The following is a 115343-nucleotide window of genomic DNA, read 5'->3' as shown; positions in this document are numbered from 1 at the left end:
TTCTCCATCTTGAAGATTAAGACAGTTCAGCGCCTTTGCCATTATCTTTGCCATAGTGGTTTTTCCTGTTCCTCTGGTACCACAGAAAAGATATGCATGGGCAGTTTTATTATTTTTTATTTGGTTTTTTAAAGTTGTTTTAATATGTTCTTGTCCAACTACATCTTCGAAGGTTTGAGGTCTCCACTCTCTATATAAAGCCGTATACGACAAGGCATCTCACCTCTTTATCTTAATATTTGTTCATTATCATTATAACCTAATTGAGCGAACATATAAACACTATATAATTTCCTTTGCCGCTTCATATCCCTCTTTAAAGAGTTTATTTAGAAACTTACTGTCGCAATTCAAGGTATCATTAGACTTATATTGTTCTTTTCTCTTTATAATGATAAGTTTATCTTCAGAATACTTATCTAATATGTACTGTGGAATTTTAAAATTATTTTGAAGCACTAAAAGATATAGCTTATCTACAGTCTCCTTCAAAAACGGCTCCATAAAATTATTATTCATCATTCCTCCATCTAGATTAAACTTATCATAGTATCCATTTTGAAGTTTTTGCCCAAACTGTGCTGCTAAAACTGGAGGATCATATAACTCTAGTGCTCTTTCAAAATCCACACTGTCCTCTCCCTCTGGACATGAAAAAGGAAGCTGAGAACTATACTTTATATACTTTAAACTTTCCTCTTTGTCTAGACCCACTAAGTTCTTATGTACATGATTTAAGGTTGATTCATTTACGCTTACATAATTAACATAGAAAGCCTTAACTTTAGGATTAATACCTCGAAGTTTCCTAAGCTCATCTATTATATAATCATTTGGTATTGTATCACTGATTCTATAACGTTTCATGGCCCCAGCCATATCAAATTCAGTGTAATATTTTTTTAATTCCTCTAAATTTCCTGTATAAACATAATATCCATTAATGGAACCTATAGAGGTTCCTGATATAATATCAAAATCCATTCCTTTTTCATGCATAGCATAAAGTGCTCCTGCCTGAAAAGCTCCTTTAGCTCCTCCTCCTTGAAGAAATAATCCATTCATAAACATACCCCTTTCATTGCCATTATTTCACTCAAATACTCTATCTTAAGATTATCATATTTTAGTCTTATTATTTTTAATTCATGAATCACAAAAGTTAACCATTTCTTAGTTATGCAAAAAAGAGATACCTCTCAGTATCTCCTAAATTTTTAAATTAGAAACCGTGCACCTCAAATCGACTTTAATTCATAAGCGTTACCCGTACAGTTAACTCAAGTCAGGTGATCTCACGTCACATGCAAGTGACCACTTATCGCTGCTTCCTTCCGGACCTGACGAATTTCATGGGCTTACATTGCGTGAGGCCCAACTCTCAACGCCACTTATACGGGCCAGACCTTACGTTTTAAAGCCTCATATGAGGCATTCGATCCTGCTATAGCGGATTGCAGGTACAGGGCACCGCTAACTCCCCATCTAGCACGGCAAAAATAAACTGGCGGAGAGAAGGGGATTTGAACCCCTGATAGAGTTGCCCCTATACACGCTTTCCAGGCGTGCTCCTTCGACCACTCGGACATCTCTCCATGTTCGTTTATACAAATAATATTTATTTTGTTACAAAGGTTATTATAATATATCTATGTTTTTAATGCAAGGTCTTTTTCCTGGTAAAAGTATGACATCTTGCAACATCCAAAGTCACAAGATGCCAAGCTTTTTACTCTATTAATATTATCTATTCTCTCTACTCTTTCACCCAATAAGAGCTGCAGTCATTTGGTCTATCTAAGAATCCGTACTCTACTAGCGCTCTTCTTAAAGTGATATAATCCTCTTCATATATTCTTTTTAATATCATATTAACCTGTTTCTCAGAATATTTCTCATTACGTTTGAAATTTTTAGCTATAGCTTCTAATATTATTATCTTCTTTTTTTCCTTTGATGGATAAGTTTTTAGTCCGCCATTCTCGTCCATATAGGTCGCTATAGTTTTTTCTTTTTCTTTATCCGTTATATTGAACCTATCGTCTAGTGTGGTTGCGCTCTTATGAGCATCACATATAATTGAATCATCCATCATATTGATATTCTTTTTTGTGCTGTTCGAAAGCAATTCCATAACCGCCAAAAATAATTTCGCCTGTTTTTCTCTCTCTCTAAGTTTGTATCTATGATTTCTTATTGTTGATTGAGCGAGTCCAAGCTTTGTTGCTATCTCCTTATCAGAAAACCCCTCTGCAAATAATAATATCATATTACTTTGAGCTTCAGATATTCCAGTAAAAGTAGAGTTCATATTCACTATATAATTTAGCATAGATCCATGATCTTTTTTTATATGAATCTGTACCGCCTTCGACGCATCATAGAATTTAGAGTCTATTTGATAAATCTGTCCTTGTTCAAACCTTTCTCCACAAACAAGACATCTAATTTCTCCATCACTGCATACATAGCCGTTTTTGATCTCATCTATAGATGCATTCCAAAATATTTCACAGTTCTTATTTTCCATCCATATCACCACCATATATAATCTATATTCTACATCATACTTTAAATAAATGTTTTTGTCTACTATTATGCAAACTTTTTTATATTTTGTTTATTATATTAGTGTTTAATTTCTTTTTTGTTTGCTAAAACCAAGCATTTTCACTTTAATATCTGTAGTTATATATGGTTTTTACAGTTTAATAAGCTTCCCTTTTATATTTCAGTTCTACATCTATTCCATTCTCTCTCAAATCCATAACTATGTAAGAATACCACCTTTCTTTTCTCCTTCTGCTAGGAGAACCTGGATTTAATATTAATGTATTTCCCTTGGTATCTACATAGGATTTATGACTATGTCCAAAAATCAAAACGTCTATGTCTTCACCTTCAAACTTTTGAATAGCATTATCTAAGGTTGACTTGCTCGTACCATGTCCATGAGTTATTCCTATTTTATATCCTTCTAGATCCAAAATCTCTCTATCATTAAGCTTTGCGAGCTCCCCCTCATTGTCATTATTGCCTCTAACTATAACTATATTTTTGAAGCTCCTTAGAATCTCTAATGCTTCTTCTGATTTTATATCTCCAGCATGGATTATAAAATCTACGTCATTCATAAGATTTTCTAAAAATAATCTTAATTTCTCTACATTTTTTAAATTTGTATGTGTATCAGCTATTACTCCAACTTTCATTTGTCTTCCTCCAAAGTTTAATCCTAATATATATGTTATGCCATAAATTAATTATAGCCCCCAACATTACAAAATTATGTATGCTGAAGGCTATAATTAAGATTTCTTTTTTATATTTAGAATAATACTGATTTTTTTCCCATTTCATAGGCCTGCTTAAGAACCTCTTTGTTATCACACGCAGGAATCTCTCCACTACATACTCCTAAAACACCTTTAAGCTCTATTCCTACATATTCGAAAATATCCTCAAAAGTTTTCTGTACAAGTTCTGGTCCTGAGTTTGGAAGTTCTCCACCATAAGTCATAAGAAGATATGCTTTCTTCCCCTTCATCTTTGCACTTCCTACGGCATATAGCCTGTCTATAAAAGACTTCATCTGACCACTCATGCTCCACCAATATATTGGAGTAGCAAAAATTACTACATCTGCTTCTTCAAAAATAGGATAAATATCCTGCATATCATCATTTACAACACACTTATGAGTATTCATGCAGCTATCGCATGCTAAGCAATTCGATATTTTGTACTTTTGAAGAAACACATTATTTATTTCATCATTAGAATTTTCTTTAATACCCATTAAAAATGCATCTAGAATAACATCTGTATTCTTATGTTTTCTAGGGCTTCCCATAAAAGCAGCTATTTTCATATAAAAATCCCCCTCAAATTAAAAATCACTTATATATTCAATTCTACTATAAATAATATTTGTTTAGTATTATAATTTTATATAACCTTATAGATTGAAAGGAGGATTATTGATGTTTAAAAAAATTGTTGCTATAGATAATGTAGGATTAAACAAATGGGGAGAAAATGAACTTCAAAATTATTCTAAAGAAGTAAAGTTATATTACGATACTCCTCAAGATAATTCAGAAATAATAAAACGTATAGAAGATGCAGACTGTGTCCTGGTATCTTATACTACAAATATAGATAAGGAAATTATAGAAAATTGTCCAAGTATTAAATATATAGGTATGTGCTGCAGTCTTTATGATGAGAAAAGCGCCAACGTCGATATATCTTGCGCTAAGGAAAAGGGAATAACTGTTCTTGGCATTAAGGATTATGGTGACGAAGGTGTAGTTGCATATACTGTCAGTGAACTTTTAAGACTTATGCACGGTTTTGGCCAATCTCAGTGGAAAGCAAGACCTAGTGAACTCACAAATGAAAAAGTAGGAATAATTGGTCTTGGAACTACAGGTTATATGGTTGCGAAAGCCCTTCAGGCCTTTGGTGCAGATATATATTACTACAGTAGAACTAGAAAACCTAATGCAGAGGCAGAAGATATGAAATACCTCCCTCTTCACGACCTTTTAAAAACGGTAAGTATACTATCTACAAATTTAAATAAAAATACCGTTCTTCTTTATGAAGATGAGTTTAAAGCTTTTGGACACGGAAAAATTTTAATAAATACAACTCTTGGTCCTACTTTCTCAGTAGGAGCTCTAAAAAATTGGTTAAATAATGGGGACAATTATTATTTATCCGATGGTGCTGGTATTATGAACTGCGGAGAATTAAGGAACTTAAGAATGTAATCGTCGTAGATAAAGTATCCGGTTCCTCTTATCAATGTACAGAAAGATTATCAAAAAAAGTTTTAGATAATATAAAGAATTATCTTAACAACTCTCTATAAATAATGAAATATTTAAACGCTATTAGATAACTTTAAATGAGTTTTAAGGGAAATATGCGAATGTACATTTGTATATTTTCCTCTATACTGTTAATAATCCTAATAGGTATCCTTTAGGATTTCTTCAATTTAAACATATAAAAGAGGTAAATCATTAATGGAAAAAGCACTTCAATATTTAAAAGAATACTTTGGCTATACCAGCTTTAGACGTGGTCAGGCTGAAGCTATAAATGATATATTAAATGGTCATGACACCTTTGTTTTGATGCCTACAGGCGGCGGTAAATCCATCATATATCAAATACCAGCCCTTATTTTTGATGGACTTACTATAGTCATCTCTCCACTTATCTCCCTTATGAAAGATCAAGTGGACACATTAAATTCTATGGGAATAAACTCAACATATATAAACAGTACTTTGAGCTCTTCAGAGATTGAGCAGCGTGAAATGGATATAAAAAATAATAAGTATAAACTTCTTTATATCGCTCCCGAAAGGCTTGAAGCCTTAAAATTTTTTCTAGGTACAAACGATATAGATGTTTCCTTAATAGCTATTGATGAGGCTCACTGTGTTTCTCAATGGGGCCATGATTTTAGGCCCAGCTATAGAAATATCTCTTCATTTATTTCTCTTTTACCTAGCAATCCAATAGTATTAGCTTGCACAGCTACTGCTACTGAGATAGTAAAAAATGATATAGTTACTCTCTTAGGCCTTAGAAACGCAAACTTATACTGTACAGGTTTTAATAGGGAAAATCTTAACTTCAAGGTATTTAGAGGTGAAAATAAGGAAAGCTTTATACTCGATTACGTGAATGCTCACACGGAAGAAACAGGAATAATATATACTGCTACAAGAAAAAGTACAGAACATCTTTACTCTGTTCTCATGAAAAAAGGCTTTAAAGCTGGATTATATCATGGTGGACTTTCTGAGGAAAAGCGTAAAGAAATGCAGGATGCTTTTATGTTTGATGATATAAATATTATGGTTGCAACTAATGCATTTGGTATGGGAATAGATAAGTCAAATGTTCGATACGTAATCCACAACAATATGACTAAAAATCTAGAGGCTTATTATCAGGAAGCAGGACGTGCTGGTAGAGATGGTGAAAACAGCGAGTGCATTCTTCTGTTTTCTTCAGGAGACATTCAAACTCAAAAGTTTTTCATAGACAATTCACCCCTTCCCCCTAATATAAAGATGCAGGAATATAATAATCTACGTGCTATGGTTGATTACTGTTATACATCAAAGTGCTTAAGATCTTACATACTAAATTATTTTGGCGAAGAATCTGAATCAAACTGTAACAACTGTAGTAATTGCAATGAAGATAACGAACTTAAAGATGTCACAAATGAAGCAATGATGATATTCTCAACTATATATCGAATAAAAGAGAGATTTGGGATAACGGTTGTTATAGATGTACTTAAAGGCTCTCAAAATCAACGTATGATTTCACTTGGATTTGACAAACTTTCTACTCATGGACTTATGAGCAAATATGATAGAAAATTTATAGAGGAAGTCATAAATAAGCTAATAGCTGAAAACTTCCTAGCTTCTACCGATGAAGAGTTTCCTCGGGTGGTTTTAACCCCTAAAGCTATAGCTGCTATAAAAAACAAGGAGAATGTATTCTTATCATTCAGAAAACAGCTTAAAAAGGCTAAAAATGATTCAAAGGGATTGCATAAAGATCTGTTAATTAAGCTTAAAGAGCTTCGTAGAGCTTTATCTGAGGAACTTCAAGTTCCTCCATATATAATCTTTCACGATACTACATTGAAAGAAATGAGCGATAAACTTCCTAGAACAAAGGAGGATTTCTTAGAAATAAAAGGTGTAGGTCTTGGGAAATTTGAAAAATACGGAGAAAAATTTCTAGATGCCATAAGGGAATATATAGCATATGCTAATATCTCTGAGGTAGCTTTAAGCGAATCAGCTTCAATCAATAAAAATATACCTGATCCTTCTAAGGACTCTTCTGAGCCTGTAAAGGAAAAAAGTCACATAATAACTTTAAATTTATATAATCAAGGTCAATCATTAGATGAAATTAGTGAAAATAGAAATCTCTCTATAACCACAGTTCAAGAGCACATAATTCATTGTGCATTAGAGGGAGAAAAAGTTAATCTAGATGACTTTATACCAGATGGCACCGAAGATATCATATTATCAGCCATAGAGGAACTAGGTGCTTCAAAATTAAAACCATTAAAAGATGTCCTTCCTAAAAATATAGGATACATGACAATAAAAGCTGTAATCTGTAAGCATCAGCTTTAAATAATTTTAGTATATTATTTTCTTTTATAAAAAAAGTGTCCACAGTGTGTATGAAAAATCATTCACACTGTGGACTATATTATTTGAAAAAGACTTGGCCATTTTCCATTCTATCAAGGATTGCTAAAGATTCTACCCTCACGCCTTCCTTCTCAAGAACACTTCTTCCATCTTGGAATCCTTTTTCTATTACGATTCCAACTCCTACAGCTTCAGCTCCTGCTTGATGTATCAAATCCAAAAGTCCTTTAGCTGCACAACCGTTAGCTAAAAAATCATCTATTACTAAAATCTTTTCACCTGAATTTAAAAAATCTTTACCCACTTTTACATTAAAAATCTTATTTTTAGTATATGATTGAACTTTAGTTTCATAAACTTCTTTATCTAAATTCAAACTAGCTGCTTTCTTCGCAAAAACAACTGGAATATAATCGAAGTATTGAGATACTATAGCCGCAACACCTATACCCGATGCCTCTATTGTAAGGATTTTGTCTACTCTCTCTCCTTCAAATCTTTTTCTAAACTCTTTCCCAATTTCATTTAAAAGCTTTATATCCATTTGATGATTTAAAAAATTATCAACTTTTAATATATTGCCTTCCCTAATTTTTCCTTCTGTTCTTATCTTCTCTTTAAGTAATTCCATTGCGCTATCTCCCTATAATTAAGTATAAAAAAATTCCTAAACCTTCAAGGCCTAGGAATATGAATATAGTCATATTTGTATATTACTAATCACATATTCGTAGCAAGGAAGTTTTCGGCTCCTAGTAGAAACGCTTAACCCATATCATTAAGCATATACGAATTTATTTTATTTAATATTATTCTATATTAAGTAAAGTGTCAACAACAATTTATCTAAATATTATAAAAACAGAGCTACATATTTATATATGCAGCCCTGATCCTAAAAATATTACTCACCTACACCACTATTCTCGAAACTCTCAACAAAGCCTTTAGATATCTTGTTTATAGGTTTCTTTAAAATTAATGCAATCACAAGCGATATTGCGATGTAAATTAAAAATGCAAATACATCTTTATTTAATATTCTAGGAACCACTCCTCCTATAGCTTCTCTAGCAAAAGATATACAATAAGTGAATGGCAAGTATGGATTTATTATTTGAAAAAATCTTGGTGTAAGCTGAATTGGGAAGGTTCCCCCAGATCCTGCTACTTGAAGTACCAATAAAATTATGGCTATTACTTTTCCCACATTTCCAAACACAGAAACTAGCGAATAAACTATAAATGTGAATACCACACTAGTCAATACACTTCCTAAAACAAATAATCCTGGATTCATGCAAGATACATTTAGGATATATAAATCCCCCAAAGATACTATCAATGCCTGAATTATTGTTATAGTCATAAATAGTAAAAGCTTCCCAAAGTAAATTTCTATGCTAGTGTAATTTCCATAAGCTTTCACTGTAAAAATTGATGATAGAAGAAGAATTCCAACCCATAAAGATAATACTGTATAGAAAGGAGTCATTCCTGTACCATAATTAGCTATAGGAAATAATTTGTTTTCTACTGTTTTCACTGGATTTGCAAGAAAATTACTTCTCTTTTCTACATCACTCTTCAATAAATTTATTATATCAGTAAGTCCTTTTCCATTTTCCACTTTATTCATCTTATCTACTACATCATTTATAGTATTTTCAGCCTCTGGAAGTTTTCCTTTAACGAATTTTATCCCTTCTTCTCCCTTATCAATACCTTCATATACTGTTGTCAAAATTCCTTTTACATCTGGAATTTTAGCTTCTACTTGCTGTAATATCTTTAAAGAATCATCTGCAACAGTATAAGCTTTATCAAGAACGCTATTTATAGATGGCATTATTTGACCATCAAATCTGCTATATAAATCTTCAGCTACAGTGGCAATTTGATTTGATATATCTGTAATTTGATTTAACTTTGTAGTATCAACTTTTCCTCCATTGTTCTTGGTTTCATTTAATACTGCTATTAAAGATTCTATTTTTCCATCTACTCTTTTTAGATTACCTATGGTTTCAGCTAAATTATTGGATGGACTTATTTTATTTATAGCTTCTAATGCTCTAATGAGCGATTTATTCATATCACTTAAACTATTTGCTTTAACTAATAAATTATCTATTATTTCTGGAATCTTTTCAGAATTTGCATTGATAGCATTAATAAGACCCTTACTTGTCTTTTCAATATCTCTTGAAATTTCTCCTACAAATTTTATATCTTGTTTTAAACTTGGAGCAAATTTATTTAATGAGTTCTTTGATGTTTTTAAAAAATTTTCAAGCTCTGAAGTCAAGTCTTCAGCATTCTTTATAGTCTCTTCTAGAAGCGGTATATCGCCTTGAACTTTTGAGACTAAATCCTTAGTTTTTGTAGCTCCTTCATCAGCCATATCTACAACATTATTTATATCTGAAAAATGACTTTGTACCTGAAGCAACGCATTATAAATATTGCTTATTCTAGGTAGCTGATTCTCTAATGTTATTCCAGCTTCATTCGCTACACTAAATATAGCCTTACCTACAGTTTCAACTAGTGCTTTGCTCACATTTTCTTGTACTCCTGTAGCTCCCTTATCCGTGAGTTTTGGTGCAATAGCATTTATTTTTTCATTTACTGTATATTCAATTTCACCTTTCTTAATGTCTACTCCTAAAATTGAAGTTAGATTTTCAGAAAAATTGTCTGGTATAGTGAGCTTAGCATAATAATCGCCTTCCTCAACATTTTTATAGGCTTCTTCCTCACTTACAAATTGCCAGCCCATCTGCTTATTGTCTTTTAATTCTTCAATGACCTTATCTCCGATATTTATATATTTTCCATTAAGATCAGTTCCCTTGTCTTTGTTTACTACACCTATTTTTATCTGGCTAGTTGCATTCTGAGAATATGGATCCCAAGAAGCTTTTATATTAAACCATGCATATAGTGATGGAAGTATACAAAGAGCAATGAATACTATAAGTGCTGCATAATTTGAAAATATATTTCTAATGTCTCTCAAGTATAGTTTAAATATATTTCTCATAATAGCTCTCCTTCTTTTAATCAGAAATGCAAATATTAAGTTCATATTTAGATTATCCTAAAAACAAATCTTTATTATACGTTTCTTTTACCTCTTTATATAGTTTTTTATACTGACTAGTCAATTCTATAATAAAATAAGCCTAAATTCAATGTAATATTTTTATTTATTTTGTTAAAATTTTTTTACAACAAAAAATAGAAGGCTTACCTTCATGAGGTAAACCTCCTATATTCTATGATGAGCAATAAAATTGTTGATTGTATTTTTTAAAATCCTAGCGGAATTCCCAAAGTAAAGAATCCAATAAGTAAAATTGTCCAAACTATTAGGAATGCTACTGAATATGGGAACATTAGCTTTATCATATCACCTAAAGTATATTCTGGCTTGTATTTCTTCATGAATACTAATATGATACCAGCATAAGACATAAGTGGAGATATTACATTAGTTGATGAATCCGCAACTCTATAAGCAGCTGAAACTATATCCGGTGTCAAGCTTGAATTTACTTGATATAACATCGGTATAAATATCGGACCTAAAAGCATCCATTTAGAAGTCAAACCTCCAACAAACATGTTGATTACAGCAGTTACTAATATAAATCCTATCATTAGAAGTATTGGATATTCTGCAAGTCCTAATGATTGAAGCAATGTAGCTCCTAAGTATGTTATATAAGTTCCTAAGTTTGAATAGCTTAAAAGTGCTAAAAAGTTATAAGAGAAGAATGTTAAAACTAATATATATCCCATTCCACTCATTTGTTTTGCCATAGCTTGTACAACATCTATAGCCTTTGTGAATTTATTCATCTTCATACCAAAGAATAATCCTGGCATAAAGAATAAGAATGTTATTATAAGTATTACGTTAGAGATTATAGGTTTAATAGTTTCTCCTTTGTCATTTACATATGGAGCTAAAGGTCCAAATGCTAATATTACTACAAAAGCTAAACCTAAAAGCAATCCTAGTCCAGCCCATTTTAATGCTTTGTTTTCGTCTTCAGTTATTTCAAAATCTCCTAAGTGCATTTCCTCTGGGACTACATAGCTCTCTTTTTCTAACTTAGGTTTTATGAATTTAACTGTTATAAAATATCCAACTAAAGTTAATAAAACCGTTGAAACTGCTATAAATATATAGTGCATCATTGGTGCATTTAGTGGCACTCCACTTTGAGATACAAAAGGTATTCCTTGTCCCTCTGCAAATATCTTTGCATTATTTCCAACAATTACATCCGTTGGAGTTGCTGGTATTAAGTTGGCACTAAACCCAGCCGAAACCCCTGCAAAAGCTGCTGCCATACCTATTAACGGATTCTTCTTTAATCCTAAGTATAATAAACCTGCAAGTGGTATTAATACTACGTATCCTGCATCACTCGCTATACTACTCATTATTCCCAAAAATACTAATACTAATGGTAAAAATTTATCTGATACCTTTAATCCAACCTTCTTTATAAGAGTTGATAAAAGTCCTGATTCCTCGGCTAGTCCAACTCCTAACATTACAACTAATATTGTTCCAAGAACGCCTCCGCCGTATGACAACCAGTTCTTTAAAAGAGCATTGTCAAATATCCATCTTACATTTTCAGTTTGGAACATGTTTTTTATTTCATAAACTATACTGCCTCCATCTGCTCCTACTGTTGAGAAAGTCTTTCCACCCATAAATAATGTTGTAATCATTACTATTGCATACAATGCCATAAATATTATTACTGGATCTGGTATTTTCTTTCCAACTCTTTCTATGAATGAAGGCTTTTTAACGCTTCCGCTTTCTTTTTTCATGTTTTTTCCTCATCTTTCGTGTAATTTTGCAATTCTCGTTATTGGCATTATACATTATTTTTTAAATTCTTTAAATACAATTCATCGTATTTTTTGTATTTTTTAAATTAATCATAAAATTTTATCGTATTTTTTGTACTTTTATCAAATTGAAAATATTTAGAATACATGTTTTAACAATATTTTCTTATTCGAAATTTTGAGGTTATGAATTTTACAAATACAAATCTTTCATTTTGTGTTTGTATCAGACATCCATTTATACATCATTTAGTTTAAAGAAAAAAAGATTTTTGCTTAAGTATTTAGATATACTTAAACAAAAATCTTCAATTCAGCTCTTATCTATTCACTATTTACTATTTCTTAAATTCTTCTCTAGGAAAAGCCATATATAAAAGAGCATTCACTATGGCTGCTGCTACGTTACTGCCACCTTTTCTTCCTCTAGCTACTATATATGGAACTCCTGATTGCATTATTATCTCTTTAGACTCAACTACATTTACAAAACCAACTGGAACTCCTATAACTAAAGCTGGTTTTATCTTTCCTTCCTTTATTAGCTCATCTAATTTTATAAGTGCAGTAGGTGCATTACCTATAGCCATTATAAGAGGCTTTTCTAAAGTGCAGGCCTTTTCCATTGATACAACTGCTCTTGTTGTTCCATTTTCCTTTGCTTTCACTGCTACATCTTCATCAGACATAAAGCAGTGTACTTGTGAACCACTTTTCTTAAGTGTTGCTTTATTGATTCCAGCCTTAGCCATTTGAGTATCAGTAACTATGTCTGCACCATTTTTTATAGCTTCAAGGGCTATTTTTACTGCATCTTCAGAAAAACAAAGTGTATTTACATAATCAAAATCTGCACTTGTATGTATTACTCTTTTTATTATTGGCTCTTGCAGCTCATCAAGTTTTACATCTCCTAATTCTTCTGTTATTATCTCAAAACTTCTCTTTTCTATATCTGATGGTTTTATCTTTTCCATTTGAATCTCCCCTTCTATTTATAATATATTTTTTTATTTAATTCCTTGCAAGAATAGTTATAGCTTCTTTGCCATCAATTTTTCCTAGAAAACGCTCATTGTTTTCTTTAAAATTATACAAAAAGAATGGCTGATACCCTCCTCTATGGCTTCCCTTATCTGATAAGCTACTGTGATCGCAGCAAACTAAAATATTATCAAAAAGTTTACTTTCGATAAGGCCTCCTACTATTATTTCGTCTACATCTTTAAGGAAACTTGCCTTTTCAAATGGTCTCTTTCTATGAGATGCTTCATCTGTGCCATTTATATGAACTATAACAATCTCATATTCCTTTGCTAGCGACAATGCCGAATTAAGCTTACTGTTTAAATCTGTATCTACATCTGCTGTAGCTCCCTTGACTCTTGGTACTTTCATACCCATTGCTAATGCTATTCCTTGAACTATTTCCGTAGCACATACACATGCACACTTTTTATTGTGCAGTTGATAAAATTTAGGGATTTGTTGAACATAAGATTCTCCCCAAGGCATAAGCATATATTCTTTAAAGCCTTCATCAGGCCTCTTTATATTATGTCTGCTTTCATTTATCATTTTTTCTATCATTCTGCTCACCTTTGAACCCCTTGGCATGATATCTTCTATTAATTCTCCAAGATTTTCATGTGGTGCATATGTTATAGTGCGTTCAACTTCGTCTTTTGCACCTTTTATGACTAATATATTCTTATATCCACCTATATTGTAAAACTTAACTTTTTCATTTTCTTTAAAGTTTTCTGCATTATCATTAATTATATTTTTAAATTCCTCTCTAGATATTCCTTCACCACAGCTTGATCTCAGTCTTCCATAGTCATCTATGGTTACAATATTGCATCTCATAACTAAGTCGTCATTATCTACTGGTATTTCATGAGCTAGAGCCTCCAAATAAGCTCTCCCTCTTGGAATATTATGATGGTCTATTCCGAGAAGAGTCATTATACAATTCATACTATCCACTTTAAATCCATCAGGACACGTTTTAAACTCTCCATAACTTCCATTATTTCTTATGAAATTTATATTTTTGCACTGAGCATACTGAAATGGAGTTTTTCCTTCCATTTCATCTATTGGATTATCGGTCATTCCATCTATTATAACCATTACACTTGACATTGTATTATTTCCTCTAGTTCTCTTATAAAAACAAAGCTTTCTTCATGTGTTTTTACAGCAATTCTATAATAATCTCCTGTAAGTTGGTGATAGTTGCTGCAGCTTCTTATTAATATCCCTCGCTTCTGCAAATCATCTTTTAGATTTTTCATGCCATCTGATTTAAAAAATATATAATTTGCTTTAGATCCTATGACTTCCATATGAAGTCTCTCTAATTCCTTAATCAAATACTCTTTCTCTTTTCTGATAAAGGCTCTTGTTTTTTCGGGATAGTCACTTTCTTTTAAAGCCTGCATCCCTGCTGCCTGTGCTGGAATTGATACACTCCAAGGCTGTCCACATCGAAATATACCTTCTCTTATTTTTGTATTAGAGCTCATTCCGTAGCCTAACCTAAGTCCTGCCATTGCATACATTTTTGTAAAAGCTCTAAGTATAAAAAGATTCTCATAAGATTTAAGATAATCTCTCATAGTATTTTCTTGCGATTCTTCTAAAAAGTCATTAAAACATTCATCTACAATTAGAAGAACTCCTTTTTCTCTGCATTTGTTTAGGATTTTAATCATTAAATCTTTTGGGACAATCTGACCTGTTGGATTGTTTGGATTACATATAAAAAGCATATCTATATTTTCATTTATGTCTTCTAACAAGTTTTCTGTAACCATAAATTTATCTTCATATTTCAATTTATGGTATAAAAGCGAGCATCCTTCAGCTATAAGCGCTTGTTCATATTCTGCAAAGGTAGGGGCTAGTATCAGTGCCTTTGTAGGTTTTACTGCATATACTAATCTAAAGATTATATCAGCAGCTCCATTACCACATATGATCCAATCTTTGTTTATTCCTTCACTTTTACTCAATTCAAGTGTAAGATCTCTACATAAGGGATCTGGATAGTTATGACACTGATTTAAGCTCATTTTTACTGCATCTATTACTGATTGTGGCATTCCAAGTGGATTTATATTTGCAGATAAATCTATTTTGGGTTTAGTTGAATATATATCTCCACCATGCACTAGATTTAACATTACACCGTACCTTCTTTCTATGTGTGTTATAAAGTTTTTAGTTTATATCGCTTTTCCTATTATCACTGTAACAATAAGAGTTATAATTACAGTTCCATACATTAACTTATTTGCTCTTATTATATCTTCTGGTTCTATTTCTCGATTTTTATCTCCTATAGTTGGCTTCTTTGTAAGCTTTCCAAAATAATATGCATCTCCAGCAAGTTGAACATTTAAAGCTCCTGCACATACCGATTCAGTCTGTGCACTGTTTGGACTTTTATGATTTCTGTGATCTCTTATATAGATTTTAAAGGCATTCTTAAAGTCTAATCCTACAAACCCTGATGCTATTATCATAAATATAGCTGTAATCCTAGCTGGTATGAAATTTGCCACATCATCTAAACGAGCAGCAAATCTTCCAAAATACATATACTTATCATTCTTGTAACCTATCATAGAATCAAGTGTATTTATAGCTTTATACATAAAGCCTAGAGGCGCACCCCCTAAAGCTATAAAAATCATTGGTGCCACAACTCCATCAGTGGTATTCTCTGCTACAGTTTCCACTGTTGCTTTCGTCACACCTATTTCATCTAAATCTCCAGTGTCACGTCCAACAATCCAAGAAAGAAATTTTCTAGCTTCAGGTAAATTTCCAGACTTTAATGGATAATATACCTTCATACTTTCTTTCTTAAGTGATTTTGCTGCTAATATCTGATAAGAAAATACTATATTTATTGCAAAAGCTAAATATCCATTTATTTTTCCTGCTAAGAATATTATGAAGAATGGCACTAAAAAGCTTAGCATAACTACAGTTATAGTAAGCATCATACCTCCTATAAATTCATTTTTCACATGCTTTCTATAGAAAGTTTCTCCCTTCTTTATGAGATTTCCAATAAGGCAAATAGGATGAGGCAGACTTTGTGGATCTCCAAATATGCAATCCAATATAAACGCTATTACTAATATAAAAATAGTATCCATTTTACCTCTCCTCTGAATTATATAATGATTAATTTGTTAAATTTATTTTTTTAGCTCATACTCTCTACACTTCTCTATATATCTCTTTGCAAAATCTATATTTGCCCAAAGGTGAAGATGGGGATATCCAGCAAATAAAGTTTCGCTTCCATGGATGCAGTTTCTTTCTACCCCCGTAGAAGGCTTAACTGCTTTGAAATCATCTCCATCATCATTACTCTTTGAATAATGGAATTCATGAGCATTTATACCCCATCCCTCTTTAGCTAAAAGATTATCTCCTTTAGCTTTAAGTGTTGTATATCCAAAATTTTGGAGCCTTTTAGTAAGCTCAGATTTCATATCTATAGCGCCTACCATTTCATATTCTAATTCACTTTCATCTTTTATTGTATTTCCTAAATACATGAATCCTCCACATTCTGCATAAACGGGCATTCCTTCTGTAATGGCAGTTTTTATACTGTTCAGCATAGATTTATTTTTGCTTAACTTCTCTGCAAATACTTCTGGATACCCTCCCCCTAGGATTATTCCATTTATTCCTTCAGGAATTTTTTCATCATTTAAAGGTGAAAATGTTACTATTTTAGCTCCCATCTTTTTTAATAGCTGAAGGCTGTCCTCATAGTAAAAGCAAAAAGCTTTATCTTTTGCAACACCTATAGTTACAGGCTCTCCCTTTTCTATTTCTATATTGTCACACTCCATAGCTGGAGCTTCTTTTGCTATTTCAAGAAGACCATCTATATCTATATACTTTTCTCCATTTTCACCAAGAAGATCTATTTTATGATTTAGTGAGTCAATTTCAGAGGCTGTTACAAGTCCAAGATGTCTGCTTTCTATTGATGCTTCCTTTATTTTAGGAAGAAATCCTAAAGTTTTAACCCCTGTATTTGATTCAATTATTTCTTTGTATATAGGGTACATCTTTTCTGATGCACCATTTATTATAACACCCTTTATATTGTTTTTATAGAAATCTGTGTAGCCCTTTACCATAGCAGCTATAGATAAAGCCATCCCTGCACATCCTACTACTAAAACCACGGGAGTGTCAGTTTCATTTGAAATATAATTTGAGGAATATTTACTATTTCGTATTCCAAGGCCATCATAAAATCCCATAACTCCTTCTATAATGGAGATATCGCTTTCCCTTGAATTTTCAGCAAATAAGTATTTTGTTATTTCTTCCCCACATAGAAACATGTCAAGATTTCTTGATTTTGTTCCTATTATTTCTGAGTGGAACATGGGGTCTATGTAATCAGGCCCACATTTGAATGATGTTACATTAAGCCCTCTATTTTTCAAAGCTTTGAGTATAGCACAAGTAACAGTAGTTTTACCGCAGCCGCTTCCTGTACCAGCGATCATAACTCTATTAAAATTAGTCTTCATAATTTTTCTCCCCGCTTATGATATATATTGGGTTATTAGCTTTCATAAGATTATATCCACCAACACTATGAGCTCTTGAAACATTCATATTTACAATTTCCATATCAAATTTTAGCTCTTTTAAGGTAGATATGCTTTCACTTAATGACTCTAAAGTTATAGTATTTATCATAACTTTGACTTTAGGATTTTTTTTCAATACAGTTTCAATAATCTCTCTCATATTACCACAGCTTCCGCCAATAAATACCTTATCAGGCTTTGGAAGGTCTGAAATACATCCTGGAGCCAATCCCTCTATCACCTTAACATTGAAAGCTCCTAGTTTAGCTTTATTTTCCTTTATTAAACTTACAGCTTCAGAGTTTCTTTCCACTGCATATACTAAGCCCTCATTAGCTTTTCTAGCCATTTCTATAGTTACTGAGCCAGTACCTGCACCTATATCATATATAATGTCTTGTGGTTTTATATTCATCTTAGAAACAGTAATCCATCTGATTTCCTCTTTTGTCATAGGAACCTTACTTCTTACAAAATCATTATCAAAAAGAGGTATGTATGAATTTACATAAGTTTCATTTTCTATTACAAGAGATGTTAAATCTTTAAATTCGCAGCAAACTAATTCCTCTGCTTTACCTTTTAATATTCTCTCATCTTCATGTGACATATTTTCACCAGCACATATTTTTACATGTCCAAGTCCTCCGTCACAAAGTTCTTTTATAACATCATGAGCTTTAACCTCACCGCCTGTTATCGCAAACAACGTTCTATTATAAGCTGCATATGGAAGTATAGACCCCTTTTTCCCATGAAAGCTTACTATTTTTATGTTTTCGTACCCTATTCCAGCTTTTCCACATAAATATTGAAGCGAACCTATTCCTGGTATTATCTCACATGGAATATCTTTAGGTATTCTCTTTTTTACAGATTGGGCCAAAGAATATAGTCCCGCATCTCCAGTTACTAAAACAGCTATGGACTTCTTTTCATAGTTTTCCTTTATAAAATTACTTATGTAATCTAGATTCCCTTTTAACACTATAGTTTCTTTTCTGTTTCCAAACTCTTTTAATAGCTTTTCTGCTCCTATTATAACCTGACTATTCTCTATAGCTTTTTTGCCTTCAGTAGTTAAAAGATCTTTATTTCCTAATCCTGTAGAAACAATACTTACTTTACTCATTAATCCTCCTTAATTCTTCAGCACCTTCTGACTTCCCTAAAAACTCATTACCATCAGAATAAAGAATTATCTCAATATGAATTTCATTTTTTACGTATCTCTTGACCCTATACATAATCCTCTCAACTATAAGGTCATAAACTCGTTGAAGTCCCTTGTCGTTTATGATTTCTATCGCTTCCTCTGTAGTCAGACAATTATAAATAGAATTCAGTGTGTCTATATCTCCTCCACATAGAGCCGTAAGCGCTGTAAGAGTTTCCATTCTTCCATCTGCAACTCTTGAATGAGTATTAAATATACCAGCGGCTACCTTGCACATCTTTCCAAGTTGACCAACTAAAAGTATGCTTTTTATTTTTTTATAATTAGCATAATCAAGCATATATCCTAAAAAATTGGATGTCATTATACATCTTTTTTCATTTATTCCAAGCTTTATGGCCAACGCTTTCCCAGATTCTCCAAAAACAAAAGTACAGTCTTCCATACCTTCTTCTTTAAGCATATCAATATCTATAGCTAAACTTTCCTTGTAGGCATCTTCACTCATAGGTTTCACTACACCTGTAGTTCCTAATACCGAAATCCCTCCAACTATTCCTATATGGAGATTGAAAGTTTTTGAAGCAACTTCTTCTCCTTTAGGAATTGATATTACTATATCAACTCCTTGTCCATCCTTTAAGACTTTAGCTGCTTCTTCTTTTATCATCTTCATAGGTCCAGGATTTATAGCTTTCTTTCCAACCTCTACCTTAAGACCTCTTCTTGTAACTGTTCCAACTCCCTCACCACCATCTACAATGATAGTTCCAGTATCATTTAATGTTACCTTCGCACATATTTCTAATCCGTCTGTAGCATCAGGGTCATCTCCAGCATTTTTTATCACACTACAAATTGAGTAGTCACCATATCTAACAATCTTTTCTATAGGTATATTTAATGTTCCAAGTGAAGTATCTATATCCACAAAATCAGCTTTATGACCATTAAAGTCTAATATAGCAGCTTTAGCAGCTGCTGCCGCACAAGAACCTGTAGTATATCCTTCCTTTAGAATTTTTCCATTTACGAACAAAAAATCACCTCCTGTTATATTGGCTTATAATCCATTTTCTTATTTCATCAACAGATGTTACGCATATCTTATCTTTATTATTATCGTGAGGCCTTGCTACCAATATAGCTGGTATGCCAAGTTCTTCAGCGGCCTTAATTTTCTTGTCAACTCCACCTGTTAACCCACTATCTTTACTTACAATAACTGCCGCATTATATCTTGAGAAAGCTTCTAAATTCTCTTCATAAGAAAAAGGTCCTTTTTCTGCAATTATATTTTCTCTAGGCACTCCATTTTCCAAGCATGCATTTATTGAGCTATCCACCTCTAAAACTCTTGCAACAATTCTATTAGGATCTATAACCTTTGTAAATATAGCTATATTGTTTGCACCTATAGTTAAAAATATGTTGCCATCATAATTACTGGCTCTATTTGCTGCTTCCTCGAAGTCGTTGCAATAAAATATGTTTTCATATTCATAACTTATATTATTTCTTGAGTAGTCCATAAGTATAGTGTCAGTTTCTATGCAGGCTTTTTTAACTTCCTCTGAAACTCTCACTGCAAAAGGATGAGACATATCTACAACCAAGTCTATATTTTTAGATTTTATAAAATCTGAAAATCCTTTAGAATCCATCCTTCCACATATTATATTAACTTTGTCATTATCTACGATATCTGCTCCATATTGAGTAGCAACCGATAGATAAATATTAGCTAAACTACTAAGCTCATCTAGTGCTTTTCTAGCCTCTGTAGTTCCCCCTATTATAAGGATATTATTAATAGACCTGCCCTCTTCCATTTCATAAATAGAAAGAGTAGCTTTATCCATTAATGTCTTGTTCAATATGCATTTACCTTTTCCGCTTGCTAAATATGCTGCACTTTCACATACATTTCCTATACCAGTAACTCCTTTAACAAAATTGCTTTGACAAAACTTTTTTGAAACTATAGAAAGTTCTTCTGAACTAAAAGTTTTAAATTCAATATTATGTTTTTTCGCAAATTCTATAATTCCTCTTTCATCCTTTTTTATATCAATACTTGCAACTATTTTTACATCATTTATTGATAAGGAATTTTTATCGAATACTGATATAATCTCACTTTCTAATTTGTCACACGATAATCCTTTTCTACAACCTACACCGATAACTAACTTCTTCATGTATACTTCTCACCTCTTTTTACATACCATCTATAAATTCTTCTATATTTATATCGCTTATATTAAACACTTTATTCCCATTAAGCCTTAATCGTTTAATTAATTCCATATTTTTTTCATTAATATCACAGATTCTAAAGTTGCTTGTAAGTATATATTTGTAATTTTTAGCAGATTCATATGCCTCTTCTATTTGTTTATCACTTACTGCCTCATAAGCTTTAGCTGAAAACACTTCTGCATTCATGGCCTTAGCTATATGAAAACTCACATCATTCTCATGAAGAACTCCTACTCCAAACCCCTTCATTCTTCCAGCAATCTTTCTAAATATGTCTGTTGTGATTTCATCACTTCCAACTATAAAAAAATCTCTTCCAGATTTATTTACGAATTCCACGGTTCCTATTTGGGCATCAAATTGATGTTTATCTAGTCCATAAAGTTCATTAAGCTTACCACTTTTCACAATATTATCTGTTTTTCCACTAGCTATAACCTTATTACCTTTTACAAGCACCAAGTAATCACAGCACTTTATAGCCAAATCAGGTTCATGAAGGGTACATATTACGGTTTTTCCTTCTTCTATGCTTAGCTTCTTCAATGTAGAAAGAACATCTAGTTTATACTTAATATCAAGATGGCTTGTAGGTTCATCTAAGATAATAACCTTAGGATCTTGTGCAAGTCCTCTTGCTATCAAGATTTTCTGCTTTTCTCCATCACTTAACTGATTAAAAGTTTTGTCTTTTAAATAATAAGCTGAACATTTTTTAAGAGATTCATCTACTATATTTACATCTTTTTCTGATAAATTTCCGAAGAATCCAGTGTGAGGATATCTTCCCATAGAAGCCACATCAAATCCTGTTATATTTTCTAGTTCTGCTCTATGAGTTAAAACTACAGACATTTCTTTTGCAAGTTCATTTTGTTTATAGTTCCAGAGACTTTTAGATGATATTTCAATATCTCCATCTACCTTCTCTATAATCTTTGCTATAGTTTTTAGCATAGTAGTTTTTCCCGATCCATTAGCTCCAAGTATACACGTCATCTTACCTCTAATGAATTCCAAATTTATACCACTTACTATTACTTTGCCTTCATATCCCACAGATAAATCTTTTAACTTTATATGTTCCATCATATTCTCACCTTATTTCTCTTCATGAGTAAATACAATACTATCGGCACCCCAACTACAGATGTTATAGTTCCAACTGCAATTTCACTTGGAGCAACTATGGTTCTCGCTATTAAATCACAGGCTACTCCAAATAAAGCGCCTATAACCAAAGTTGTAGGAATCAAAGTTCTTGCATCTTCTGATTTTAGAAGCAATCTACATATATGAGGTACGCTCATTCCAACAAAAGCTATAAGACCTGCAAAAGCCGTAACAACAGCAGTTAAAACACTTGAAAATACTATTATAAGAACTCTGAGAGCCTTAGTATTCACTCCCATTGTCTTAGCATATGCTTCACCTAGTAAAAATGAATTTAGACTTTTAGATAGCATAAAAGACAGTATGAATAACGTAATACATACTGCTACCAATACATATATCTGACTCCAAGTCATAAGTCCAAAAGACCCCATACCCCATTTTGTAAAATCAGCTATGCTGTTATCGTCAGAAAAAGCCACCAAAAATCCTATTAATGAAGAACATAGGTATCCTAACATAGTTCCTACTATTAAAAGCGTTGTTATATTTTTAAGTTTTGAGGCAAAAGCAAGTATTAGCATCATTACTACTAAAGAACCAATTAATGCCCCTAAAAATAGAAACCAAGGATTGGTAGTATTAAACCCAAATGTAACTCCTCCAAGAAGTACAAGTCCTACAAATAGTCTAGCTCCTGAAGATATGCCTAAAATGTATGGATCCGCAATGGGATTATTAAATAAAATTTGAAGTAATAGTCCTGATAAAGCTAGAGCTGCTCCTCCAAATATACTTGCTATAACCCTAGTAAGTCTCATATTATATATTATCGTCGCTTCCACAGTTCCAGCATCTCTGCCTTGAATTAGCGTCTCCACTACCTTTGCAGGCTCTATATATACTGAACCTATTCCTATAGCAAAGATGGCTGATACCGCTAAAAGAATTAGCGATATCAGCATTATAAATCTGGCTCTTTTATTAAACATTTTTGTTTTCAAATTAATCCACCTTGAATTTTATTATTTTTCCATCGTTCTTTAAATCCTTAAATTCATCTGGATAAAAAGCTATTGCAGCAGATTTTATTATAGATAGTGCATTTGCAGTATCTTGTGCCCAATCATACCCAACTACATAACAATCATCATTTTTAAATGCCTTTGATTGAGCAAAGTCAATTTGACCTTCTTTATTAAAAAATGTTATATCCTTAGCCTTCTTATAGGAATTAAGTGAAACTCCAAAAATGATTTTATCAGCATCTGTCATATATTTTAAGAAATCCTCATTTGAAAGTGTAACAGAATTTTTTTCACTTTCTGGCGCATATAGCTTTCCTCCAACAGCTGAAACAATTGAGTTTACATAATCTTTCTCTGTTCTAAGATTCCAGTGAGGTGCTTGAGAACTATGAGTAAACCATAAAACATTTGGCTTGTCCTTAATCTTTGCTGTTCTAGCGATAATTTCATTTATTCCCTTTTCATTTTCCTTCATATAGTCTTGAGCATTTTGCTCTTTTCCTATAAACGCTCCTACAAGTTCCATCCATTCAGCTCTTCCCATATAGTTGTCTTCTGCAAAATCTCCAAAGTATAAGCAGAAAATTCCACTTTCTTCAAGCTTCTTAGCTACTTCAACATCACTTTGCATTCCACCAACGAATACAACTTGTGGTTTTAAAGAAGCTACTAATTCCTTGTCTACATTTTTGCTAGAGCCTACATACTTAGTAGCTCCTTTAGCTAATGCATCCTTTAACCCTGATATATAACAAGATTCACTCTTTATAGAAGTTCCTTTAACTACATCTATAGCATCAAGATTTTCGAAATGTCCTGCATGAGCACTTGCAAGTGTTACAACACTGTCCACTTTACCTTTAATAACGTGGTCCCAAGTTGTATCCTTAGGCTCTGTAGCTCCTTCTGGTAATATCAAAACTCTTTGAGAATACTTTCCTGTATTTGCTGTCTCTTTTATATCGGTAGCAATTATCTTTGCTCCGCCATAGTAATATTCTATAGTAAATCCCTTTGCATATTTTGGTACATACTTTGATTGAAGTTTTCCTGCTTCACCCTTTGCATTTTCTTCTGGTATAGCATTCCAATTTCCTTCTGGTAATAGATTTGCACTCTCCGTGCTATTTTCTTTAGCTGTTTCCTTTGATGTTCCACATCCAATGATAGTGAACATAAGCATTAGACATAGAATAATTGAAATTATTGATTTGAGTTTTTTCATTTTGACCTCCGATATTTTAATAATTTTTGAAAAAACCAAACCTCAGGTGTGGTAGATAACTCATTAAAGACATCGAATTATTCTCAAAAAAAATTCCCATATTAATGGGATATTAAGAATAAATCGTGTTTTCCACTTTGTATCCTGTACCCCCTCATCTGACGTAAGGCAGTGTACTGTAAATCTTTTAGTATCCTGACTTAAGCTTCATTGCACAAAACGGCCTTCCCAAAGACTAACCTCCAGTGGCATATTGTTTTGCACTCATCTATCACAGTTGCGCGACAGTGAGGGAATGACACCCTTCTTCCTAAAAACAGATTTACATTAATCAAATTCCTCTTTATTATAAAAGAACCGTAAAGGTTTTACAATTTAAATATTCTTATTTTAGTCTAATTTAAAAATATTATATGTAATTTTCACTATCTAATATCTATATACTCATTTTTTCACGTTTTTATTGAAATTTACCTATTTTAATTCTATCCGATATGAAGATATCTTTTAGCCTGTTATATTTCCTCTAATTACATAATTACTTTTTTACCTCAAAAGAAAAAAGCCTTCAGTCTAAGCTCCTGCAGTGCTTATCCATCCAGCTCATTTCTTTAAACAATTTATTTTCAATTTAAAGTGATTTTTAATATAAAATTTTTACTAAAATTCTTTTAGAAGTTTATACTCACCTTTATTAGATGCGAAAATCTTTTCCATATCATCGCTATGAATTTCTTCTAGCTCCCCATCATAAGTAAAGGATACACCTATTCCACAGTTTGAACTCAACTTTCTAGGTATAGGCATCTTTTCATTTTCTATAAGATTCTTAGTTAAAAACCTGCTAAAGCTTATAGCTCCTGAATGAGTAAAAAATGTCGCTACATATTCCATATAATCAACTCCATATTACTTTGTTGCTGCTAATATAAAATCTTCATCTTCTTCCTTTACAGAAACGCTGTAACCTGCATTTTTCATAAATCTTTCAACATTTCTACAAGCTGTGTTGTTATCGACCAATATCTCTACTCCCTTTGGATTTGCTTCTAAAGCATTTTTAGTCATAAGAACTGGTTGTGGGCATGACATTCCCCTTGCATCTATTCTAACCAACTTTGACCTCTCCCTTCACTTTCATTGATATTTTCTTATCCTTTGAAAAATAAGAAATAGCTAATAATACAACTAAACATATTATAACAGCTACTTGTCCATTTGGAGTTGGTCCTTTTGGACTTGCTGCTAAACTGAAATTATGAGCAAATGCTGCTCCTAAAAGCATTCCTAAAATTGTTATTGAAGAATCTATATTTCCTTCTCCACTCAATATAAGCTGTCTCATTGGGCATCCCCCTAAAAGGATAGATCCCCATCCAACTACTACCATACCAAGAAAATTCCATAATCCATCTGTGTGAGCAACCGGTTGAGCTTCAAATCCTGGGTTAAAAAATCCAAAAGCTAAATTACCTATTAAAGCTGCTGCAATTATTGATATGAATCCCCATATCAAATATGAATCCTTAAATAATATAATGTCTCTTATTCCTCCAGCCATGCAAAGCCTTGTTCTTTGGCATATTATACCAACTATTAACCCAAAACCTAATGCAAACCATATTGGTGCACGCATTGAACCTGGACCCTCTTTTGAAAATAAAAGTAATGCTGATCCGCTGGCAACTAGTCCAACTAAAACTATATTAATTATTGGGAAAACTACTCCCTCATACTTTGTCTGTTTATAATTTCTTTTTAGTGTAAATCCTCTATTTAAGAAGAATATACCTATAACTATTCCAACTGCAAATCCCGCAATTCCAAATAAAGCATTAAAATCTCCACCTGCAAGCCTTAGTACCATTCTTGTTGGACATCCTAAGAACATTAATGCTCCTATCATAATCATAAATCCAAGAACAAATCTCAATAAAGGTGAAGATCCTCCTCTTGAACTAAATTCTTTTTTAGCTATAGCTATTATAAATGCTCCCAATATCATGCCTAAAACTTCAGGTCTTACATATTGGAGAGTTGCTGCTCCATGTAATCCAAATGCTCCAGCTGTGTCCCTGATGAAGCAAGCCACGCATATACCCATATTCTTTGGATTTCCTAAGAATACAGATACTACAGATAATATACCTATAATGGCTCCCCCTAAAATAATACCTCTTTTCTCTTTCATAAAATTACATCTCCCTCTAACTTTATTAAAATTCGAATAATTCCCCACCTAAATATTAGCAAATATTATTCTATAAGTTAAATCGCTATATCTAATAGATAATCCTTTATCTATATGTTAAATCAATACTTGCCTAATGATCTCGTATATCTATTCCACATTTAAATAGATATCTTAAATTCTATAGATTTTATCTATGCGGATTGAATAAAAAAAACTACTACTATATATTTGAACTTAGAGGGGGTATATATATGAAAAATGTTTATTTAGATAACGCAGCTACCAGCTTTCCAAAAGCACCTGGAACTGCTGAAGCTATAACAAATTATATACTAAATATAGGATCCAGCATAAATAGGGGTGCATACTCAAAAGCCTTTGAAGCTGAAAATATTGCTTTTGAAACAAGAGAGCTTCTTTGTGAATTATTTAATTTTTCGAAACCAGAAAATGTAATATTCACCGGAAATATTACTCAAAGTTTAAATATTTTAATCAAGGGTCTACTAAAACCAAATGATCACGTTATAGTATCTTCAATGGAACATAATGCTGTGATGAGACCTTTAAATTCATTAGAAAAAATCGGGATTCAAATTTCTAAATGTCCATGTGATAATTTAGGACAGCTTGATTTATCTGCATTACCTAATCTAATAAAATCAAATACTAAAGCTGTAATAATGACACATGCCTCTAACGTATGTGGTACAATACTTCCATTAAAAGAAGTTGGAGAAATCTGTAGAGAACATAACCTATTCTTTATTATTGATAGTGCTCAGACAGCTGGATTTTTAGATTTAGATTTTCAATCTCTCAATGCCAGTGCAATAGCTTTTACTGGACATAAAGGATTATTAGGCCCTCAAGGTATAGGAGGCTTTCTTATAAATAACGAATTAAACAGTCATATATCACCGCTTATAGAAGGTGGAACAGGCAGTCTTTCTGAACTTGAAACTCAGCCCCTATATATGCCCGACAAATTCGAATCAGGAACGCCTAATATACCTGGTATCTATGGTTTGAATGCTTCTTTAAAATATATTCTAAAAGAAGAAATATCTAATATAAGAGAAAAAGAATTAATGCTTACTGCAGCTTTTCTTGAGGGTATATCTTCTATAAATGGAATAAACATTATAGGACTTAAAGGTATTGAAAATAGAACTCCTACTATATCTCTAGATTTCATAGGTATGGATAATGGCATAATATGTCATGTTTTAAATAAAAACTATGGTATCTCTACAAGGAGCGGACTACATTGTGCTCCATCAGCTCATAAAGCTCTTAACACATTCCCAAAGGGTACTGTGAGATTTAGTTTCTCACATTTCACAACTCTAGAAGATATAAGTTATTCTCTAGGCGCCATAAGTAGCATAATTAAAAATAGCCATAATATAAGATAGTCATCTTATATTATGGCTATTTTTCTTTAAAGACTTTGTATTTTCTACGTTTATCAACTAAATTTAAATTATATTTTTATACATTTTTTACTTCTAAAATCAAGTTATCTATCATATAATGTAATAGACCTAAAAGTAAAGTATAATATTAATCAAAAGGAGGTTTTACATATGAGAGACACTTATTTAAGAGATATACTCTTAGACAACCCAGTTATTGCAGCAGTTAGAAATGATGAAGAACTATCCTGCGCTTTAGAAAGCGATATTGAATTAATATTCGTTTTATATGGGACTTTACTTACAATATCAAAGATATCTGAAAAACTTACAAGGCATCATAAAAAGTTTTTTATTCACTTAGACCTTATAGAAGGACTAAAAGGAGATTCAGAAGGCATTGAGTTCATAAAAAGATCTGCTAATCCTCTAGGCATAATAACAACTAAACCATCTAATATACGATATGCAAATCACTTAGGGCTAATGTCTATACAACGTATTTTTATAATAGATTCATTGTCCTTAAAAACAGGAATCGCAAATATAAATACAGTAAATCCATCAGCTGTAGAGATTATGCCAGGATTGTGTCAAAAGGCAATTTCTATAATCAATAAAGAAACTTCTGCTTCCGTAATAGCCGGCGGACTAATAAATTCTAAAAATGAGGTATTTGAATGTCTATCAGCAGGAGCTCTTGCAGTTTCAACTACTGAGAAAAAGCTTTGGAATGATAACTAAATACGGTTAATGGCATGAGATTTAAGAGAGCCAATAATTATACGAAGATTTTTTAATCTTGGCATAATTATTGGCTTTTTTGATTATATATTTGTATAAGTATTAAGCCATAAAATTTGAAGGGGGAGTTTTTTTATGCCAAAGTATATGATGTCATTAGATCAAGGTACTACTAGTTCTCGCTGCATACTTTTTGATGAAACTGGCTCTATAATTAGTGTTGCTCAGAAGGAGTTTACTCAAATTTACCCACATGCTGGATGGGTTGAGCATGACCCTATGGAAATATGGTCTACCCAACTTAGTGTTGCTACAGAAGCTATGGCTAAAATAGGCGCAACTGCAGATGAAATAGCTGGTATAGGCATAACAAATCAAAGAGAGACAACCGTGGTTTGGAACAAGAATACCGGAGTACCCATATACAATGCTATAGTATGGCAATGCAGAAGAACAGCTAATTTCTGTGACAAACTACGAGAAGAAGGATATGATAAATATCTAAAAGAAAAAACAGGACTTATTCTTGATGCCTATTTCTCAGGAACAAAATTAAACTGGATTCTCAATAATGTAGAAGGTGCAAGAGAAGAAGCTGAAAATGGCAATCTTTTATTTGGTACAATCGATACTTGGCTAATATGGAATTTAACAAAGGGCAAGGTTCATGTAACCGATTACTCAAACGCTTCTAGAACATTGCTTTTCAATATTCATGAATTAAAGTGGGATGAAGATATTCTAGCAAAATTAAATATACCTACATCAGTACTCCCTGAAGTTAAACCTTCAAGCTGCATATATGGATATTCTGATTCTTCCCTATTTGGAAAAGAGATTCCTATAGCTGGTGTAGCTGGTGACCAACAAGCTGCCCTATTCGGACAATGCTGCTATGAACCTGGTACTGCAAAGAATACTTATGGTACAGGATGTTTCATGCTTATGAATACTGGCGAAACTGCTGTTGAATCTAAAAATGGCTTACTAACTACTATAGCATGGGGAATCGATGGTAAGGTTGAATACGCTTTAGAAGGAAGTATATTTGTAGCTGGCGCTGCCATCCAATGGTTAAGAGATGAGCTTAGAATGATAAAGACATCTCCTGAATCCGAGAAATATGCAGAGGCTGTTGAGGATACTAATGGGGTTTACATGGTTCCTGCATTTGTTGGACTCGGTGCTCCTCACTGGGATTCCTATGCAAGAGGAACTATAGTTGGACTTACTAGAGGAACTAAAAAAGAACACTTTATAAGAGCTACTCTTGAATCTCTAGCTTATCAAACTTATGATGTTTTAAAAGCTATGGAAGAAGATTCTTCAATCAAACTACAAGCATTAAAGGTTGATGGAGGAGCTTGTGCTAACAACTTCTTAATGCAATTCCAATCTGACATACTAGGCGTTGAGGTACAAAGACCTGAAGTTATAGAAACAACAGCTCTTGGTGCTGCATATTTAGCTGGTCTAGCAGTAGGGTATTGGAAAGACAAAGATGATGTAAAGAAACACTGGGCTGTATCAAGAAAATTTGATTCAGAAATGAATGATGAAAAATGTGCTGAACTTTTAGAAGGATGGCATGAAGCCGTTAAGAGATCAAAAGGATGGGCTAAGTAATCAAATTTTAAAATAATATAAAAGGAGTGTTCTATATGTCAGCTTATTTAAGTGAATTTCTAGGAACTATGCTGCTAATTCTATTAGGTGATGGCGTATGCTGTGCTGTTTCTCTTAATAAATCTAAAGCTCAAAATTCCGGATGGATAGTTATTGCTTTTGGATGGGCTTTAGCTGTTGCAATTCCAGTTTATATATTCGGGCCAATCGGAGGAGCTCACTTCAATCCTGCAGTTACATTAGGAATGGCAGCTATAGGAAAGATAGCTTGGTCTATGGTACCAGGATATATAGGATGTCAAATGGCAGGCGCTATACTTGGTGCTGTACTTGTTTATCTAATGTACAAGCCTCACTTTGATGTAACAGAAGATAAGGCTACTAAGCTTGGTGTTTTCTGCACAGCTCCTGCTATAAAGGATACACCTTTCAACTTCATATCTGAATTTATAGGAACTTTTGTACTTGTATTTACAATATTAGGTGTTGGTAATACTACTTCTGTTGATGGTTTTGGACCATTCATAGTTGGACTAATAATTTTAGTTATAGGTCTATCTTTAGGTGCAACTACTGGATATGCTATAAATCCAGCTAGAGACCTTGGACCAAGAATAGCTCATGCTATACTTCCTATAAAGGATAAAGGAGATTCTGACTGGGGATACGCTTGGCTTCCTGTAATAGCTCCAATTTGCGGTGGTATTTGTGCTGCTTTAATATTCACTTTACTATTCTAGTAATTTAATTTTCAATATAAGGATATCTAAAAATGATTAATATCATATTTAGATATCCTTTTTATATGCAGAGTTTATTTCATAAAATTATTAAATTTATAATTTTTCAGTATCTGTCACTAATTTTTTACCTAAATATACGGAATTTTCATTATAATATTAATAAGCCTATTAAATTTATAATTAGGAGTGATATTATTTGAAGAGATTATTAAAATCTTTCGCTTTCATATTATTGTTAATTTGTCTTATCTTTATAAATTTATCCTTAAAACAAGATAATTTGTCAACTGTAAAAGAAGAAAATTTCTTTTCTCCAACACTAGATGCAGAAAAGGTTTCAAGACAAAATCTTGTTCTTGAGGAAGCTGAAAACTTAAAAAGAGGTTATTTTGTAGATGAAGCTATCGAAAAACTTCTTTCTAATCCTGATTTAGTAGATGATAAAATTCAGGATAAAGTAGAAGAGTATAAGTCCTATAGAAGCAGCTTTGTAAAATATGAGGGTGCTATTGAACATATTTTTTTTCACAGTTTAATAATATACCCAGAATTAGCCTTTGATAATTATGGTCATGATGCCGAAGGTTATAATATGTGGTTTGCAACAGTAAATGAATTTCAGAAGATCCTTCCCCTACTTCAGGAGAGAGGATTTGTTCTCGTAAAGCTTAATGATGTATACAAAAAAGATTCAGATGGCAAAATGGTGAGAAACGATATCTATCTTCCTAAAGATAAAAAACCTCTTATAATATCTCAAGATGATGTAAACTACTATGACTATATGAGACCTGATGGTTTTGCTGATAAACTAGTCCTAGACAATGAAAATCAAGTATCAACTTTAGTTCGCACACCATACAATGGTACTCAAATAACTAGAGATGGTGATATGGTTCCTATATTAGATGACTACATAAAATCTCATCCAGAGTTTTCTTATAAGGGTGCTAAAGGTGTCTTAGCAGTAACAGGATATGAAGGCGTTCTTGGTTATAGATTAACCACCGATGAAGATAAAGCCGAGGCTAAAAAAGTAGTAACTAGATTAAAAGAAACAGGCTGGCTTTTTGCAAGTCACTCCTACACTCATAACGGAGACGGTTATTTCGGTCAAAATCCTGTTTACAATAAACTGGTATACGATTTTAACAAGTGGCGTGATCAGATATCTCCTATCGTTGGAGAGACTACTCTATTTATAGCACCTTTCGGTACAACATTACAAAATAAAAACCTAGATATTGCTAAGAATCATGGGTTTGAAATCTACTGTAATGTAGCTAGAAGCGTAAAAGATCAAATTCTTAATGATATAGTTATAATGCCTCGCTTTAATATAGATGGTTTTACCTTTTTCAAAGATAAAGAAAATGTAAATAAGCGTTTCTTCGATGTGGACAAGGTTATTGATAGTAATAGACCTATTCTTAAATAGTGAAAAGTTAATAATCTGAGTATGCGCTTACATTACTCGTATTCCTATAAACTCATTTTATATCTAATTAAATTGAGTTTATAGGAAAAGTTGTTGACATTCCAGTGACTGTAAGGTGTTTAATATACATAAAATCAACTACATAGGAGGATATTCAGCATGAAGATAAAAGACGCCGAGCTATTAACTGGTTTACCAGCAAAAACAATTCGATATTATGAAAGCCAGGGACTAATTTCTATAAAGAGAAATTCTAATACTTACAGAGATTATACTGAAAATAATATCACTGAATTACGTAGAATAAAAATTCTTAGAAAGCTAGATGTTCCAATTTCTAAAATAAAAGAGTTTACCCAAGGAGAAATTTCATTACATTATATTTTACAAAATGAGATTAAAAACTTAGATGGAAAAGAAATAAATCTTGTACGTAAAAAAAGTACTATTGAAGTTTTATTAAAAGACCTGAAGAAAAATCCCAATCTAGATTTAGTTCAATACTATGAAGATTTTGAATATATTGAGGGCGAAGAATTTAATGAAATGCTATATGAAATAAAGGAACTTAGTGAATTTTCATTATCTAGTGTACTTTTATATACATTGATTCTCAGTGGTCCATTGTTATGGCTTTTTACCAACATTAGTAGAGAGAACTACGAGTTCATTGGTATAAATAGTTTTGTAGCAATAATATGTACAATATTATTAACATTAACATGGAGTAAGTTTTTAAAACAACCTAATAAAAAATTTAAAGGTACAGTTTCTTTGTTATTAGGTCTTATTACCATCCTAGTTTTATCTATTATTATTTTTATCGGTATTACAAAACTTCAGGAAAATATATTCGTTCCAAACGACTATTTAATGTTTATGTTCAAATCTCCATATAGTTACTTGTTTTTGTTTTTTGAAATAGAACTTATTGTGTTATTTACTGCAGCATTATATAAAAGAGTAAAAAATGTAGAGTGGAAGTGGGCAAATGAGTTATTTAATTTTATAAGAAAGCACATTGTCACAACTGTTATTTTTAATCTATTTTTATTATATGTATGCATTACCAGCATCACTGTGGTAACAAAAAATCAAATTGTCGATTACAGTTTCTACAACCTAAAAGGAACTTCATATTCTTATAATGATATTTCTAAAGTTGAAACTGGATTCCAAGGTAAATTTCTTAAAGTTTTAAGAGGACATGCCGGTGATTTTTATTACATTGTAAATTTTAAGGATGGTAAAAAAATAAACTTTTATCAAGCAAATAGCCCTTTTGAAGATACTTATTTGGAACTTGAAATATTTGACGACTTAATTATGGATACTGGTAAATCTCAAAAGATATCCTCAACAGATAACTGTGAACTTTGCAGTTTAGATCAAAGATATATCGATAGATTTTTAAAAATAATTGAGAATAAATAATCAAATCCTGCTTATTAGAAAAAGGTTTAATTAATATCAGTTTTAAACCCTCAGCAAAACTAATTTGTTGAGGGTTATTTCATATCATCATATTTAATTTTAATTATAATTCATTTATCTCACTGCACTAATATTTGCATAAGAAGTAATAGCTACCTCTTCTGGTAATATAACCTTGAAGTAGTCTCTCACATAACCTTCATAAACTTTTTTACCTATTATTTTGTTTAAAATATCATTTGGTGTAATAAGGTTTATATGTTTACCAAAGTCCATAATACCTGCATTATTCAATATATATGCTATAAACTGTGAGCAAACAAATTTATCCTTAGGCCTAAATGTAATTCTTAATGGTATAAAAAGTATTCCCAAGAAATTATAGCTTGCCTTATATTTACGTTTAAACACTCTTAAAATTTCCTCAGCTTTTTTATATTGTTCATTATTTACATTAACTTCATAGATACAACATACTGCTCTATGAGCCAGTTCTTTGTAGACTCCATCATCTATCTTTTCATGAACAAACCTAGCTTGCAATGGGTGCTCAGATAAACTTTCTCGTCCAAAAGAATATAGTCTTTTAAAATCTTTGTCTAAAGCTATTGATACATGAGTATAAGGTGATTGGGTTGATACCTTTAAAAATCTAGAAAAATTAGTTCCTGTATGACTAAACATTATATAAATTTTTTTCAATATCTGTCCCCCCAACTTTTATACATATTAAACAGCTTGTACATCATCATATCTTTTATTATATCATCTTTTTTCATATCATCACAACCAAGATTTATTGCTAATTAATTACATTTTTAGTATTAGTGTCTTTATTCAACTTGAAAATCCATTTTTGATTTAGCTTCTGTTACCCATTTTTTAAGGTTTCCATTATCAATGTTTTCTTTTATAACTTCATTTTATAATCTCTCTGTCTCTTATTATTCCATGAATATTTATGCACAAATTTATATAAATTCCCCTAAGAAACAAAAAAAGATGTAAATCCCTTAATAGGTTTACATCTTAAAAATTTATCATTATTTTGTTATTGTACTACAACTATATCTTATTTACACTTTAAATAGAATTTTTATTAATTATAGAGGTATAGTCACTTTCGTCTACTTCTTCTCTTATCCAAACATCCTTAAACCTCTTTGCTAAAAGTCCAAGCTCCAACTCTAGGTCTTCCATTTTTCTAATTGTGTCATGAGCATCATCTTCACTATCGTAGATTAATTTATTCTTTAACCTCTCTAATTCTTGAAATTTCTCTAACAATATCTCCTCTATATACATAGCTTCTCCATAAATATTGATTTATATTATTATATGTTCTTTATGAAGATTTGATTTCTATGTTTTTCAATAAAAAATGCACCACCAAAGACTAGATTTACATCTACCATTTGGGGCGCACTTCAGATTCTTATATGTCTTCTTTTATTAGATTTTATTCTACTCCAAACATTTGATATAGAATATGATTTTATTCTTTACCAACTCTCTTTGACAGAGAACAAAAATGATTTATTATGCATTATTTTTCTTTATTCTATTATGAGTTGCATAAAATCCTGCAAGTGATAGTAATCCTAGCATTAACATTAGTTCTACTTCTTGTCCATCTCCTGTTTTTGGAATATTATTTTCTTTCTCATTATCTTTATTAGAAATTTCTTCTTTATTATTTTCTAATTTTTCTACAACCTTATTTTCTTTGGTATTTAGCTGTGCATCTGTCTTTATTGTATCAATTCCTGATTTTGCAGCTTTTAAAAACTCTGCTACCGCTTCTTTATTTTCTGCATTATTTATTGTTTCTTTTGCAGCTGATACTTTTTCTACTAATTCTTTCTGTTGCTCTTCTCTGTAGTCATTAGCATTCTTATAGTTTTCAATTTCTGCAATTGCGTTTGTCTTGGCCTCAGCTAATTCCTTTGCTGCTTTTTCCTTTACTGCTTGCTCTTCTTCCTTTAGCTGTGCATCTGTCTTTATTATATCAATTCCTGATTTTGCAGCTTTTAAAGACTCTGCTACCGCTTCTTTATTTTCTGCATTATTTATTGCTTCTTTTGCAGCTGATACTTTTTCTGCTAATTCTTTCTGTTGCTCTTCTCTGTAGTCATTAGCGTTCTTATAGTTTTCCATTTCTGCAACTGCTTTTTCTTTTGCAACTGCTAATTCCTCAGCTTCAGCTTTTTTCTTTTCTGCTGCTTTAATAGATTCTGAAAGCTGTGAAGTTGAATTATCTAATACATTTTGATCTGCTTTCCAGTTTAAACTATCTGCAAATAATGTGTTATATGCTTCTTTTACTCCATTATCCTTTAAAAGTTCTTCTTTTTCAGGGTTTGAATCAAAATCTGCAATAGCTTTTATTACATTACTCTTATCAATTGCTACTGGTATAATTGGATCTCCCCAACCAGTGTTCCAGCAATCACTCCCTAGTCCAACTACAGTGAATGCCCATCTTACTACCATTCCATCCTTAGGGGTTACACCACTTGCACCTACTGGAGAATGGACATTATCAACAGTAAATACCCATCCAGAAAATTGTGAGTAATCAAATTCTCCTAGAGAACTACTTTCTCTTGGATTTCTAAATTCAATACCATTCTTTTCTGCATATTCCTTTATATATTCAGGGAATTCTGCTTCTAATTTTCCAGAGTCTACTATACTAGCTAGATAAAATTGACCATATTTTTCATAGCCTGTGTTAGCATACATTTTATTTATATTATAATATCTCACTAATGCAGCTCCAAGATTGTCCCCTTTGCAATATGGAACTTTTACAGGTTTAACCAAATAGCCTTGGCCAATTGTTATTTTTTCCATTGATAAATAGAAATATCCAGCTGTATTGTTTTCTAACATTCTCTTTTCTGCATTTATAAGTTTATCATAATTTGCAACTAACTCTTTTTGCTTACGATTAAGACCACTATATGCAGCTCTTACTTCATCAACAGCTGCTTTATCTGGCGCTTCCATAGACTCTAATTTCTTAATTTTTTCTATAACTTCGTTTGCTTTTTTCTGATTGTTTTTCTCAATTTGTTCAAGTGTCTTTTCGTTATCTATTCTTTCTTTTGCAACCTTTAATGCTTTTTCAACTTCTTTTGCATCTTTTGCATTTAGTATTTCTTTCTTACCACTTTTCTTGTAATTGTTAATATATTTCCATTCATTTTTCCCATATAGTTTTTCATCATTTTCCTTATATTGTTCAAGATCCTTTATAGCTTCATCTTTTATTGATTTTAATTCTTCATTTAACTGAGTATCTGTCTTTATTGTATCAATTCCTGATTTTGCAGATTTTAAAGCATCTTCTACCTCTTCTTTATTTTCTGCACTGTTTATTACTTCTTTTGCAGCTGATACTTTTTCTGATAATTCTTTCTGTTGCTCTTCTCTGTAATCATTAGCATCCTTATAGTTTTCAATTTCTGAAATTGCCTTTTCTTTTGCATCTGCTAATTCCTCAGCTTTTGTTTCTTCCTCTGATCTATCATTTAAATCATATAATCCAACTTTGTTGTTAATAAATAGCAGATATGAATTATATGCATTTGTAGCATTTACTGCTGTTTTTACATCATTCTCTTCTTCCGCTTTAAATTTAGCCAATGCAGTAATTAGGTTCTTATTACCCTTTATAAATCCTTCTGCATTTGTTGGGTCAATTCCTAATGAAGTTAATGCGATTATTCCATTTGCACAACTTGTTGCATCTTCATATCCACCTTCTTCATTTAACATTGATTTCATATAAGTCAATGCCTTGTCTACTGCTGTTTTTACATTAGCATCACCTTTTTTATAGTATGGAGCTAGAGCTTGAATTGCAATCGATGTAATATTTACATTTCCGTTCTTATCACTTTGCATATTCTTAAAACTTCCATCTTCCCCCTGATACCTTAAAATTAGTTTAACTAATTCTTCTCTGTCCCATAATACTTCTTCTGGTTGATAATTTCTACAGTCGTATCCTATTAATGTATATGCTGGCATTTCAATGCTACCCTTATTCATTTCTGATGAAAGACCTAATTCAAAATTAACTAAATCATACATCCAAGTTGGATCATCAAAAGTTTTCCCCAATATTCCCAATATCCATAATTCTTGTGGATTACAAATTTCCTCATCATTATACTTATCTTCTGCAGATTTAAGATATGAGTCTATTATATCCTGTTTTACTTTTTCTCCACCTCTTAATATAGAAAACAATACATTTTCATCCCCAAAAGCACTATGTGGCTTTGTTAAGAGATTTTCAATACCATTTGCTAATCCTAATTCTGATATTCTCTTATAGTCCGTTGGATTTACTTCTTCTTTTTCAACTAAAACTACAAATGGCGAAAGCTCACTTATCTTAACGCTTATCTTTCCATCCTTAACATTTTTATCAAAGCTTTCTACTTCTCCAGTTTTCTTCAGGTGTTTTACTATTACATTCTTATCTTCATAAATCTTACCTAAATCAAAGGTTACAATAGCATTTCCCTTTAAGTTTCCTTTTTTTATATGAATATCATAAGCTCTCGCTATTTCTTGATTTTTACCTATAAATCTTTTTATTCCTTCTGGTATATCTTCATTATTAATTTTTGTTGCTTCTATAACTGTATTTGGAAGAATTTCTCCTTCCAGTACAATCTTTCCACTTCCATCTTCTATCTTTCCTGGTACAAAAGTACTTTCTTTTATAAATTGTTCATCTGTCTTTATATTATCTAATGCCTTCTTTATCTTTGATAAAGCTTCTTTAACTGCATCTTTACTATTTGCTTTATCTATTTCTGCCTTTCCCAATTCAATTTTTTCCAAAAGTTCTCTTTGTTGAGCCTCTCTATAATTTTTCTTGTCCTTATAGTTTTCTAACTCTTTATTTGCATTTTCCTTTTCTATTTTAAGTTCTTTTACTTCTTTATCAATCTGCCCGTCAACATCAGTAAAATCATATAATCTTGTTCTTCCTTCTACAAAACGTAAATATGATTCTAATGCATAGGTTACTTGTGTATTTGCAAATGAATTATCACCGTTTCCATTTTCATCTACTGAAAAACCTATATCTTTTTTGAAACTGTGAAGATTTGTTATAAGATTTTTTCTTCCAAGAGTAAAGCCTTCCGCTGTAACAGGATCTATGTTTAAAGATGTTAAGGCCGTAAGTACCTGAGCTGATGAACATGCATTTCCATCATATCCACAACATTCATCTATCCTTGAACGAAGATATTCAAGAGCCTTGTGAACTGGTGCCTGTATGTTTTCATTTCCTTTTATATAATATGGTGCAAGTGACTGTAATGCCATTGCTGTCATATCAACACTACCTGTTTTTTCTCCCCTATAAAGACTAAAACTACCATCAACAGCTTGAAATTTTAATATATGATCAATAAATTTTTCTCTAGTCCATATACTATTTGGGGGAATATTTATATTTTTACTATCTAAAGCTATCAACGCAAATACAGGACAATTTAACGTTTCCTTTTCCATTTTAGTAGACATTATCATTGAATCTACAAGATTCTCTTCCCATGGAGTATTTGCTGGTGTCTTATCCATAGACCCAAATGCTAACATCATTCTTGCATAATCTGTTATTCTAAGTCCTTTATTATTGATATATTCTGATTCAGCAGATTTATCATATGACTTTATATCTTCAAAAGTGATCTTTCCCCCGCTTCTAAGTAAAGCAAAAATATTCCACTCATCCATATATTTGTTGTGTGATTTTGATTCTAGACACTCAACCCCATGAGCAACGTCTTCTTTTGCCATTTCTAAATAATCTATTTTTACTTCATCATTTTCTTTAATAGTAATATCAAAAACTATAGGTTTTGCCCCACCTGTCTCGTCATATGGAACTCCTGTTACCCTAACTTTTCCAGCTGAAAGTGCTGTTAAAAGATGTCTTGTCTCATAATCATTTGCTTGATTTGAATATGGTAAATATATGGAATCCGAAATCTTTACAATTCCCTCTTTACTATAAGACCAATTAAACCTCTGCTCTGTTGCATTACTAGGAACAGCAGCTATTTTAAGTTCTAAATCTTCTCCTTCTTTTACGTTTAAATCTTTATTTTCAATACTAGCAGATTTAAGTGGATTCTTATATCTAAATTCCATCTCTACAATCTGCTTTAACTTAGGATTTTCTTTGCTTGTAACCTCAAAACGCGCAATTCCACTTTTTTTTGGTATTATTCCATTTCCATAGGCAACCATATGAGTTGCTACCTCAGGAGTTAATGCATTCCACTCTAATTCTGTATTACTTGTATTACTTGGATTAAAGTTAATATAATAACTAGTCTCCCTAGAATCATCCTTACAGCTAGGTGTTACACCAACATAGTATCCTCCTAATGCATTCCATCTTTGAATATATGCAATCTTAGGATATTCTATTTGAAAATTTTCCATTTTAATAGCTTTATTAATAGCTTTAAAGTCAATACTTGCAGTGCCATCATTCATAGTTATATTAAATATGCATTCTTCATTTTTATTAGATTCTATCCATATATTTCCAAAAATATCATTGTATCCAAAATTCCCACTTTTTTTATATATGGTAGCAGAAGTTAGTATATCTATATCAATAAATTCTGTACTATCTTTTTTTCTACCCTTTATCTTAACATTCTTTGTTTCTCGTCCATTAAATACTACAGGCTTGTCCATTGACACTTCTTTTCCATCAACATATGCCTTTATTTCTTCTATTTCTGATGATATATTTTTAATATTAAATTTTGTTATTTCTTTTGCTCCCCCAAATAATGGTGATCTATCATATACCTTAGCTTCTACTGTTCTAATATCATATCCATTGAAAGTTCCGTTTGATGTAACCCATATATTATCCCAATTTCTTATTCCCTCTTTCATAGGAACACTGCATTTAAAATACGGTTCTTTATTCTCAAACTTTATTTTCTCTGCATTTCTAAGATGAAACTTACCATGGTCTAATGTATTAAGTGTAAATGTATTAGTTTCATCTGCTTCAAGTATTCTACCATCATCAAACTGAAAATATACACTTGGAGTCTTTGCTAATTCACTATCCGTACTAGCAGCAAACACTAAATTATTTGGAATAAGAATAGATAAGCACATTACTAATATAAGTACTATTCTTTTCCAAGATTTCTTTCTTTCTTTCATTTAAGTTTTCCCCTCTCTTATCATATAGTCCTCAAAATTTTCTCTTATACTGTAAATATAAATAGTGAAAACCTCATTATCTTAACGTTTACTTAAATAGCTTTTCACCTTTGACTTTTTTTATAATGTACACCTTCTTTCATTTTTTATATTAAAAAAGGGAGTACCAATATCTATAATAGATTTGATACACCCGTATTTGTGCATTTCTTAATTTCAGCTTATCTACCTGAAAGTACTCCCTGGATAATGTATGTGTTCTGACTTGCAATATAGAGATTATTAATCTCTTACGTACACATCCTACCTTCCCATGATTAGCTAATCACAGTGGAAGCCTTTCAGCTCACATCTTTTAGATGCTTCGGTGTGTCCTCTCGCACACAGCGCCGGCAACGCGGGGCTTTTCCCCATTCCTTTTACGTTTACATCTGACATAAGTCTTTACAATATAAACGACATACCCAATTTAATTCGCATGTAAATTATATATCAAAATTAATTTTTTTACAATATTTATTATTAAATGTTAAATATTGAAATTAATTAAATATCTTTCATTTCATAATTTTAATTTAATGATATTGTATTTTTGTTATATTAATATGCCAAAAATTAATTACTTCGTTAATTTTTTAACTTTTATTATAAAAATATAAAGAGTATGCTACACCATATGAAAAATATTTTGTAACATACTCTTTATTAAATAAAATTTTTTACACTTAAATTATACAGATCTTACTTTCATCATACTTCCTACAACTCCACCTATTATAGCCGGAAGAATCCAATTAAATCCTATAGAATTAAGTGGTAGATATTTTAGAAATGAAACTATATATCCATTTTGGTTCATAAGATTAAATATACTTATAACTAATGTAGTATATACCGCTCCTGCATAAGTTGATTTTTTCTTTATCTTATTATCAAAAGCATTCATAACTACTAAAACTATACTCATAGGATATATAAGTTCTAATATTGGAGCCGAAAATTTTATTATAGTTGAAACTCCAAAGTTTGATACAAATGCACTGAATGCACAAATAATTACTACAATTCTACTATAGCTAAACTTTCCTTTAAATAATTTCTCATAAAAGTTAGCTGATGCTGATGTAAGACCTATGGAAGTAGTAAGACATGCTAATGCAACTATAAGACCTAGTACTACCTTTCCACCTTCTCCTAAAAGGCTAGCTGTTATGCTTATTATAAGTTGAGTCTGAGGTATATTCGTGTCATATACACTAGCTGAATGTGCACCTATATATGCAAGACCAGCATAAACTAATACAAGTCCTATTGTAGCCACTATGCCACTATAGAATGTCATCTTTATAACTTGTTTTTTATCAGTATACCCCTTCTTGCTTATACTCTCCATTATAATAGCTGCAAACATCAGAGATGCAAGAGCATCCATTGTTTGATATCCTTGAGCTAATCCAGTTGAAAAAACATCTGTTATCCTTGAAGCTGTAAATTCTCCAATAGGACTCATTATTCCTTTTGTAATTAATATAATTAAGCATATAAGAAGAGCAGGTGTCAAAAACTCTCCAACTATATCTATAACCTTCGATGGCTTTATGGTTAACATAAGTGTTATAGCAAAAAATATTATTGAACTTACTATCGGATTTGCATTAGGAAATATACCCTGCACTCCTACTTCAAATGTTGTTGCAGCTGTTCGCGGTATAGCTAAAAGAGGTCCTAAGCATGTTATTATTACTATACCTAATATCACACTAAACTTTTTACCCATTTTCATGGTTACTTCACTTAAGCTTCCATTATGTTTTGCCATTATCACCATAATTAGCAATGCAAGTCCTACATCGCCTATTACAAATCCCGTAAATGAACTTATCCATTCACTTCCACTAGAAATACCTAGATAAGGTGGAAAAATAAGATTACCAGCTCCAAAAAACATAGAAAATAAAGCAAATCCCACAATTAAAATATTAAGCCCCTTTTTCACAAAATTCCTCCTACAAATGTATTATCTTTAATCAAAAATATACTAAAATCTATATAATTACTTTTATTTTGTCGATTTTTTATGATTTTAGACATGAATTACTTTGTTATTTTATCATTATTTATCACTTTTGTTAATACTTTAATATTTTATAATGTATAATTTAATATTTTATTTATATGTTTTTTTAAAAATCTAAAAATTAAGAAAAAATATATAAATATGTTATAATATAAGAAATTATGTTAATAATTTTATAGGAGGTTTTCTATGAACGAATTTATTGAAATTTCACCATATGAAATAGACGATAATGTCTTTAAATGTATAGGAAAAGATTGGATGCTTATAACAGCTGGTGATGAAAATAACTTTAATACTATGACAGCCAGCTGGGGAGGATTAGGTGTTCTGTGGAGAAAAAATGTATCCTTTTCTTTTGTAAGAAAGCATCGTCACACTTATGGATTTGTTGAGAATAGTGGCACTTTCACTCTAAGCTTTTTTGATGAAGAATATAGAGATGCTTTGAATATCTGTGGAACAAAATCAGGTAGAGACTGTGATAAAGTAAAGGAATCTGGTCTTACTCCTGAATTTATAGATGGAACACCAACTTTTAAAGAAGCAAGGCTTGTTCTAGTATGTAAAAAACTCTATATTCATGATATAGACCCTAATAACTTTATAGATATGAATGTAAATGAACTTTATCCAGCAAAAGATTATCATAGAATGTATATTGGAGAAATCTTGAAAGTCTTAAAAAAATAATAAAATAAAGGAGATTAAATAAAAATAACTTTTCATTTAATCTCCTTTAGACACTATATTAAGTCACTGCCTATCACCGTATTTATCTTATTTAACTTTTCCCTAACATCCAGATTTTTTTCAATATTTATTTATGATTTTCTTTATATTCTATTTTCCTGATATAACTACTCCGAAAATTTTTACCCATGGAAGTACCGCATATCCCATATTTATGACTTCTTTTGATATATCTTCTATAGAATTAAATATATCGTATAGGTTTCCGCTTATCATAGTTTCTATAAGAGGAAACTTTATCTCTCCATTTTCCACATAGTAACTATTCTTTGCTACCCCTGAGAAATCTCCATTAGAAGCAGGGTTTCCCCCTGAAAATCTCCCAAGAATTATTCCTCTTTCTGTAGATTTTATTATATCATCAAGAGATTTTTCTCCTGGCTTAACTTTAATAATTTCAGCAGTTGGCCTTAACTCTAAACCCGTTTTCTTTGCACCATATAAAGTAAGAAGATAGCTCTTTAATACTCCATTTTCTATATAGGTTATATTCTCAGTTTTTAGTCCATCTGCAGTGACAAATACCTTGTTGCTTATATCCTCATCAGTTGGGCTACAACTTATAGTTAAGGAATCACTAGCTACCTTTTTGTTAAGCTTATCTTTCAATAGACTTGTCTTAGTAATTAATGATGAATCTGACAGATATATATTGTTATATATAGTTACAAGATCTATTAAACAATCCGGAGTTATTATTACGTTTCCTGTAAACTTTCCATTTATAGATTTACAGTTAAGTTGATCTATGCTTTCTTCAAAACTTCTTCTTATTCCTCCGAATTCAAGCAGATTCTCTGGAAGTTCTGCTACACTCAAGAATATTCCGTTAAAGGAAGATGACTTTTCTTCTTCCTTTGCCGCATAAGTTATGCTTATAGTATACTCGTTGACTTGAGTTCTAAAATCAACTCCGTTAGAGTTCATAAAATGCTCTTGTACTTTGTTGAAACATATAAAACTTTCATTTAGCTTTATAGCCGGATATTTTTCTGCACATTCTTTTAAAAGTTTCTCTATAAGCATGTATATTTTATCTTTATCAGCTTTTTCAGGACCTGATGAGAAGCACTCCGCAGCTTGTAATTCTGATATATCATTATTTACATCTTCTTCTGATGCTTCACACATCTCTATTAATGTGTAAGCGCGCTCTCTCAAAGCTTCTTCATCAGAAAGATTTGTAAGTGATATTTTTGATAATTTATTATCTTTTATAGCCTTAAGAGTAACTTCATTATGATCTGTGGTTCTAAATAATCCTATTGATGTATTATTAAAATTTATCTCTACTTTTTCATGTTTAACTAGATGGTAGAAAGCTTTGTCAGCTCCTGCATCCTTTATATATTGGAGGCTCTTTTCTCCCAATTTCTTATTTATCATAACTATTTACCCCCTATGTTAACCTTACATTTAATAGATGGCCCGCCCATTCCTACTTTTATTGTCTGTTTCTTTCCACACCAGCCGCCTCTGCTCCATTTAAGTTCATCTGAAACAGCAGTTACACTCTTCAATACCTCAAAGGCAACGCCTGAGATAGTGGTGTCTAATATTGCTCTGCCTAACTTCCCATGTTTTATTTCATATCCAAAACTTATTCCAAACATAAACTCACTAGTAGTATCAGCTTGTCCATTAGTTGCACTTACAAGGTAATATCCATCTTCAATCGAAGCTATCATATCTTCAAGTTTTTCATTACCTGGTGCAATACATGTATTTCTCATCCTTATTATAGGCTCATCAAAATAATCTGTAGCCCTAGCATTGCCTGTTGGATTTACTCCAAACATATTTGCAGTTTCTTTATTGTGCATGAAGGCTTTTAGAACCCCATCTTCTATGATAACAACGTCCTCCCCCTTAGTGCCTTCTTCATCTATATAGATAGGCATTGGGCATGTCTCTCCATAAGCTGTGTGAGCAAAATCTATTAAGGTTATAAGTGGTGATGCCACCTGTTTCCCTAAATTATATCCCGCAACAGAGCCTCCTAGCACTAAGTCCGCCTCTGTTGTATGTCCTATGGCTTCATGAGCGAATAATCCAGCTATAGAGGAATCTATTATTACATCCTTAAGTCCTGCCTCAGGATAAATTCCTTCCTTTTTCTCAATAAGCTTCTTATATAACTCATCTATCTCTTTATATAAATCTTCTGGTTTATCAAATTTATCCTCAAATTGTCCAAGTCCTCCAAAGTTTTGAGATAGCTGTATTGGTGCTCCATCCCTATCTACAACTAAGTTCACAAGCACATTACTTCTTGGAGTTAGTGTATAATAGTATGCCTTAGATGAAGTAAGTATTTGCTTTTCTGTATCATCACAAGTTATATTTACACTTATTGATAAAAGTCCACTATAAGTTTCTTTTATATGATTATATACAGTCCTTCCAAAATCAATAAGTTCCTTTTGACTCTTTCTTGATTTTTTAGTTGCAAATGATTTTTCAAATCTATAGTCCGTAACTTTTAATTCTTCGAATTCCTTATTAGGATCTTTGCTCTTCAAAAATTCTGCATTATTCTTTGCTTCCTTAATAACTCTTCTTATACCTTCATCGCTTACTGTAGAACTTGAAGAAAATCCCCAGTGTCCTTCCATATATACTCTTGCATTAACTCCTCCACAAGTAGTCTTTGAATTTGTCATTACTATACCATCCACTATTGATATCCTAGTAGATGAATTTTCATGAACTCTAAGTTCAGTATATTCCGAAAATTCATCATAGAAATTATTTAAATCTTTTAAGTCCATAATAAAAGCCCCCTTCTCATAAACTCTGATACTACTATTATAATCTAGTAACATCTATTCATGGAAGGAGGCTTTTTTAAAAACTGTTCTGTTTATTAAATTCTGTAACTATGCTTTCTTTGCCATATTCTTTGCTCCATTATAAGTTGCAAAGAAATATATTCCGTATACTAAAAGAACTAGCGCTGTAACTATTATAGATTGCCTTACTATATCTGAGCTTCCAAATATCTTTACAACACTGTTTGATACATAAATCCCAACTACACTGTGAACTAATGCTAACGTAAGCGGCATGAGGAAATATATAAGCGTTTGTGTAAATATAGATTTATTTATCATCTTTTCATCTACACCTATATTCTTAAGAATTTTATATCTCTTCATATTATCCGCCGCTTCTGAAAGCTGCTGTAATGCTAAAACTGCCACACAAGTTATTATAAATACTATCCCAACATAAAGTCCTACATAAATTACTAACGTACTTAATCCCATATATGCATACTTTACTAATTGTTTTGTGGCTACATAAATCTTAATAATATTTTTATCTTGTAGCTGTTCCTTATCATATTCTTTAACAATGTTATTTATGCTATCTACAAATTCACTTTCATTATCTTTGTACTCATCTCTTAAACTAAAGGTCATGTTAGAAACTATTGGATGCAAGCCTTTAATTAGATTATCATTTACTACCAAAGTACATATCTCCGCTCCATTAGGTGAAGTTGTAAGAGATTTGTCTATAGATTCATTTCTAACTGATTTTAGAGTGTTGTTACCTATAGTTATTGTTGCTCCATTCTTTATAGATGTATCTACATACTTTTTAGCTATAGAATCTCCTGCCAATGCTAAGTATTGATCTTCTCCTAACTCATAAGGTTCTTCTCCTATCATTTTCATTAATTTGTTAAAATCCGATTCCTTAACAACATTTATATGTCTATCCCTTATAACCTCTACTAGGTCATCCTTAAGTTCTACATCCTTTAAGAAGTCCTTTAACTTAGTATCAGCTGCATAAACTTTAAAATCAATATATTCATTTAAATATTTATTAAAATCAAACTTCAAATCATCTTTTAAATAAGTACTTATGTCTCCATCATAACCTTCAACATAAAAGCTTCCATCATATCGTGTTCCTTGATGTATCTGGCTATTCATAGATGAACTCATACTAAAGCCTGTAGATAGCATTCCTATAGACACAAATAGCATAAGACATATCAAAGACATTGATATATAATTTGTATTTATTTTACTATTTATCTGTCTTAATACAAACATATTCAAATTTCTTAAATATAGCTTTTTGTTGCTTTGAACAAGCTTCAATAAAAATCCTGAAAGTGACATAAAGAAAAATAGTGTTCCTACTATTCCAAGTACTATTGATGTCGCAAACTCTCTGTTCAATTCATAAAGCTTATTATCTATGATAAGTGCATATGCAAATCCTAAACATACAACAGAAATTATAAATATAATCACAGATACGGCTGTACTCTTAGTCTTTAAATCTTCATTTTTCTTGTCAGCTGAAATAAGATCTATAATCTTATACTTTGATATTATGAATGAATTAAATAATATTACAAAAATAAACATAACCCCAAAATATAGCATAGTTTTTATGGCCGCCTCTTTTGAAAAAACAAAAGAAAATTCATTTAGGTTTGCTGCAAACATTTTTGCTGTAAAAACTGATACCCCTTGAGATAGAAATATTCCTATGACTAATCCAATACCTAATGATATAATCCCTATAATTAAAGTCTCAAGAAAAAGCATATAGGAAATCTTATTCTTGTCCATTCCTAAAGACATATAAATTCCAAGCTCTTTTTTTCTACGTTTTATTATATAGTTATTTGCATATATTATAAGAAATCCTAGTATAATTGAAATAAATACTGATAATGTTGATAATACGTTAGATAGAATATTCACATATTGTGCTTGAGACTGACTCAAATTCATCATTACCTGCTGAGATGATATCGAGTTAAATACATAAAATATACAAACTGCAAAAGTTAGTGTTATAAAGTATATTGCATAATCGCTGAAACTTTTTTTTACGTTTTTTACTGCTAATTTAGAGTACATTATTATTGTCACCTCCAAGAAGGGTAACAACTTCTATAATTCTATTAAAAAATTCCTTTCTTGAGTCATTTCCCCTTATAAGTTCATTGAAAATCTTTCCATCTTTTATAAACAGAATTCTCTTGGCATAACTTGCTGTGAATGCATCATGAGTTACCATCATTATTGTAGCTTTAAGATTATTATTAAGGTTCTCTAAGCTCTCAAGAAGCATCCTAGATGACTTTGAGTCTAATGATCCAGTTGGTTCATCAGCAAGTATCATTGATGGTTTTGTTATGATAGCTCTAGCACTAGCAACTCTCTGTTTCTCACCTCCAGACATCTCATAAGGATACTTTGGAAGAATATCTTGTATCCCAAGACTGTTGGCTACTTTATTCACCCTATTATGAATTTCTTTATGATTTACCTTCATGACTGTGAGAGCTAAAGCTATATTTTCATATGCTGTAAGAGTATCTAGAAGGTTAAAGTCCTGAAATATAAATCCAAGTTCTTCTCTTCTGAATTTTGCTAACTCCTTAGCCTTAAATTTTGTTATATCTTTTCCATCTACATGAATAAATCCACTAGATACAGTGTCTATTGTTGATATACAATTTAAAAGAGTTGTCTTTCCACTACCTGATGGTCCCATTACCCCTACAAACTCACCATTTTCAACTTCAAAACTTATACTATCTATAGCTTTTGTTATATTTCCCTTCTTACCATAATATTTTTGAATATCATCTACCTTTAAAACTATACTCATATTTATTTAATCCTCCCAATCTATAATAAATTTTATTTTTTCTCTCTGTTACAATATTAGTTTATCCCTTTCAAATGATGTCTTCCATAGCCTTAACTTACACTTATCTTTCATTTTTGTAAGTTTATCTTTCACCTGCGTCACATAAAAGAAAAAGCAGTCTTGAAAATCATATTCTCTTGACTGCTTACGGTCTATATTATTATTTTAAAATCATCATTTCACTTTTAGGAAATACTATCTGAACTTTAGTACCTTTTCCTTCTAAAGAAAATATGCTTATACCTAATGCTAGCTTATCACACAATTTCTTGCATAAATATAGTCCTATTCCTGTAGATTTAGAAAAGCTTCGTCCATTTTCTCCTGTAAAACCTTTTTCAAAAGCTTTAGACACATCTTTTTCATTCATTCCAATTCCATTATCTTCTATAGTAAGAGCAACTCTATTTTCACTATTCTTAGCTGTAATTTTTAATACTTTTCTTCCTTTATCCATATACTTTATTGAGTTGTTTATTATTTGATTTATTATGAATTCCATCCACTTTTTATCTACATAAACCACAAAATCATCTTCAAAGACTTCTATCTTTATTCTCTTATTGATAAGTACTTTAGAATTTTTTCTTATTACACTATTTACTATTTCTTTCAAAGAAGTTCCTAATATTATATAATCCTTTTCTACGCTATTACTCTTTGCATAGTATAAAGCCTGCTCAACATATCCATCTATCTTGTTCATTTCTTCTGCTAAACTCTTTGTTATATCATTTTTATTATTTTCAAATATTAGATTACTAGAGGCCATAGGAGTCTTTATCTCGTGAACCCACATCTCTATGTATTCTCTGTATTCCCTATTGAACCTTTTATATTTAGCAATCTCATCATTCATAGATTTATTGACATCTTTGATTACATCATAAAGTATTTGTCCTTCTATAAAATCTGTTTTTTCTATGATTGAGGAAAGTAAAAATTTTCGATCCAGTTTCTCTAAAGTTTCCTTTATCTCATTATAATACCTAGCTTTTTTATAAAATTCTATTATCATTGATATAACTGTTGGCAACAAAATAAGTACCGTAATAAATCCTGCTATATATAAATCTGTATCTATAACACTTAAAATAGTCCATATTATAATGATACATATAGACATTACAGTCATATATATTATTTTTTCTTTTAAAAAATCTCTAAGCCTCATGACTAATCCCCTTTAATCTACAACATACCCCTGTCCCCTCTTGGTGTGAAGAAATTCCTTCACTCCTATAGAATCAAGCTTTCTTCTTAATCTGTTTATATTTACAGTAAGAGTATTGTCATCTATGAATTCATTTGATTGCCACAAAGCATCCATAAGTTCATCTCTTGCTACTATTTTGCCCTTGTTTTCCATTAGGCAATATAAAATTTTCATTTCATTTTTAGAAAGTTCCTCTTCCTTATCCTCATATTCAACTGTACTCTTAGAAAGGTTTAATGTAACACTTTTATATTCAATTAAATTTGATGTGCTTACTGACGATGACCTTCTTAATATAGCTGATATTCGTGCAAGCAATATTTGAGTATTATATGGTTTTGTTATAAAGTCATCTGCTCCTAAATTTATACTCATAACCTCATCCATCTCACTATCTCTGCTTGTAACTATAATTATAGGAACATCTGACATCTTTCTTATCTTTCTACATATGTAGTAACCATCATAAAAAGGAAGGTTTATATCTAGTAAAATTAAATTAGGATTGCTGGCTATGGCATCCTCAACTATATTTTCATAGTTATCTGAAGAACTACAGTTATAACCATATCTATTTAAAAGGCTAGTTATCTCCTTATTAATTTTCTTATCATCTTCTATGATAAATATATTTGTCATAATCGATTCCACCTCTCATGAAAATTAAAATACTACAATTTTTATTCTATCATAATATTTACCATAATCTATATGTATTAATAGTATCATTAAAATAAATCTTATCAGATATTCTATAAAATTTATTTGTTCTTATAATATAAAAGATGTCTCACACTAGTTCGGTGAGACATCTTATTAGTTATTATATTTCCCCTATGAAATTTATCTTACAAATCTTGTGCCACTTTCACCTTGTATAGCTAATTTAGCACTATTTAGAGACGCTATTATAGCTGTCTTTCCTTCTTTAAACTGTACAAATTTCTTGCAAGCTTCAACTTTAGGCAACATACTTCCAGGTGCAAATTGTCCTTCTTTTATATATTTATCAGCTTCTTCAACTCTTACAACTGAAAGTTGTCTTTGATTCGGCTTATTAAAGTTTATACACACATTATTTACTGTGGTAAGAATTAAAAGCATATCTGCATCTAATATCTCTGCTAGCTTTTCAGCAGCAAAATCTTTATCTATAACGGCTGCTACACCTTTAACTTCATTTCCATCTCTTACAACAGGTATTCCACCACCACCACAGGCTATAATTATAAAGTTTTCTTTTATCATAGCTTTTATTACGTTCTTTTCAACTATATCTATAGGTCTTGGTGATGGAACTACTCTTCTATATCCTCTGCCTGCATCTTCTTTCATCACATATCCTTTTTCCTCTGTAAGTGATTTTGCCTCTTCTGCAGAGTAAAAAGATCCTATTGGTTTAGTTGGATTATTGAATCCAGGATCATTTTTATCTACTATTACTTGAGTTATTACAGTATCTACAGACCTATCTATATGTCTTTTTTCCAATTCTTCACTTATAGCATTTTGAAGGTGATATCCTATATATCCTTGGGAAAAAGCTCCACAAACATCAAATGGAAATAAAGTATTTTCCTTATTTGCCTTATATGCAGTTTCTACTGTTGCCACAATCTGTCCTACTTGTGGGCCGTTACCATGAACTATGGAAACCTCATGACCTTCTTCAATTAAATCCACAACAGATTTTGCCGTTTCCTTACAAGTTTTTAGCTGTGATTCAGAGCTCTTATCTTTTGTATCTGATTGAAGAGCATTGCCTCCCAAAGCTAGCACTATTCTCATAATATACCCCCTAAGCTTTTAAAATACCTTATCTTCCTATAGTAGCTACCATAACTGCTTTTATAGTATGCATTCTGTTTTCTGCCTCATCAAAAACAACAGAATTTCTACTTCTAAATACCTCATCTTCAACTTCTTTAATATCTAATCCCATCTTTTCCTTTGAGTTCACTGCATTCTCTGTATTCATATCATGGAAAGATGGCAGACAGTGCATGAATTTTGTATTAGGATTTCCAGTAGCATTCATCATGTTCATAGTTATCTTATAAGGTGTGAGAAGCTTAACTCTCTCAGCTAGCTTATCCTCTTCTCCCATAGAAGCCCATATGTCTGTGTAGATTACATCTGCGCCCTTAACTCCTTCTTCTATATTATCAGTTACCTCCACAGTAGCTCCTGTTGCTTTACAAATCTCTTTTACTTCATTTAATATATCTTCATCTGGGTCTAATTCCTTAGGTCCAAGAGCCACAAAATGCATTCCCATCTTAACTGCTCCATACATAAGAGCATAGCTCATATTATTTCTTATGTCTCCAACAAAAACCATCTTGATTTCATTTAATGGTTTATGAATATGTTCCTCTATGGTCAATAAATCTGCTAGAACTTGAGTTGGATGGTCAACATCTGTAAGTCCATTCCAAACAGGTACTCCTGAAAACTCTGCTAATTCCTCAACAGTTTTTTGGCTAAATCCTCTAAACTCTATTCCATCATAAAATCTTCCTAATACTTTTGCAGTATCTTCTATAGATTCTTTTTTACCCATTTGAGAATTTGTTAAAAATGTTACATGAGCACCTTCATCTAAAGCAGCAACTTCAAATGCACAGCGGGTTCTTGTAGATGTCTTTTCAAATAATAACACTATATTCTTTCCTCTTAGTGTGTCTCCTATTAATCCACATCTTTTCTTTGATTTTAAATCCTTAGATAAGTCTAATAAGTATCTTATCTCCTCTGGTTTAAAGTCCTTTAATGTTAGAAAGCTTCTTCCTTTTAAATTTATTGCCATTTTCAACACCCCTTATAAATATATTTTATATGCTTATTTTAAATCTTCTCTTATCAAAGGCATGGACATACATCTTGGACCTCCTCTGCCCCTTGATAATTCCGAAGATGGTATTGTATGAAGTTTTATCCCATTATCCTCTAGAATCCTATTTGTTACATAGTTTCTTTCATATACTACAACTTCTCCTGGTGCAATAGCCAAAGTATTAGAGCCATCATTCCATTGCTCTCTAGCTGCTATAACAGGGTCTCCCCCTCCGCACTTTATAAGTTTAATATCTCGATCTAAATATTTGCTTAATACATGTCCCACTGTATCAGTTTGCTTTTCTACTTTAAGCTCCGATTTGCTGTCATCTAAAGTTACAGCATAAACATTCAAAGGACCTTCTATAGCTGAATGTATTGTAAATTTGTCATAATCCACTTGAGTGAAGACTGTATCTAAATGCATAAAAGCTCTAGTCTTAGGAATCTCAAAGCATAATACTGTCTTAAAGTTATTGCTGTCATCCTTAAGTATTCTCTTACATACTTTCTCTACAGATATGCTTTGACTTCTTTCAGATATTCCTATTGCAAGAAGTTTATCAGTAAGGACTAACTCATCTCCACCCTCTAAGGATGAATTTTCATCTCTATTAAACCAAAGAGGAATATCTTTATTCTTAAATCGAGGATGATTGTTGAATATATATTGTGCAAATATAGTTTCTCTATTTCTAGTCTCTGTTCTCATGTGATTTAATGTTATTCCGTGACCTATAGTGGCAAATGGATCTCTTGTAAAATATAAGTTAGGCATTGGATCACATACAAATGGATAATTTTCTTTCACCATTTCACTAATAGATGTTCTTTTGTAGTTCCCAATGTCTTCATGGCGTACCCCAGCCATCATTTTGTCTATCATTTCTTTTTCTTCAAAGTTTAAGAAATATCCCATTAATACATTCTTAAGTCCCTCTCCTTCAACTCCAGCCTCATCTATAAACTGATTTATAAATTGCAACTTTATATTCTTTTCTTTTATAGCTTCTGCTGCCAGCTGTTCAAGGTATAGAACTTCAACTCCTGCGTCTCTTAAAACTTGAGCAAATACATCATGTTCTTTTTGAGCCACATTTAAGTACGGTATATCGTCAAATAAAAGCCTATTTAAAAGGTCTGGTGTAAGATTTTCTATCTCTTCTCCAGGTCTATGGAGCAATACGGTTTTTAGCCGTCCAATTTCAGAAGTTACATTAAGAACTTTCACATCTATTCCTCCCTTTGATAACCTTTTCTTTTTAGAAATTATCTTCTTCATACTTACATTGTATTATCCATTTTTTATATGTCAAAAAAATATTTTCTACATTTTCTAATAATTGTATATAATTATTCATTGCTTAAAACCTTATTATTTAACTAAATTTTAAATTGATTATCCAAATTCTATTTATTGTTACTATTTTTATAAAACCCTTATCAATGTTATAAATGATTATGTATATGTATTGCATAAAATTAATACGAAAAAAATTTTCCGACATAATTTTTAATTTTTGCCAACCATCAAGTTCAAATTATCTTAATATTTGTATTTTTGTCGAATGTTGATTCATTTTATCTTGTATGTTAAAATATTAATTAAAGAATATTGTATATGGATTATTCATAAGGGAGTAGTCAGCTTGATTCCAGAATAAGCGATTAAGTCAACATAATGAAATTTAATTTCTGGCTTAATCTTAAATGACGAGACTTATGCACTATATTAATAGATAGTGCATAAGTCTTTTTTTGCAAACAAATGAATAAAGGGAGGATTTTAAAAAATGATTTATGTATTTTACTTATTACTTGCATTAGCTGTAATTTATCTTTCACTAAAATTATCTTATTATGTGGACCTTTTAGATAAAACAACAAATCTTTCAGGTGCATTTTTAGGAGGAGTAATGCTTGCAGCTGTAACCAGTATTCCTGAATTGTTCACTAGTATGTCTTCTGTTCTCATAGTAAGGCAACCCGACATGGTTATGGGAAATATCTTAGGAAGTAATACTTTTAACTTAGCTGTATTAGGACTTTTGATATTATTCTCTTTGAATAAATTTAGAAACAGCACTATATCATCAAGTCACAAAACTACTTGTTTTGCATTAATCATAATTAACATACTTTTATTGGTAGCTGCCTATTCAGGACTAAGCTTTAACATACTAGGTGTAAATATAGTGTCAATATTAATCTTAGTGATCTATGTAATCTCTATAAAGACTATGTCTTCTAGTAATGATGATCAAAATGAAGAAAATAGTATGACAACTGATTTGTCAACTAAAGATATAATGATAAGATTTTTAATTATGAGCATACTTTTAATCATAGCAAGTATAGCTATAACTTATGCAACAGATATAATAGCAACTAAATTAAACTTAGGCGTAACTTTTGCAGGAGCACTTCTTCTTGCAGTCGCAACATCTCTTCCTGAAGTGGTTTCATCTATTTCTTTAGTTTCTAAGGGTAATATAAATGCTACTATGGGAAACATATTAGGTAGTAATCTATTTAATCTAACAATATTATTTGTTGCAGATTTGCTTCTTGTTAATGGCTCAATCTTTACAATGACTGCTGAAGCAAATAATCTTTTGATGCTAGGTTCTATGGCAACCTTAGCCATAACATGCGTTGTAATTACAAAGTTTAAATCTAATAACCTTACAAAAAAACTAAGTTATAGTGTATATGCCCTAGGCTCAATAGTCTGTACTACAAGCTACATGCTATTTTTAGTTCTTAATAGATAAATAGACTTGTTAAAATATAAAGGAGTGATATAATTGATTAATTTTAGTCAACTGTATCACTCTTTTATTTATTTCTAAATAAAATCAATTAAAAGACTACTCTAATATCACTTAATTGTTCTATTATAGCTCATAATTTAAGTATATAGATCTTCTATTTATTGTATTTTAATTGAAAAAATAATGATATTTCTAACAAAATAGCAGAATTGTCACGTTGTTTTATAGTTGTAAACGTTATAGGATTTAAGTATAACGTATTAAAATTTTAGGAGGTTATGGTAATGAAAAAATCTATTGCTGGCTTAATAGCTGCTGTATTAGCTGTTGGCATGATGGCAGGATGTGGAGAAAAAGCTGATGATTCAGCTAAAAAGGACGATAGCGCATCGAAGGGATCCATTACAGTATATTCACCTCACCCAGCTGACCCACTTAACGCTGGAGTAAAGGAATTCCAAGAAAAGACAGGTATCACTGTTAATGTAGTTGCAGCTGGTACTGGTGAACTTTTAAAAAGAGTTGAAGCAGAAGCTGAGAATCCATTAGCTGATGTATTCTGGGGCGGTGGAGCTGACTCTGTTGCAAACTATACAAAATATTTTGATGAGTTTACTCCTGAAGCAGACTCAGTTATATCAAAAGAATATAAAGATGCAAATCATAAGTGGGTTGGAGAATCTCCACTACCTATGGTTATCATGTACAATAAAAAACTAGTAAAGGAATCTGATGTTCCAAAATCTTGGTCAGATTTGTTAGATGCAAAATGGAAAGGAAAGATAGCTTATGCTGATCCTGCAAAATCAGGTTCTTCATTTACTATTCTTTCAACTATGATAACTGCATACGGAAAAGATGACGGAAAAGGCTGGGATTTTATAAAGAATTTCTATTCAAACCTTGATGGAAAAGTCTTATCTAGTTCATCTGGAGTTTATAAGGGAGTTGCTGATGGTGAGTACAGTGTTGGTTTAACTCTTGAAAAAGAAGCTCAAAACTATGTAACCGCTGGTGCAGATGTTGGATATATATATCCTAGCGATGGTACAAGCGCAGTTCCAGACAGTATAGCACTTATAAAGGGATGTAAGAATCCTGATGGAGCTAAGCAGTTCATAAACTTCGTTCTTGGGAAGGATTGTCAGAGTATGATGGCTGAAAAATATAACCGTCGTCCTGTACGTAACGACATGGAGCCACCAAAGGGCTTACCAAAAATGAGCGATATAAAAATTGTTAACTACGACTTCGACTGGGCAGCTACTGGTAAGGCAGATATCCTCAACAAATGGAAAGACATAGTTGTTGGTAAATAAGCTTTTATGAGGGCATTTCTAAGAAATGTCCTCTCTGTCATATAACGGATACATATATTTAGGAGGTGCGCTATGAGCCACAATGTTGTAATTAAAGATGTAGAAAAGAAATACGGTGATTTTATAGCAATTAGGGACTTAAGTCTTGATATAAAGAAAGGAGAATTTTTTACTCTCCTTGGACCATCTGGATGCGGAAAGACAACCCTATTGCGTATGATTGCTGGATTTAACTCTATTGAGGATGGTCAGATTCTATTTGGCGACAAAGTAATAAATAAAGTTGAAGCACACAAGAGAGACATAGGCATGGTTTTCCAGAACTACGCTATCTTCCCTCATCTAACTGTATATGAAAATGTTGCTTATGGATTAAAAGCAAAAAAAGTGCCTAAAAATGAAATTGCCTCAAGAGTCGAAAAAGCTTTAGAGTTGGTACAAATAGCTCAATTAAAGGATAGGAAGCCATCTGAACTTTCTGGAGGACAACAACAGCGTGTTGCTCTAGCTAGAGCTTTTGTTATAGAACCTGGAATACTTCTTATGGACGAGCCTCTATCTAACTTAGATGCAAAACTTAGAGTTCAAATGAGAACTGTAATAAGAAAACTGCAAAAAACAGTTGGAATAACTACAATCTACGTAACTCATGACCAAGAAGAAGCACTTGCAATCTCTGATAGAATTGCAATCATGAAATCTGGAGATATAATGCAAGTAGGTAGTCCTGAAGAAATTTATAAAAAACCTGCAAACATATTTGTTGCTGGATTTATAGGAACATCTAATTTTATAAATGGAGAAATAACGAAGGTTCTTCCTAATAACACTGCAGAAGTTAGATTTGGAAATGACTCTACATTTATAGCTCCAATAAAGAAAGATTATACTGGAAAAGTTATAATATCTGCTCGTCCTGAACAGCTTATTTTCTCTGACGAAGGAATTCAAGGAAAAATAACTATCTCTACCTTCTTAGGAGATTTCGTAAATTATGAAATTGAAATAGATAATGGTCAAACTATAGAACTTAATGAGTATACAAAAGATACGGATACAGTAAAAGCAAATGGAGAAAAGGTTCGTATATCATTTAATCCTTCAAAGATCGGATTATACAACGCTGACACCGAGGAGGCGTTATCATGGTAAAAAGACGTTCAAAGGAAGGTAAATTTAGCTTCCATATGGACTTCTGGACAATAGTGAAGATAGTAACTGTTTTGTTGCTGGTTTTATTCCTTATATATCCTTTCTCTTCACTTATTTATAGAAGTTTCTTTACTGGTGAAACACCTGGCTTCACATTAGATAATTATAAAACCTTTTTTACAAAACCATACTACTACAACACTTTAAAAAATAGTTTGGTAGTATCTATAATCACCACTTTAACAGCTACTTTAATTGGTGTGCCTCTAGCATATGCCATGACAAGATATGATATATCAGGAAAAAGAGCTGTACGTACTATGATAATCATGTCCCTTATGTCTCCTCCATTTATAGGAGCATATTCTTGGATAATGTTGTTCGGCCGTAGCGGTTTTATAACTAAGATTCTTGAAAATATAAATATAACAATGCCGCCTATATACGGAAAGCTTGGAATTATACTTGTATTTACATTTAAGCTATTCCCTTATGTGTATTTGTATGTATCAGGAGCTATGGGCAGTATAGATAAGTCTCTTGAAGAAGCTGCTGAAAATCTAGGCTCAAGCAAATTAAGGAGACTTATGACTATCACTCTTCCTGTTGTAATGCCATCAATAGCAGCTGGTGCAGTAATGGTATTCATGTCCTCTCTAGCAGACTTCGGAACTCCTATGCTTATAGGAGAAGGCTATAAAGTTCTACCAGTTCTAGTATATGAGGAATATATGAGTGAAATGGGTGGTAATGCAAACCTAGCAAGTGCTTTAAGTGTAGTCATTGTTATCTGTTCTACAATAGTACTCTTAGCACAAAAATACTTTGTGTCTAGAAAAAATTATGTCATGACAAGTTTACGTCCACCTGAAGTTGTTAAATTAAAAGGTGGAAAAAGAGTTTTAATCTCTGCTTTAGTTTATCTTATAGCACTTATATCAATATTACCTCAACTTGTTGTAGTTATCACATCATTTATAAAAACTAACGGTCCTATATTTGTAAATGGGTTTAGCTTAGATAGTTATAAAAATATATTAACTAGATTATCAACTAATATAAGCAATACTTTCATATTTGCATCTATTGCTATAGTTGTAATATTGGTATTTGGTATGTTTATCTCATACCTTACTGTAAAACAAAAAGGAAAGGTTTCTCAATTTTTAGACCTGCTTATAATGTTCCCTTACGTTATACCAGGCGCTGTATTAGGTATCAGCTTGCTTGTTGCATTCAATAAACAACCTCTACTTCTAACAGGTACTCCTTTCATCATAGTAATAGCATATGTTGTAAGAAAGATACCTTACACAGTAAGATCCGGAAGCGCAATAATGCAGCAAATTGATCCTAGTATAGAAGAGGCTTCAATAAACTTGGGAGTATCACCTATGAAGACCTTTTTCAAGGTTACTGCAAGGCTTATGGCTCCAGGAGTTTTATCTGGTGCAATACTAAGTTGGATTACTTGTATAAATGAATTAAGCTCCAGCATAATGTTATACACAGGAAAAACTTCTACTATATCCGTTGCAATATATACTGAAGTTGTAAGAAATAGCTTTGGTACAGCAGCAGCTCTTGCATCTATTCTTACATTAGCTACAGTATTATCTCTTGCTCTATTCTCATGGATAAGCAAAGGTAAAGTTTCAGTAATATAAACTGAATTCTTAAATTCAGATAGAGATTCAACTCCACTGAAGCTTAGAAGCTATTATCTAGATACTAGACGTCAGAGAAAATTCATAGCTATAAAATAAAATTCCTATTTAATCTAAGATATAAAGCTTTATCAGTTTTATATCTTGGATATGTTAATAGGAATAATTTTATATATAAATTTATATAATTTACTTAATCTTAATTAAAAAAATATATAAATATGCAAAAGTTTATTAAAAATATTCTAAATGGTATACTTATTTTATATAAGAAATTCAATGAAATTATTCATTAAAATAGTTTTGATGGTGGTGTGGCAATATGAAAAATCAAGCAAAAGGAAGAAGCTTTTTTTCTAAAATATTATTTTACTTTATGCTAGTTAGCATACTTCCAGTAATTTTGCTTGGTTTCTTTACTAAATTTATATCACAGCAAGTCTCTATGAATAGAGTTGAAAATCAGTTAATTCAAGCTACTCAAGTTACAGAATCCAGAGTCAATAATTTATTAACCACTTACAAAGACAAGCTTACTGTATTTTGCAACGATGCAGAGATCTATAGTATTTTGAGCATAAATAATCAATCTCAAGAAGATATCAACAAAATTTATAATAAGATGTATCTGTTGCTATCTGGACAAACATCTAAAATGGAGATGCACTTATTTAAAGCTGATGATAGTTTTTCCGTTTCCACTTCTAAATTACCTAAAATCTATAATGTTTCACATAATAGACAATGGGGATTATTCCGTGCTATCTCTAATAGCATATCTCCTATAGTATATCCAAACAGATATACTATGGATAACGGTGTAGAAATAGCCTTATCCATTGCTAAAACTATAAGGGATGGTGACAAAATTATTGGCTATGCAGTTATAGATATCCCTGAAAAAGCCCTAAGAGATTATATGCATGCTGGTGAAGGTTCTCTTCCACTAGCTTACACCATTACAGACAAACAGTTCTATGTAGTTTATAATGAGACTTTTCCAATGGATAAAGTAAATTTCTTTAATGCAGATTTTAAGCATTCACTTATCAAAAATGATCTTAGTACTAGATTTTACAATTTAAATGATCAAAAACTTTTAGTGGCAAACAAAAATTCAAATATGAATAATCTTATAATAATGTGTTCAGTACCAGTGGATCTAATATTGGATAATTTCAACTATATAACATTAACCACATCAATAATTGCTGTATTTTCACTCCTTTTATGCTTTATAGTTTCATGGGTTCTAGCTCGTAGTGTAACCAAGCCTATAAAAAATATAGTCTCTGTGATTAAAAAAGTAGAAACTGGTGATATGACAGCTCGAACAGATATAAATAGGGATGATGAAATCGGTGATCTTGCAAGCGGACTAAATAAGATGATTGTTAAAGTTGATAATCTATTCAAGGTTAATTTAGAAAAGCAGGATAGACTGAGATTAGCCGAGCTCAAAAATCTCTACTCTCAGATAAACCCTCACTTTCTATATAATACCCTTGATTCAATAAAGTGGCTCGCAAAGCTAAAACAATTTGACGATATAAATACTGTTGTAACAAAGCTTGGTTTACTTCTTAAAAATAATATTAATAATCACATAGATATAGTCACTGTTGAAGAAAGTATGAAATTTATCGAGAGTTATTTAGCTATAGAGAAAATACGATATGCAGAGAAATTAAATATAGATATATATGTAGATCCTAATATCCTATACTGTAAAATTCCTAAGCTTACTATACAACCTATAGTTGAAAATGCAATAATTCATGGCATAGAAAATAAAATCGGTGCTGGTACAATATCTATAAGATTCTATCAAAACAATGAAGATATAGTCTTTGAAGTAAAAGATGACGGCATAGGAATGAGTGAGGAAAAGTTAGCAGAAATAAAGACAGCTATTAAATCCTCAGAAACTAATGACAGTATTGGACTTCAAAATACAAACAGAAGATTAAAGCTTTACTATGGTGAAAAGTATGGCATTAAGATACAAAGCAAACAAAACATAGGTACTACAGTAATTCTCGCTGTACCTATGATTAAATCGGAGGAGTGATTTCATGTATAAGGTAGTTGTTGTAGAGGACTCTAGCCTTCTTAGGAAAGGGCTAATCTTCACTACTCCTTGGGAGGATATAGACTGTGAAGTTATTGGAGAAGCAGAAAATGGTATTGAAGGTGCCGAAATAATTGAAAAACTGCATCCTGACATAGTAATAACGGATATTAAAATGCCTGGTCTCGATGGAATTGAGATGATAGAAAAAGTAATTTCAAAAACAAATACCGTTTTTATAATCATGTCTGGTTACAGTGAATTTGAATATGCTCGAAGTGCTTTAAAACTTGGAGTAAAGGATTATCTATTAAAACCTATTGATGATGATGAGTTATTAAACAGCATAAAACATGCCTGTAATGAAATACATCAGAAAAAGCAACTTGATAAACTTCAATATCAAATGGATAAGACTAGCGACAGCAGAATAATATTCTTCAAGGAATACTTCTCTTGCAGCGATACAGCAAAATCAGCTTATGTCCAAAAAGCAGTTGATTATATAAAGATCAATTATTCTAATGACATCGGAGTAAAAGACATTGCTAAAAATCTTATGATAAGCGATAGCCATATAAGTCGAATATTTAAAGAGGAGACTGGCTATACAATTGGTGACTATATATCTAATTACCGTATAAAAAAAGCCTGTAAACTTCTCTCAAATCCATCTACAAAGATTTATGAAATCGCTGAGCAAATAGGATATAAAGATCAAAGATATTTTAGTGTAACCTTTAAAAAAATAGTTGGAGTTACTCCAAAAGAGTTTAAAGATAAATTAAACAATCATTAATCTAAAAAATACAAAGTGGGAGGTAATATTTATGATTAAATTTGGAACTGGTGGATGGCGTGCCATAATAGGTGACGAGTTCACAAAATCTAATGTACAAATTTTAACTCGTGCCCTTGCTAAAATGATGAAAGATGAAGGAAAGTCAGACAATGGTATATGTATAGGCTATGATAGAAGATTTCTTTCACTACAATCAGCTCGCTGGGCGGCTGAAGTTATGGCGGCTGAGAATATACATTGTCGTATCCTCGATAGAGAGGCCCCAACCCCACTTATTATGTTCACTGTAAATATGTATGATTTACATTATGGAATGGCCATAACAGCCAGCCATAATCCTGCAATATACAATGGCATTAAAGTTTTTACCCATGGTGGTCGCGATGCTGATGAAACTGTCACCAACAAAATAGAGCAATATATAGATAAATTTAATGATGTTCCTGTTTCTATTATTGAATTCAATGAAGCTAAAAAACAAGGATTAATCGAAGAAATCGATCCATTCAATGAATATATAGACAGCATCTTAGATAAGGTAAATACTGAAGCTATAATGAAATCAAGAATGAAAATAACTCTCGACCCAATGTACGGCGTAAGTCAAACTTCCTTAAGTACTATTCTTATGACTCTAAGATGTGAGCTTCTAGTTATTCACGAAAGACATGACACTCTATTTGGAGGCAGACTTCCCGCTCCAAACATAAATACCCTAAGCAAGCTTAGAAATTATGTTCTAGAATACAATTGCGATTTAGGAATAGCAACAGATGGTGATGCTGACCGTATAGGTGTCATTGATAATAACGGCGACTTTCTTCACCCAAATGAGATCTTAGTTCTTTTATATTATTATTTAATGAAATATAAAGGCTGGCGTGGACCTATTGTAAGAAATAATTCCACAACTCACATATTAGATAGGGTTGCAAAAGATTTTGGACAACAATGTTACGAAGTTCCTGTTGGTTTTAAACATATATCATCTAAAATGACTGAAACAGATGCAATAATAGGGGGTGAGTCCTCTGGGGGTCTTACTGTAAAAGGTCATATACACGGTAAAGATGGAATATATGCTGCCGCTTTCTTAGTTGAAATGATAGCTATAACTGGAAAGAGCCTCTCCGAACTTTACTCTGAAATAACTGATCAATATGGAAGTTTATACTTTACAGAACAGAATTTTACTTTAACACCAAAGTTAAAAGAAGATCTAGCCTACAAGTTATTTACTGAAAAACTTCTTCCAACATTCAATTACCCTGTAGAAAAAGTATCTTATATTGATGGATGCAAGGTTTACTTTGAAAACGGAGGCTGGATAATCGCTAGATTCTCTGGAACAGAGCCTCTTATAAGGTTGTTCTGCGAAATGCCTAATAAAGAAATGGCCGAAGATGTGTGCAAAGCAATGAGTAATTGTCTTAAGCTTTAGTTAAGTTAGTATATCTTGATTGACAATACATATTAACAGTACGTATTGTCAATCTCTATTTTTATATTTTCTTTATCAACTATCCTAATGGATTATTGATTCAATTTCTCCTCTTACAAGCTCTACCAATTCCTTTGGTTTTATTTCTATCTGATATCCTATCTTTCCTGCACTTACTATTATCGTATCTACATTTTCACAGGCTGCATCTATGACAGTTTTATAGCTCTTTTTCATTCCTACAGGTGAGCATCCACCACGTACGTATCCCGTTATCTTATTTATATCAGCCACTTTTATCATTTCAACTGACTTTTCTCCTACAGATCTTGCTGCTGCTTTCAAATCCAATTCCTTTGCTACCGGAATTACAAAAACATAAAATTCTCTGCTGGCACCTTGAGTTACTAAAGTCTTAAACACTTGCTCTTCTGGTTTTCCTATCATATGAGCTACAGATACACCATCTACAGCTTCTCCATTGCTGTCATAATTATATAAATTATAGTTTACTTTTGCCTTATCTAAAATTCTCATAGCATTAGTTTTAATTTTTGAATTTGCCACCTTAACTCCCTCTTTTCTCAAATGTCTTTAGTCTCTATATTTTAGGATTCTCTTTGCTTGTTTACTTTTCTGGACGTACAGTTTCTGTTTCCGTTGTAATTAACTTCGCTACATTCACTGCACTTATTGCAAATAATAAAATATTTAAGGCAACAAGAGCCGCAATAACAATGGCAATAGTCTTCCAAATACGGTTATAGCGACGATTTTTAATTGCTAGCTGCTCGTTAATTCTGGATAGTTGTTCTGCCACTGTATTAATATCTTTTTCACCATCTACCATTGCTCCTAAAAGTTAACTCACCGATACTTCAAAAACATCAGCAATTCGAATTAACATCTCCCCATCAGGTACAGATAGTCCTTTCTCCTATTTAGAATTGTCTGACGAACTACATTTATTTTAATAGCAAGTTCTTCTTGCGAAATTCCCTTTGCTTTTCTCATTGCCTTTAGATTTTCATTAAACATACAAAGCTCCTCCTTTTTTAAGTATATTATAATCAATATTAAGCTGTTGCTACAAGCAACGTATGTTAACATAACCCTAAATCATTAAGAATTTAAGCGAATACATTCAAAAGAAAAATAAATCCATACTTCTTGATATACTATATTTTATAAAGAAAAGGAAACCATTTAGGTTTCCAATAGTAAGTTTTTATTATATTTTAATTTCAAGAATTTCTTCTTTTATCTACGTCATTATCTTTATTCATCTTAATCCCTTATAAATGATATCTATATGCGTCCTCAGTTGGATTATCATAATACCCTTTAAAAGTTTCCACATTTCTGAATCCAAAATCACTAAATACTTTTTGCATAGAATAGTTTGTTACTCTTGTCTCTCCTCTAAAATCTTTCATCCCCTGTTTTTTCATATCATTTATCATTGTTTCAAATATCTAATAATTGATTTTTATCTTTTAAATTAACCAATATCAATTAAAATACCTTACCCATAAATTTAAAATTATGTTTTTCCACTTTTAACTTTTATAAATACAGCCTATACAAATACTCATCAATAATAATATCAGTGCCCATTTTCTTAGTTCTATGTTCACCAACTATGCTAAAACCTAATTTTTTCATCACTGCATTAGAAGCAACATTTTGCTTGTTTACTGGTGCTGTAATTATTTTTGCACCATGAGATTTCACATAATCAATCATGGCTTGTGCCATTTCTGTTCCATAACCATTTCTCCAAAATTTCTTGTGTACACTATAGCCCAAATCATAGGTTTGTCTATCTTCACTTGCTATGAAACTACATGCTCCGATACGTTCTCCTGTGACTAAATATTCTGCAATCAAGTAGCAACATTCTTCATCATCTTCTAAGGTATCATACACCTTTCTGTATTCATCATCCATATTTTCTATTGATGGGTCTGGCATATATTTACCCATTTCAGGATCATTCCACATACTTATTACAAAGTCTGCATCTGATTTTTTATAACCTCTAAGATTTAAACGCTTCGTTTTAATTTCTTCTATTTTCATTTTATCTCCTTAAATCCAAAAAAATATAATTATTTTAATTTTCAGAATTATAATTCCTATTTAATGATATAATGCCTAATTTTTAAAGTCAATTCTTCAAAGAAAACTCTTCAATTGATTTTCTAAGTATTGACACAAAACTGCCACAATACATCCTTTGAATTGACATAGCCAGTTTTCTATAATAATGACAAGAAAAACTGTATAGAACTAGATTACGAAGCTTTCAAGAATCAAGGGATATGTCAAAGAGTACTGGAACGTATTTTTAGACTACTGACCCTATAATGTAGTATCAGCGGTGTTCTCTTTAATATTCCACCATAACAGCACCGCTGGACTCTCCTCCAAAGATTCATTAAATAGATTTAATAAAAATTTTAAGGAAAGGTGATTTTATGGATTCATTTGCTCAAGGAATTAATATCTATAAGTTAGTTTGGGTATTTGTTATCGGATGTGTGCTAGGCTATATGGCAGAGATGCTTTGGTGCTACTTGAAGCATGGTTACTTTGAAAGTAGAAAGGGTGTAATCTACGGACCTATAAGTCCCGTATATGGATTCGGAGCTGTACTTCTAACATTAACTTTAAATCCTATAGCAGAGACAAATGGAGTATTTATATTTTTAGCTTGTGCTGTTATCGGAGCGCTCTTCGAATATATATGTTCTCTTTTCCAAGAAAAAGTTTTTGGAACAATATCTTGGGAATACAGCCATACACCTCTTAATCTCAATGGAAGAACTAATGCATCCTTTGCAGTATGCTGGGGATTCCTAGGGTTAATATTTATAAGAAATACCTATCCATATATAAGTGATTTCATAGAAAATATCCCAAATCATATTGGCATACCCCTAACTTGGTTTATAGCAGCATTTTTCTTATGGGATCTTATAATTTCCTCACTAGCTGTTAACCGTCAAAGACAACGTCGTGAAAATATAGAAATAAATAACTCTCTTACAAGATTTTTAGACAAGCATTATCCTGATGAGAGATTAGAAAAAATATATGCTAACATGCAGGTAGTTAAAAAAGCACCTAAAATGTCACTACAAAAGGAGGCTATATAAATAAATGGTATTTTTAGCTGAGATAAAAAAGATGGATTTCTTTAATAAGTTTTTGAACGGTGATGTAACTAGCGATATCTTGACTTATGATTTTGTACCACAAAAACTTAAATTCTTTCCTCCTAAAAAGAATGATTACCCTCTTGCAAGGGTAACTCCAGAATCACAAGGTGTATCATCTAAGTATCTAAATGACTTTTATAAAGAGATATCTAATACAAAAGATATAAATGCCCACGGCCTTATGATATTACGTCACGGTAAAATAATATCTTCAGGAATGTGGTCCCCATATTTAGAAGAATATCCTCATATAACTCACTCACTATGTAAAAGCATAACCTCTATGGCTGTAGGAATAGCTGTTGATCAAGGGCTTATTGATATAAATGAAAAAATCGTTGATATATTCCCTGAAAAAAACTTCTATATTGACATCAAAACGAGTAAAGTCTATAACTGTAGAACATCTTCTTACCATGACTTCAGGAATAAGGTTTAATGAGTACTCTTCAATTCTTTCAAAAGATTGGGTGAAGTCATTTCTAGACTCAGATACTGCTTTTGAACCTGGAAGCAAATTTGTCTATAACAGTATGAATTCTTATATGCTTTCTGCAATCGTAAAACGAAAAACAGGTTCGGGGCTTTTAGAATATCTAACCCCTTTTTTATTTGAACCTTTAGGTATATCAGATGTAATATGGGAGAAGTGTCCTCGTGGTAATGAAAAAGGGGGATGGGGCTGCTATATAACACTAGAAGATATGGCAAAACTAGGTCAGCTTTATCTACAAAAAGGAAAATGGATAGTTGCAGGCGAAGAAAAACAAATTGTTTCTGAGGAATGGGTAAATGCGTCTACTATAGAACATGCAAAAGAAGATAACGGAATATCAAGCAGAGCTTATGGATACCAAATGTGGATGCACAATACCATATCTACCGCCTTCCAATTTAATGGTCTCTTTGGACAATATGTTATGGTGCTTCCTAAACAAGACATTGTCATTGCTATGACTAGCGGAAGTACCAACCTTCTTCCTCAAGGCTCAACCATAGATATAGTAACTAAATATTTTAACGATGATGTAAAATTCAGTGACAAAGCCTTAGAAGAAAATAAAACAAACTTCTATGACTTGAAAGAAACCTTGCACTCCCTTAAGTTTGGAGAACCAATTTCAACACCATCGCCTTCAATAGTACCTTGGTATAGAAAGATTTCTTACTCTTCAGAGAAAAAATCAAAATCTTTCTATCTTCCTGAAGCCGCAAAAGAAATTTCAGGAAAAATTTATTCTATGGAATCTTCTTCGGCTGGTATACTACCTCTTATAACTCAATGCATACAGAACAATTTTTCTGAAGGAATAAGCGAAATATCTTTTAATATAGAAAATGAAAAGTTTTGTATTTCTATAAAAGAAAAATTCAATAACAATAAGTTTTTTGTTGGTTTTGGTCAATACTTATATAGTGATCTCCAATTTAAAGGAGAAAATTATAGGGTTGCAGCTACAGGAAAATTTACTTTAGATGAAGATGATAATATGGTTTTAAAGCTTTCCATATCCTTTATAGAAATGTCTAATACCAGAACTATAAAAATATTTTTCATTGATGATAATTTAGTTATGAAAATGGACGAATCTCCATCAGTTCTCTTTACTATAGAAAAATTTAAACCCAAAGATAGCAATAATTCCATTGGAAATTCTAGATCTGCTTTTAATGACAGCGAATTTAATAACTTCAAATTATCCAAAATAGCTGTCCCTATTATAAAAGGACATCTTAAGGAATAAATTTGCAAATAAATATTATATTATCTATAATTTATTGTAATAAACATCCAATTTTTAATTAAGGAGTGAAACTGTTGGATATTGATAATAAACGAAATTTTATCATTAATGTACTATATTTTATTACTGTGTCGGCTCTAATTTTTGTGGCAATTAAATACGGTTTAATATGGTTTATGCCATTTGTCATAGGATTTGCGGTGTCATCCATCTTAAAACCGCTAATAAGTTTTTTATCTGAAAAACTTCATATAAGCAGAAAGCCATTATCAGCAATAGTAGTTTTATTGTTTTATGCTATTGTAGTTGGACTTTTAATTCTATTAGGTACAAGACTTTTTATATCGATGAAAGAACTATTTTTAAAGTTACCTGATATGTACTCTTCAAGTATTGAGCCAGCAGTATATAACATGTTCTCTAACATTGAAAGTATTCTTGGGAGACTTGACCCAGCCTTAGTTAAAGATATTGAAGCTATAACTATATCTTTTTCTAATTCCCTTGGCTCTGTTATATCTTCTGTATCCTCAACAGTTATAAGCTCTATATATTCCATTTTTTCATCTATACCATCATTTTTTATAACAGTAATACTATCGATAATTTCATCCTTTTTCTTTACTATTGATTACACTAGAATAACAACTTTTATAGTAAGACAGTTTTCACCAAAAGTCAGAGACATAATCTTTGATGTCAAACATTATATCGTTGGAACTCTATTTAAATTTATAAAAGCATACAGCATATTGATGGCTTTAACATTTTTAGAATTATCACTTGGCTTCTTTATTCTTAGAATTGAAAATGGGGTAACTATAGCTGCAATTATAGCTTTGCTTGATATCCTTCCGATTTTAGGCACAGGCGGTATATTAATTCCTTGGGTTATAATAGAGCTTATACGCGGAAATGTTTATCTAGCACTAGGACTTGCCACATTATACATGCTCATAACAGTTGTTCGTAATATATTAGAACCAAAAATCGTTGGAGCTCAAGTAGGCATGCATCCGATAGTGATGCTTATATGTATGTTTGTAGGCGTAAAGGTATTTGGCTTTATAGGCTTATTTATTCTTCCAGCAATAGCGATTATAATTAAAAATTTAAACGATAGTGGAAAAATCCATCTTTTTAAATAATAAGTTCACTTAGCTTTTAATTTATATTAGAATTTTATTAAGATCTACTGAATATATAACAGAATTTAGGGGGATTTTTATGGAGAAATTGATTTATATAGCAGAGGATGAAAAACACATAAGAGATCTAGAAAAGATTTTTTTAGAGAAATCTGGCTTTAGAGTTGAAACCTTTGATTGCGGTGAAACTCTTCTAAAAGCTTTTGATGATAACCCTGCTGACCTATTAGTATTGGATATAATGCTTCCTGGTGTAGATGGTTTATCCATTTGTAATCTTATAAGAGAAAAAAGCACAGTTCCTATCATAATAGTATCAGCCAAAGATAGTGAAATGGATAAAATCACAGGTATCACTATAGGAAGTGATGATTATCTTACAAAGCCATTTTCTCCAATAGAACTTGTAGTACGAGTTCAGGCTATATTCCGTAGAATAGAAATGCACAGTAACAGTTTAAGAAATGATGATATGCTAACTTATGGCGACTTAGTAGTAAATAAAAAACGGCGAGAGATTACAAAAGACGGTACCCCAATTTCATTAACACCTACAGAATATAAAGTCATAACTTATCTAATAGACAATGCAGATAAAGCTATATCACGCGATGAGCTTCTTCGAAATATATGGGAATTTGATATAAAAGTCATAGATACCCGAGCTACAGATGATACCATGAAAAGGCTTAGAAAAAAACTTGTGGATATAGCTTCTTCAATTAAGATAGAAACCATAAGAGGTTATGGTTTTAGAATAGGATTTGATAAAAATGAGTAAACCTAAAAAAATGCGTGAACTTAGGTCTATATTTGCTAGACCTATTCTTTTTTTAGTAATTATGATGTCTCTTGGAATCTTTATTTTATTTAATATAGTTTTGATATATACTTTCGACAGTAGTTTATCTGACTCTTTAAGCTATATTTCCGCTGCCATGGAGAGACTCTATACTGATGTTCCACAACAGGAAATAACTTTAGAAGACCTTGCTCAAACCCATAATCATCTGTTAAATAATGCATCAAAAGATACATTGGTTGAGTTGATAATCTCTGATAATGATTCTAACATTAAATATTCCTCTGCAAATCTAGACTATTCAACTATAAAAGAAATTTTAGATACCTCTAAAACCCATTTGTTTCATCATGGAAAGGTTCAAAGATTAAAAGTAGGAAAAGGCTTATATTATTTAACTAAAGTCGATATAGATTCGCAGAATAATGTTTATATTTTTTCATCTACTTATAATTTTAAAATAATCCTAAAATCAACTAATCGAACATTAGGCTCTATATTAATTGGAGTAACCATATTGTTTTTAGTGGTTATCTATGTTGTGGCTGTTCATTTATCAAAACCCATAAAAAAATTGAGCAATCAAGCTACCGATATAGGAAACGGAATTCTTTTTCCAGTTACCATTGATTCAAATAGCATAGAACTGCAAACTCTAGCTGACAATCTAAACATAATGGTAAAGAGATTGAAGGCTTTCAATGAGAGTCAAAAAATATCCCTTCAAAATGTTTCCCATGAGCTTCGTACTCCATTAATGTCTATTCAAGGATATGCCGAAGGACTTCGAGAAGGTTATTTTGATGACCAAAAAGCTGCTGCTAATATAATAATTGAGGAAAGTAAAAGATTATCTTCAATTGTTGACCAAATTCTTATTCTTTCAAGAATGGATACCTTAAATCAGCCAGTTCACATTATTCCAATAAGTATAAATGATTTTGTTGAAGAAGAAGTAAAAAAATTAGAGGGTTATGCCTTTAGAGAGGGAAAGCATATTAAAACTTCATTTAGTGATGAAAAAATAGTAGTGAATGCAGACTATTCTCTGCTTTCTAATATAATCATGAATATAATCTCCAATTCAATACGTTATGCTAAAACAACTATAAAAATTGATGTATCTACTTCTGCTGATAAACTCTATATAGTTATATCAGATGATGGCTGTGGACTTAACGAAGAAGATTTAAAGTATATCTTCACTCGCTTTTACAAAGGTAAGGATGGAAATTTTGGTCTAGGAATGTCCACCGCTAAATCAGCTGCTCAATACATGAACGGAGATATTGTTGCTGAAAATAATGAAAGTGGTGGAGCTAAGTTTATAATTACACTGCAACTATAATACTAATATTTTCATCTTTATTAAGTTCTTTATTTATATTGATTGCAACATAGAAATTTACCACCTTTTATAAAAAGGATGAATTCATTCACAAATTCATCCTTTCTCATTTATATGATTTTATATTTAATTTAATGTTTAGATGCTTTTTCACATAGCAACTTAAATATTTTTGAAATATCTTCAAATCTTTTATACATACATTCAGGATGCCATTGTACAGCAAAAATATTCTTCTCTTTATTCTCTATTGCCTCAACTATTCCATCCTTAGCTATTGCTGAAACTATAAATCCATCAGCAATTCTATCAATAGCTTGATGATGATACGAATTTACAACTATGCTTTCCTTACCTAATGTCCTATATAAAAATGAAGATTTATTAATATTTATTTCATGAGTAGGCTCAGAAGGTATTTCTATAGCTTGCTCATGAGAAATGCACTTGTATTCTCTTGAAGGTATATCTTGAATGAGATTTCCTCCAAATACAACATTAATAAGCTGCATTCCTCTACATATTCCCATAATAGGCTTACCCAGATTATGAAACTCTTTTATCAAAGCAATTTCAAATTCATCTTTGACCATGTTCATATAAGTCACCTTTGGCATAGAATCCTCTCCATACAATAATGGATTAATATCCTCTCCGCCAGGTATAAGTAACCCGTCCAACATCATTGCATATTCTTTTGCAAATGAAGTATCTGATGTAACTGGAAGTATTACAGGTATTCCCCCATTATCTATTATACTATTAATATAGTTTGATGGTATTAAGAAGTTCCCAGGCGTTCTGTCAAAAGCTTCTGAAAAACTTAATCCTATTTTAGGCAACACTTTCTCATCTCCTTTCACAGTTGTATAAATAAACACTTCTTCATAAAAAAAATAATTCCTCTATTTGATTTTTATCATAATATATTTAAAATTATATATCACCTAAGAAACGCTATTGCAATTTAATAAAAAGCTTACTTAATATCATAATTTTATGATAATTACTTAATATACTAATTATATAAAGAGTAAATTGTAAAATTATTCTTTATATAATTGATTTTTATTACTTAATATGTTATTCTAGGTAATAATTATGAATATTTATAAATCAACATTATAATTTTTATTAAAGAGTTTTAGTGTGAATATAAATAAAATCATAATTTAGTAATAGACTATTTGCCGTAAATGAAGTGTATTTAACTTTGATTACGGCTTTTTTAGACTACTATATTCGTTCGGAGGAATACTTTGTGAAAAAAGTTGATATTACATCTACTATAAATATAGAAGATGACTTAAAACAATCTATAAATTTAAAGTCTAATTTAAAAAAAGTTCTTGTTGTTGATGATAATCCAATTAATAGAAAGTTATTGTGTAAAATACTTTCAAATGAATACATTGCTATTGAAGCATCAAATGGTAAAGTTGCAATAGATATGATATATAAATATGTAAACGAAATTTCTGCAGTTATGCTTGATTTAGTAATGCCTGAAATGGATGGGTATGAAGTTTTAAATCTTCTTCATCATAATCTTCTTTTTAAAAATATTCCTGTCATAATAACAACAGAAAATAATGACATTGATAATGAGATTAAAGCATTAAAACAAGGTGCTTGGGATTTTGTATCCAAACCATATAACCCAGAAATAATTAAATTTAGATTAAATAATGTAATTGAAAGAAGTCATCTCCATGCTTTTGAGAAGCTTAAATATATAACTGAATTTGATAGCCTTACTGAAATATATAATAAATCAAAATTTTATGAGGTTACCCAAGAAATGCTTATAAAAAATCAAGATAAAAAATTCACATTTATTAGATTTGATATAGATAGGTTCAAATTAATCAATACCTTTTTTGGAATGTCTGAGGGAGACAGACTTTTAAAATATATCGCTTCAGAATTGCAAAGACTTAGCTATGGCAATGAGTTGTTTACTTATGGAAGAATAGAAGCTGATGTTTTCTGTATATGTCTTTTTTATGATATCGTTGCAGGAAAAGCATTATTAGAAAGTGCAAGAAGGTCTTTCGAAAATTATGATTTAGATTACAGTATAGTCCCTTCCTTTGGAATATATCTAATTGAAGATAATACTATGCCAATACATACCATGTTTGATATGGCAACTCTCGCTGCTAAACAATGTAAGGACAGTTATATGGAGTATTACTCATTTTATAATGAAGCATTAAGCAAAACCCTTATAAAAGAACAAGCTATAACTAACGATATGGATATGGCTTTAGAAAATGAGCAATTCAAATTATACTTTCAACCTAAGTATGATTTGAAATCTAATACTATAAATGGTGCAGAAGTTTTAGTTAGATGGAAACATCCAAGTAAAGGAATAATTTCCCCAAGCGAATTTATTCCCTTATTTGAACGTAATGGATTTATCTCAAAGTTAGATTTTTACGTATGGGATAAAGCTTGCAAACTTCTTAGAGATTGGATAGACGAAGACATCAATCCTCTGCCTATATCTGTAAATGTATCGCGCGTGAATTTGTATAATCCTAAACTAGAGAATACTATTATAAATCTTGTAAAAAAATATGATATTTCCCCAGGTCTTTTTAATTTAGAATTGACAGAAAGTGCATATACAGATAATCCAATTATAATTAAAAGAATTATGACAAATCTTCATTCTTATGGTTTTATAATACTTATGGATGATTTCGGAAGCGGATATTCATCTCTTAATGTTTTGAAAGATATTCCAATAGATGCATTAAAGCTTGATATGAAGTTCTTATCTGATTCTGATTGTGCATCACGCAGTGAAAGTATATTGTCATCGATTATCGAAATGGCTCATAAGTTAAATATTAAAGTAGTAGCTGAAGGTGTAGAAACAAATGCTCAATCAGAATTTTTAACTAATATTGGATGTGATTATGCTCAAGGTTTTTATTTTTCAAAACCTATAACAACTGAAAAATATGAAGAACTGATAAAAACTGCTGATTTAGAAAGAAGGAACTATGATTACTTTACAAAAAATTTTAATTGTTGATAATAATAAGTTAAATAGAAAAATATTAAAGGAAGCTTTAAATGATTATATAGTTATGGAATTAGAAGACGCTAAAATAGCTTTAAATAATCTAAAAAATTCAAAAGAAGAAATTTCAGCTATTTTTTTAGATGTAAACATGCTAATCATAGATGGAAATAAATTCATACACAAACTTCGCTCTATTCCTAAATTTTCAACTGTTCCAGTTATTGCAACTATATCGGATGATGATGAACATTCTATTTCTAAAGCTTTAGACTGCGGAGTAAATGACCTTATAAAAAAACCATTTAAGCACGATGTAATAAGAAAACGTCTAGATAATACTTTATTACTTCAAAAAGCTCTATTAGCAGCACAAACTGATCCTCTTACAACTTTACTTAACCGAACATCTTTTGAAAAATATGTAGAAGACTATTTTAAAAATAAAGATGTAAAAGAAAAAAATGCAGCTCTATTCATGATTGATATAGATAATTTTAAACAACTAAATGATACTTTTGGACATGTATATGGAGATTCAGTACTTAAAAAATTTTCACAAATATTATCCAACTCTACTAATGATACTTCTGTACTCTGCCGTATGGGTGGCGATGAGTTTATGGTTTTATTAAAAGATATACCTAATATAGAATATGTAGAAAAAATAGCTTATGATATATTAAGAAAACTTTCATCACTAGAGGTTATTCCAAATGCACCTTCTCCTACATGTTCCATTGGTATTTCAATTGCTCCAAAGGACGGAAAAAGTATTAGAGATTTATATTTTTGTGCTGATGAGGCATTATATAAAGCAAAGCAGAAGGGAAAGCATCAATATTCTTTTTACGGTTTGTCTCATAAATTAGAAAAAAGAAATTCTTGGATGAATAAAGAGTGGATTCTAGACGAACAAGATTCTTATATATACATATGTGATGCGGAAACTCATGAAGTTTACTACTTAAACCTTAAAAGCTTAAAACTTCTAAATTCGGCACCTCCAGATTCCCCAAAATGTTTATGTTACCTTTTAGGATTACACCCTAATGCTTTTACATTTTGTAGTGAACAACCTCTTAAGGGTAACGACTTGTATACAAATATCTATAAAAGTTGCAGAACAGGTGAGATTCTTCTATACAAAGGAAAACTCATAGATTGGAATGGAAGAGTTGCACGCATGGGGATTGTTACTGTGATTTCTAGCGAAGATGATAAAAAGGATCTTATTAAATCTTTTAATTAATATAAATCTGAATCTAATTCTTACTAGATGAAAGGAATACTACCATGAATTGTTCAAATTTTCTTAAAGAAAAATACTTGAGTATGCCTTTTCCAGGCTGTATGATAGCCTTATCTGCAGCCCCAGAATACAAAATTTTATTTGCAAATAATGACTTAGTTAAACTTCTAGGATATAAAACAGAGAAGGAATTCAAGGAATCTAATAATTGCTGTGCTTTATCTTATATACATCAAGATACTTTAATTTCATGGCTCAAAATGACCCAATCCCATTTCAAATTGAATGATGAATTTTCTATATCATATCAAATACAGAAAAAAGATAAAAGCTATATATGGGTTCTTGAAAAAAGCAAAATTATTGAGGAAAATGGTGATATTATTTTCCTAAGTTTTTTGATAGATATAACTATTCATAAAAAAGAGTTTTATGATGATTCTCATACTATAAAAGATATGGGCTATGCTATAGACGTAACATATATGAAGTACCTAGAGTCCTGTTATAATAAAGAAATTACTTATAGACAGGCACTTAAATCACCAAACTTAATTGTATCCGTCATGGCTAATTTATCTAAAAATGATATTGAAGAATTTTGTATACAAAATTCTGAAGCTCAATGTAATTATACGAATTGTACATTTACCGAAAGCTTAAAACATATTGCATTTAGCATTCCTGATAAAGAACATAGATCCGAATTTCTTAATTTATTTAATATAGAAAATCTAGTTAAGTGTTATGACTTAGATGAAAAAACTATATTTTTTGAATATAAAAGAATATTCAGCCATAACAAGCATTTGTGGGTTTCAACTACAGCAAAGCTTTTGAAAAATCCTGTAACTGCTGATATAATATGTTTCTTTTACACATACAACATAAATGAAGAAAAAATATTAAAGCAGGTCGTTCAAAATGTAGTATCTTTAGACTATGATTTTTTAATGTGTCTAAATGGTAATAATGATAGCTATCTCCTATTTCCTAACAGCAATGGGTCATCAATGCCATCAAAAACTTGTAACACTTATGAAAAAGATATGGAATCCTTCATAAATACATTTTGTATTAATGGAGAAAAAGAAGAAACTATCTCTAATCTTAAGTTAGATAACATATTTAAAAATTTAGAAGTATCTGATACATACATTGTTTACTTTTCTATGAAAGAATCAAATGGAAGTATTAAACAAAAAAAAATTCGTTGTTCTTATATAAATAAAAAAAGAAAGGTTGTACTTTTAACTCGTACGGATATTACGGACATTATACAAAAGGAAAAAAATCAAAATGAAATCTTAAAAAGTGCACTACGCTCAGCTAATCAAGCAAGCTTAGCAAAGAGTGAGTTTTTATCACGCATGAGTCATGAAATGCGAACCCCTATGAACGCTATAATAGGTCTTTCTAACTTAGCTATTCAATCTATAGACAATCCTACTGAAGTATTAGATCTATTATCTAAGTTAAAAATTTCAGCAAATTTTCTATTAGACTTAATTAATGACATTCTCGATATGAGAAAAATTGAAAGCGGAAAAACAATTTTAAGTCGTCAAGTCATTGATTTGCCTAAATTTATACATGATATTAATATAATTTGCGACGCTCAAGCTAAAGAAAATGGAATTAAATATAGCTCTACATTCCCTTACTTAGGCAACCGTTATTATATAGGTGATGAGATAAAACTTAAACAAATTTTTATAAACCTAATATCAAATGCAATAAAATTCACTCCTGAAGGAGGAGAGGTTAATTTTAATATATCAATAAAACATATCTCTCAAGATAAGATAACTTTTGTTTTTGTAGTAAAGGATAATGGAATAGGTATAAGTAAAGAGTTTATTCCTTATTTATTTGAACCCTTTTCTCAAGAAAATAATGCCTTCACCTCTAAATATGAGGGCACTGGTTTAGGTCTTGCTATATGTAAAAAATTAATTAATCTAATGGAAGGTAAAATAAATGTAAATTCTATAAAAGGTCATGGAACTGAATTTATTGTTGAAATAAATATGAAACCCTCATTAGAATCAATTTATAATATTGGTAATTCCCCTAAAAATTATACATCTTATAATTTGCTAAAGAATGGCCTAGAATTTAAATTTCAAGGCAAAAAAATATTGCTAGTTGAGGACCATCCGCTAAACATAGAAATAGCTAAGAAAATTTTAGAAAGTAGGAATATGATTATAGAGGTGGCAACTGATGGATTAAGCGCTACAGAAATTTTTACATCCAAGGGTGATAACTATTTTGATGCCATTTTAATGGATATACGCATGCCTATAATGGATGGATTTCAGTCTACTAAGATTATTAGAGGAATGGGCAATGAATATGCAAAAAATATACCTATAATAGCAATGACAGCAAACGATTTTAATGATGATATAGATAATGCAAAATGTGCAGGAATGAATGCTCATTTAACAAAACCCATAGAATCAGATATATTATTTCATACTCTAAATATTCTTATAGTCTAAAATGATGTTCTATATAGTTTAACACGAAAGGATTTATTATTATGACAAATACTATTAAATATAATCTTTTAAATTGGGGCTGTGACGTAGAAACCGCCTTAAATAGATTTTTAAATGATGAAACTCTTTATTTAGAATGTTTGAAAATGCTTATAGATGATGAAACATTTAAAAAACTTGGTGAATCTATAAGAAACAATGATATCTCACTAGCTTTTGACTGCTCTCACACTCTTAAGGGAGTCATATCAAATTTAGAGATAACTCCTATGCTTAAAATAGTTATAGAAATATTAGAGCCTCTTAGACGTGGAGAATCCCAAGGTCTATCTAATAAATATGATCTTCTTATTGATTCACGTGATATATTAAAAAGAATCGTCTATTCGAAATAATAGACGATTCTTTTATATTAATAATTTTCTTTTCTTACTTCAAAAAAACTTTGAGGATGAAAACATACTGGACATACTTCTGGTGCTTTTTTACCCATTACTAAATGTCCGCAATTACGGCACTCCCACATAGTCTCTTCTGACTTTTCAAATACTTTTTGCATCTCTACATTATTAAGTAATGCACGATATCTTTCTTCATGAGACTTTTCTATTTTTGCTACTGCACGAAATTGTGCTGCAAGTTCTGAGAAGCCTTCTTCATCAGCATCCTTTGCAAAACGATCATACATATCAGTCCACTCATAATTTTCGCCTTCAGCAGCATGTAAAAGATTTTCAGCTGTATTTCCTAATTCTCCAAGAGCCTTAAACCATAACTTGGCATGTTCCTTTTCATTCTCTGCTGTCTTAAGGAATATTTCTGCTAATTGCTCATACCCTTCTTTCTTTGCAACAGAAGCAAAGTAAGTATACTTATTTCTTGCTTGAGACTCCCCAGCAAAAGCTTCCATTAAGTTCTTTTCAGATTTAGTTCCTTTGATTCCTTTTTTCTCTGCGTTTTCTACTTTTTCTTCAATCTTTTCAAAAGCAGAAGCAGGTTGTTTACATATTGGACATATAAAATCTTCTGGAAGCTCTCCTTCATGAATATATCCACATATTTTGCAGCGATATTTTACAGTTGTTGTACTCATATTTTTCCCTCCTAAATCACTACTTCTATCCAAGTAGCTTGTATGTAATATTTTCTCTGCAAGTTCACTTAATGGCTCACAGTAGAATTCCTTGTATAAAGCCTTAATTTCTTCATTTTCATGACTTGATCGTAGTTCCATTTCACTATCACGCTTGTATAATCCTTCTATGCGTTTTGCACGAAGCTCATCACCTTTAAATTGAGCACCCTTAGGTTGTCCACCTCCACCAATGCATCCTCCTGGACATGTCATTACTTCTATAAAATGATACTGCTTACTAGAGTCTTTTATGTGACCTATCATTTTTGATGCATTATTTGTTCCATAAACTACCGCTATATTAATCTCTGTATCCCCTATATTAAGAGTTGCTTCCTTAATTCCATCAAGGCCTCTTATAGCTTCTAATCTATAGAAATCTGCTGGAGCTTTTTCTTTTGTTATAAACTCATAAGCAGTTCTTAATGCAGCTTCCATTACACCACCTGTATTACCAAATATAACTCCTGCACCAGATGCCTCTCCCATAAGTTTATCATAATTTGAATCTTCTAATGATGAAAAGTCTATATTTTTTTCCTTAGCCCATAACGCTAGTTCTCTTGTAGTTATAACATGATCCATATCTCTCATATCTTCTATATTTAGATATTTTCCTGCAGCATTCATTTCATTTCTACGTATTTCAAATTTCTTTGCAGTACATGGAGTCACAGCTACATTCACAATTTTTCTTGGATCTATTCCCATTTTCGTTGCAAAATAAGTTTTTACAGTAGGTCCTTGCATTCCTATAGGGCTCTTTGCCGTTGATATATTTGGAATTATGTCTGGATAATAAGTCTCTGCATATTTAACCCAAGATGGACAGCAACTTGTAAACTGAGGCAAAGGTTTATCTCCTTTTGTTATACGTTCAATTAACTCGCTAGCTTCCTCTACAATTGTAAGATCAGCTGCAAAGTTTGTATCTAGTACATAGTTTCCTCCAAGCTTTCTAAGCATGGAAACCATCTTTCCTTGAACAAAACTTCCATCTTCAAGTCCAAACTCTTCTCCTAATGCTACTCTAACAGAAGGCGAGGTATTGAAAATTACAATTTTATCTTTATCCATTATAGCTTTTTCTACATCATGATACTCGTATTTTTCCGTTATGCTTGCCACAGGACATACGTTGGCACATTGGCCACAATTTATACATATAGCTTTATCATTTGTATCTTCTAAAGAATAACTATCATGTACCCCTATATACTCTGTACATATATTTTTGCACATACCACATTTTATACACTTCTCCTCAAATCTTTGAATCGAAGGGTTGTCCAATTCTATTGGAACTCTAATGTCTTTTGATAGATGTTTGCTCATGTAATCCTCCACATTAAAAATTATTTTACAAAAAAATTCCGCTACTCACGATAAAAAATATATAAATTTTACCATAGTTAAATATTCCTAAAATAATTATATCTTTTCCATTCGAATTGTCAAGTAATATTAATTATCCTTTAATTCTTTTTATTACTAATCATCAAAATAGAGCCTTAGATTTTGCTAAAGCTCTATTTTCTAATTTATTTATTTTGATATTCTAATAATAATTCTCTAAATCTTGCTGCATGAAGACACTCATCTTCTGCAAATTTAGCAAAAGCTTCTTTTACATTTTTATTATCTTTTACTTCCTTTGAATGAACTTCAAAGTCTCTAGCTAACTCCATTGAATTTTGCCATGCTCTTAAAAGTTTGTCATAAGTAGTTATTTTTACATCATTGTTAGTATTTCTATCCATGATATCCCTCCGTATAACAATATATTAAAATTACTTATCTAAATTAATATTCCCTGTTGCTGGATTATCTATGAGTTTGCCTTCTTCAGTAAATCTTGAGCCATGACATGGACAATCCCAAGTATGTTCTGCATTATTCCATTTTAAAGCACATCCTAAATGTGGGCACCTTTTAGCTGAAAAATTAAGAAGATTTATTGTTGCTTCAAAACCATTTACTAAAAGTTGACCTTTCAATATACTTCTGCTAGGAGAAAATATTTCCGCATATTCATTAGCCTTTCCTCTAACCATATCCGTTAACATTATTGCTGATACCATAGCTGAAGTCATACCCCATTTATTAAATCCTGTAGCAGCATATAAATTAGGTGTCGTTGCTGAGTATTGCCCTATGTATGGCATACCATCGAGAGTCATGCAGTCTTGAGTAGCCCAAGCATATATTTCTTTTGCATCAGTATAATTTAGTCTTGAAAATTCACGCAGCTCATTCCAGTTAGCGCCTTCTGTGCCCGTTCTGTGAGAACCGCCTCCAATAAGAAGTAAATTTTTATAATTTCTAAAAGATAACCCTTTCTCATTTTCATCTAAATACATGCCATCTATATCGGGAGCTCCTTCAATTGCAATTACATAAGAACGATGTTGATACATTTTTAAAAAGTAACTTCCATGTATATTTATGAATGGAAAATGAGTAGTGACGATTATGTTCTTTGCTGTGATTTTTCCTCCATCATATATTGCAGTATTTCCTTCTATATTTTTTACAAATGTGTTTTCGTAAATGTTAAGTCCCTTTGAAATATGTTGAATAAATTTAAGAGGATTAAACTGTGCTTGATTACTAAACTTTATTGCTCCTTCAATTTCAAGCGGTAGTGGAATCTGATTCTTAAACTCGGCATTAAATCCAAGTTTATTTAAAGCATCAATTTCTTTTTCTATCTTTTCTTTATTATCACATGAGTAAACATAGGCATCCTTTTCTTCAAAATCACAATCTATATTCCTACATAGATCCATATACTTTTTTACAGCAGTTTCATTTGCTTTTAGATACATCTTTGCCTTCTCTACACCTATATCATTTAGGAGTTTATCATAAATGAGTCCATGTTGGGATGTTATCTTTGCGGTAGTATTCTTTGTAATACCACTGCATATAGTCTTTCCTTCTACTAAAGCATAATCTATTCCTGACTCTTTTAAAAAATAAGCACACAGTATCCCTGCAATTCCTCCGCCGATTATGAGTACATCCGTATTCAAATCTGATTCTAATTTCTTAAATGATGGCATATCAGAAGTGCTGCTCCATATTGACTGTATTTGCATAATAAAACCTCCTCTAAGTTTATGGTTCTATTTAGATTATTATTTACTATCCCCTATTTCTTCATACATTATTACAAAAAAATAAGAGCATAATAAAAAATTATGCTCCATTGTATATTAATGTTTTTAACCCATAAGGAAATCAAGAATGTCCCATCCATCAGATCCCTGAACCTTGTATAATTCGGTATATCCACATTGCTTACAAGAGATAGTTGTAAACTTTTTATTCTGCACATCAAAAATTTTTGCAAAATTACCTCCTGTAGCTTGAAATTGGTCATGTTCATAATGATCGTATCCACATTTTGGACAAATATATTGCTGTTTTTCCACCTTAATTTTCCTCCTTATTTATATCCCTTATTTTACTTAATATTATATCAAATATTGAACTTCTAATATATATTCGCCTTAGCTATCAAATATAAATATTTCTTCTATAGGTGCATGAACAGCTCTCGAAATATCTATAACAAGTTTTAAGGAAGAATTATATTGTCCAGCCTCAAGCCGCATTACAGCTTTCTTCTGCTCTCTTCTCTTCTTGCTTTAAAAAATTCAGTTAAAATCTCACTACACTCATCGCTGTAAATCCAATTTACCTTTATAGATGAGTTGAGATAAGGATTTTCTATCACATTTATGACTGATCCACAGGCTCCTGCAGTAGGATCAAAAGTTCCTATATTTATTTCTGATATTCTTGACTGGAGTATCGCCCCTGCACACATAGGACATGGTTCTAAGGTCACATACATAATACATCCATTTAATCTCCAATCACCTATAACCTTCGTAGCTTCTTCAATAACCAAAATCTCTGCATGACACAGAGCTGATTTCCTTTCTTCTTTTAAATTGTGGGCTCTGGCAATTATCTCTCCATCCTTTACAATTACTGCACCAACCGGTACCTCCCCCTTTTCCTTTGCTTTCCTTGCTTCCTTTAAAGCCTCTTCCATATAATTCAAGCTATTACCTCATTTCCAACACTGATAATATCATAAAGGGCAGTACCATTTTGATACTACCCTTATTGTTACGTAAATATTCTTATCTTCATTATTCTATTTTTATCAACCTGTTCTATGACGAATTTTATATTTTGATATTGGATCTCTTCGCCAACTTCAGGGAATCTGCCTATCTCTCCTATGATAAATCCTCCTATAGAATCAAACTCTTCAGATTCCATAGAGGTTCCTATTAGATCATTAAGGTCATCTATTCTAATACTTCCTACAACAACATACTCGTCTTCCTTGATGACTTCAATTTCCTTTTCCTCTTCGTCATCGTATTCATCTTCGATTTCCCCAACTATCTCTTCAACTAAGTCTTCCATAGTAACTATACCTACAGTTCCGCCATATTCATCAAGCACTATAGCCATGTATGCTCTTTCCTTTTGCATCTCTCTGAATAAATCCATAATTTTCTTAAATTCATAAGTATAGTAAGGCTCTCTCATAAGACTCTCTACTGAAAAACCATCTTTATTATCTAATAATACCAAATCCTTTAGATTTAGTATTCCTATTATCTCATCTATAGTTTCTTTATATATAGGAATTCTGGAAAATTGATCACGCTTTATAGTTTCCATAACCTCGTCATAAGTCGAATTCACATCTAAAGCTGTTATGTCAACTCTTTGAACCATAACATCCTTAACTTGAAGGTCTCCAAACTCAAAAACATTAAATATCATTTCTTTTTCTTGTCCCTCAAGTACTCCTTCTTCTTCACTTACATCAACCATAGTTTTTAACTCCTCTTGAGTTATATAAGGCTGAGTACCATGAGTTTTTCCTCCAAATAATTTTATAAATGGAGATGAAATGAAGTTACATACAACAACTATAGGTTTAAATAATATAACTACAAAGGATATAGTCTTTGCAATCTTCAATGATATCTTTTCTGAATTTTGAACTGCCAAGGTCTTTGGAGTTATTTCTCCAAATATCAATACCAAAATTGTCATAATACCTGTTGCTAAAGCTACCCCTTCATTTCCCCATATATCAATGGCAATTGAAGTTGCAAGAGCTGAGGCTCCGATATTTACCAAATTATTTCCTACAAGGATACTGCTTAAAAGCTTGTTAGGATTTTCTAAAAGCTTTTCAATCGTCGAGGCTCCTTTTATCCCCTCTTCTACCATATGCTTTATTCTAATCTTGCTTAGCGACATAAGTGCCGTTTCTGAAGCAGAGAAAAAACATGATAGCATAATTAATACAATCAACATCAAAATCTGAACTGTCGAGGGTCCCAAAACATACCACACTCCTAATATTCTAATATATTACCCTATTATTTTAGTACAATAATTTTAATTATAGCATATTTTTCTAATTTTATACTAAAAAAAGCATATTAATCTAAAAATACACTATAGGCTTATTATAGCATATTATATAGCTTTTATTAATATAATAATATGTATACACATATGGTTATTATGATTATAAAAGGGGTGATATTTATAGAAGATGATAAAGTAAAATCAGAAAAAAATTTCCACATCAACCCGAAATTATTATTTTTTTTAATTGTTACGTGTGTTTTAATCGCAACATTTTTTATTAGCTTTTATGGTTATTTGAGCTACATAGAATATGAAAAAGAAGAAGCTAAGGCTAAAGATAATGGTATACGAATATCAGATACGACTTCATCAATTAATAATCATGTATCTTCCGTAAAAAGAGAAACTATATCATTAATAACTAATATTCACAATGCATTAAATGACTCTATATGTTATGATAATACCCCAGATGAAAACTTTTATAACTCCTGTAAATCTTACGCGGAAGAACTCAAAAAAGCATCAGATAAAGAGGATTGGGATTGCCTGAAATTCGACCTTGAAAGGGCAGCTTTAAACTTAGAAGATGCTTCAAATACAGAAAATCTTCAATGCTTAGTCATAACTCACAGAATACTTCATGATTTAGATGCTAATGTATTTAATAAAAATAATGATAGTTCAAATAGAGCTACTTATGATGTAAGCATAACTTACCTAGCAATATGCGGTAAAGTCTATGAACCACCTGAGGAAATGCCTCCTCCCGGAGCTTAAAAAAAGATGGTTTCAGCTTTTAATGTTGAAATCATCTTTTTTTGTTAATTCAGTCTAAATAAAATCAAAAGTAAATTTTCCTACAAAAAGTACTACACATACCACAAATAAGATTTTAAAGTTCTTATCCTTTAGTAAGTCTTTTAAGGAAATTCTATCTTTTCTTTCTGCCCAAAATCCAGCTATAACAATGAGTATTCCAAGAATAGTTTCAATTTGTAATATCCATTTGTTATTTTGAAGTATATTATAGCCGCAGACTATTATTGAAATATGATTTATCCATCCGACCATCATGATTATAATCACTCCAAATTCCAATAGATACCACTTTTTCATAATCTCCTTATTCATTTAAAATACCTCTCAATATTTTTATCAATACATTAATTATACACTAATGTATTTTTTACCCAATAAATTAAGTTTATCTTCTTAATATTTACACAAAAAAAGCTTTAACTTGAAACAATCAAGTTAAAGCTCTACTATCTATACTAGCTCTTCATATCCCATTATATATTTATCACATTTCTCTTTAAGCATGTCCATATGTTTCGCTGACGATATATCATGAACTCCAACTACAGTAAATCCAGCTTTTTTTGCTGTGTTTATACAGTGAATTGCATCTTCAAAAATCACTGTGTTTTCTACAGTTGAGCCTAATCCTTCCACACTCTTTAAGTATATTGTAGGCTGTTCTTTTCCAACACCAACTTCATCACAGGTTATTACAAACTCTAAGAACTCTAAAGCTCCAACTCTTTTTAAAACTGCTTCTGCTAGTGTCTTGTCAGTAGCTGTAGCCACACACATCTTGATTCCTTTTTCATGAAGTGATTTAAAGTAATCATAAACAAAAGGTTTTAATTGTAAATGATGCTTATACTGATTTTCTATAGAAGCATACACCTGCTTTACTATTTCTTCTACAGTAAGATCTATATCAAAGTTATCAACAAAATACTTTGCTGACTCATACATTCCCATAGGCATTATAATATCATCTATATCACTTGGAGGATTTACCCCATAACTCTTTAAAAAATCGGAACCCAAACTCGCCCACATTCCCATAGAGTCAAGTATTGTACCATCCATATCAAATATAACTGCTTCAAAATCTTTAATATCTTTCATATTTATCCTCTCCCTTCACATTAATAGTATAAGTGATACTTGTCCTCATGGCTACAATTAAAGATTTCTAAAATGAATTTAATTTTTCTATATATATTGACTTGTCTGTTTATCAGTGCTATAATTTCTTAAAAATGAATAAGTTAAAGCTTTGAAGAGAACTAGTACTTTATATCATTTCTTTTACAGAGAGTTCCCGGTTGGTGAAAGGGGCAAAGAAACTTAAAGGAATACATCTCTGAGCAGCACACCAAAATCCATTGTGAGAGTAGGCTGTTGTCGGTATTCTTCCACCGTTAAAAGGATAGAGCATCATGTTTTGTAGTATAGTAGTATGGTTAGTAATTATGACATCGTGCTTGATAAGATCGATATAGCAATATATTGGTAAATTTAAGGTGGTACCGCGTGAGTAGAATTTTATAGCTCTCGTCCTTTTTATAAGGATGAGGGCTTTTTTGTTTGCTCGAATTTAAAGTGGACTATTATAAATAACTTATAATCAAAATGTTTGATAGAAAGGATGTGAACATTTAGTTTAGGCTCTTATAATTTAGCTAAACTAAATATAATTATGATAAATGTAAATGTAGATGAACAAATAAAAATAATAAGCAAAGGTGCAGATGAAGTCATAGCCCTTGATGAGTTAAAAGAAAAACTTAAGGAAGGTAAACCTTTGACTGTGAAGCTAGGTCTTGACCCTAGTGCTCCTGATATTCATATAGGTCACGCTGTAGTTTTGAGAAAGATAAAACAGCTTCAAGACCTTGGTCACAAGGCTGTAATAATAATTGGTGACTTCACTGGAATGATAGGAGACCCTTCAGGAAAATCAAAGACAAGAAAACCTCTTACAAAAGATCAGGTTTTAGAAAATGCAAAAACTTACGAAAAACAAATATTTAAGATACTTGATAGGGAAAAAACAGACCTTCGTTTCAACAGTGAATGGCTTGATAAGCTTAATTTTAGAGATGTCATAGAGCTTTCTTCAAAGTACACTGTTGCTAGAATGCTTGAGAGAGATGACTTTGAAAATAGAATGAATAAGCACCTTCCAATAGGTATTCATGAATTCTTCTACCCACTAATGCAAGGCTTTGACTCTGTTGCTATAAAAGCTGATATAGAGCTTGGTGGAACAGACCAGAAATTTAATGTGCTTATGGGAAGAACCATTCAAAAGGAATACAATCTTCGTCAGCAAAATGCACTATTTATGCCTATATTGGAAGGTATAGATGGAGTAGAAAAGATGAGCAAGAGCCTCGGAAATTACATTGGAATTTCGGAAGATGCTAATGTCATGTACGAAAAAGTAATGAAGGTTCCAGATAGCCTTATAATAAAATACTTTAATCTTGCTACAGACCTTCATCCTGATGTTGTAGACGAAATAGAAAAATCTCTTAAAAATGGATCAGTTAATCCTCGTGATATCAAAATGAGGCTTGCAAGAGAAATAGTAGCCTTATACCATGATGAATCTGAGGTCCAAAGTGCTGAAGAAGCTTTCAAAAATATATTCCAAAAGAATTTAATCCCTGAGGATTTAAAAGAAGTTTCTATATCTGAAAATTCTAGTTTAATATCAGCTATGGTCTCCTCAAATTTTGCTCCATCAAACAGTGAGGCTAAAAGATTAGTAAAACAAGGCGGAGTAAAAGTTAACGGAGTAAAAGTCTCAGATATAAACTTTGAACTTTCATCAGATGATGTAGTCCAAATAGGAAAAGCTAAATTCTTTAAAGCTGTTTAAAAAGATGCGAATAAATTTTTTAACTAAAATGATTTTATAAATACTTTTGCATAAAATTAAATTTATTTCATAAACTCTTAATGTGCCTTCACTCCAAAAAATAAAAGGCAGCAATGACTTAAGGACTCTTAAATTTTCCTAAACCATTGCTGTCTTACCAGCTTTTTATTTTTAATTATTTTAAGAACTTTTCACTTCTCAATTTTCTACGAAACTCTTAACTACTATATATTAACTTTTAACTAATCTACTACTTCTGTAACCTCTATGTCCTTTAGTAAGCTTTCTACAACTTTTCTCTGCACACTGCCAGTTTCTTTTTCCATGGCATTTGCTGTTCCGCAAGCAGAGGCATATCTTAAAACTTCTTCTATAGAGTATCCTCTTTCTATTGCAACAGCTATTCCTGCAACAAATGAATCTCCCGAACCTACAGGATTTACTGCATTTACCTTAGGAGGTGTTACTTTATATATCCTTCCTTTGCATCCTGCCATAGCTCCTTCAGAACCTAAGGATACTGCTACAAGTTTGATTCCTTTAACTTGAAGTTCTTTTATTTCACTTATGACATCTTTATCGCTTTGAACTTTTCTTCCAGTAAGAGCCTCGATCTCATCCTTATTAGGCTTTATAAAAAAGGTTTTGCTTCAATTCCAAGCCTTAGAGATTCACCACTTGTATCTAATAAGAATTTCTTACCATATGAATGTGCAATTTCAATTAATGTCTTATAAAAGTCCTTTGAAATGTTTCTTGGCATACTGCCTGATGCTACTACCATATCACAAGACTTTAAAAGCTCCTTATATTTTTCAATTAATCTATATTTTTCTTCCTCAGTGACTTCTGGACCAGGCTCTAATATCTCTGTTTGCACTAAATCATCAGTTATTATAGCTAGACATTCTCTGGTTTCTCCTTGAATTTTAACGAAGTCCTGAGTTATATTATATTCTTTTAATTTTTCTTCTATAAACTCTCCAGTTTTTCCACCTAGAAAGCCTGTTACTAAGCATTGTTCATTTAATTTTGTAGCCACATTAGCAACGTGTATGCCTTTTCCTCCTGGTGTGTTTTCTACATGAGTTGCTCTCATAACATCACCTTTTTCAAGATCTGTCATCTCATATCTCTTATCCACAGATGCATTAAGATTTACTACCAATATCATATCAGATCACCATTTTCCTTAATATCTATTAGCACTTCCACATACATTTATCTTATGCTGAACTATCTTCTTCATAGCTTCTTTTCCTGGTGTCATGTATTTTCTTGGGTCATTTGCCTCTGGGTGCTCATTGAAATATTTTTTTACAGCATCAGAAAATGGTATTTTAAGGTCTGTTGCTATATTTACCTTACATATTCCTAAAGAGATAGCCTTTTGTACGAGTTCATCTGGCACATCAGAAGCTCCATGCAAAACTAATGGTACATCTACCATATCTCTTATTTTTTGTAATCTTTCGAAATCAAGTTTTGGTTCCCCTTTATATAATCCATGTGCAGTTCCTATTGCTACTGCAAGAGAATCAACTCCTGTAGCTTTAACAAATTCTACTGCATCTTTAGGGTTTGTATACATAGTATCTTTTTCATCAACCACTAAGTCATCCTCTTGGCCTCCCAGCTTTCCAAGCTCAGCTTCTACAGTACAATCAAATCTATGCGCATAATCTACAACCTCTTTAACTGTAGTTATATTATTTTCGAAAGCCTCCTTTGAAGCATCAATCATACATGATCTAAATCCAACATCTATATCATGTTTTATTTCCTCCACATCTTCAAAGTGGTCTAGATGGATAGCAATTGGTATATTGTACTTTTCAGCAGCAACTTCCGCCATGGCTTTTATATACTCTGCTCCTGCGTAAGTTATTGTTGAAGGTGTTCCTGCAATTATAACAGGTGAACCCATCTCAGCGGCTGTTTCTACTACAACTTGCAATGTTTCCATGTTGTGTATATTAAAAGCTGGCACTGCATAACCTTCTTGCTTAGCCTTTAAAAGCATAGCTCTTGTTGAAAGAATTTTATCCATAACCCCATCTCCCTATTTTTATTAATTTATTTTTTATTAAAACTATATGCAAAATTTTTTAACGAAAATCCTTAAGCAACTATATTATATTTTTTTAATCCCATTACTTTCAATATTTTCTGAAATTAACGCCCAATCCTTGATGTTATTACATTTTAAAAACCATACCAATTATGCAACTGGTATGGTTTTTTATAGTAATGAATATTATTTTATGTTATATTATGTATATAGAAATACTTACATGGAGGTCTTTAAATGGGTGATAATTCTTTGTACATGAATATATATTCAAGCCTATTATCCGATATAAAAAAAGGCAAATACTCTGAGAATTCTTCTCTTCCTTCTGAAAGGGAACTTTGCTTACTTTACCATGTAAGCCGTTCCACTATAAGACAGGCCCTCATAATGCTCCAGAATAGCGGATATATATACAAAGTTCAAGGCAGAGGAACCTTTGTGAAACCTCAAGTCTTCGAACAGCCACTATATAAGTTCTATTCTTTCACAGAAGAGCTAAAAAGAAGTAATATTTATATAGATAACAGTGTTGTAAGCTATGAAGTGATAGCCTTAGATGAGTATTTAGCTTCAACTTTGAATAGAGAAAAAGGAGAGCTTTTTCACAAAATTACAAGACTGAGAAGTGCAAAAGATTCATCGCTTATGATTGAGATAACATATCTTCCGAAAAGCAGATTTTATAGGATAAGTACAGATATATTAGAAAAAGATTCACTATATAATTACCTTGCTACTACCTATTCATTAAAAATGGACAAAGCCATGGAGACTTTTAGACCAGTTATCCCAACTAGCTGCCAATGCCACCTTTTAGGAATTACACCTAAAATTCCTTGTACGCTTCTAGAGAGATTCTCTTATGAAGAAGGTATACTAGTAGAGTATACGTATTCTATAGTTCGTGGCGATAAATATGTATTTAGAGTGGATTTAACAAATGACTAAAAAGAACGAATATATTTGTATTCGTTCTTTTTTATTGATTTTTATTTTTTAATATTTGCTATTTTGCTTAAATAAATGTGGCGTAAACTCATCATCATGAGCCTTTGGTTCTCCAAATGTCGCCTTTGCACTCTCTACTCGAGGATTATGATTTATGTGTTTTTTCTTATTATTTTTCTTTCCCATAAATAACACCTCTCTTTCAATAATATCTTTAGCTTTTTCGGGATTTTTATAATAATTAACTAAAGGAGATTTTTCTATATTTATCTTAGACAATTTATTTAAATAATTTATTTTTCTAGATAAATTTGCTTTTCTATCATTTATTTCACTAATATACTTCAAATTATTCATACAAATATTAAATATATATTGACAGCCATCCCCTTTGTAATAATAAATATCAAAAATAAGTAAATTTTTAGTTAATTTCAAATGTTTTTCGTGTAATCTTATTTTTTTATTTTTATTTATTTGATATTTATTCCATCTATTTAAAAATCAAATGGCCTTACAATTTCAAATCTAATTTTACAATTAGACATATATCCTATAAATAATATAATAAAGCTTGATTATTAAATGATTTATTAATTTTTGGGGGGACGAAAATGAAAAAGAAAATTTTAGCGTTATTAACATCTGTCATAATGCTCGGATTAGCTGGATGTGGAAATAACGCTTCCGCAAGTAGCAAAGACAAAGAAAAAGAAATTCCGGAGCTTACTATGAGTTGGGGAAATGAATTACATACAGGTGTAATGAATGTAGTAGTAAAAAATCCAGATGCTTTCAAAAAATCAGGAGTATATCTTAATGCTCTTTCTAAGGACAAGTTTGAATTAATTGAAAACGATAAAAAGATAGCAACTTTAAACTTTGTAATAAGCAAAGGAGGATCTGAAACCGCTAATTTAATGAGCCAAGGTCACGTTGACTATGGCTTTGGATCTAACACAGCTTTCTTAACCGCTGTAGATAATGGAGCTAAACTAAAAATTGCAGCACCATTCCAAAGCGATGGTATAGCATTAGTATTTCCTCCTGAAAGTAACCTAAAAACTTGGGATGCTGTAAAAAAACATATCCTAGATTCAAAGACTCCTGTTAAGATAGGATATCACTCACCAGTAAGCGGGCCAAGAATAGTTATTGAATCAGTATTAAAAGCTCAAGGCTTAAAAGTTACTGAAGATCCAGCTGATAATTCAGCAAATGTATTGCTAGTAGATTTAAAAGGATCAAATAACCTTCTTCCTTCTCTAACAAGCAAACAAGTAGATGCTTGGGTTGGACCATCTCATCATCCAGAAGCAGCTGAGGAAAAAGGGGTTGGCGAAATCGCTTTAACTTTAAAGGATTTTCCTGAAGATGGACAATGGACAGACTTCCCATGCTGTGTATTTGCAGCTACAGATAAAGCTATAAATGATTATCCAGAAGTTACAAAAGCTCTTACAAAACTAGTGAGTGATAATGCAAAATACTGCTCAGAAAATAAAGATGAGGTTGCAAAAATAATGTCTGAAGTAATAGGAGTATCTGCTGATACAATAAAAAAATGCCAAATAAACTTCTTTACTACTCCATCTGATAAATGGCTAAATGGAATAGGAATATATGTTGAAAAACTAAATGAAATGAACAAATTTAATGGCGAATTAAAGGGCTTAAGCTTTGACAAAGTTAAAGAAAAAGCATTTGACTTCAGATATCTAGATAATAAGTAATTTTAAAAGCTTCCTAAATACCATTAGGGAGCTTTTTTCGAAAGTGAGGCTAAATTAATTGAAAACAAAAGACTTCAAAACTACGCTATATGGACTTATCGTTCCTATAATGTTTTTGATTATGTGGGGTATTCTTTCCAACAAAATAGGAAACGAAGTTATCCTACCAAAGATATCTTCTGTATTAAACAATTTTGCTCATGCAACTCAAGATTTTATAGGTCTTGGCTCTCTTCCTACAAATATTTTTGTAAGTCTTATAAGAGTTATTTTAGGATATACAGCTGGAGTTATTTTAGCTATTCCTTTGGGGCTTCTTATGGGATATAAAAATAAGGTTTATGGATTGTTCAATACATTTATAAATATATTTAGACCAATACCTCCTCTAGCATGGGTTCCACTAGTTTTAGCATGGTTTGGTGTTTCAAGCTTTGCTACTATTTTTAACCTTCCAGGAGGAGAAATGCAAGCATTCCTAAACAACTTTAAATTTTCCATGGTTTTTATAATAGGTCTTGGAACTTTCTTTCCTGTATTGACTAATACAGTATTTGCAGTTAGAACTGTTCCAAAAACATTAATAGAATCAGCAAAAGTTTTAGGAGCAAGTGAAAGAGATATATTTTTAAAAATACTTCTTCCGGCTTCTGCTCCAACTATAATAACTGGATTAAGGACTGGTCTTGGAATTGCTTGGTCTTGTCTTGTTTCTGCAGAAATGCTTCCTGGAAGCTTATCTGGAGTTGGATATCTTATAACTCATGCCTACGAGCTTGGAAGAACTGATTTAGTAATAACCGGTGTTACTTGTATAGGTCTTATCGGAGCTTCCTTAGATTATATATATAGACTTATAGAGAAGAGACATTTCTCATGGCAGAATAAAATAAGATAGGAAGTGAACTTATGGAAAATTGCATAGAAATCAAAAACTTAAGTAAAACTTTTAAAACTAACAACAATTTAGAAGTTAATGCCTTAAAAAATATTACCCTGGAAATTAAAGAAAATGACTTTATATGCATAGTTGGTCCTTCTGGATGTGGAAAATCTACAATGCTTAGAATCATAGCAAGTTTGGAAAATGCCTCAGAAGGTATTATTACATACAAGGGAAAGGAGATTACCGCTCCAACTTCTGATATAGGAATGGTATTTCAAAACTATTCTCTTCTTCAATGGAGGACTGTTCTAGATAATATAGCACTTGGCCTTGAATTTAAGGGTTTAAGTAAAAATGAAAGAAGGGATATAGCTCGTAAATATCTTAATATGATAAGTATGGACAAGTTTGAAAAAGCATATCCTTACGAGCTTTCTGGAGGTATGCAACAAAGAGTTGCTATTGCAAGAGCTCTTGCAAACAATCCAGACGTACTTCTTATGGATGAACCTTTTGGTGCTTTAGATGCTTATACTAGAATTCTTCTTCAAAAGGAACTTTTAAACATATGGGAAAAAAATAAGAAAACCATATTATTTGTTACTCATTCAGTTGATGAAGCTGTATACCTAGCTGATAGAATAATCGTCATGGGTAAAAATCCAGGTACAATAAGAGAAATTATAGATATAAAAATGGATAGGCCTAGAGACAGAGGAAATCTTGAGTATGCTCAGATAACCTCAAAAATTCTAAATATGCTTGAAGTATAAATATAATATTTACCCTCAAAGAAGTAGCAGACAGTTTTAAAATTAAATCTGTCTGCTACTTTTATAATATTATCTAGCAACGTAATTATCTATAGTGTTAAATACCTTGAATAGAAGTTCATCCATGTTTCTATCCTTTATAAATTGAAATTCTATATTCACACCACCTGGAAGTGTAAGCTTTATTTCCGCATCCAAATCAAAATTTCCAGCAGTCTCAATAGAATAAGTAACTATTTTACTGTAAGGAATAGCAAAATATTCAACCTTTTTTCCTGTTATCCCTTGCTTATCACATATTAATATCTTTTTATCCGTAAATATAGCTGCATCTCTAAATGTCTTAACTCCAAAAAGAGCTCTTTCATCTGCATTTAAAAATTTCATTAAATTTTGTGGAACTTCTATTTGCTTATAAAAAGTAAATATTTTTGTACTTAATACTTCTGCCATTATTTATTCCTCCTAAATATCTTTTCCTTTGTCATAATACTCTTTCATTATTTCTTCCGGGACCATATTTCCTCCTGTTGCCCACACTATATGAGTTGCAGCGTCCATATAATCTTTTATATTTTCATTTTCAATATATAATTTGCCTTCATCAGTCACAGCTATATTTTCATAGCCCTTCATTCCTGCTAACGCACTAGGTTCAAGCTTAATACCCTCTTCATCTGTTAGCATAGCTAAATAATGATACATTTTTTCATCAGTTAATGTATAGCTTCCACTTATAAATGGCTCTATTATTTTTCCTACAAAGCTCGAAGCCCTTCCTACTGCAAGACCGTCAGCTGCAGTTTTATTATCAATTCCAAAATCTTGTACACTTATCTTATCATGATATCCAGTGGCTAAGCCTAATGTCATACATGGGGAATGGGTAGGTTCAGCAAAGAAACAGTGTGCTGCTTCCTTAAACATAAGCTTTAATCCAAAAGCAACTCCTCCTGGTCCTCCCCCTACTCCACATGGAAGATAAACAAATAAAGGATGCTCATTGTCAATTACTATGTTTTTCTCTTCTAACTGTTTTTTCAATCGAAGAGCTGCCACTGCATATCCTAAAAATAAATCCTTAGAATTTTCATCATCTACAAAGTGGCAATACGGATCTTTCTCTGCCTGCTTACGGCCTTCTGTAACAGCTAAGCTATAGTCATCATCATATTCAATTACATTTACGCCCTTGCTTCTTAACATGTCCTTTTTCCACTGTCTTGCATCTGCGGACATATGCACATATACTTTAAAACCAAGCTTTGCACTCATTATGCCTATAGACAATCCAAGATTGCCTGTAGACCCAACTGCAACTGAGTACCTAGAAAATAACTGCTTAAATCTTTCCTCTGCTAAAATCTCATAATTATCTTGAAGGTTTAACATGCCACTATCAATAGCTATAGTTTCTGCATGTTTTAAAACTTCATATATTCCTCCTCTAGCCTTTATTGAGCCTGATATAGGAAGATGGCTATCACACTTTAGCATGATTTTACCTTTAATATCTTTTCCTATTTCTTTTCTTAAAGCTGCCTGCATCTTTGGTATCTCTACTAAAGGTGACTCTATTATTCCATTCATAGCTGAAGTTTCAGGAAATACTAGTGCTAAATATGGTGCAAATCTTTCTAACCTATTAGAAGCATCTATTACATCTTCTATAGTTATAGGTAAATTTTTAATTGCTTCCTCACAAGGGATTTTCTTCGGATTAATCCAAATGGTTTCTTTTAAATTAATCAAGTCATTAATTAATGGGGACTCTTTAATCCATTGATTTAAAGATTTGTTTAATATCATAGGTATTCTCCTTGTCAATAGTGATATCTTCATATATAAATGACTATAATATCATTTTTACTATGCTATTTCATTATATCAAGTTTTTAATGATTAAATAATTAAAAATAATCTAAAATCTTATTAACTTTGTTCATTAATTAATAGGCTCTATTGTATCTCCAACTCCATACTTACTTGAGGACATCATTCTATAATTCTTCCATTCAGGATCTTCTCTAAACTCAGTAACCCCTGTTGGTCCCCCTATAACGTATTTGATTCCTTTTGCAACTATATATCTTTTATTACGTGAAAGTGTATCTAGAGCATCTTCATCTTTTTCACTCTCCCACTTCTTAACAGTAAATAAAAATCCTTCTCCATCAAAATGCTGTACCTGCTGTTTTACAAAGACACTTATACTAGTATCAGTCTCCTCTATTCTATAGAGACCTTCCCATGATCTAGGAAACTTCATTTGAATACCTAGATTTTTGTTTTGATACAAGATATCACCTTGTTCTTTTGGAACTTTCTTTGTATTTTTAAGTATTTTTTTCTGTTGATTCTTTTTCTTAATCTCTTCTGCTCTCTCCTTCTCCAGTCTATCTTCATTTTCCTTTTTCACTAATTTTAGATTTAAGTCCGTTTTTAAGCCCTCAAAAATTTTAGATTTTTCCTCTGGCATCTTAGTTTCATTAAGTTTTTCTATTTCTTGTTTTGCCTCATCTAATTTGTCTTCCTTAAGAAGATTTGTTATGTAATCTAAGGCGGAATTTAATTTTTTAATCTCCTCTAACTTTTCACCTACGGTATTCTTTAAATCATCTATTTTATCTTTTATGTTGTACTCACTATATTTTTCAGGAATCCCATCCAAGTATTCCTTTGATTTTTTTAAATCATTTTTCTCATATGACTCTTTTGCATTAATAAATTTTGTTATTATTTCATTCAATGTTATAGCCTCTTCATTATTTGGTTCCTTTTCAAGAATAGCTGAAAACTGTTCTTTCGCCTCTTCATATTGCTCATTATTTAAATAGTCAATTCCAGCTTTAAGTTTATCTTTTGTTCCATTTCCGCATCCTAGCAATGATACTATAGCTAATGATATTATCAAACAAATTATTATTTTATTTGATGATTTAATCTTCATATTTACACCTCGCTTATCTTATAATTTTACCAAGATATAATCTATACAAATATAATCCATATTTACAATTAATTATTAATTATATTTTATCATACTGCTCATATAATGAAACAAGCTGTAACCTTAATTCTACTTTAAGATTACAGCTTAATTGCCTATAAAATCTGCATTACTATTAAAATTAAAGATATTACGATAACTCCAATCACCATAGCTTTAATTATTTTATTCATTTTTTTAATATTGCTTGTAATATCATTATTAAACTTTACATTTCTTTTGTTTAAAATTTTCACTATACTGTATTGCACAAATAAAAATATCAGAAAGACTATCTCAAAAGTCATAACATACTCTCTAAAGTAATAATAAGAAACTTCTCCCACCACTAATGTTATTAATGCCAACATTAATAATATCTTACTAGCATATGCCATAAGTTTTTCATTACCCATTATAAACACTTCCTTAAACAAATTAAATCTATTATGTGGAATGTATATTTAAGTTTATAATAGCACTAAATAGAAAAGTTTAACAATATTTAAATTTATTTCATCCTATTATCTAATTTTTTCGATAACCGTGTAAATAATATTGAATATAAAAGCATAATAATACATATTAAACCCATCTGAAAAATTATTAATCTAACTGTATTCCCCATTCCATTAAAACCAGATAAAAAATAATCTATATGCCAATATTCCATAAATACATAATCAAATATCATAAAGCCTAAAGCTAGAGAAATCAAATAAGAATTTCGAAAACATTTTATCGTCTCCATACGATTTTTATATAAAAAATATATAGATAAACTTAATGCTATTGGTATAAATATAATTACTAGATAAAACATAGTAACTTCATACATAACCATTACAGATGAAGCCCAAAGGATTCCTGATATAAATCCGAATATAATAGAAAGTATTAAATAAGGATGCTTTTTTATAAACAATACTTTATCTCCTTTATTTTACATTTTATATTGATTATAATTTAAAATATTAAATTATAACATTTGGTATTAATTTAATAATACATGAATTTTTTTACAATTTCTATTGGAGCATTAACTAAAAGTATCGTATATTATTGTAAATTAATTTCAAATAATTATATATTTATTAAGAAGATAGTTCACATCAAATAGAGTGTCAAAAAGAATTATTACAATTTTTATTAAAGTATTACAAAGATAACAAAGGCTTAAACCTTTTATTTACTTAGGTTTAAGCCTTTGTTTATGGTACTCCCAGTAGGAATATTTTTATATATCTTATTAAATTTATACAAGGCTTGTCACATTATCTAAAGCCTTGATATATCTATATTTAATAAAGATTATATTTTTATTACAAATTTTATTTTTAAGGACTAAGTCAAAGAAATAGTACAATCGTAGTACAATATTTTATATATTCTAATTAACATCCAGTATTTCCTTCCAATTATCAGGAAAGTCAATAAGTTTTAAATCTATATATTCCTCATACTCATCAACTAATGACTCTAGACCAGTTCGAAATGCAATCCATTCCTGTTTATTTAATGTCAATTCTTTTATAGCTAATATATATACAAATAATCCATTGTTAATTAAATTAAATTTCTTATATCTATAATGAATAGATATAGGTGTAAATTTTTTATTATATAATCTACCATAATGGGCACATGTATTTCTCATAGTGGACAAATTGTCCACCCAGCCACTTAACAAAGATTCACTAGTATTAAATCCACCACGAGCTATTATCTTTTTATCATCAGTTTTTAGATTAGAATACATTCTTGATAGTACACCAAAAGAAAGTACTTCAACTATTACCCAAATAGGAAAATGTCCATCATATTCATTTTTATAATGCTTAATGAACAATTCTCTTCTTCTACTATAAATAGAACTAGATATTTCATCCTTTAACCCTTTAACATACTTACGTTGAGCATTAAAATAACCCTTATATGAATTTAAGTCGTCAAATACTTCTTCTTTTTCATGTGCTTCTGGACCATATTTCATTGCTAGACTATAAGCCATATATGTACGGAGAGAAATTTCTATTCCTTCTAATATTTCCATAATTAAATTTCTTAATTTTTTATCAAACATATATATTTGATACATTTCATTAAAAGATATTTTATTATTATAATCATCATTTACTTTACATTGAAGAGCATACGCTGTAAGTCTATAATAATTAGTTCTACTTAATATTTTGAGACATTCATCCTCATTTTCAATTATCATATTTCTACTCTTTAATATTTCAAGTTGCTCTTTGAATGTCTTAGGATCTTTAAGTTTTTTTATATGTTTTTCTTCCCCCATTTAATCCTCCATATATAAAAAAATCCGCCTGGTTCGCATTGTAAAGAGGCGCGGCGGATTTCACAAAAACTTCATTCCACTAACTTGCACGGTTCGCATTGTTAAGAGGCGCTGCAAGTTCTGTTAATATTATAGTATATCCAAATCACTTTTTTGTATACTTCGCAATTGCGATATATATTTAAATTACCTATTTCAATCTCATTTATGCTGATTTTTTCAGCATTTTAATTAATTTCTCATAACTTATCAAACTTTCATCCTATAAAATATCTGCACAATAATACATCATATAATCCTCTATATCATATAGGTTACTTGATAAATTGTCATAAGAATTGGTATTTATTTGATGTGCTAATATATCTCTTAATGCACTACAGTAATTGTTATACTCTTTCTTACTTAAAATCACATCTTCAAGTTTAGATTTATTATAATATTTATTTTCTAACTTCATAATATCCCTTATTTCTTTTAACACTTCCATAGCATCCTTTTTATTGCCATCTGAAAGTAATTTAAATCCATCATTGCTTTTATCAATATAAAACTTAACATGTTCTTTTATTTCTTCTATTCTCACATTTCTTTTATCAAATTCTAAAACTTTATTTTTCATACAATAACCTCATCTCAATTAACTATCTTCTTCTTTTACCATGCTTATAATTTTTAATATTATCTCTTTCAAATTTTAGCTCATCTAATATCTCTCTGCATATTGAATAATAAATAATTAATTCATTTTGTTTATTTATTGGTCTCTTATACACTAAATTAATAACAATTACAGGAAAAATTATTGGTACTGTAGCAATAACTAGCATAAATATTAAAACTATAAATGTAATTAATAAAACTAATATTTGTTTTAGATTAGTTATTGAACTTATATATGTAAGATTTAGTTTAATTACACTTATAATTGATTCAATCATTTGATACATAGTCGGAATTTGATTAGATACTAAAGCAACTACTATAGCTGAAAAGAATCCGCTTACTAATGCCATTTTGATATTTTCATTTTTATTTGAATATTTATTTAACTCACTATCTATATACACACTTTCTATAATAAAATCTTCATTGCTCCTTATTTTCTTTTTATAATAATCTCTAACATTATTATAAATTTCTGTATATTTATCTTTAGTTTTCTCATCTTTTATATAAATATCATGTATCTTTCTCCATTTATTTTTGTTTTTTAACATAGTATTCAATTTAATCACTCTCAACCTCCTTAATATTACATTTCTACAATAATATTTAAATTCCTTTTGTAAAAATATATTTATATATAATGAATCTAATATCGTAATGTCAAGTATTTCAAAATAGTTTTTATAAAAAAGAGAACATATCACTTAAATACGTCCTCTATCCCAATAAATCTATTTTCTTATCTATATAACTATAAGTATTGTCATTGTAGGCTGCATACTCTTCCATGTATATTCTTACCCAATATTTTCTTAGATCCATATTATTTCTTAAACGCCTTAAGGCTCTATTATAGCATTGTCTTGTTTTTTCTTCACTTATTGTGATTATATCTGAGATTTCTTTTAAGGTCATAGGATTACCATTCCACCCATACTTAAACTTTAATACTTCTCTTTCTTCTAGGCTATTAGATTTCATCATAGCAGCTTCTAGATTGTTTCTCATTTCCTCATAATACATTCTATCCTCTATTACCATAATATCATCAGAATTGCTCTCAATCATTTCTATAAGTTCTGTGTCATTATCATCACCAATAAACTGATTAAGGCTAGTACAACTATTATTTAGCTTTGCATTTTCTACGTCCCTGGAGCTACGTCCATTAACTTCAATATTTATATATCTATCTATCCAAAACACCGCATAGGTAATAAACTGAGCTGCATTCTCTAAATTAGGATCATATCTATTTACTGCTTTCATTAATCCTACATTACCTGCTTGTGTTAGGTCCTCAAATTCAAGCTTTTTATTAATACCATAATACTTATTAGCTATCTTATTAATTATGCCTTGATTGACTGCTACAAGCTCATCCAGTGCCTTTTTATTACCTTCTCTATATGATATTATCAATTCTTCATTAGTCATACATTGCCTCCTTTTTAACTAGCATATACACCTATTCGTCGTTTCGTTAATGCACTCTATTAATTACGTAAATGTCAAGTTTTGTTAAGTTTATAGCTTTTTATCTTTCGGAACGTTCCTTATTTTTACGGAGCGTTTCTTTAAATATTCCAATCAATTATTAAAGTTGATTTCATGTTCATTATCTGATCTCTTTAATAAGTGCACTTATTCTCATTCACTAATCTTCTAGGGGTATCATGTGTTACTATTCCATAAGCTTCTTTCTTAAGCACTATATCACCATTATGCAGTGTTTTATATATACTTCTATTTTTCAAGATGAAGGCTCTATCTGACATGTATTTATTAGATTCATGATTTAAAGACCTGGCTACATCTCTTTTCTCAGCTTTACTCTTAAGATGTTCTTTTTTTAGATTACTAAAGTTTCTTTGAATGCATTTCCTTACTGATTCCGTACTTACATTTAGTTCCTTAGCTATTTCTACAGCATTATAACCTTCTAAATATAGGTCTTTAACCTTTCTTTTATTTAGCACATTCTCACTCCTTTGTATGCATTGTATGTTTTGTAAGCTACCTTTTTAGGGCGTTCAGAAAGTTCATATTTTTAAATACTCTCTAACTATCTATTTATCTGTATGGTCAATTAATTGTAGTAGCACATCAACCAATAACCAAAACTCTGAACAACTAACTATTTCTTTGTTTCTTATTGCTCTTGTAAATTCGGTTTCTTCTGGCAATTGTACAAGAGCTTCAAGTATTGTAGTTCCCATAAATTTCAATTCACTACCATCAGCAAATTTAATAACTGCCATTTTTCCTATATCCTTTATTAACTCTTTTTTAATTCTTGATAATCTCTTCTTATTTATCATTAACCATGTCCTCCAGCTCTTGAACTTGCTTTTCAAGTTCATCAGTTCTTATGCTATTAAGTATTGCATTACATGAATATATAATCGTATTAGCCTTTTTAGTATCTATCTCATTATTAGCTATCATATTTGTTATCCTTGCTAAGGTCTTTCTTATTTCACTAGGGGTACTTAGCCTTAGCCGTATTTTTTTATCACTCATGGGGGTATACCCCTCCTTTCATTCTCTGTAATATCAACGCTTTAAACAGATTTTTAATAGCCAAAAAGGGGCTTTTTCAACCCCTTAACACTTTACTAACTATTATTTTCTCTTTCTATATGAAGTTATAAGTCTCTCACTTCTTCCCATGGAATTACTGAAAAATCATCTCTTAATCTAGTATCAATAAACTGGATCATGCTATCTAAAGGCATAGATATTGAAGCTTTTATGTTAAACGGATTTATATAATTCTCTATATTATTTCTTAAATCATTTAATATTTTTTTGTTGTATTCTCTATTATCCTTAGGTATTAGCATTAACAATTCTAACGCATTACCATTGTTAGCTAGTAATTCTCTTATTATTGATAATGCATTATAATCATCTTTATATACATCAATAATATTTATGAAATCTTCTTTACTTGTAATTGCTCCTGCTTCAATAATTTTTATTATATTAGATAATCCTATTTGATAACTTGAATCTAATAGCTTACCTGTAGTATTAGCTCTCCACCTATCCTCTAATGCTTTTATAGCACTATCTAATATTCCTATTGCTTTATCATGTACATTTTGTGCCACTGCTTCAAATGGTTCTATAAGATTATTTATTCTTTGCTCTACGCCTATTGGTGTAAGCTCTTTATTATTATTTAATTCTAAAATTTTATTACTCAAAGCTTCCTGTTTTTCTTTATAAGCTTTTATTGTATTTATTAATTCACTTTTTTTACTCATTTATATATCTGCTCCTTTTATATTTATAGCAACTTCTCTATTTGATTTATCCTGCGATATATCAAACTCGACCTTGTCTCCTATTTCTAATTGCTTAAACTTATCTGGATCTACCATATTACTAAAGTGGAAGAAATAATCATTCTCCTGGTCTTTAATAAAACCAAATCCTCTTTCTGATACTATTTTCTTTACTGTTCCTGTTCTTTTTTCCATTTTTCATTCTCCTTTATTTTTTAATAAAACAAAAAGACCACAGGATAATATTCAGCTTAAAACTGATATATTTCCCGTGGCCTTTTTAATGCCTTCCACTTCTTAGAGTGGGGTACTTATGTTATATTTATCTTTGTATTTATTATATCACAAATACCTTTGTAAAGCTAGTAATATCAATAGTTTACGTGGTTACTATTAGTATTCACAAAGTACCTACTATATGCCCCATTCCTCTTTCAGCTTATTTACTAATTTCATCATATTACCATCATCCTTACATACATCTGGATGAAACTTTAAAGCTAGTGTTTTATATATTTGTTTTAGTTTTTTCTTTTCTTCATCTGTGTAGTTACTATGAATTGATTCTTGATAACCACTATATGAATCATAATTGTAGTTACTTTGATAGCTTTCATAGTAGCTACGTTGATAATCTTTACTTGCTTCATATTGCCTCTTTATATTATCCAACATTTCTTTATTTCTAAGTTCTCCAAATACATCATAACAATAATCATAAGTATCATTACCGTATATATCCTCAAAATCACGCTTAGCCTGTAGATACTTATCTATTATTGCTCTATGCTGCTGAGACACCTTATATTCTTCTGTTTCTTGGAACTCTTTTTCTATCTGCTCTGTTAATGGATCCAGCTTAGACCAAACCATGTTATATATTTCATCCTCTGTAAGCTTTAACTCCTCTGACAATGCTTTTATTTTATTGCCTGCATAATCATACAAACTAAACTCAATTATGTCATAATAATTCATGGTGCATAATGACCACTGTTTCTTTTTTACCTTACCATTTTCCCTATAACTTTGATGAATAGATATCTTATAAGCCTTTTTAATAGGTCTTTCAAATCTTTCATCCGAATAAGTATATTCATATTTACAATGTTCAACACCATCAGAGAACCATTTTAGCTCTGACACCTTTAACTCTTTACTAGCTCCATAAGAATTAGCTTTTTTAACTTTTATTTCTTGGATAACACAATACATTTATTCACCTTCTTATGGCTCTAAATCAACGTATACGCTCTTAAAAAGTGCATTAGGCTTTCCATACTCTTTAGATACTTTATACACCTTACATTCCTTACTAAGCTTATTTATAAGCCTTTCCTTTTCTTCATGGTTTCTATATTTAACAGTTATCTTTATCAAACTAGTTCCTCCTATTCTATATACTCCATCATATTGGTATCTTTGAGGAAATTTAAATTTGTGGTACCTGCTATAACTCCTTTTTTAAAATAGAACCTGCAGAGATTAACCCTCTCATAACACGCTGAACTTGAGTATTCATCTATTAATTTTCTATATTCCTCTGGTATACTCTTAAGCAACTTCTCAAACACTTCAGTTGTTTTATCTTCCAGTTCCTTTTGATCCTTATCAGTATCACTAAAGCCCTTTTCTTCATAGTGCTGCACATGTTGGAACTCATTTTCTATAACACTGTTTATAAATTTATTAGCTTCTTCGTATTTCATTCCCTTATTTCTCCTTTTTATTTGATTATTTGGAGCATAATAGGATATACTTAAGTTAAGTTAGGTTATGTATATCCTATTAGGATTTACTCCTGGTGGTAATAGATATTGGTAGTATCTGTTACCATTTTTTCTTATAGTCTATTTTTGTTTTACCTTCCAGTATCTCTCCAATAGTAACTCTTAACGCTTTTGGAGCTTGACTATATTTACTTCCAACTCTTAAAATAATTTCTTTTAAGCTTACCTTCATGTGTTACCTCATTTCTATTTAAATTATTGGTAACCTCCCTTTCAAGCTACTGTTCTTAATACCAGTTACTAATTCTGTAATTCTTACTTTTCCACTTCATAGCAACTATATCTTTCCCGCTTGCTCTACTCTTCTTGATTAATAAAGTCATACATTCGGGATTTTTATCCGAGTTTTTACTGAAATAATCTATATTTTTATTGTTTTCCCTCTGTAATTTATTTCTTACTAGCTCATTATCAATTTCAATATTTCTATAAATTCCTATAACTATATCACTATCCCTATAGATTGACGCCCCACCTGCAACATCATTAACCGCTACCTTTTCCCAAATATTCAAGTTGTTATTACTCATCTTACTGGCTGCTTCTTGCTTAGCTTGTGCTAGTATAACAATAGGTTTATTAATCTTTATTGCTAGTCGTTTTAGTAACCTTGTACATTCTGCAACCCTGTAATGTTCCTCTTTGTTGTTTCCTGTTATGTTAATTAGATTTATATAGTCAATAAATATTATGTCTATATTATTTTTCATTATTTCCAGTTGAATTTTACTTGTAATATTTAATAACTCATCTTCTTCACTTATTAACAGCCTTTTATTTAGCGATAAATAAGTGTTGGCTTTTATAACTCTTACAAGTTCATCATCTTTTAATTTTCCATCCCTTAGATTCTTAGAAGGAACATCTGCTAAATTTGATATTATTCTATCCCTTACTTGTTCTTTAGGCATTTCTAAACTGAAAAATAGTACTCTTTTATTATTCTTAATATTATTTAATGCTATTTGTGTGGCTAATGCCGTTTTTCCAACTCCACTAAAAGCAAATATTGTAACTAGATCACCTCCAGAGAACCCCCCTATTTTTTCATCAATTCTCGATAATCCTGTTTTTACTGCTACTATTTCACCATTCATTCTTTTTTCTAATGTCTTTAAATATTCTTCTTCTTGTTCTTCTGCCGTTTCTGATGCTTGCTTTTCCTCAACTAATTCAGTTACAAGACTTGTTATCTCTTGCTGCAACTCTTCTATATTTTGATTTATATTTGAGCTTATATATTTTGCAATATAGTCTAATTTCCTTTTTCTACTGTATTCTTTTAGGATTTTTAGATACTCTAGTAAATTTGCTGTACTTGCAACGGAATTAGCAATTTCGGATATATAAGACATACCCCTGGCTTTTTCTAATAAATTTTTATTTTTTAGTTCTTCTATTAGCATTAATAAATCTATTGTATTTTTTTCCTTAAACACTGATTTTATTGTTACAAAAATTATTTTATTATAGTCATGATAAAAATCATTTTTATTAATATTATTTTCTATAACTTGTATGCAGCTATTGGTATCTATAATCATAGAACCTAGAATATTTATTTCCACTTCTTCACTATATAGCTTTTCACGGTCCACTTACTCACCTTCTTTTACATAAGTTCTTCGTATAGATCATCACAGTTATTTTTATTACTTGTCCCATGATTTACTGTGTTTTTTTCTGATTGGTCTTTCAATGGAAAAATCCCTTGCCAACTATTAAATATACTCTGCTCTAAGATTTTAATTTGTATATCTTCATCCTCAGAAAGACCTTTTAACTTCTTAAGCATTATTTTCAACGCTCTATCCGTCATAGGTTTCTTAATAGCCTCCCTCATTTTTAGAAAGTCCTTTAAGGTTTCTATTAAACATTCATTTTGAGTATATTCAGCTATCAACATATTTAAATTTATATTACTTTTTTCTTTATTCTTATTAGTATTCTTATTAGTATTCTTATTAGTATTCTTATTAGTATTCTTATTGTCTTTCTCAACTACTACCTGTTGTCTTTCTTGAATACTACCGTTGTCTTTCTCAACTACTACGTAGTCTTTATTAAATACTACGTTATCTTTCTCAACTACTACGTAGTCTTTATTATCTATACTATCCTTACCTAACCTAACCTGAGTATCCGATTTGGATACATCTTGTATACAGTTTGTGTCCATATTGTATACATTGTTATTGATTGATAGCATTGCTTTTTCATCTAAATACCTTGTTTCATGGTATCTATCCTTTTGGATATAGTTATTAACTTTCCAATCTGTGATAACTACAACGCCATTATCAAATGGAATTAGATATTTTTTTGCCATTAATAGTTTTAGATCATCAATACTACAATTAACCATATTTGCTATCTTTTTAGGTGCTGATACAAAACCATCATCATCTGCCCTCATTCCTAAATGGAAATATAAACTTTGTGATGAAGCTGGTAATTCTAAAAACTTATCAGTATCAACTACGTCTAAACTAAACATTCTTCTATTAGCCAACTAATCACGCTCCTACTTTAAAGCCATCTTAAAATACTTTAAACCATCCCAACTAGGCTCTTTATTAAATTCCTTGCATAGATTTATATACTTGAAAAGCATTGATACCTTCATAATATCCCTCCATCCTTTTAACAAACGCCAATTTGGCGGTGGTTAATTAGTTATTTAATATCTAAGTACATTTTCTACTGATTCTATAGCATTTTTAAGAGACTTGATTTTAAATTCGTAAACCCTTATCTTATTTTCTAGGTCCTTGATGTATAGCTCTCTATCCATAGCTTGTGGTGTAGTTTCTATACCTAAAAATCTATCTAGTTCTATTTGTGGTATAAGGTACTCTTTACCTACCTTCGTAGCCTTCATATTGCCTTTTCTTATCTCGTTAGTTATAGCTGCCACAGATTTCCCTGTCATTTCTGCTACTTCTCTAGTTTTATAAACTAATGTCTTTTTACTCATGTATTCCCCTCCACATATCTTTTATTGATTTAGCCTTATTCCTTTGCGTTTACACACTTATAATAATTCAAAGGTGTAATTGCATTACTTGATGGTTCAGTACCCTTGTAATCTTAGCGTATGTTGTTTATACGACTTTAGATTTAATTTTGGTCATATCTGAATATGTCCCCTCTTAAAAATTTTGTAATTTCATTTGTTGGAACGTTAAAAGTCATTGAACATATTTCGCCATGCAGTTTATCAATTTTATAAGGTTTATATCCTTTACGTAAAATCCTGTTTATTACTGTTGCCTTACTGCTATAAATTCTTATTATCTTATCTTGATAATCAATGTTTATATTTGTTTCTGTACTTTCAGAATCCATAACTTGCTTTACGATTGTTATATTATCCATCATTTTACCTCCTAGTGTTAGTACGCTTGTATAATTAAGTATTCAAATTACTTTCTAGTGTATTTATACCTTTAAGAGCATTGCACCCTTGTTCTGTCCTTCTAGCGTTGTCTATAGAATTTTTAGAAGTGTTGCCACTTATGGCAATGAGTTTAATTACTCTTCATCTGAAAAGAATAATTCTGATACTGTTGTGCCTAATGCTTTGGACAGTTTTTCAAGAGTCTTAACTGGAATGTTTTTAATACCTTTGTTTTCAATATTAGATATTGTTGTTCTGGTAACTCCTGAAACTACTGAAAGCTCATCTTGTGTCCATCCTTTTTTTATTCTTGCTATTTTTAAAGCTAACATTTACTCACCTCTCTATTCATTTTTAATGTTTTAGTCTTATTTTGAACAATATATTGAACATTGTTATGACTATATTGTACATCATTCAGAATATATTGCAATACATTTTTATAAAAAAATTGATATTTTGACCAAAGAATTGTACAATTACATTATTGGAGGTGTAATTTATGATTAGATGTAATTTATCCGTTCTTTTAGCTGAAAGAAATATTAAAATAACCCAAATATCTAATGATACTGGCATATCTAGAACAACTTTAACTTCTATTTCGAACAACTATGCAAAAGGCTTACAATTCGATACATTAAACACTTTATGTAACTACTTAAAAATAACTCCAAATCAATTAATTTCTTATATACCTGTAGATATTGAAGTTAAATATGTTTATGTTAATAATGAATCTTTAGAGATTACTTTAGAAATTACCAAAAATCTTAAAAAGACACAGTGTCAATTAACTGGAAACTGCTTTAAATCATTTACTGGCAATAAAATATCATCATTAGATATATACATTGAGCTTTATGGTGAGGAACTTAATGATTATGATGAAGACATAATTAAAGAAAATTCTATAATTGTAAATGCTTTTAAAATGTTAACGACTCCTTTTAGGTCTGATATTGAAAATGATATTACAGGAGAAATACTTTCGAAATTTGATGATGATAATATGCTAGATGATGATTTAATTATTTCCTTTACTTGGTCTGATTCATTAGAATAATAATATATACAAGATGTATCCAAATCGGATACTCAGGTTAGGTTAGGTAAGGATAGTATAGATAATAAAGACTACGTAGTAGTTGAGAAAGACAACGGTAGTATTCAAGAAAGACAACAGGTAGTAGTTGAGAAAGACAATAAGAATACTAATAAGAATACTAATAAGAATAAATAAAAAAAGTAATATAAATAACCACCACTAATCCTTATTAGGGATTAGGTCTCCACAAAATTGGGGACACCCCATATTTAAAGGTTCGACATAATGTCGAGGGTAAGGTTCAACATCATGTTTGAGGGTATCTCCAAAATTGGGGGCACTCTGGTATTTAGAATAGGTTCGTCATTATGACGAGGTAGGCTCAAATTTGAGCTAACCTATATTTAAAGGTTGTCTAATTCTATTGGGTAAGCTTACCTTCATTTAGAGGGTAACATGGTGGCAAACAGACAAATTGACCTGTCGCACTATCTAAAGGATAGGTAGTTAATATATCAAAACGGAAAATTCCTGTTTGACCTCGATATAAATCCGCTGTCAATTTAAGTGACAGCGAACTGATACAGTAACAGTGGTTTATATTCACCGTTTTAACCTCCAAATTTTCGGTAGTTAAACTTTTCTGTTATATTAACAAGTGGTTTATATTCACCCGTTTTAAAGATAAGTCCTTTTGAAAGACCTGTTTTTTAATTTTATTATTAACTTAAACGGTAAATAGAAATGACCGTTAACAAATCTCGGTCACTTTGATTGACTGACATTTCCGCTATCAATTTAAGCGACAGCGAAATATTTCGCTCTGATATGGAAGTTCCGTAATGGTTTTATTACCCCTGCTTGAAATTTCAAGCACCCATGTAGTTACTTAGTAAGGATTAGAGATAACTACACATGATTTCTAAGAAAGGAGGTATATTATGGCCACAATAAAAAACATAGGTACTAAGAATGACCCTAACTGGAAAGTTTATATTCCTTTAGGTTATATAGATGGTAAGAAGATAGGTGAGAGAAAACAAGGGTTTAAGACTAAAAAAGAAGCTGAAGCTTATGTAACTGAGGTAATGAATAAAAAGAAGAAAGGTTATATAGCTCCTACAACTAATAAAACACTATTTAAGGATTTTATTATAAAATGGTTTGATGAGTATAAAGTTAATAATATTAGCATTAATACCAGGACCAACTACTTAAGCAGAATAAACACTCATATTATACCTGGGTTAGGATCATACAAACTCAATGAGATAACAAATATAGTTATACAAGATTTTTATAATAATCTTATAAATAAGGGTCTTAAACCTTCTACAGTTAAAAAGGTAATGGAAACTCTAAACGGCTGCTTTAAATATGCTAAAACTAATAAGCTTATATATACAATACCTACTGATATAGAAAAAATTAAAGCTGAAAAACCTAAAATAGAATACTGGAGTAAAGAGGAAATTGACTTCTTCATGGATAAGATTAAAGACCAATATTTGCACTTGCCTATTTTTATTGAGGTACTTACTGGATTAAGGATAGGTGAATTATGTGGTTTAAGATGGAAAGATGTAAACCTCAAGGAAGGATATTTAAAGGTTAGAAATCAAGTTATATTTGATAAGGATAACAAAATATTACTGCTATCACCTATTTTAAAGACATCTACAAGTAATCGTAAGATAAGTATACCTAAAGTATTAATCAACTACCTGCAAGCTATTAAGGATGATATTAATCCTAAGGACAATGATCTAATAATTAAAAATAGATATGGTTCAATATGTAATCCCAGGAACCTTTCTATGGAATTTACTAAAAACATAGCTAAGTATGAAGATAATTTGCATCAAATAAGTTTTCATGGTTTACGTCATACTCACGCTACACTTTTAATTAAGAATGGTGAAAATATAAAGGTAGTATCTGAGAGATTAGGCCATAAAGATATAACAGTTACTTTAAATACATATATGCATATTATGGATGATATGGTCAAAGATACTGCGGACCTACTTGATTCTATATTTTCTTAAAAGCTAGGAATTATTGTTCCTGGCTTTTAGTATTTCAGTACAATTATTAGTACAAATATTAGTACAAAAAAAGCTGATAAAAAGAAATAGTACAATAATAGTACAATATTGAGCAAATAAAAAACTCTAAACCATTGATTTACTTAGGTTTAGAGTTAAAATATGGTACTCCCAGTAGGAATCGAACCTACATCTGCCCCTTAGGAGGGGGCTGTTCTATCCATTGAACTATGAGAGCCTATAACATTATTATTGTATAGCAAATTTTTTTCTATGTCAAATATTACTTCTTTTATCTTAAAGTTGAATTTAATTTATAATACGCTAAGTAGATACACGCCTATATTATTGTGACTTTTCTGAAAACAATGGATTTAACTAAAGTTTTTGTGATAAAATGATGATAATTAAATATATAATTATCAATATAAAATCATATAATATAAGTTATTAACATTAAAAGGTTACTATAAATAATTTTAATTTTAAAATTTAGGAGGTTACCATAATGGATGAATTAAAAAAGATATTATTAGCAGGTGTAGGTTCAATTGCTTATACTTATGAAAAGTCTGCAAATGTTGTTGAAGAACTTGTTGAGAAAGGACGTCTTTCTGTAGATGAGGGAAAGGAGCTTTCTCAAGAGTTAAAGAGAACCTTTAAAGATAAATCAGAAGCATTTAATAAAAAGGTTATGCCTTTAACTAAAGAAGATTTAAAGAACACATTTGAAGAGATGGATTTTGTATCTAGAGATGAATTTAATGACCTTAGAGAACAAGTTACTAAGCTCGAGGCAAAAATAAATGCTATATTAAATTCTTTGGAATAAATTTGGGGCCTAAGGTCGAATATTTCACCTTAGGTTTCACTCATTTTGTTAGGAGGAACTATGAGTAAAAACTCTAAC

At 31.0% G+C, this 115343-nt stretch carries 112 protein-coding genes, 2 tRNA genes, 1 other RNA gene, 2 riboswitches and 1 other annotated feature (2 of these 118 running past the window's edge); of the genes, 36 read left to right on the top strand and 79 right to left on the bottom strand.

What is annotated here, in order from left to right; translation table 11 throughout:
• From dnaX to KQH81_RS00820, 7 genes are all read right to left on the bottom strand, one after another.
• Nucleotides 1–213, bottom strand: the start of a protein-coding gene (gene dnaX / locus KQH81_RS00850; protein ID WP_027638940.1) for a DNA polymerase III subunit gamma/tau. It extends 1428 nt beyond the left edge of the window; the window shows 213 of its 1641 coding nt (coding positions 1–213); the start codon lies at nucleotides 211–213; its stop codon lies off the left edge, out of view.
• 69 nt (nucleotides 214–282) lie between these two features.
• Nucleotides 283–1065 carry a patatin-like phospholipase family protein gene (locus KQH81_RS00845; protein WP_230028683.1) on the bottom strand — a complete coding sequence of 261 codons (783 nt, stop codon included), beginning with the start codon at nucleotides 1063–1065 and terminating at the stop codon, nucleotides 283–285.
• Between the two features lie 164 nt (nucleotides 1066–1229).
• Nucleotides 1230–1494: signal recognition particle sRNA large type (ffs, locus tag KQH81_RS00840), an RNA gene on the bottom strand.
• A gap of 11 nt (nucleotides 1495–1505) precedes the next feature.
• A tRNA-Ser gene (locus KQH81_RS00835) sits at nucleotides 1506–1595 on the bottom strand.
• Between the two features lie 161 nt (nucleotides 1596–1756).
• Nucleotides 1757–2530, bottom strand: a complete 774-nt coding sequence (locus tag KQH81_RS00830) for a DUF2087 domain-containing protein (RefSeq protein ID WP_230028681.1) — start codon at nucleotides 2528–2530, stop codon at nucleotides 1757–1759.
• 178 nt (nucleotides 2531–2708) lie between these two features.
• Nucleotides 2709–3212 (bottom strand): metallophosphoesterase family protein, encoded by a 504-nt coding sequence (locus KQH81_RS00825; RefSeq protein ID WP_027638943.1) that lies wholly within the window; start codon nucleotides 3210–3212, stop codon nucleotides 2709–2711.
• A 116-nt stretch (nucleotides 3213–3328) separates the two neighbouring features.
• Entirely contained in the window at nucleotides 3329–3871 is a 543-nt protein-coding gene (locus KQH81_RS00820; protein ID WP_027638944.1) for a flavodoxin family protein, read from the bottom strand.
• Nucleotides 3872–3983: 112 nt separating this feature from the next.
• Between KQH81_RS00820 and KQH81_RS00815 the strand changes: the two genes are divergently transcribed.
• Both KQH81_RS00815 and recQ read left to right on the top strand, forming a co-directional pair.
• Entirely contained in the window at nucleotides 3984–4778 is a 795-nt protein-coding gene (locus KQH81_RS00815) for an NAD(P)-dependent oxidoreductase (RefSeq protein WP_326839248.1), read from the top strand.
• A gap of 258 nt (nucleotides 4779–5036) precedes the next feature.
• Nucleotides 5037–7196 (top strand): DNA helicase RecQ, encoded by a 2160-nt coding sequence (gene recQ, locus KQH81_RS00810; protein WP_099335866.1) that lies wholly within the window; start codon nucleotides 5037–5039, stop codon nucleotides 7194–7196.
• 79 nt (nucleotides 7197–7275) lie between these two features.
• Here recQ and KQH81_RS00805 read toward each other — a convergent pair whose 3' ends face one another.
• The 17 genes from KQH81_RS00805 to yedE all read right to left on the bottom strand — a co-directional run bounded on the left by KQH81_RS00805 (nucleotide 7276) and on the right by yedE (nucleotide 26739).
• Complete coding sequence (locus tag KQH81_RS00805; protein WP_027638947.1) at nucleotides 7276–7848, bottom strand: xanthine phosphoribosyltransferase; 573 nt, start codon at nucleotides 7846–7848, stop codon at nucleotides 7276–7278.
• 80 nt (nucleotides 7849–7928) lie between these two features.
• Nucleotides 7929–8029, bottom strand: a riboswitch (purine riboswitch).
• 92 nt (nucleotides 8030–8121) lie between these two features.
• Nucleotides 8122–10263 carry a YhgE/Pip domain-containing protein gene (locus KQH81_RS00800; protein ID WP_230028679.1) on the bottom strand — a complete coding sequence of 714 codons (2142 nt, stop codon included), beginning with the start codon at nucleotides 10261–10263 and terminating at the stop codon, nucleotides 8122–8124.
• 269 nt (nucleotides 10264–10532) lie between these two features.
• On the bottom strand, nucleotides 10533–12077 hold the full coding sequence (locus KQH81_RS00795; RefSeq protein WP_230028677.1) for an AbgT family transporter: 1545 nt from the start codon (nucleotides 12075–12077) through the stop codon (nucleotides 10533–10535).
• 359 nt (nucleotides 12078–12436) lie between these two features.
• On the bottom strand, nucleotides 12437–13075 hold the full coding sequence (locus KQH81_RS00790; protein ID WP_027638950.1) for a precorrin-8X methylmutase: 639 nt from the start codon (nucleotides 13073–13075) through the stop codon (nucleotides 12437–12439).
• A 37-nt stretch (nucleotides 13076–13112) separates the two neighbouring features.
• Nucleotides 13113–14246, bottom strand: coding sequence for an alkaline phosphatase family protein (locus KQH81_RS00785; protein ID WP_230028675.1), 1134 nt, complete (start codon nucleotides 14244–14246; stop codon nucleotides 13113–13115).
• Nucleotides 14234–15289, bottom strand: coding sequence for a pyridoxal phosphate-dependent aminotransferase (locus KQH81_RS00780; protein WP_027638952.1), 1056 nt, complete (start codon nucleotides 15287–15289; stop codon nucleotides 14234–14236). Before KQH81_RS00780 ends, KQH81_RS00785 begins: the two co-directional genes overlap by 13 nt.
• Nucleotides 15290–15331: 42 nt before the next feature.
• Entirely contained in the window at nucleotides 15332–16273 is a 942-nt protein-coding gene (gene cbiB, locus KQH81_RS00775; RefSeq protein ID WP_027638953.1) for an adenosylcobinamide-phosphate synthase CbiB, read from the bottom strand.
• Between the two features lie 42 nt (nucleotides 16274–16315).
• Nucleotides 16316–17680: a cobyrinate a,c-diamide synthase gene (locus KQH81_RS00770; RefSeq protein ID WP_027638954.1), complete on the bottom strand. Its 1365-nt coding sequence runs from the start codon at nucleotides 17678–17680 to the stop codon at nucleotides 16316–16318.
• Nucleotides 17670–18875: a precorrin-6y C5,15-methyltransferase (decarboxylating) subunit CbiE gene (gene cbiE, locus KQH81_RS00765; protein ID WP_099335868.1), complete on the bottom strand. Its 1206-nt coding sequence runs from the start codon at nucleotides 18873–18875 to the stop codon at nucleotides 17670–17672. The genes KQH81_RS00770 and cbiE overlap by 11 nt, the downstream gene beginning before the upstream one ends.
• Complete coding sequence (gene cbiD, locus KQH81_RS00760) at nucleotides 18868–19959, bottom strand: cobalt-precorrin-5B (C(1))-methyltransferase CbiD (RefSeq protein ID WP_230028673.1); 1092 nt, start codon at nucleotides 19957–19959, stop codon at nucleotides 18868–18870. The genes cbiE and cbiD overlap by 8 nt, the downstream gene beginning before the upstream one ends.
• 4 nt (nucleotides 19960–19963) lie before the next feature.
• The gene (gene cobK, locus KQH81_RS00755; RefSeq protein ID WP_230028671.1) at nucleotides 19964–21121 is read right to left on the bottom strand and encodes a precorrin-6A reductase; all 1158 of its coding nucleotides are present in this window, start codon (nucleotides 21119–21121) and stop codon (nucleotides 19964–19966) included.
• Nucleotides 21122–21140: 19 nt separating this feature from the next.
• Nucleotides 21141–22271 (bottom strand): ABC transporter ATP-binding protein, encoded by a 1131-nt coding sequence (locus KQH81_RS00750; RefSeq protein ID WP_074844880.1) that lies wholly within the window; start codon nucleotides 22269–22271, stop codon nucleotides 21141–21143.
• Complete coding sequence (locus KQH81_RS00745) at nucleotides 22271–23299, bottom strand: FecCD family ABC transporter permease (protein ID WP_230028669.1); 1029 nt, start codon at nucleotides 23297–23299, stop codon at nucleotides 22271–22273. The genes KQH81_RS00750 and KQH81_RS00745 overlap by 1 nt, the downstream gene beginning before the upstream one ends.
• Nucleotide 23300: 1 nt before the next feature.
• Nucleotides 23301–24548, bottom strand: coding sequence for an ABC transporter substrate-binding protein (locus KQH81_RS00740; RefSeq protein WP_027638960.1), 1248 nt, complete (start codon nucleotides 24546–24548; stop codon nucleotides 23301–23303).
• 168 nt (nucleotides 24549–24716) lie between these two features.
• Nucleotides 24717–24885, bottom strand: a riboswitch (cobalamin riboswitch).
• Nucleotides 24886–25208: 323 nt separating this feature from the next.
• A complete protein-coding gene (locus KQH81_RS00735; RefSeq protein WP_027638961.1) occupies nucleotides 25209–25442 on the bottom strand; it encodes a DUF3343 domain-containing protein in 234 nt (77 codons plus the stop codon).
• A gap of 15 nt (nucleotides 25443–25457) precedes the next feature.
• A complete protein-coding gene (locus KQH81_RS00730) occupies nucleotides 25458–25664 on the bottom strand; it encodes a sulfurtransferase TusA family protein (RefSeq protein ID WP_027638962.1) in 207 nt (68 codons plus the stop codon).
• Nucleotides 25657–26739 (bottom strand): YedE family putative selenium transporter, encoded by a 1083-nt coding sequence (gene yedE, locus KQH81_RS00725; protein WP_027638963.1) that lies wholly within the window; start codon nucleotides 26737–26739, stop codon nucleotides 25657–25659. Before yedE ends, KQH81_RS00730 begins: the two co-directional genes overlap by 8 nt.
• Before the next feature lie 254 nt (nucleotides 26740–26993).
• Between yedE and KQH81_RS00720 the strand changes: the two genes are divergently transcribed.
• The 6 genes from KQH81_RS00720 to KQH81_RS00695 all read left to right on the top strand — a co-directional run bounded on the left by KQH81_RS00720 (nucleotide 26994) and on the right by KQH81_RS00695 (nucleotide 34145).
• A complete protein-coding gene (locus tag KQH81_RS00720; protein WP_230028668.1) occupies nucleotides 26994–28160 on the top strand; it encodes an aminotransferase class V-fold PLP-dependent enzyme in 1167 nt (388 codons plus the stop codon).
• Between the two features lie 171 nt (nucleotides 28161–28331).
• Entirely contained in the window at nucleotides 28332–28904 is a 573-nt protein-coding gene (locus tag KQH81_RS00715; RefSeq protein WP_027638965.1) for a glycerol-3-phosphate responsive antiterminator, read from the top strand.
• Nucleotides 28905–29039: 135 nt separating this feature from the next.
• The gene (glpK, locus tag KQH81_RS00710; RefSeq protein WP_027638966.1) at nucleotides 29040–30530 is read left to right on the top strand and encodes a glycerol kinase GlpK; all 1491 of its coding nucleotides are present in this window, start codon (nucleotides 29040–29042) and stop codon (nucleotides 30528–30530) included.
• 35 nt (nucleotides 30531–30565) lie between these two features.
• Nucleotides 30566–31270 (top strand): MIP/aquaporin family protein, encoded by a 705-nt coding sequence (locus KQH81_RS00705; protein WP_027638967.1) that lies wholly within the window; start codon nucleotides 30566–30568, stop codon nucleotides 31268–31270.
• A 199-nt stretch (nucleotides 31271–31469) separates the two neighbouring features.
• Nucleotides 31470–32711 carry a hypothetical protein gene (locus KQH81_RS00700; protein ID WP_051196256.1) on the top strand — a complete coding sequence of 414 codons (1242 nt, stop codon included), beginning with the start codon at nucleotides 31470–31472 and terminating at the stop codon, nucleotides 32709–32711.
• A gap of 159 nt (nucleotides 32712–32870) precedes the next feature.
• Nucleotides 32871–34145 (top strand): MerR family transcriptional regulator, encoded by a 1275-nt coding sequence (locus KQH81_RS00695; RefSeq protein WP_027638968.1) that lies wholly within the window; start codon nucleotides 32871–32873, stop codon nucleotides 34143–34145.
• A gap of 114 nt (nucleotides 34146–34259) precedes the next feature.
• On the opposite strand, the gene KQH81_RS00690 is transcribed toward KQH81_RS00695, so the two are convergent.
• The 4 genes from KQH81_RS00690 to brnQ form a co-directional block, all read right to left on the bottom strand.
• Complete coding sequence (locus KQH81_RS00690; RefSeq protein WP_051196257.1) at nucleotides 34260–34847, bottom strand: hypothetical protein; 588 nt, start codon at nucleotides 34845–34847, stop codon at nucleotides 34260–34262.
• A 381-nt stretch (nucleotides 34848–35228) separates the two neighbouring features.
• The gene (locus KQH81_RS00685) at nucleotides 35229–35450 is read right to left on the bottom strand and encodes a hypothetical protein (protein ID WP_027638969.1); all 222 of its coding nucleotides are present in this window, start codon (nucleotides 35448–35450) and stop codon (nucleotides 35229–35231) included.
• A 234-nt stretch (nucleotides 35451–35684) separates the two neighbouring features.
• Nucleotides 35685–41375, bottom strand: coding sequence for a prenyltransferase/squalene oxidase repeat-containing protein (locus KQH81_RS00680; RefSeq protein ID WP_178311546.1), 5691 nt, complete (start codon nucleotides 41373–41375; stop codon nucleotides 35685–35687).
• Nucleotides 41376–42105: 730 nt separating this feature from the next.
• Nucleotides 42106–43371, bottom strand: a complete 1266-nt coding sequence (gene brnQ, locus KQH81_RS00675; protein ID WP_178311548.1) for a branched-chain amino acid transport system II carrier protein — start codon at nucleotides 43369–43371, stop codon at nucleotides 42106–42108.
• A gap of 270 nt (nucleotides 43372–43641) precedes the next feature.
• Here brnQ and KQH81_RS00670 point away from each other — a divergent pair, with 270 nt between their 5' ends.
• Nucleotides 43642–44145: a flavin reductase family protein gene (locus KQH81_RS00670; RefSeq protein WP_074844906.1), complete on the top strand. Its 504-nt coding sequence runs from the start codon at nucleotides 43642–43644 to the stop codon at nucleotides 44143–44145.
• A 150-nt stretch (nucleotides 44146–44295) separates the two neighbouring features.
• Here the strand turns inward: KQH81_RS00670 and KQH81_RS00665 are convergent, their stop codons facing one another.
• The 9 genes from KQH81_RS00665 to arcA form a co-directional block, all read right to left on the bottom strand.
• Nucleotides 44296–45591, bottom strand: coding sequence for a TldD/PmbA family protein (locus tag KQH81_RS00665; protein ID WP_035770782.1), 1296 nt, complete (start codon nucleotides 45589–45591; stop codon nucleotides 44296–44298).
• Nucleotides 45592–45593: 2 nt separating this feature from the next.
• Nucleotides 45594–46976, bottom strand: coding sequence for a TldD/PmbA family protein (locus KQH81_RS00660; protein ID WP_027638974.1), 1383 nt, complete (start codon nucleotides 46974–46976; stop codon nucleotides 45594–45596).
• Between the two features lie 108 nt (nucleotides 46977–47084).
• The gene (locus KQH81_RS00655; protein ID WP_027638975.1) at nucleotides 47085–49097 is read right to left on the bottom strand and encodes an ABC transporter permease; all 2013 of its coding nucleotides are present in this window, start codon (nucleotides 49095–49097) and stop codon (nucleotides 47085–47087) included.
• The gene (locus KQH81_RS00650; RefSeq protein ID WP_027638976.1) at nucleotides 49087–49854 is read right to left on the bottom strand and encodes an ABC transporter ATP-binding protein; all 768 of its coding nucleotides are present in this window, start codon (nucleotides 49852–49854) and stop codon (nucleotides 49087–49089) included. The genes KQH81_RS00655 and KQH81_RS00650 overlap by 11 nt, the downstream gene beginning before the upstream one ends.
• A 202-nt stretch (nucleotides 49855–50056) precedes the next feature.
• A complete protein-coding gene (locus KQH81_RS00645; RefSeq protein ID WP_230028666.1) occupies nucleotides 50057–51070 on the bottom strand; it encodes a sensor histidine kinase in 1014 nt (337 codons plus the stop codon).
• A 12-nt stretch (nucleotides 51071–51082) separates the two neighbouring features.
• Nucleotides 51083–51751: a response regulator transcription factor gene (locus KQH81_RS00640; RefSeq protein ID WP_035770785.1), complete on the bottom strand. Its 669-nt coding sequence runs from the start codon at nucleotides 51749–51751 to the stop codon at nucleotides 51083–51085.
• Nucleotides 51752–51955: 204 nt separating this feature from the next.
• Nucleotides 51956–52900, bottom strand: a complete 945-nt coding sequence (gene arcC / locus KQH81_RS00635; RefSeq protein WP_027638979.1) for a carbamate kinase — start codon at nucleotides 52898–52900, stop codon at nucleotides 51956–51958.
• Nucleotides 52901–52928: 28 nt separating this feature from the next.
• Nucleotides 52929–53921, bottom strand: coding sequence for an ornithine carbamoyltransferase (gene argF, locus KQH81_RS00630; RefSeq protein ID WP_168972315.1), 993 nt, complete (start codon nucleotides 53919–53921; stop codon nucleotides 52929–52931).
• A gap of 33 nt (nucleotides 53922–53954) precedes the next feature.
• Entirely contained in the window at nucleotides 53955–55232 is a 1278-nt protein-coding gene (gene arcA, locus KQH81_RS00625) for an arginine deiminase (RefSeq protein WP_051196258.1), read from the bottom strand.
• Nucleotides 55233–55743: 511 nt separating this feature from the next.
• Here arcA and KQH81_RS00620 point away from each other — a divergent pair.
• The 7 genes from KQH81_RS00620 (at nucleotide 55744) to KQH81_RS00590 (ending at nucleotide 65176) form a co-directional block, all read left to right on the top strand.
• Nucleotides 55744–56724 (top strand): sodium:calcium antiporter, encoded by a 981-nt coding sequence (locus KQH81_RS00620; RefSeq protein WP_022788053.1) that lies wholly within the window; start codon nucleotides 55744–55746, stop codon nucleotides 56722–56724.
• Between the two features lie 284 nt (nucleotides 56725–57008).
• On the top strand, nucleotides 57009–58043 hold the full coding sequence (locus KQH81_RS00615; protein WP_027638982.1) for an ABC transporter substrate-binding protein: 1035 nt from the start codon (nucleotides 57009–57011) through the stop codon (nucleotides 58041–58043).
• A gap of 72 nt (nucleotides 58044–58115) precedes the next feature.
• On the top strand, nucleotides 58116–59195 hold the full coding sequence (locus KQH81_RS00610; RefSeq protein WP_027638983.1) for an ABC transporter ATP-binding protein: 1080 nt from the start codon (nucleotides 58116–58118) through the stop codon (nucleotides 59193–59195).
• Complete coding sequence (locus KQH81_RS00605; protein ID WP_027638984.1) at nucleotides 59189–60862, top strand: ABC transporter permease; 1674 nt, start codon at nucleotides 59189–59191, stop codon at nucleotides 60860–60862. The genes KQH81_RS00610 and KQH81_RS00605 overlap by 7 nt, the downstream gene beginning before the upstream one ends.
• 322 nt (nucleotides 60863–61184) lie before the next feature.
• The gene (locus KQH81_RS00600; protein WP_230028664.1) at nucleotides 61185–62933 is read left to right on the top strand and encodes a sensor histidine kinase; all 1749 of its coding nucleotides are present in this window, start codon (nucleotides 61185–61187) and stop codon (nucleotides 62931–62933) included.
• A 4-nt stretch (nucleotides 62934–62937) separates the two neighbouring features.
• Nucleotides 62938–63732 (top strand): response regulator transcription factor, encoded by a 795-nt coding sequence (locus KQH81_RS00595; RefSeq protein ID WP_027638985.1) that lies wholly within the window; start codon nucleotides 62938–62940, stop codon nucleotides 63730–63732.
• A 31-nt stretch (nucleotides 63733–63763) separates the two neighbouring features.
• A complete protein-coding gene (locus KQH81_RS00590) occupies nucleotides 63764–65176 on the top strand; it encodes a phosphoglucomutase/phosphomannomutase family protein (protein ID WP_074844919.1) in 1413 nt (470 codons plus the stop codon).
• A gap of 84 nt (nucleotides 65177–65260) precedes the next feature.
• Here KQH81_RS00590 and ybaK read toward each other — a convergent pair whose 3' ends face one another.
• The 5 genes from ybaK to KQH81_RS00565 form a co-directional block, all read right to left on the bottom strand.
• Complete coding sequence (gene ybaK, locus KQH81_RS00585; RefSeq protein WP_035770804.1) at nucleotides 65261–65713, bottom strand: Cys-tRNA(Pro) deacylase; 453 nt, start codon at nucleotides 65711–65713, stop codon at nucleotides 65261–65263.
• Nucleotides 65714–65804: 91 nt separating this feature from the next.
• Nucleotides 65805–66026: a hypothetical protein gene (locus KQH81_RS00580; RefSeq protein ID WP_230028662.1), complete on the bottom strand. Its 222-nt coding sequence runs from the start codon at nucleotides 66024–66026 to the stop codon at nucleotides 65805–65807.
• A gap of 50 nt (nucleotides 66027–66076) precedes the next feature.
• A complete protein-coding gene (locus KQH81_RS00575) occupies nucleotides 66077–66214 on the bottom strand; it encodes a helix-turn-helix transcriptional regulator (RefSeq protein ID WP_230028660.1) in 138 nt (45 codons plus the stop codon).
• Nucleotides 66215–66471: 257 nt separating this feature from the next.
• Nucleotides 66472–66612 (bottom strand): GNAT family protein, encoded by a 141-nt coding sequence (locus tag KQH81_RS00570; RefSeq protein WP_168972318.1) that lies wholly within the window; start codon nucleotides 66610–66612, stop codon nucleotides 66472–66474.
• Nucleotides 66613–66742: 130 nt separating this feature from the next.
• Complete coding sequence (locus KQH81_RS00565; protein ID WP_074844922.1) at nucleotides 66743–67258, bottom strand: GNAT family N-acetyltransferase; 516 nt, start codon at nucleotides 67256–67258, stop codon at nucleotides 66743–66745.
• 398 nt (nucleotides 67259–67656) lie between these two features.
• Between KQH81_RS00565 and KQH81_RS00560 the strand changes: the two genes are divergently transcribed.
• The 6 genes from KQH81_RS00560 (at nucleotide 67657) to KQH81_RS00535 (ending at nucleotide 73443) form a co-directional block, all read left to right on the top strand.
• On the top strand, nucleotides 67657–68337 hold the full coding sequence (locus KQH81_RS00560; protein ID WP_051196260.1) for a putative ABC transporter permease: 681 nt from the start codon (nucleotides 67657–67659) through the stop codon (nucleotides 68335–68337).
• Nucleotides 68338–68341: 4 nt separating this feature from the next.
• Complete coding sequence (locus KQH81_RS00555; RefSeq protein WP_230028657.1) at nucleotides 68342–68839, top strand: serine hydrolase domain-containing protein; 498 nt, start codon at nucleotides 68342–68344, stop codon at nucleotides 68837–68839.
• Nucleotides 68817–70145: a serine hydrolase domain-containing protein gene (locus KQH81_RS00550; RefSeq protein ID WP_230028655.1), complete on the top strand. Its 1329-nt coding sequence runs from the start codon at nucleotides 68817–68819 to the stop codon at nucleotides 70143–70145. The genes KQH81_RS00555 and KQH81_RS00550 overlap by 23 nt, the downstream gene beginning before the upstream one ends.
• Before the next feature lie 74 nt (nucleotides 70146–70219).
• Nucleotides 70220–71293, top strand: a complete 1074-nt coding sequence (gene ytvI, locus KQH81_RS00545) for a sporulation integral membrane protein YtvI (RefSeq protein ID WP_168972320.1) — start codon at nucleotides 70220–70222, stop codon at nucleotides 71291–71293.
• A gap of 79 nt (nucleotides 71294–71372) precedes the next feature.
• Nucleotides 71373–72074, top strand: a complete 702-nt coding sequence (locus KQH81_RS00540; RefSeq protein WP_168972321.1) for a response regulator transcription factor — start codon at nucleotides 71373–71375, stop codon at nucleotides 72072–72074.
• Nucleotides 72067–73443: a sensor histidine kinase gene (locus KQH81_RS00535; RefSeq protein WP_074844934.1), complete on the top strand. Its 1377-nt coding sequence runs from the start codon at nucleotides 72067–72069 to the stop codon at nucleotides 73441–73443. Before KQH81_RS00540 ends, KQH81_RS00535 begins: the two co-directional genes overlap by 8 nt.
• A 131-nt stretch (nucleotides 73444–73574) precedes the next feature.
• On the opposite strand, the gene KQH81_RS00530 is transcribed toward KQH81_RS00535, so the two are convergent.
• Nucleotides 73575–74288, bottom strand: a complete 714-nt coding sequence (locus KQH81_RS00530) for a gamma-glutamyl-gamma-aminobutyrate hydrolase family protein (RefSeq protein ID WP_051196317.1) — start codon at nucleotides 74286–74288, stop codon at nucleotides 73575–73577.
• 416 nt (nucleotides 74289–74704) lie between these two features.
• Between KQH81_RS00530 and KQH81_RS00525 the strand changes: the two genes are divergently transcribed.
• The 4 genes from KQH81_RS00525 to KQH81_RS00510 are packed head-to-tail and all read left to right on the top strand — an operon-like array spanning nucleotide 74705 to nucleotide 80634.
• On the top strand, nucleotides 74705–76492 hold the full coding sequence (locus tag KQH81_RS00525) for a two-component system response regulator (RefSeq protein WP_230028653.1): 1788 nt from the start codon (nucleotides 74705–74707) through the stop codon (nucleotides 76490–76492).
• Nucleotides 76461–77732, top strand: coding sequence for a GGDEF domain-containing response regulator (locus KQH81_RS00520; protein ID WP_027639469.1), 1272 nt, complete (start codon nucleotides 76461–76463; stop codon nucleotides 77730–77732). The genes KQH81_RS00525 and KQH81_RS00520 overlap by 32 nt, the downstream gene beginning before the upstream one ends.
• A gap of 44 nt (nucleotides 77733–77776) precedes the next feature.
• Entirely contained in the window at nucleotides 77777–80239 is a 2463-nt protein-coding gene (locus KQH81_RS00515; RefSeq protein WP_027639470.1) for a hybrid sensor histidine kinase/response regulator, read from the top strand.
• A 41-nt stretch (nucleotides 80240–80280) separates the two neighbouring features.
• The gene (locus KQH81_RS00510) at nucleotides 80281–80634 is read left to right on the top strand and encodes an Hpt domain-containing protein (RefSeq protein WP_027639471.1); all 354 of its coding nucleotides are present in this window, start codon (nucleotides 80281–80283) and stop codon (nucleotides 80632–80634) included.
• 17 nt (nucleotides 80635–80651) lie between these two features.
• Here KQH81_RS00510 and rbr read toward each other — a convergent pair whose 3' ends face one another.
• From rbr to KQH81_RS00475, 6 genes are all read right to left on the bottom strand, one after another.
• On the bottom strand, nucleotides 80652–82709 hold the full coding sequence (gene rbr, locus KQH81_RS00505) for a rubrerythrin (protein WP_230028651.1): 2058 nt from the start codon (nucleotides 82707–82709) through the stop codon (nucleotides 80652–80654).
• Nucleotides 82710–82915: 206 nt separating this feature from the next.
• A complete protein-coding gene (locus tag KQH81_RS00500) occupies nucleotides 82916–83134 on the bottom strand; it encodes a hypothetical protein (RefSeq protein ID WP_027639473.1) in 219 nt (72 codons plus the stop codon).
• Between the two features lie 30 nt (nucleotides 83135–83164).
• Nucleotides 83165–84469 (bottom strand): FAD-dependent oxidoreductase, encoded by a 1305-nt coding sequence (locus KQH81_RS00495; RefSeq protein WP_027639474.1) that lies wholly within the window; start codon nucleotides 84467–84469, stop codon nucleotides 83165–83167.
• A 132-nt stretch (nucleotides 84470–84601) separates the two neighbouring features.
• Nucleotides 84602–84811 carry a zinc ribbon domain-containing protein gene (locus KQH81_RS00490; RefSeq protein ID WP_027639475.1) on the bottom strand — a complete coding sequence of 70 codons (210 nt, stop codon included), beginning with the start codon at nucleotides 84809–84811 and terminating at the stop codon, nucleotides 84602–84604.
• A 182-nt stretch (nucleotides 84812–84993) separates the two neighbouring features.
• Nucleotides 84994–85449, bottom strand: a complete 456-nt coding sequence (locus KQH81_RS00480) for a nucleoside deaminase (RefSeq protein WP_027639476.1) — start codon at nucleotides 85447–85449, stop codon at nucleotides 84994–84996.
• A 68-nt stretch (nucleotides 85450–85517) separates the two neighbouring features.
• Nucleotides 85518–86759, bottom strand: a complete 1242-nt coding sequence (locus KQH81_RS00475) for an HlyC/CorC family transporter (RefSeq protein ID WP_027639477.1) — start codon at nucleotides 86757–86759, stop codon at nucleotides 85518–85520.
• 327 nt (nucleotides 86760–87086) lie between these two features.
• Between KQH81_RS00475 and KQH81_RS00470 the strand changes: the two genes are divergently transcribed.
• On the top strand, nucleotides 87087–87572 hold the full coding sequence (locus KQH81_RS00470) for a hypothetical protein (protein ID WP_155850317.1): 486 nt from the start codon (nucleotides 87087–87089) through the stop codon (nucleotides 87570–87572).
• A 54-nt stretch (nucleotides 87573–87626) separates the two neighbouring features.
• Here the strand turns inward: KQH81_RS00470 and KQH81_RS00465 are convergent, their stop codons facing one another.
• Together KQH81_RS00465 and KQH81_RS00460 are read right to left on the bottom strand one after the other, a co-directional pair.
• Nucleotides 87627–87926 (bottom strand): hypothetical protein, encoded by a 300-nt coding sequence (locus KQH81_RS00465; RefSeq protein WP_027639479.1) that lies wholly within the window; start codon nucleotides 87924–87926, stop codon nucleotides 87627–87629.
• Nucleotides 87927–88064: 138 nt separating this feature from the next.
• Nucleotides 88065–88715 carry an HAD family hydrolase gene (locus KQH81_RS00460; protein WP_027639480.1) on the bottom strand — a complete coding sequence of 217 codons (651 nt, stop codon included), beginning with the start codon at nucleotides 88713–88715 and terminating at the stop codon, nucleotides 88065–88067.
• A gap of 142 nt (nucleotides 88716–88857) precedes the next feature.
• Nucleotides 88858–89155 (top strand) — a binding site (T-box leader).
• A gap of 134 nt (nucleotides 89156–89289) precedes the next feature.
• Between KQH81_RS00460 and tyrS the strand changes: the two genes are divergently transcribed.
• The gene (tyrS, locus tag KQH81_RS00455; protein ID WP_035771051.1) at nucleotides 89290–90477 is read left to right on the top strand and encodes a tyrosine--tRNA ligase; all 1188 of its coding nucleotides are present in this window, start codon (nucleotides 89290–89292) and stop codon (nucleotides 90475–90477) included.
• Nucleotides 90478–90719: 242 nt separating this feature from the next.
• Here tyrS and KQH81_RS17555 read toward each other — a convergent pair whose 3' ends face one another.
• The 3 genes from KQH81_RS17555 to KQH81_RS00445 are packed head-to-tail and all read right to left on the bottom strand — an operon-like array spanning nucleotide 90720 to nucleotide 92527.
• A complete protein-coding gene (locus KQH81_RS17555) occupies nucleotides 90720–91091 on the bottom strand; it encodes a PfkB family carbohydrate kinase (protein ID WP_268254227.1) in 372 nt (123 codons plus the stop codon).
• Nucleotides 91092–91108: 17 nt separating this feature from the next.
• Nucleotides 91109–91651 (bottom strand): 1-phosphofructokinase family hexose kinase, encoded by a 543-nt coding sequence (locus KQH81_RS17550; protein ID WP_268254216.1) that lies wholly within the window; start codon nucleotides 91649–91651, stop codon nucleotides 91109–91111.
• 18 nt (nucleotides 91652–91669) lie between these two features.
• Nucleotides 91670–92527 (bottom strand): tagatose bisphosphate family class II aldolase, encoded by an 858-nt coding sequence (locus tag KQH81_RS00445; protein ID WP_022788141.1) that lies wholly within the window; start codon nucleotides 92525–92527, stop codon nucleotides 91670–91672.
• Nucleotides 92528–92785: 258 nt separating this feature from the next.
• On the opposite strand from KQH81_RS00445, the gene KQH81_RS00440 reads away from it, so the two are divergent.
• Nucleotides 92786–93499: a GntR family transcriptional regulator gene (locus KQH81_RS00440; protein ID WP_027639482.1), complete on the top strand. Its 714-nt coding sequence runs from the start codon at nucleotides 92786–92788 to the stop codon at nucleotides 93497–93499.
• A gap of 48 nt (nucleotides 93500–93547) precedes the next feature.
• Here KQH81_RS00440 and KQH81_RS17700 read toward each other — a convergent pair whose 3' ends face one another.
• Nucleotides 93548–93856: a CPC_1213 family protein gene (locus KQH81_RS17700; RefSeq protein WP_035771055.1), complete on the bottom strand. Its 309-nt coding sequence runs from the start codon at nucleotides 93854–93856 to the stop codon at nucleotides 93548–93550.
• A gap of 257 nt (nucleotides 93857–94113) precedes the next feature.
• Between KQH81_RS17700 and KQH81_RS00430 the strand changes: the two genes are divergently transcribed.
• The 3 genes from KQH81_RS00430 to KQH81_RS00420 are packed head-to-tail and all read left to right on the top strand — an operon-like array spanning nucleotide 94114 to nucleotide 96891.
• On the top strand, nucleotides 94114–95232 hold the full coding sequence (locus KQH81_RS00430; RefSeq protein WP_051196319.1) for an ABC transporter substrate-binding protein: 1119 nt from the start codon (nucleotides 94114–94116) through the stop codon (nucleotides 95230–95232).
• Nucleotides 95233–95290: 58 nt separating this feature from the next.
• A complete protein-coding gene (locus KQH81_RS00425) occupies nucleotides 95291–96130 on the top strand; it encodes an ABC transporter permease (protein WP_027639483.1) in 840 nt (279 codons plus the stop codon).
• A gap of 11 nt (nucleotides 96131–96141) precedes the next feature.
• On the top strand, nucleotides 96142–96891 hold the full coding sequence (locus KQH81_RS00420; RefSeq protein ID WP_027639484.1) for an ABC transporter ATP-binding protein: 750 nt from the start codon (nucleotides 96142–96144) through the stop codon (nucleotides 96889–96891).
• Between the two features lie 69 nt (nucleotides 96892–96960).
• On the opposite strand, the gene KQH81_RS00415 is transcribed toward KQH81_RS00420, so the two are convergent.
• The 23 genes from KQH81_RS00415 to KQH81_RS00310 form a co-directional block, all read right to left on the bottom strand.
• Nucleotides 96961–97344, bottom strand: coding sequence for a PH domain-containing protein (locus tag KQH81_RS00415; RefSeq protein ID WP_027639485.1), 384 nt, complete (start codon nucleotides 97342–97344; stop codon nucleotides 96961–96963).
• 12 nt (nucleotides 97345–97356) lie between these two features.
• Nucleotides 97357–98700 carry a D-serine ammonia-lyase gene (locus tag KQH81_RS00410; RefSeq protein WP_035771058.1) on the bottom strand — a complete coding sequence of 448 codons (1344 nt, stop codon included), beginning with the start codon at nucleotides 98698–98700 and terminating at the stop codon, nucleotides 97357–97359.
• Nucleotides 98701–98836: 136 nt separating this feature from the next.
• Nucleotides 98837–99841, bottom strand: coding sequence for a hypothetical protein (locus KQH81_RS00405; RefSeq protein ID WP_230028649.1), 1005 nt, complete (start codon nucleotides 99839–99841; stop codon nucleotides 98837–98839).
• 155 nt (nucleotides 99842–99996) lie between these two features.
• Complete coding sequence (locus KQH81_RS00400; RefSeq protein ID WP_027639488.1) at nucleotides 99997–100296, bottom strand: hypothetical protein; 300 nt, start codon at nucleotides 100294–100296, stop codon at nucleotides 99997–99999.
• Between the two features lie 95 nt (nucleotides 100297–100391).
• Nucleotides 100392–100805, bottom strand: a complete 414-nt coding sequence (locus KQH81_RS00395) for a hypothetical protein (RefSeq protein WP_027639489.1) — start codon at nucleotides 100803–100805, stop codon at nucleotides 100392–100394.
• Nucleotides 100806–101270: 465 nt separating this feature from the next.
• Nucleotides 101271–102185: an Abi family protein gene (locus KQH81_RS00390; RefSeq protein WP_230028647.1), complete on the bottom strand. Its 915-nt coding sequence runs from the start codon at nucleotides 102183–102185 to the stop codon at nucleotides 101271–101273.
• Between the two features lie 262 nt (nucleotides 102186–102447).
• The gene (locus tag KQH81_RS00385) at nucleotides 102448–102807 is read right to left on the bottom strand and encodes a hypothetical protein (RefSeq protein WP_230028645.1); all 360 of its coding nucleotides are present in this window, start codon (nucleotides 102805–102807) and stop codon (nucleotides 102448–102450) included.
• Between the two features lie 22 nt (nucleotides 102808–102829).
• Complete coding sequence (locus KQH81_RS00380; protein WP_230028643.1) at nucleotides 102830–103423, bottom strand: hypothetical protein; 594 nt, start codon at nucleotides 103421–103423, stop codon at nucleotides 102830–102832.
• A 148-nt stretch (nucleotides 103424–103571) separates the two neighbouring features.
• Complete coding sequence (locus KQH81_RS00375) at nucleotides 103572–104291, bottom strand: sigma-70 family RNA polymerase sigma factor (RefSeq protein ID WP_230028642.1); 720 nt, start codon at nucleotides 104289–104291, stop codon at nucleotides 103572–103574.
• Nucleotides 104292–104485: 194 nt separating this feature from the next.
• Nucleotides 104486–104833 carry a DNA-binding response regulator gene (locus KQH81_RS00370; protein WP_230028640.1) on the bottom strand — a complete coding sequence of 116 codons (348 nt, stop codon included), beginning with the start codon at nucleotides 104831–104833 and terminating at the stop codon, nucleotides 104486–104488.
• Nucleotides 104834–104923: 90 nt separating this feature from the next.
• A complete protein-coding gene (locus KQH81_RS00365; RefSeq protein ID WP_230028638.1) occupies nucleotides 104924–105175 on the bottom strand; it encodes a hypothetical protein in 252 nt (83 codons plus the stop codon).
• The gene (locus KQH81_RS00360; RefSeq protein ID WP_230028637.1) at nucleotides 105165–105377 is read right to left on the bottom strand and encodes a hypothetical protein; all 213 of its coding nucleotides are present in this window, start codon (nucleotides 105375–105377) and stop codon (nucleotides 105165–105167) included. Before KQH81_RS00360 ends, KQH81_RS00365 begins: the two co-directional genes overlap by 11 nt.
• A gap of 125 nt (nucleotides 105378–105502) precedes the next feature.
• Nucleotides 105503–106126 (bottom strand): hypothetical protein, encoded by a 624-nt coding sequence (locus KQH81_RS00355; protein ID WP_230028634.1) that lies wholly within the window; start codon nucleotides 106124–106126, stop codon nucleotides 105503–105505.
• A complete protein-coding gene (locus KQH81_RS00350; protein WP_230028632.1) occupies nucleotides 106127–106342 on the bottom strand; it encodes a cold-shock protein in 216 nt (71 codons plus the stop codon).
• Between the two features lie 219 nt (nucleotides 106343–106561).
• A complete protein-coding gene (locus tag KQH81_RS00345; protein WP_230028630.1) occupies nucleotides 106562–107362 on the bottom strand; it encodes a hypothetical protein in 801 nt (266 codons plus the stop codon).
• Nucleotides 107363–107374: 12 nt separating this feature from the next.
• The gene (locus tag KQH81_RS00340) at nucleotides 107375–107527 is read right to left on the bottom strand and encodes a hypothetical protein (RefSeq protein WP_230028628.1); all 153 of its coding nucleotides are present in this window, start codon (nucleotides 107525–107527) and stop codon (nucleotides 107375–107377) included.
• Nucleotides 107528–107538: 11 nt separating this feature from the next.
• Nucleotides 107539–107856, bottom strand: coding sequence for a hypothetical protein (locus KQH81_RS00335; RefSeq protein WP_230028626.1), 318 nt, complete (start codon nucleotides 107854–107856; stop codon nucleotides 107539–107541).
• Between the two features lie 121 nt (nucleotides 107857–107977).
• Entirely contained in the window at nucleotides 107978–108109 is a 132-nt protein-coding gene (locus tag KQH81_RS17540; protein WP_268254215.1) for a hypothetical protein, read from the bottom strand.
• A 55-nt stretch (nucleotides 108110–108164) separates the two neighbouring features.
• Complete coding sequence (locus KQH81_RS00330) at nucleotides 108165–109535, bottom strand: replicative DNA helicase (RefSeq protein ID WP_230028624.1); 1371 nt, start codon at nucleotides 109533–109535, stop codon at nucleotides 108165–108167.
• A gap of 14 nt (nucleotides 109536–109549) precedes the next feature.
• Nucleotides 109550–110449 carry a phage replication initiation protein gene (locus tag KQH81_RS00325; RefSeq protein WP_230028622.1) on the bottom strand — a complete coding sequence of 300 codons (900 nt, stop codon included), beginning with the start codon at nucleotides 110447–110449 and terminating at the stop codon, nucleotides 109550–109552.
• 168 nt (nucleotides 110450–110617) lie between these two features.
• Nucleotides 110618–110914: a helix-turn-helix domain-containing protein gene (locus tag KQH81_RS00320; protein ID WP_074845005.1), complete on the bottom strand. Its 297-nt coding sequence runs from the start codon at nucleotides 110912–110914 to the stop codon at nucleotides 110618–110620.
• Between the two features lie 143 nt (nucleotides 110915–111057).
• Nucleotides 111058–111315 (bottom strand): hypothetical protein, encoded by a 258-nt coding sequence (locus KQH81_RS00315; protein WP_230028620.1) that lies wholly within the window; start codon nucleotides 111313–111315, stop codon nucleotides 111058–111060.
• Nucleotides 111316–111471: 156 nt separating this feature from the next.
• The gene (locus tag KQH81_RS00310; protein WP_230028617.1) at nucleotides 111472–111669 is read right to left on the bottom strand and encodes a helix-turn-helix domain-containing protein; all 198 of its coding nucleotides are present in this window, start codon (nucleotides 111667–111669) and stop codon (nucleotides 111472–111474) included.
• A 170-nt stretch (nucleotides 111670–111839) separates the two neighbouring features.
• Between KQH81_RS00310 and KQH81_RS00305 the strand changes: the two genes are divergently transcribed.
• Together KQH81_RS00305 and KQH81_RS00300 are read left to right on the top strand one after the other, a co-directional pair.
• Nucleotides 111840–112403 (top strand): helix-turn-helix domain-containing protein, encoded by a 564-nt coding sequence (locus KQH81_RS00305; protein WP_230028615.1) that lies wholly within the window; start codon nucleotides 111840–111842, stop codon nucleotides 112401–112403.
• Nucleotides 112404–113326: 923 nt separating this feature from the next.
• Entirely contained in the window at nucleotides 113327–114433 is a 1107-nt protein-coding gene (locus KQH81_RS00300) for a site-specific integrase (protein WP_230028613.1), read from the top strand.
• 163 nt (nucleotides 114434–114596) lie between these two features.
• Here KQH81_RS00300 and KQH81_RS00295 read toward each other — a convergent pair.
• Nucleotides 114597–114671: transfer RNA gene (locus tag KQH81_RS00295), tRNA-Arg, on the bottom strand.
• 270 nt (nucleotides 114672–114941) lie between these two features.
• Here KQH81_RS00295 and KQH81_RS00290 point away from each other — a divergent pair.
• Both KQH81_RS00290 and KQH81_RS00285 read left to right on the top strand, forming a co-directional pair.
• The gene (locus KQH81_RS00290) at nucleotides 114942–115265 is read left to right on the top strand and encodes a phasin family protein (RefSeq protein WP_206153148.1); all 324 of its coding nucleotides are present in this window, start codon (nucleotides 114942–114944) and stop codon (nucleotides 115263–115265) included.
• Nucleotides 115266–115325: 60 nt separating this feature from the next.
• On the top strand, nucleotides 115326–115343 hold the 5' portion of the coding sequence (locus tag KQH81_RS00285) for an ABC1 kinase family protein (protein WP_027639266.1). 1578 nt of this gene lie beyond the right edge of the window; the window shows 18 of its 1596 coding nt (coding positions 1–18); the start codon lies at nucleotides 115326–115328; its stop codon lies beyond the right edge, outside the window.

The organism is Clostridium cadaveris, from assembly GCF_020911725.1.
In the GTDB taxonomy this organism is placed as follows: domain Bacteria; phylum Bacillota; class Clostridia; order Clostridiales; family Clostridiaceae; genus Clostridium_X; species Clostridium_X cadaveris.
This window is presented reverse-complemented; position numbering and strand designations above follow the sequence as displayed.

What these genes read in the sequence shown, in the direction of transcription:
- KQH81_RS00580 (WP_230028662.1), bottom strand. Translation starts at nt 66,026, where the DNA reads ATGGTAGATGGTGAAAAAGATATTAATACAGTGGCAGAACAACTATCC.
- KQH81_RS17700 (WP_035771055.1), bottom strand. Translation starts at nt 93,856, where the DNA reads ATGAATAATTTGAAGTATATTAGTGAAATAAATGATAGAAAAGCAAAT.
- cobK (WP_230028671.1), bottom strand. Translation starts at nt 21,121, where the DNA reads ATGAAGAAGTTAGTTATCGGTGTAGGTTGTAGAAAAGGATTATCGTGT.
- KQH81_RS00420 (WP_027639484.1), top strand. Translation starts at nt 96,142, where the DNA reads ATGGAAAATTGCATAGAAATCAAAAACTTAAGTAAAACTTTTAAAACT.
- tyrS (WP_035771051.1), top strand. Translation starts at nt 89,290, where the DNA reads ATGATAAATGTAAATGTAGATGAACAAATAAAAATAATAAGCAAAGGT.
- KQH81_RS00665 (WP_035770782.1), bottom strand. Translation starts at nt 45,591, where the DNA reads ATGATAAATAAGAAATTGGGAGAAAAGAGCCTCCAATATATAAAGGAT.
- glpK (WP_027638966.1), top strand. Translation starts at nt 29,040, where the DNA reads ATGCCAAAGTATATGATGTCATTAGATCAAGGTACTACTAGTTCTCGC.
- KQH81_RS00410 (WP_035771058.1), bottom strand. Translation starts at nt 98,700, where the DNA reads ATGATATTAAACAAATCTTTAAATCAATGGATTAAAGAGTCCCCATTA.
- KQH81_RS00600 (WP_230028664.1), top strand. Translation starts at nt 61,185, where the DNA reads ATGAAAAATCAAGCAAAAGGAAGAAGCTTTTTTTCTAAAATATTATTT.
- KQH81_RS00345 (WP_230028630.1), bottom strand. Translation starts at nt 107,362, where the DNA reads ATGTATTGTGTTATCCAAGAAATAAAAGTTAAAAAAGCTAATTCTTAT.
- KQH81_RS00610 (WP_027638983.1), top strand. Translation starts at nt 58,116, where the DNA reads ATGAGCCACAATGTTGTAATTAAAGATGTAGAAAAGAAATACGGTGAT.
- KQH81_RS00680 (WP_178311546.1), bottom strand. Translation starts at nt 41,375, where the DNA reads ATGAAAGAAAGAAAGAAATCTTGGAAAAGAATAGTACTTATATTAGTA.
- KQH81_RS00780 (WP_027638952.1), bottom strand. Translation starts at nt 15,289, where the DNA reads ATGTTAAATCTAGTGCATGGTGGAGATATATATTCAACTAAACCCAAA.
- KQH81_RS00305 (WP_230028615.1), top strand. Translation starts at nt 111,840, where the DNA reads ATGATTAGATGTAATTTATCCGTTCTTTTAGCTGAAAGAAATATTAAA.
- KQH81_RS00800 (WP_230028679.1), bottom strand. Translation starts at nt 10,263, where the DNA reads ATGAGAAATATATTTAAACTATACTTGAGAGACATTAGAAATATATTT.
- cbiB (WP_027638953.1), bottom strand. Translation starts at nt 16,273, where the DNA reads ATGGATACTATTTTTATATTAGTAATAGCGTTTATATTGGATTGCATA.
- KQH81_RS00540 (WP_168972321.1), top strand. Translation starts at nt 71,373, where the DNA reads ATGGAGAAATTGATTTATATAGCAGAGGATGAAAAACACATAAGAGAT.
- KQH81_RS17550 (WP_268254216.1), bottom strand. Translation starts at nt 91,651, where the DNA reads ATGATATTGGTAGTAAATCTTAATGCATCTGTGGATAAGAGATATGAG.
- KQH81_RS00360 (WP_230028637.1), bottom strand. Translation starts at nt 105,377, where the DNA reads ATGAGTGATAAAAAAATACGGCTAAGGCTAAGTACCCCTAGTGAAATA.
- KQH81_RS00335 (WP_230028626.1), bottom strand. Translation starts at nt 107,856, where the DNA reads ATGAAATACGAAGAAGCTAATAAATTTATAAACAGTGTTATAGAAAAT.
- KQH81_RS00500 (WP_027639473.1), bottom strand. Translation starts at nt 83,134, where the DNA reads ATGGATAGAAATACTAACAATGATGTAAAAATAACTACTTATGACAAA.
- KQH81_RS00825 (WP_027638943.1), bottom strand. Translation starts at nt 3,212, where the DNA reads ATGAAAGTTGGAGTAATAGCTGATACACATACAAATTTAAAAAATGTA.
- KQH81_RS00695 (WP_027638968.1), top strand. Translation starts at nt 32,871, where the DNA reads ATGAAGATAAAAGACGCCGAGCTATTAACTGGTTTACCAGCAAAAACA.
- KQH81_RS00560 (WP_051196260.1), top strand. Translation starts at nt 67,657, where the DNA reads ATGGATTCATTTGCTCAAGGAATTAATATCTATAAGTTAGTTTGGGTA.
- KQH81_RS00400 (WP_027639488.1), bottom strand. Translation starts at nt 100,296, where the DNA reads ATGGGTAATGAAAAACTTATGGCATATGCTAGTAAGATATTATTAATG.
- KQH81_RS00615 (WP_027638982.1), top strand. Translation starts at nt 57,009, where the DNA reads ATGAAAAAATCTATTGCTGGCTTAATAGCTGCTGTATTAGCTGTTGGC.
- KQH81_RS00570 (WP_168972318.1), bottom strand. Translation starts at nt 66,612, where the DNA reads ATGAAAGATTTTAGAGGAGAGACAAGAGTAACAAACTATTCTATGCAA.
- KQH81_RS00620 (WP_022788053.1), top strand. Translation starts at nt 55,744, where the DNA reads ATGATTTATGTATTTTACTTATTACTTGCATTAGCTGTAATTTATCTT.
- KQH81_RS00660 (WP_027638974.1), bottom strand. Translation starts at nt 46,976, where the DNA reads ATGGACTTAAAAGATTTAAATAATTTCTATGATGAATTTTCGGAATAT.
- argF (WP_168972315.1), bottom strand. Translation starts at nt 53,921, where the DNA reads ATGGCAATAAATTTAAAAGGAAGAAGCTTTCTAACATTAAAGGACTTT.
- KQH81_RS00550 (WP_230028655.1), top strand. Translation starts at nt 68,817, where the DNA reads ATGACTTCAGGAATAAGGTTTAATGAGTACTCTTCAATTCTTTCAAAA.
- KQH81_RS00385 (WP_230028645.1), bottom strand. Translation starts at nt 102,807, where the DNA reads ATGAAAAATAAAGTTTTAGAATTTGATAAAAGAAATGTGAGAATAGAA.
- recQ (WP_099335866.1), top strand. Translation starts at nt 5,037, where the DNA reads ATGGAAAAAGCACTTCAATATTTAAAAGAATACTTTGGCTATACCAGC.
- KQH81_RS00830 (WP_230028681.1), bottom strand. Translation starts at nt 2,530, where the DNA reads ATGGAAAATAAGAACTGTGAAATATTTTGGAATGCATCTATAGATGAG.
- KQH81_RS00815 (WP_326839248.1), top strand. Translation starts at nt 3,984, where the DNA reads ATGTTTAAAAAAATTGTTGCTATAGATAATGTAGGATTAAACAAATGG.
- KQH81_RS00705 (WP_027638967.1), top strand. Translation starts at nt 30,566, where the DNA reads ATGTCAGCTTATTTAAGTGAATTTCTAGGAACTATGCTGCTAATTCTA.
- KQH81_RS00375 (WP_230028642.1), bottom strand. Translation starts at nt 104,291, where the DNA reads ATGACTAATGAAGAATTGATAATATCATATAGAGAAGGTAATAAAAAG.
- KQH81_RS00365 (WP_230028638.1), bottom strand. Translation starts at nt 105,175, where the DNA reads ATGATAAATAAGAAGAGATTATCAAGAATTAAAAAAGAGTTAATAAAG.
- yedE (WP_027638963.1), bottom strand. Translation starts at nt 26,739, where the DNA reads ATGAAAGAGAAAAGAGGTATTATTTTAGGGGGAGCCATTATAGGTATA.
- KQH81_RS00290 (WP_206153148.1), top strand. Translation starts at nt 114,942, where the DNA reads ATGGATGAATTAAAAAAGATATTATTAGCAGGTGTAGGTTCAATTGCT.
- arcA (WP_051196258.1), bottom strand. Translation starts at nt 55,232, where the DNA reads ATGAAGAAGATAATTTCTAAAAAGAAAAGGTTATCAAAGGGAGGAATA.
- KQH81_RS00750 (WP_074844880.1), bottom strand. Translation starts at nt 22,271, where the DNA reads ATGGAACATATAAAGTTAAAAGATTTATCTGTGGGATATGAAGGCAAA.
- KQH81_RS00720 (WP_230028668.1), top strand. Translation starts at nt 26,994, where the DNA reads ATGAAAAATGTTTATTTAGATAACGCAGCTACCAGCTTTCCAAAAGCA.
- KQH81_RS00535 (WP_074844934.1), top strand. Translation starts at nt 72,067, where the DNA reads ATGAGTAAACCTAAAAAAATGCGTGAACTTAGGTCTATATTTGCTAGA.
- KQH81_RS00595 (WP_027638985.1), top strand. Translation starts at nt 62,938, where the DNA reads ATGTATAAGGTAGTTGTTGTAGAGGACTCTAGCCTTCTTAGGAAAGGG.
- KQH81_RS00405 (WP_230028649.1), bottom strand. Translation starts at nt 99,841, where the DNA reads ATGAAGATTAAATCATCAAATAAAATAATAATTTGTTTGATAATATCA.
- KQH81_RS00465 (WP_027639479.1), bottom strand. Translation starts at nt 87,926, where the DNA reads ATGAATAAGGAGATTATGAAAAAGTGGTATCTATTGGAATTTGGAGTG.
- KQH81_RS00785 (WP_230028675.1), bottom strand. Translation starts at nt 14,246, where the DNA reads ATGTCAAGTGTAATGGTTATAATAGATGGAATGACCGATAATCCAATA.
- KQH81_RS00820 (WP_027638944.1), bottom strand. Translation starts at nt 3,871, where the DNA reads ATGAAAATAGCTGCTTTTATGGGAAGCCCTAGAAAACATAAGAATACA.
- cbiE (WP_099335868.1), bottom strand. Translation starts at nt 18,875, where the DNA reads ATGAGTAAAGTAAGTATTGTTTCTACAGGATTAGGAAATAAAGATCTT.
- KQH81_RS00520 (WP_027639469.1), top strand. Translation starts at nt 76,461, where the DNA reads ATGATTACTTTACAAAAAATTTTAATTGTTGATAATAATAAGTTAAAT.
- KQH81_RS00645 (WP_230028666.1), bottom strand. Translation starts at nt 51,070, where the DNA reads ATGAGGCTTAGAGATTTTTTAAAAGAAAAAATAATATATATGACTGTA.
- KQH81_RS00715 (WP_027638965.1), top strand. Translation starts at nt 28,332, where the DNA reads ATGAGAGACACTTATTTAAGAGATATACTCTTAGACAACCCAGTTATT.
- KQH81_RS00670 (WP_074844906.1), top strand. Translation starts at nt 43,642, where the DNA reads ATGAACGAATTTATTGAAATTTCACCATATGAAATAGACGATAATGTC.
- KQH81_RS00640 (WP_035770785.1), bottom strand. Translation starts at nt 51,751, where the DNA reads ATGACAAATATATTTATCATAGAAGATGATAAGAAAATTAATAAGGAG.
- KQH81_RS00310 (WP_230028617.1), bottom strand. Translation starts at nt 111,669, where the DNA reads ATGTTAGCTTTAAAAATAGCAAGAATAAAAAAAGGATGGACACAAGAT.
- KQH81_RS00510 (WP_027639471.1), top strand. Translation starts at nt 80,281, where the DNA reads ATGACAAATACTATTAAATATAATCTTTTAAATTGGGGCTGTGACGTA.
- KQH81_RS00515 (WP_027639470.1), top strand. Translation starts at nt 77,777, where the DNA reads ATGAATTGTTCAAATTTTCTTAAAGAAAAATACTTGAGTATGCCTTTT.
- ybaK (WP_035770804.1), bottom strand. Translation starts at nt 65,713, where the DNA reads ATGAGAATTTTAGATAAGGCAAAAGTAAACTATAATTTATATAATTAT.
- rbr (WP_230028651.1), bottom strand. Translation starts at nt 82,709, where the DNA reads ATGAGCAAACATCTATCAAAAGACATTAGAGTTCCAATAGAATTGGAC.
- KQH81_RS00790 (WP_027638950.1), bottom strand. Translation starts at nt 13,075, where the DNA reads ATGGAAAAGATAAAACCATCAGATATAGAAAAGAGAAGTTTTGAGATA.
- KQH81_RS00845 (WP_230028683.1), bottom strand. Translation starts at nt 1,065, where the DNA reads ATGAATGGATTATTTCTTCAAGGAGGAGGAGCTAAAGGAGCTTTTCAG.
- KQH81_RS00605 (WP_027638984.1), top strand. Translation starts at nt 59,189, where the DNA reads ATGGTAAAAAGACGTTCAAAGGAAGGTAAATTTAGCTTCCATATGGAC.
- KQH81_RS00300 (WP_230028613.1), top strand. Translation starts at nt 113,327, where the DNA reads ATGGCCACAATAAAAAACATAGGTACTAAGAATGACCCTAACTGGAAA.
- KQH81_RS00805 (WP_027638947.1), bottom strand. Translation starts at nt 7,848, where the DNA reads ATGGAATTACTTAAAGAGAAGATAAGAACAGAAGGAAAAATTAGGGAA.
- KQH81_RS00390 (WP_230028647.1), bottom strand. Translation starts at nt 102,185, where the DNA reads ATGGGGGAAGAAAAACATATAAAAAAACTTAAAGATCCTAAGACATTC.
- KQH81_RS00320 (WP_074845005.1), bottom strand. Translation starts at nt 110,914, where the DNA reads ATGAGTAAAAAGACATTAGTTTATAAAACTAGAGAAGTAGCAGAAATG.
- KQH81_RS00685 (WP_027638969.1), bottom strand. Translation starts at nt 35,450, where the DNA reads ATGTATATAGAGGAGATATTGTTAGAGAAATTTCAAGAATTAGAGAGG.
- KQH81_RS00795 (WP_230028677.1), bottom strand. Translation starts at nt 12,077, where the DNA reads ATGAAAAAAGAAAGCGGAAGCGTTAAAAAGCCTTCATTCATAGAAAGA.
- KQH81_RS00460 (WP_027639480.1), bottom strand. Translation starts at nt 88,715, where the DNA reads ATGAAAGATATTAAAGATTTTGAAGCAGTTATATTTGATATGGATGGT.
- arcC (WP_027638979.1), bottom strand. Translation starts at nt 52,900, where the DNA reads ATGAGAATAGTGCTAGCTTTGGGAGGCAATGCTCTTCAATCAGATACA.
- KQH81_RS00575 (WP_230028660.1), bottom strand. Translation starts at nt 66,214, where the DNA reads ATGTTTAATGAAAATCTAAAGGCAATGAGAAAAGCAAAGGGAATTTCG.
- KQH81_RS00355 (WP_230028634.1), bottom strand. Translation starts at nt 106,126, where the DNA reads ATGAGTAAAAAAAGTGAATTAATAAATACAATAAAAGCTTATAAAGAA.
- KQH81_RS00650 (WP_027638976.1), bottom strand. Translation starts at nt 49,854, where the DNA reads ATGAGTATAGTTTTAAAGGTAGATGATATTCAAAAATATTATGGTAAG.
- KQH81_RS00735 (WP_027638961.1), bottom strand. Translation starts at nt 25,442, where the DNA reads ATGGAATATGTAGCGACATTTTTTACTCATTCAGGAGCTATAAGCTTT.
- KQH81_RS00315 (WP_230028620.1), bottom strand. Translation starts at nt 111,315, where the DNA reads ATGGATAATATAACAATCGTAAAGCAAGTTATGGATTCTGAAAGTACA.
- KQH81_RS00415 (WP_027639485.1), bottom strand. Translation starts at nt 97,344, where the DNA reads ATGGCAGAAGTATTAAGTACAAAAATATTTACTTTTTATAAGCAAATA.
- KQH81_RS00565 (WP_074844922.1), bottom strand. Translation starts at nt 67,258, where the DNA reads ATGAAAATAGAAGAAATTAAAACGAAGCGTTTAAATCTTAGAGGTTAT.
- KQH81_RS00440 (WP_027639482.1), top strand. Translation starts at nt 92,786, where the DNA reads ATGGGTGATAATTCTTTGTACATGAATATATATTCAAGCCTATTATCC.
- KQH81_RS00555 (WP_230028657.1), top strand. Translation starts at nt 68,342, where the DNA reads ATGGTATTTTTAGCTGAGATAAAAAAGATGGATTTCTTTAATAAGTTT.
- KQH81_RS00430 (WP_051196319.1), top strand. Translation starts at nt 94,114, where the DNA reads ATGAAAAAGAAAATTTTAGCGTTATTAACATCTGTCATAATGCTCGGA.
- KQH81_RS00655 (WP_027638975.1), bottom strand. Translation starts at nt 49,097, where the DNA reads ATGTACTCTAAATTAGCAGTAAAAAACGTAAAAAAAAGTTTCAGCGAT.
- KQH81_RS00740 (WP_027638960.1), bottom strand. Translation starts at nt 24,548, where the DNA reads ATGAAAAAACTCAAATCAATAATTTCAATTATTCTATGTCTAATGCTT.
- KQH81_RS00445 (WP_022788141.1), bottom strand. Translation starts at nt 92,527, where the DNA reads ATGGATAAAATTCTTTCAACAAGAGCTATGCTTTTAAAGGCTAAGCAA.
- KQH81_RS00770 (WP_027638954.1), bottom strand. Translation starts at nt 17,680, where the DNA reads ATGAAGACTAATTTTAATAGAGTTATGATCGCTGGTACAGGAAGCGGC.
- KQH81_RS00350 (WP_230028632.1), bottom strand. Translation starts at nt 106,342, where the DNA reads ATGGAAAAAAGAACAGGAACAGTAAAGAAAATAGTATCAGAAAGAGGA.
- KQH81_RS00590 (WP_074844919.1), top strand. Translation starts at nt 63,764, where the DNA reads ATGATTAAATTTGGAACTGGTGGATGGCGTGCCATAATAGGTGACGAG.
- KQH81_RS17540 (WP_268254215.1), bottom strand. Translation starts at nt 108,109, where the DNA reads ATGAAGGTAAGCTTAAAAGAAATTATTTTAAGAGTTGGAAGTAAATAT.